The sequence below is a fragment of the Polaribacter marinus genome (assembly GCF_022662535.1).
Classification (GTDB): Bacteria; Bacteroidota; Bacteroidia; order Flavobacteriales; family Flavobacteriaceae; genus Polaribacter; species Polaribacter marinus.
In genome coordinates this window covers 115,343-230,685 of record NZ_JAKQYM010000001.1, presented here as the reverse complement: position 1 = coordinate 230,685, position 115,343 = coordinate 115,343, and the positions used below count along the sequence as shown (strand labels likewise).

Annotated in this window: 96 protein-coding genes, 6 tRNA genes and 1 pseudogene (2 of these 103 running past the window's edge); 44 read left to right on the top strand and 59 right to left on the bottom strand. The window is 29.8% G+C overall.

Annotation, left to right across the window (positions count from 1 at the left end; genetic code table 11):
* Positions 1-2,319, top strand: partial view of a putative LPS assembly protein LptD gene (locus MC378_RS01005; protein WP_242176846.1) — the 3' portion only. Its footprint begins 384 nt before the window's first position; only the last 2,319 of its 2,703 coding nucleotides appear in the window; its start codon lies off the left edge, out of view; the stop codon is at positions 2,317-2,319.
* A gap of 33 nt (positions 2,320-2,352) precedes the next feature.
* The gene (locus MC378_RS01000) at positions 2,353-2,733 is read left to right on the top strand and encodes a Rid family detoxifying hydrolase (RefSeq protein ID WP_242176845.1); all 381 of its coding nucleotides are present in this window, start codon (positions 2,353-2,355) and stop codon (positions 2,731-2,733) included.
* Between the two features lie 92 nt (positions 2,734-2,825).
* Here MC378_RS01000 and gap read toward each other — a convergent pair whose 3' ends face one another.
* From gap to MC378_RS00985, 3 genes are all read right to left on the bottom strand, one after another.
* Positions 2,826-3,824, bottom strand: a complete 999-nt coding sequence (gene gap, locus MC378_RS00995) for a type I glyceraldehyde-3-phosphate dehydrogenase (RefSeq protein ID WP_242176844.1) — start codon at positions 3,822-3,824, stop codon at positions 2,826-2,828.
* A gap of 24 nt (positions 3,825-3,848) precedes the next feature.
* A complete protein-coding gene (gene pfkA, locus MC378_RS00990) occupies positions 3,849-4,832 on the bottom strand; it encodes a 6-phosphofructokinase (protein WP_242176843.1) in 984 nt (327 codons plus the stop codon).
* Positions 4,833-5,012: 180 nt separating this feature from the next.
* Entirely contained in the window at positions 5,013-9,425 is a 4,413-nt protein-coding gene (locus tag MC378_RS00985) for a translocation/assembly module TamB domain-containing protein (protein WP_242176842.1), read from the bottom strand.
* Between the two features lie 212 nt (positions 9,426-9,637).
* Here MC378_RS00985 and tsaD point away from each other — a divergent pair, with 212 nt between their 5' ends.
* From tsaD to MC378_RS00970, 3 genes are all read left to right on the top strand, one after another.
* Positions 9,638-10,663 (top strand): tRNA (adenosine(37)-N6)-threonylcarbamoyltransferase complex transferase subunit TsaD, encoded by a 1,026-nt coding sequence (gene tsaD / locus MC378_RS00980; RefSeq protein ID WP_242176841.1) that lies wholly within the window; start codon positions 9,638-9,640, stop codon positions 10,661-10,663.
* A gap of 139 nt (positions 10,664-10,802) precedes the next feature.
* A complete protein-coding gene (locus MC378_RS00975; protein WP_242176840.1) occupies positions 10,803-12,524 on the top strand; it encodes an LTA synthase family protein in 1,722 nt (573 codons plus the stop codon).
* 237 nt (positions 12,525-12,761) lie between these two features.
* The gene (locus MC378_RS00970) at positions 12,762-14,624 is read left to right on the top strand and encodes a DUF7619 domain-containing protein (protein WP_242176839.1); all 1,863 of its coding nucleotides are present in this window, start codon (positions 12,762-12,764) and stop codon (positions 14,622-14,624) included.
* A 68-nt stretch (positions 14,625-14,692) separates the two neighbouring features.
* On the opposite strand, the gene hutH is transcribed toward MC378_RS00970, so the two are convergent.
* Positions 14,693-16,201 (bottom strand): histidine ammonia-lyase, encoded by a 1,509-nt coding sequence (gene hutH / locus MC378_RS00965; RefSeq protein WP_242176838.1) that lies wholly within the window; start codon positions 16,199-16,201, stop codon positions 14,693-14,695.
* Positions 16,202-16,316: 115 nt separating this feature from the next.
* On the opposite strand from hutH, the gene MC378_RS00960 reads away from it, so the two are divergent.
* Positions 16,317-17,345, top strand: coding sequence for a TlpA family protein disulfide reductase (locus MC378_RS00960; RefSeq protein WP_242176837.1), 1,029 nt, complete (start codon positions 16,317-16,319; stop codon positions 17,343-17,345).
* Positions 17,346-17,420: 75 nt separating this feature from the next.
* Here the strand turns inward: MC378_RS00960 and MC378_RS00955 are convergent, their stop codons facing one another.
* From MC378_RS00955 to MC378_RS00925, 7 genes are all read right to left on the bottom strand, one after another.
* The gene (locus MC378_RS00955) at positions 17,421-18,374 is read right to left on the bottom strand and encodes an acetyl-CoA carboxylase carboxyltransferase subunit alpha (RefSeq protein ID WP_242176836.1); all 954 of its coding nucleotides are present in this window, start codon (positions 18,372-18,374) and stop codon (positions 17,421-17,423) included.
* Positions 18,375-18,445: 71 nt separating this feature from the next.
* Positions 18,446-19,351, bottom strand: a complete 906-nt coding sequence (locus MC378_RS00950; RefSeq protein ID WP_242176835.1) for a DMT family transporter — start codon at positions 19,349-19,351, stop codon at positions 18,446-18,448.
* On the bottom strand, positions 19,338-20,429 hold the full coding sequence (locus MC378_RS00945; protein WP_242176834.1) for an LptF/LptG family permease: 1,092 nt from the start codon (positions 20,427-20,429) through the stop codon (positions 19,338-19,340). The genes MC378_RS00950 and MC378_RS00945 overlap by 14 nt, the downstream gene beginning before the upstream one ends.
* A 20-nt stretch (positions 20,430-20,449) precedes the next feature.
* Positions 20,450-21,580 (bottom strand): tRNA guanosine(34) transglycosylase Tgt, encoded by a 1,131-nt coding sequence (gene tgt, locus MC378_RS00940; RefSeq protein WP_242176833.1) that lies wholly within the window; start codon positions 21,578-21,580, stop codon positions 20,450-20,452.
* Positions 21,581-21,771: 191 nt separating this feature from the next.
* Entirely contained in the window at positions 21,772-22,662 is an 891-nt protein-coding gene (gene rluF / locus MC378_RS00935; protein WP_242176832.1) for a 23S rRNA pseudouridine(2604) synthase RluF, read from the bottom strand.
* A 69-nt stretch (positions 22,663-22,731) separates the two neighbouring features.
* Positions 22,732-23,976, bottom strand: a complete 1,245-nt coding sequence (bamG, locus tag MC378_RS00930) for a BamG family beta-barrel-assembly machinery protein (RefSeq protein WP_242176831.1) — start codon at positions 23,974-23,976, stop codon at positions 22,732-22,734.
* Positions 23,977-23,981: 5 nt separating this feature from the next.
* Positions 23,982-25,313 (bottom strand): DUF4270 family protein, encoded by a 1,332-nt coding sequence (locus MC378_RS00925; RefSeq protein ID WP_242176830.1) that lies wholly within the window; start codon positions 25,311-25,313, stop codon positions 23,982-23,984.
* A gap of 249 nt (positions 25,314-25,562) precedes the next feature.
* Here MC378_RS00925 and MC378_RS00920 point away from each other — a divergent pair, with 249 nt between their 5' ends.
* The 3 genes from MC378_RS00920 (at position 25,563) to MC378_RS00910 (ending at position 28,471) form a co-directional block, all read left to right on the top strand.
* The gene (locus MC378_RS00920) at positions 25,563-26,570 is read left to right on the top strand and encodes a Kelch repeat-containing protein (RefSeq protein ID WP_242176829.1); all 1,008 of its coding nucleotides are present in this window, start codon (positions 25,563-25,565) and stop codon (positions 26,568-26,570) included.
* A 155-nt stretch (positions 26,571-26,725) separates the two neighbouring features.
* The gene (locus tag MC378_RS00915) at positions 26,726-27,760 is read left to right on the top strand and encodes a sensor histidine kinase (protein WP_242176828.1); all 1,035 of its coding nucleotides are present in this window, start codon (positions 26,726-26,728) and stop codon (positions 27,758-27,760) included.
* Positions 27,761-27,763: 3 nt separating this feature from the next.
* Positions 27,764-28,471 carry a LytR/AlgR family response regulator transcription factor gene (locus tag MC378_RS00910; protein ID WP_242176827.1) on the top strand — a complete coding sequence of 236 codons (708 nt, stop codon included), beginning with the start codon at positions 27,764-27,766 and terminating at the stop codon, positions 28,469-28,471.
* Positions 28,472-28,473: 2 nt separating this feature from the next.
* Here the strand turns inward: MC378_RS00910 and MC378_RS00905 are convergent, their stop codons facing one another.
* Together MC378_RS00905 and MC378_RS00900 are read right to left on the bottom strand one after the other, a co-directional pair.
* Positions 28,474-29,076 (bottom strand): alpha-ketoglutarate-dependent dioxygenase AlkB family protein, encoded by a 603-nt coding sequence (locus MC378_RS00905; RefSeq protein ID WP_242176826.1) that lies wholly within the window; start codon positions 29,074-29,076, stop codon positions 28,474-28,476.
* Between the two features lie 115 nt (positions 29,077-29,191).
* A complete protein-coding gene (locus tag MC378_RS00900; RefSeq protein ID WP_242176825.1) occupies positions 29,192-30,676 on the bottom strand; it encodes a succinate CoA transferase in 1,485 nt (494 codons plus the stop codon).
* A 179-nt stretch (positions 30,677-30,855) separates the two neighbouring features.
* Between MC378_RS00900 and MC378_RS00895 the strand changes: the two genes are divergently transcribed.
* The 8 genes from MC378_RS00895 (at position 30,856) to MC378_RS00860 (ending at position 35,934) form a co-directional block, all read left to right on the top strand.
* Entirely contained in the window at positions 30,856-31,656 is an 801-nt protein-coding gene (locus MC378_RS00895; RefSeq protein WP_242176824.1) for an AraC family transcriptional regulator, read from the top strand.
* A 147-nt stretch (positions 31,657-31,803) separates the two neighbouring features.
* Positions 31,804-32,109 (top strand): ArsR/SmtB family transcription factor, encoded by a 306-nt coding sequence (locus MC378_RS00890; protein WP_242176823.1) that lies wholly within the window; start codon positions 31,804-31,806, stop codon positions 32,107-32,109.
* A gap of 53 nt (positions 32,110-32,162) precedes the next feature.
* Complete coding sequence (locus MC378_RS00885; protein WP_242176822.1) at positions 32,163-32,399, top strand: thioredoxin family protein; 237 nt, start codon at positions 32,163-32,165, stop codon at positions 32,397-32,399.
* Positions 32,400-32,409: 10 nt separating this feature from the next.
* Positions 32,410-32,817, top strand: coding sequence for an OsmC family protein (locus MC378_RS00880; RefSeq protein WP_242176821.1), 408 nt, complete (start codon positions 32,410-32,412; stop codon positions 32,815-32,817).
* A complete protein-coding gene (locus MC378_RS00875) occupies positions 32,810-33,784 on the top strand; it encodes a permease (RefSeq protein WP_242176820.1) in 975 nt (324 codons plus the stop codon). The genes MC378_RS00880 and MC378_RS00875 overlap by 8 nt, the downstream gene beginning before the upstream one ends.
* Positions 33,785-33,818: 34 nt before the next feature.
* Positions 33,819-34,259, top strand: a complete 441-nt coding sequence (locus MC378_RS00870; protein WP_242176819.1) for a nitrophenyl compound nitroreductase subunit ArsF family protein — start codon at positions 33,819-33,821, stop codon at positions 34,257-34,259.
* The gene (locus MC378_RS00865; protein ID WP_242176818.1) at positions 34,260-34,970 is read left to right on the top strand and encodes an aromatic aminobenezylarsenical efflux permease ArsG family transporter; all 711 of its coding nucleotides are present in this window, start codon (positions 34,260-34,262) and stop codon (positions 34,968-34,970) included.
* A gap of 163 nt (positions 34,971-35,133) precedes the next feature.
* Positions 35,134-35,934 (top strand): alpha/beta hydrolase, encoded by an 801-nt coding sequence (locus MC378_RS00860; protein ID WP_242176817.1) that lies wholly within the window; start codon positions 35,134-35,136, stop codon positions 35,932-35,934.
* A 52-nt stretch (positions 35,935-35,986) separates the two neighbouring features.
* Here MC378_RS00860 and MC378_RS00855 read toward each other — a convergent pair whose 3' ends face one another.
* The 8 genes from MC378_RS00855 to MC378_RS00820 form a co-directional block, all read right to left on the bottom strand.
* On the bottom strand, positions 35,987-36,907 hold the full coding sequence (locus MC378_RS00855; RefSeq protein ID WP_242176816.1) for a YeiH family protein: 921 nt from the start codon (positions 36,905-36,907) through the stop codon (positions 35,987-35,989).
* A 76-nt stretch (positions 36,908-36,983) separates the two neighbouring features.
* Positions 36,984-37,868, bottom strand: coding sequence for a LysR family transcriptional regulator (locus MC378_RS00850; protein WP_242176815.1), 885 nt, complete (start codon positions 37,866-37,868; stop codon positions 36,984-36,986).
* A 90-nt stretch (positions 37,869-37,958) separates the two neighbouring features.
* Positions 37,959-39,158, bottom strand: a complete 1,200-nt coding sequence (locus tag MC378_RS00845; RefSeq protein WP_242176814.1) for an alpha/beta hydrolase-fold protein — start codon at positions 39,156-39,158, stop codon at positions 37,959-37,961.
* 67 nt (positions 39,159-39,225) lie between these two features.
* Positions 39,226-40,719 (bottom strand): serine hydrolase domain-containing protein, encoded by a 1,494-nt coding sequence (locus MC378_RS00840; protein WP_242176813.1) that lies wholly within the window; start codon positions 40,717-40,719, stop codon positions 39,226-39,228.
* A 446-nt stretch (positions 40,720-41,165) separates the two neighbouring features.
* On the bottom strand, positions 41,166-41,630 hold the full coding sequence (locus MC378_RS15500) for a PQLLE family protein (RefSeq protein WP_476742342.1): 465 nt from the start codon (positions 41,628-41,630) through the stop codon (positions 41,166-41,168).
* 6 nt (positions 41,631-41,636) lie between these two features.
* Positions 41,637-41,825: a hypothetical protein gene (locus tag MC378_RS00830; RefSeq protein ID WP_242176811.1), complete on the bottom strand. Its 189-nt coding sequence runs from the start codon at positions 41,823-41,825 to the stop codon at positions 41,637-41,639.
* A 446-nt stretch (positions 41,826-42,271) separates the two neighbouring features.
* Positions 42,272-43,282 (bottom strand): hypothetical protein, encoded by a 1,011-nt coding sequence (locus MC378_RS00825; RefSeq protein WP_242176810.1) that lies wholly within the window; start codon positions 43,280-43,282, stop codon positions 42,272-42,274.
* A 137-nt stretch (positions 43,283-43,419) separates the two neighbouring features.
* Complete coding sequence (locus MC378_RS00820) at positions 43,420-44,298, bottom strand: hypothetical protein (protein WP_242176809.1); 879 nt, start codon at positions 44,296-44,298, stop codon at positions 43,420-43,422.
* A gap of 390 nt (positions 44,299-44,688) precedes the next feature.
* Between MC378_RS00820 and MC378_RS00815 the strand changes: the two are divergent.
* Positions 44,689-45,456: pseudogene (locus MC378_RS00815) on the top strand (IS110 family RNA-guided transposase); the annotation flags it as partial.
* On the opposite strand, the gene MC378_RS15425 reads toward MC378_RS00815, so the two are convergent.
* Both MC378_RS15425 and MC378_RS00810 read right to left on the bottom strand, forming a co-directional pair.
* Positions 45,451-45,630 (bottom strand): Arm DNA-binding domain-containing protein, encoded by a 180-nt coding sequence (locus MC378_RS15425; RefSeq protein WP_420850997.1) that lies wholly within the window; start codon positions 45,628-45,630, stop codon positions 45,451-45,453. The pseudogene MC378_RS00815 and the gene MC378_RS15425 sit on opposite strands and share 6 nt — an antisense overlap.
* Positions 45,631-45,992: 362 nt before the next feature.
* A tRNA-Ser gene (locus tag MC378_RS00810) sits at positions 45,993-46,077 on the bottom strand.
* Positions 46,078-46,320: 243 nt separating this feature from the next.
* On the opposite strand from MC378_RS00810, the gene aroC reads away from it, so the two are divergent.
* Positions 46,321-47,385 carry a chorismate synthase gene (gene aroC, locus MC378_RS00805; RefSeq protein WP_242176808.1) on the top strand — a complete coding sequence of 355 codons (1,065 nt, stop codon included), beginning with the start codon at positions 46,321-46,323 and terminating at the stop codon, positions 47,383-47,385.
* Positions 47,386-47,423: 38 nt separating this feature from the next.
* Here the strand turns inward: aroC and MC378_RS00800 are convergent, their stop codons facing one another.
* The 24 genes from MC378_RS00800 to MC378_RS00685 form a co-directional block, all read right to left on the bottom strand.
* Positions 47,424-47,735 (bottom strand): DUF3467 domain-containing protein, encoded by a 312-nt coding sequence (locus tag MC378_RS00800; RefSeq protein WP_242176807.1) that lies wholly within the window; start codon positions 47,733-47,735, stop codon positions 47,424-47,426.
* Between the two features lie 55 nt (positions 47,736-47,790).
* Complete coding sequence (gene rpoC / locus MC378_RS00795; protein WP_242176806.1) at positions 47,791-52,065, bottom strand: DNA-directed RNA polymerase subunit beta'; 4,275 nt, start codon at positions 52,063-52,065, stop codon at positions 47,791-47,793.
* Between the two features lie 106 nt (positions 52,066-52,171).
* On the bottom strand, positions 52,172-55,981 hold the full coding sequence (rpoB, locus tag MC378_RS00790) for a DNA-directed RNA polymerase subunit beta (RefSeq protein ID WP_274704085.1): 3,810 nt from the start codon (positions 55,979-55,981) through the stop codon (positions 52,172-52,174).
* 146 nt (positions 55,982-56,127) lie between these two features.
* Positions 56,128-56,502, bottom strand: coding sequence for a 50S ribosomal protein L7/L12 (rplL, locus tag MC378_RS00785; RefSeq protein WP_242176805.1), 375 nt, complete (start codon positions 56,500-56,502; stop codon positions 56,128-56,130).
* A 50-nt stretch (positions 56,503-56,552) separates the two neighbouring features.
* A complete protein-coding gene (gene rplJ / locus MC378_RS00780; protein WP_242176804.1) occupies positions 56,553-57,071 on the bottom strand; it encodes a 50S ribosomal protein L10 in 519 nt (172 codons plus the stop codon).
* 19 nt (positions 57,072-57,090) lie between these two features.
* Complete coding sequence (gene rplA / locus MC378_RS00775; protein WP_242176803.1) at positions 57,091-57,780, bottom strand: 50S ribosomal protein L1; 690 nt, start codon at positions 57,778-57,780, stop codon at positions 57,091-57,093.
* A 20-nt stretch (positions 57,781-57,800) separates the two neighbouring features.
* Complete coding sequence (gene rplK / locus MC378_RS00770; protein ID WP_242176802.1) at positions 57,801-58,238, bottom strand: 50S ribosomal protein L11; 438 nt, start codon at positions 58,236-58,238, stop codon at positions 57,801-57,803.
* Positions 58,239-58,314: 76 nt separating this feature from the next.
* Positions 58,315-58,863: a transcription termination/antitermination protein NusG gene (gene nusG, locus MC378_RS00765; protein ID WP_242176801.1), complete on the bottom strand. Its 549-nt coding sequence runs from the start codon at positions 58,861-58,863 to the stop codon at positions 58,315-58,317.
* 9 nt (positions 58,864-58,872) lie between these two features.
* Complete coding sequence (gene secE / locus MC378_RS00760) at positions 58,873-59,061, bottom strand: preprotein translocase subunit SecE (protein WP_242176800.1); 189 nt, start codon at positions 59,059-59,061, stop codon at positions 58,873-58,875.
* Between the two features lie 21 nt (positions 59,062-59,082).
* Positions 59,083-59,155, bottom strand: a tRNA-Trp gene (locus MC378_RS00755).
* Positions 59,156-59,229: 74 nt separating this feature from the next.
* On the bottom strand, positions 59,230-60,417 hold the full coding sequence (gene tuf / locus MC378_RS00750; protein WP_242176799.1) for an elongation factor Tu: 1,188 nt from the start codon (positions 60,415-60,417) through the stop codon (positions 59,230-59,232).
* A gap of 60 nt (positions 60,418-60,477) precedes the next feature.
* Positions 60,478-60,550 (bottom strand) — tRNA-Thr (locus MC378_RS00745).
* Between the two features lie 15 nt (positions 60,551-60,565).
* Positions 60,566-60,638 (bottom strand) — tRNA-Gly (locus tag MC378_RS00740).
* A gap of 16 nt (positions 60,639-60,654) precedes the next feature.
* A tRNA-Tyr gene (locus tag MC378_RS00735) sits at positions 60,655-60,736 on the bottom strand.
* A 44-nt stretch (positions 60,737-60,780) separates the two neighbouring features.
* A tRNA-Thr gene (locus MC378_RS00730) sits at positions 60,781-60,854 on the bottom strand.
* Between the two features lie 106 nt (positions 60,855-60,960).
* Positions 60,961-61,269 (bottom strand): ribosome hibernation-promoting factor, HPF/YfiA family, encoded by a 309-nt coding sequence (hpf, locus tag MC378_RS00725; protein WP_242176798.1) that lies wholly within the window; start codon positions 61,267-61,269, stop codon positions 60,961-60,963.
* A gap of 3 nt (positions 61,270-61,272) precedes the next feature.
* Positions 61,273-62,160 (bottom strand): tyrosine-type recombinase/integrase, encoded by an 888-nt coding sequence (locus tag MC378_RS00720; protein ID WP_242176797.1) that lies wholly within the window; start codon positions 62,158-62,160, stop codon positions 61,273-61,275.
* A gap of 100 nt (positions 62,161-62,260) precedes the next feature.
* Entirely contained in the window at positions 62,261-62,458 is a 198-nt protein-coding gene (gene rpsU / locus MC378_RS00715) for a 30S ribosomal protein S21 (RefSeq protein WP_242176796.1), read from the bottom strand.
* Positions 62,459-62,655: 197 nt separating this feature from the next.
* Positions 62,656-63,822, bottom strand: coding sequence for an acyl-CoA dehydrogenase family protein (locus MC378_RS00710; protein WP_242176795.1), 1,167 nt, complete (start codon positions 63,820-63,822; stop codon positions 62,656-62,658).
* Between the two features lie 27 nt (positions 63,823-63,849).
* Positions 63,850-64,755, bottom strand: coding sequence for a ComEA family DNA-binding protein (locus tag MC378_RS00705; protein WP_242176794.1), 906 nt, complete (start codon positions 64,753-64,755; stop codon positions 63,850-63,852).
* A gap of 16 nt (positions 64,756-64,771) precedes the next feature.
* On the bottom strand, positions 64,772-66,364 hold the full coding sequence (locus tag MC378_RS00700) for an alanine/glycine:cation symporter family protein (RefSeq protein ID WP_242176793.1): 1,593 nt from the start codon (positions 66,362-66,364) through the stop codon (positions 64,772-64,774).
* An 87-nt stretch (positions 66,365-66,451) separates the two neighbouring features.
* Entirely contained in the window at positions 66,452-67,351 is a 900-nt protein-coding gene (locus MC378_RS00695; protein ID WP_242176792.1) for an SDR family oxidoreductase, read from the bottom strand.
* A 1-nt stretch (position 67,352) separates the two neighbouring features.
* Complete coding sequence (locus MC378_RS00690) at positions 67,353-68,351, bottom strand: potassium channel family protein (protein ID WP_242176791.1); 999 nt, start codon at positions 68,349-68,351, stop codon at positions 67,353-67,355.
* A 3-nt stretch (positions 68,352-68,354) separates the two neighbouring features.
* Positions 68,355-68,576: a PspC domain-containing protein gene (locus MC378_RS00685; RefSeq protein WP_242176790.1), complete on the bottom strand. Its 222-nt coding sequence runs from the start codon at positions 68,574-68,576 to the stop codon at positions 68,355-68,357.
* Between the two features lie 108 nt (positions 68,577-68,684).
* Here MC378_RS00685 and uvrA point away from each other — a divergent pair, with 108 nt between their 5' ends.
* The 6 genes from uvrA to MC378_RS00655 all read left to right on the top strand — a co-directional run bounded on the left by uvrA (position 68,685) and on the right by MC378_RS00655 (position 81,523).
* A complete protein-coding gene (uvrA, locus tag MC378_RS00680; protein ID WP_242176789.1) occupies positions 68,685-71,507 on the top strand; it encodes an excinuclease ABC subunit UvrA in 2,823 nt (940 codons plus the stop codon).
* Positions 71,508-71,564: 57 nt separating this feature from the next.
* Positions 71,565-72,272: an LOG family protein gene (locus MC378_RS00675; RefSeq protein ID WP_242176788.1), complete on the top strand. Its 708-nt coding sequence runs from the start codon at positions 71,565-71,567 to the stop codon at positions 72,270-72,272.
* A gap of 91 nt (positions 72,273-72,363) precedes the next feature.
* Positions 72,364-73,563, top strand: coding sequence for a T9SS type A sorting domain-containing protein (locus tag MC378_RS00670; RefSeq protein WP_242176787.1), 1,200 nt, complete (start codon positions 72,364-72,366; stop codon positions 73,561-73,563).
* Positions 73,564-76,374, top strand: coding sequence for an aminopeptidase (locus MC378_RS00665; RefSeq protein ID WP_242176786.1), 2,811 nt, complete (start codon positions 73,564-73,566; stop codon positions 76,372-76,374). It begins immediately after the preceding gene.
* Between the two features lie 145 nt (positions 76,375-76,519).
* Positions 76,520-78,970: an alpha-ketoacid dehydrogenase subunit alpha/beta gene (locus MC378_RS00660; protein ID WP_242176785.1), complete on the top strand. Its 2,451-nt coding sequence runs from the start codon at positions 76,520-76,522 to the stop codon at positions 78,968-78,970.
* Positions 78,971-79,099: 129 nt separating this feature from the next.
* On the top strand, positions 79,100-81,523 hold the full coding sequence (locus tag MC378_RS00655) for a zinc-dependent metalloprotease (protein ID WP_242176784.1): 2,424 nt from the start codon (positions 79,100-79,102) through the stop codon (positions 81,521-81,523).
* Position 81,524: 1 nt separating this feature from the next.
* Here the strand turns inward: MC378_RS00655 and MC378_RS00650 are convergent, their stop codons facing one another.
* Entirely contained in the window at positions 81,525-82,799 is a 1,275-nt protein-coding gene (locus MC378_RS00650) for a DUF2851 family protein (RefSeq protein ID WP_242176783.1), read from the bottom strand.
* A 115-nt stretch (positions 82,800-82,914) separates the two neighbouring features.
* Here MC378_RS00650 and MC378_RS00645 point away from each other — a divergent pair, with 115 nt between their 5' ends.
* From MC378_RS00645 to MC378_RS00600, 10 genes are all read left to right on the top strand, one after another.
* A complete protein-coding gene (locus MC378_RS00645) occupies positions 82,915-83,547 on the top strand; it encodes an NAD(P)H-dependent oxidoreductase (RefSeq protein WP_242176782.1) in 633 nt (210 codons plus the stop codon).
* Between the two features lie 29 nt (positions 83,548-83,576).
* The gene (locus tag MC378_RS00640) at positions 83,577-85,037 is read left to right on the top strand and encodes an aminoacyl-histidine dipeptidase (protein WP_242176781.1); all 1,461 of its coding nucleotides are present in this window, start codon (positions 83,577-83,579) and stop codon (positions 85,035-85,037) included.
* Between the two features lie 192 nt (positions 85,038-85,229).
* On the top strand, positions 85,230-85,994 hold the full coding sequence (locus MC378_RS00635; RefSeq protein WP_242176780.1) for a ParA family protein: 765 nt from the start codon (positions 85,230-85,232) through the stop codon (positions 85,992-85,994).
* A gap of 1 nt (position 85,995) precedes the next feature.
* On the top strand, positions 85,996-86,880 hold the full coding sequence (locus MC378_RS00630; protein ID WP_242176779.1) for a ParB/RepB/Spo0J family partition protein: 885 nt from the start codon (positions 85,996-85,998) through the stop codon (positions 86,878-86,880).
* Entirely contained in the window at positions 86,881-87,471 is a 591-nt protein-coding gene (locus MC378_RS00625) for a DUF5683 domain-containing protein (protein ID WP_242176778.1), read from the top strand. It begins immediately after the preceding gene.
* Between the two features lies 1 nt (position 87,472).
* On the top strand, positions 87,473-88,174 hold the full coding sequence (dapB, locus tag MC378_RS00620) for a 4-hydroxy-tetrahydrodipicolinate reductase (protein ID WP_242176777.1): 702 nt from the start codon (positions 87,473-87,475) through the stop codon (positions 88,172-88,174).
* Between the two features lie 84 nt (positions 88,175-88,258).
* Complete coding sequence (gene lepB / locus MC378_RS00615) at positions 88,259-89,956, top strand: signal peptidase I (RefSeq protein ID WP_242176776.1); 1,698 nt, start codon at positions 88,259-88,261, stop codon at positions 89,954-89,956.
* Positions 89,957-90,044: 88 nt separating this feature from the next.
* Complete coding sequence (locus MC378_RS00610) at positions 90,045-90,644, top strand: WbqC family protein (protein ID WP_242176775.1); 600 nt, start codon at positions 90,045-90,047, stop codon at positions 90,642-90,644.
* Positions 90,645-90,713: 69 nt separating this feature from the next.
* The gene (locus tag MC378_RS00605) at positions 90,714-91,289 is read left to right on the top strand and encodes a Crp/Fnr family transcriptional regulator (RefSeq protein ID WP_242176774.1); all 576 of its coding nucleotides are present in this window, start codon (positions 90,714-90,716) and stop codon (positions 91,287-91,289) included.
* 134 nt (positions 91,290-91,423) lie between these two features.
* Positions 91,424-91,732 carry a DUF6122 family protein gene (locus MC378_RS00600; protein WP_242176773.1) on the top strand — a complete coding sequence of 103 codons (309 nt, stop codon included), beginning with the start codon at positions 91,424-91,426 and terminating at the stop codon, positions 91,730-91,732.
* Here the strand turns inward: MC378_RS00600 and MC378_RS00595 are convergent.
* Genes MC378_RS00595 through MC378_RS00570 form a run of 6 tightly spaced genes read right to left on the bottom strand, consistent with a single transcriptional unit; the run spans position 91,723 to position 98,891 of the window.
* Entirely contained in the window at positions 91,723-93,210 is a 1,488-nt protein-coding gene (locus tag MC378_RS00595; protein ID WP_242176772.1) for a lipopolysaccharide biosynthesis protein, read from the bottom strand. The genes MC378_RS00600 and MC378_RS00595 overlap by 10 nt on opposite strands.
* Before the next feature lie 2 nt (positions 93,211-93,212).
* Positions 93,213-94,478, bottom strand: coding sequence for a glycosyltransferase family 4 protein (locus MC378_RS00590; protein ID WP_242176771.1), 1,266 nt, complete (start codon positions 94,476-94,478; stop codon positions 93,213-93,215).
* The gene (locus tag MC378_RS00585) at positions 94,475-95,728 is read right to left on the bottom strand and encodes a glycosyltransferase (RefSeq protein ID WP_242176770.1); all 1,254 of its coding nucleotides are present in this window, start codon (positions 95,726-95,728) and stop codon (positions 94,475-94,477) included. Before MC378_RS00585 ends, MC378_RS00590 begins: the two co-directional genes overlap by 4 nt.
* Positions 95,706-96,221, bottom strand: coding sequence for a class I SAM-dependent methyltransferase (locus MC378_RS00580; protein ID WP_242176769.1), 516 nt, complete (start codon positions 96,219-96,221; stop codon positions 95,706-95,708). The genes MC378_RS00585 and MC378_RS00580 overlap by 23 nt, the downstream gene beginning before the upstream one ends.
* Positions 96,211-98,634 carry a YfhO family protein gene (locus MC378_RS00575; RefSeq protein WP_242176768.1) on the bottom strand — a complete coding sequence of 808 codons (2,424 nt, stop codon included), beginning with the start codon at positions 98,632-98,634 and terminating at the stop codon, positions 96,211-96,213. The genes MC378_RS00580 and MC378_RS00575 overlap by 11 nt, the downstream gene beginning before the upstream one ends.
* A 2-nt stretch (positions 98,635-98,636) precedes the next feature.
* Positions 98,637-98,891 (bottom strand): DUF4834 family protein, encoded by a 255-nt coding sequence (locus MC378_RS00570; RefSeq protein WP_242176767.1) that lies wholly within the window; start codon positions 98,889-98,891, stop codon positions 98,637-98,639.
* Between the two features lie 178 nt (positions 98,892-99,069).
* Between MC378_RS00570 and MC378_RS00565 the strand changes: the two genes are divergently transcribed.
* The 6 genes from MC378_RS00565 to MC378_RS00540 are packed head-to-tail and all read left to right on the top strand — an operon-like array spanning position 99,070 to position 104,724.
* Positions 99,070-100,167 carry a transporter gene (locus MC378_RS00565; protein ID WP_242176766.1) on the top strand — a complete coding sequence of 366 codons (1,098 nt, stop codon included), beginning with the start codon at positions 99,070-99,072 and terminating at the stop codon, positions 100,165-100,167.
* Between the two features lie 20 nt (positions 100,168-100,187).
* Positions 100,188-101,309, top strand: a complete 1,122-nt coding sequence (locus MC378_RS00560) for a GTP cyclohydrolase (protein WP_242176765.1) — start codon at positions 100,188-100,190, stop codon at positions 101,307-101,309.
* Between the two features lie 57 nt (positions 101,310-101,366).
* Positions 101,367-102,074 carry a 16S rRNA (uracil(1498)-N(3))-methyltransferase gene (locus MC378_RS00555; protein WP_242176764.1) on the top strand — a complete coding sequence of 236 codons (708 nt, stop codon included), beginning with the start codon at positions 101,367-101,369 and terminating at the stop codon, positions 102,072-102,074.
* 37 nt (positions 102,075-102,111) lie between these two features.
* The gene (locus MC378_RS00550) at positions 102,112-102,753 is read left to right on the top strand and encodes a DUF4159 domain-containing protein (protein WP_242176763.1); all 642 of its coding nucleotides are present in this window, start codon (positions 102,112-102,114) and stop codon (positions 102,751-102,753) included.
* Entirely contained in the window at positions 102,737-103,657 is a 921-nt protein-coding gene (locus MC378_RS00545) for a bile acid:sodium symporter family protein (RefSeq protein WP_242176762.1), read from the top strand. The genes MC378_RS00550 and MC378_RS00545 overlap by 17 nt, the downstream gene beginning before the upstream one ends.
* An 11-nt stretch (positions 103,658-103,668) precedes the next feature.
* On the top strand, positions 103,669-104,724 hold the full coding sequence (locus MC378_RS00540; protein WP_242176761.1) for a lysophospholipid acyltransferase family protein: 1,056 nt from the start codon (positions 103,669-103,671) through the stop codon (positions 104,722-104,724).
* 70 nt (positions 104,725-104,794) lie between these two features.
* On the opposite strand, the gene MC378_RS00535 is transcribed toward MC378_RS00540, so the two are convergent.
* The 4 genes from MC378_RS00535 to MC378_RS00520 form a co-directional block, all read right to left on the bottom strand.
* On the bottom strand, positions 104,795-107,713 hold the full coding sequence (locus MC378_RS00535; protein ID WP_242176760.1) for a serine hydrolase domain-containing protein: 2,919 nt from the start codon (positions 107,711-107,713) through the stop codon (positions 104,795-104,797).
* A 141-nt stretch (positions 107,714-107,854) separates the two neighbouring features.
* On the bottom strand, positions 107,855-108,340 hold the full coding sequence (locus MC378_RS00530) for an ABC transporter ATPase (RefSeq protein WP_242176759.1): 486 nt from the start codon (positions 108,338-108,340) through the stop codon (positions 107,855-107,857).
* A 33-nt stretch (positions 108,341-108,373) separates the two neighbouring features.
* Positions 108,374-109,201, bottom strand: coding sequence for a 3'-5' exonuclease (locus MC378_RS00525; protein WP_242176758.1), 828 nt, complete (start codon positions 109,199-109,201; stop codon positions 108,374-108,376).
* Positions 109,202-109,266: 65 nt separating this feature from the next.
* Positions 109,267-110,121: a PPK2 family polyphosphate kinase gene (locus MC378_RS00520; protein WP_242176757.1), complete on the bottom strand. Its 855-nt coding sequence runs from the start codon at positions 110,119-110,121 to the stop codon at positions 109,267-109,269.
* A 703-nt stretch (positions 110,122-110,824) separates the two neighbouring features.
* Between MC378_RS00520 and MC378_RS00515 the strand changes: the two genes are divergently transcribed.
* The 3 genes from MC378_RS00515 to MC378_RS00505 are packed head-to-tail and all read left to right on the top strand — an operon-like array spanning position 110,825 to position 113,382.
* Entirely contained in the window at positions 110,825-110,977 is a 153-nt protein-coding gene (locus MC378_RS00515) for a hypothetical protein (RefSeq protein ID WP_242176756.1), read from the top strand.
* Positions 110,978-111,012: 35 nt separating this feature from the next.
* The gene (locus MC378_RS00510) at positions 111,013-112,959 is read left to right on the top strand and encodes an ATP-binding protein (protein ID WP_242176755.1); all 1,947 of its coding nucleotides are present in this window, start codon (positions 111,013-111,015) and stop codon (positions 112,957-112,959) included.
* Between the two features lie 6 nt (positions 112,960-112,965).
* A complete protein-coding gene (locus MC378_RS00505; RefSeq protein WP_242176754.1) occupies positions 112,966-113,382 on the top strand; it encodes a response regulator in 417 nt (138 codons plus the stop codon).
* Positions 113,383-113,436: 54 nt separating this feature from the next.
* On the opposite strand, the gene MC378_RS00500 is transcribed toward MC378_RS00505, so the two are convergent.
* A protein-coding gene (locus tag MC378_RS00500; protein WP_242176753.1) for a zinc-dependent metalloprotease crosses the window boundary here: on the bottom strand, positions 113,437-115,343 show its 3' portion. It continues 583 nt past the right edge of the window; 1,907 of the gene's 2,490 nt are visible here — the last part of the coding sequence; the start codon falls outside the window, past its right edge; the stop codon is at positions 113,437-113,439.

The window sequence follows — 115,343 nt, the reverse complement described above, 5'->3', positions numbered from 1 at the left end:
AAAGGAATCGTAGATAGTACTGGCTATACACAAAGACCTGTTTTTAAACAAGGTAATCAAGAGTCTGAGCAAGACTCTATACGATACAATTTTAAAAGTAAACGTGCTTTAATCTATGGATTAAAAACAAATCAAGGTGAATTTATTACTTATGGTGAAAAAACCAAACGAGTAAATGATTCTACTATATATATCCGTAAAATTAAATTTACCACTTCAGAAAAAAAAATACCCGATTACTACATTGCTACAAATAAAGCCAAATTAGTTCCTGGTAAAAAAATTATTGTTGGAACAAGTAATTTAGTTTTAGCAGATGTACCTACTCCTCTTTTTCTACCTTTTGCTTATTTTCCTTTAGGTGATAAAAATCTTTCTGGTTTTTTAATACCTTCTTTTGATACGGGAAGTAGTGATAGAGGAATTGGTTTTCAAAACGGAGGTTATTATTTTGCGGTTAATGATTATTTTGATCTGGCTGTTTTAGGTGATGCCTATTCTAATGGTAGTTGGGGAGCGAATATTAGTTCTAATTATAATAATAGGTATAAATATAGTGGGACTTTTAATTTAAGGTTTGAAAACATCATTCAAGGGATTAAAGGTTTTGATGATTTTAGTAAAGCTAATAATTTTAATATTACTTGGAATCATAGACAAAGTACAAAAGCCAGTCCTAATTCTAACTTTTCAGCCTCTGTAAATGTTGGTAGTAGTCGATTTTTTAGAGAATCTTTAAATCAATTTAATATTTCACAATCGCAAAACAATACATTTAATTCCTCTATAAATTATAGTAGAACATTTGTTGGCACGCCATTTAACATGAGCTTAAATGCCTCGCATCAACAAAATACAAATACAGAAAAAATTACAATGACCTTACCTTCATTAACTCTAAATATGAATAGAGTATACCCTTTTGCGGGTAAAGGAGGTGTTAAGAAAAACCCTATTCAAAAATTAGGTTTTAATTATAATATGCAAGGGCAGTATTTAATTAATACTTCAGATGATGAGTTTTTTACAAAAAAAATGTTTGAAACAGCTCGTTCTGGAGTGCAACACAAAACAAGTACAAGTACAAATATAAAGGCCTTTAAATATTTTACTTTATCACCAAGTGCTAATTACGAAGAAGTTTGGCATTTCGATTATATACAAAAAGATTACGACCCTACAAACAATGTTGTAGTTACAGATACTTTAAGAGGTTTTAAAAGTTATAGAGAATATAACTTTGGAGTAAGTTTATCTACCAATATTTATGGTACCTTTAATTTTAAAAAAGGAAGATTAAAAGCCATAAGACATACTTTTAGACCTTCTATCTCTTATTCTTATAGACCCGATTTTAAAGATAAATACATAAAAGAAGTACAACAAAGTGCAAATCCTTTTGATTTACAAGAATATACTGTTTTTGACCAAGGAATTTACGGTGGTCCTTCTTCTGGAATTAGCAATTCTATTGGTATTGCTTTAAACAATGTTTTAGAAGCTAAAGTTGCTCCAAAAGATCCTGATAGTGATGAAGAAGATAAAAAAATAACCCTCCTTAACAACTTAAATTTCAACAGTTCTTACAATATTGCCGCAGATAGTTTACGCTGGTCTCCTGTATCATTTTCTGCAGGTACAAGGTTATTAAAAGATAAATTATCTGTAAACCTTACAGGTTCTTTAGATCCTTATAAAGTTAATGAAAGTGGAGCAAGAATTAATGAGTATAATTCAGGTATTTTTAGACTTACAAATGCAAGTTTAACGGCCAATTACTCTCTTTCTAGTGAAGACTTTAATAAGAAAGACGACGCAAAAGGCAGTAAAAACAATAATAACACTAAAGGTAGAGATCCTAACAACCCACCAGATGTAATGGGTGCTAATATCGACCCTAATAATAGATTTGGAAGCACAAACAATACAGCCAATTCTAACAAAGAGAATAAGACTAAAAAAACAGAATTGTATAGGTCTAAAATACCTTGGACATTAAATTTAATTTACTCAGCAAATTACACCAATAATGGATTAGCCCCAGGATCTATTGGTATCCATACTGTTGGTTTTAGTGGAAATATTGAATTGACACCTAAATGGAGTGTTGGATATTCTTCTGGTTACGATGTTAAAAATGGTGCTTTCTCCTTTTCTAGATTTAATTTTTCTAGAGATTTAGATAGCTGGCGATTTAATTTTAATTGGGTTCCTTTTGGAACAAATTCTTCTTATACATTTTTTATCGGTGTAAAATCGTCTGTTTTAAGTGATTTGAAATGGGATAAAAACAAACCACCAGATAGAGTGTTATTTTAAGAAAATTAACAAAAACTTGAAACTCTATATAAAATGAAAAAAATAATATCAACAACAAAAGCACCAGCTCCAATAGGACCTTATAATCAAGCTATTTTAAGTGGAAACACTTTATATACTTCTGGTCAAATTGCTATTAATCCGATGACTGGAGAATTAGTTTTAGACTCTATTAAATCTGAAACAAAACAAGTAATGGAAAACATGAAAGAAGTTTTAGCCGCTGCTGAAATGACTTTTGAAAATGTTGTAAAAACCTGTATTTTTATATCCGATATGAATACTTTTTCGGAAATAAATACTGTTTACGGTGAATATTTTAATGAAGAAACGGCACCTGCTAGAGAAACCGTTGAAGTAGCAAACTTACCTAAGTTTGTAAATGTAGAAATTAGTATGATTGCAATTAAATAATTTTAAGCAACTAAAATTTTTAAAACATAAAAAAACCTGATAGAAATAATATTTCTACCAGGTTTTTTAACTTTAATCAAACCAATATTTTATTACACGGTTGCAGCGTATTCTACTAGATCTACTAATTTTGTAGAATATCCCATTTCGTTATCATACCAAGAAACAACTTTTACAAAGTTATCATTTAAAGCAATTCCTGCATTTGCATCAAAAATTGAAGTTCTTGTATCTCCTACAAAATCTTGAGAAACCAATAATTCTTCTGTATAACCAATAACTCCACCCATTTCTTCACTTTCAGAGGCAGCTTTCATTGCAGCTTTTATCTCTTCATAGGTAGCAGATTTTTCTAACTTTACAGTTAAATCTACTACAGAAACGTCCATGGTTGGCACACGGAATGACATCCCTGTTAATTTCCCATTTAATTCTGGAATTACCTTCCCTACTGCTTTTGCAGCTCCTGTAGAAGAAGGAATTATATTATGAATTGCAGCTCTACCACCTCTCCAGTCTTTAGACGAAGGTCCATCCACTGTTTTTTGAGTTGCAGTAGTTGCATGTACAGTAGTCATTAAACCTTCTACAATACCAAAATTATCGTTTAAAACTTTAGCTAAAGGAGCTAAACAGTTTGTGGTACAAGATGCATTAGAAAAAACAGTATCTGTAGCTTTTAACTCTTTATTATTTACTCCCATTACAAACATTGGAGCATCAGGAGATGGTGCAGAAATAACTACTTTCTTTGCTCCTCCTTTTATGTGTAAATTTCCTTGTTCAATAGTTTTAAAGAATCCAGTACATTCCATTACATATTCTGCATCTACTTCATCCCATTTTAAGTTCTCTGGATTTCTTTCTGCAGTAATTCTGATTTCGTTTCCGTTTACAACCAATTTACCATCTTTTACATCTACAGTTCCATCAAAAGCACCATGAACAGAGTCGTACTTTAACATGTATGCTAAATAATCTACATCTAGTAAATCATTAATTGCTACTACTTGTACATTAGGTCTATTTACTGTAGCTCTAAATGCTAATCTACCAATTCTACCAAATCCGTTAATTCCTACTTTAATCATTGTCTTTAATCTTTAAACTTATTCTTATGTTGTCATAATATCAGAAACTCTTAAAAGCTCCATATTAATAGTATGACCTCCTTTTATTGCCTCTGCAATACTTGTACTTATTACTTCGTTATTTTTAAGCCCTACCATTAAATTGGTTTGCCCATCTAATAATAACTCAACTGATTTTACACCTAATCTACTAGCTAAAACTCTATCAAAACAAGAAGGTGAACCACCTCTTTGCATATGCCCTAAAACAGAAACTCTTACTTCATATTCTGGTAAGTTTTCTTCTACATATTCAGCTAATTCATATACATTTTTCCCTGACTTATCTCCTTCTGCTACTACTACGATACTTGATGATTTTCCCGCTCTTCTACTCTTTTTTAAAGACTCTAGCATTCTGTCTAATCCCAAGTCTTCTTCAGGAATTAAGATTTCTTCTGCACCAGCTCCAACTCCTGCATTTAAAGCAATAAATCCTGCATCACGCCCCATAACTTCAACAAAGAACAGTCTGTTATGAGAAGATGCTGTGTCTCTAATTTTATCGATAGCTTCAACAGCTGTATTTAATGCTGTATCATATCCTAAGGTATGGGATGTGCCAAAGATATCGTTATCAATTGTCCCTGGAATTCCAATAACTGGAAAGTTAAATTCTTCATTAAAAACAACTGCACCAGTAAAAGAGCCATCTCCACCAATAACAACCATAGCATCAATTTTATTTTTTCTTAAATGCTCATATGCTTTTTGTCTACCTTCCTTTGTTCTAAACTCTTTAGATCGGGCAGATTTAAGAATTGTTCCTCCTTTATTAATTATATTATTTACACTTCTTGCTGTAAGCTCTATAAAATCACCTTCTATTAAACCTTCATATCCTCTGTATATACCTGCACAAGCTATACTATAATAAGCACAAGTTCTTACTACAGACCTTATTGCTGCGTTCATACCTGGAGCATCTCCCCCAGAAGTCATTACCGCTATTTTTTTAATTTTCTCCATATAATTGTGATGTAAAATTACTGCTTTTTAGTTGTTTAAAATAAAAAAGTTACGAAATCGTTTTAGCCAAAAAACCCTTTATTTAAAAGGAAAGAGAACTTGTAATCCGAAATCGTTTTCGTTTTTTTTGATGTTCTTATTTAAGTGAAAAAAGTATTTTTTAAACTATAGAGATTAAAACTAATTTCCTTCAAAATTGATTAAAGCTTTGTGTTGAGATTTAACAGAGTCTTTCTTAACTACTTTTTTAGTTTCTTTTTTTATCTTCTTTTTTAGTCCAATTTTCTTAAGTAATTGAGACAATGTATTAAAGTTAACTTGATAAGATAACCCCACACCTTGAGTATACCCTTCTTCTTCCGTAGAATATTGAATTTCGTTTTGGCGATTGAAAATAATCCCCCTAAAATTACCTTCTTTATTTAATAGAACTTCTACTTTTACTTCACCAACAACACTAGATTGTGTTTGTGCCCCAACAGGAACACCTACTTTACCATTAATAATTACCCTATTACTTACTTGAGTACTTACAGAAACATCAACCTGATTATCTATATTTAATCTTTCTAAATCGTTATCTTTTGTTCCTTGTTGATAATCTACACCTAACTTAAATTTACTATCTGGGTTATTTAGCAAACTAGAAAAAGCAGCAGAAATAGCACTAGTTGCAGTACCTGCTAATGTATTGTTAACATCAAAGTTTACTTTATCTGGATTTGAAAAAGAACCAGTTGCCAATAAAGAAATAAATTGAGTCGTTTTTTGATTAACATTATTGTCATTTAAAAGAAACTCTAACTCACTTGCTATTGTAGGATCTACATTGGTTAATTGAATATCTAAATCTTGTTTAGAACTAAATAAACCTCCTGTAATTCTTGTAACTAAATCTACTTCAATATTTCTATTAGAATTAAAATTTTCCAATAAAACACCTGGATTTGCTTTGGCTTTATAAATTGCTGTTACATCTAAAATTGCTTCATAAGGATTACCACTCCAAGAAACAGAACCCCCTTTTTGTATTAAAAATGGTTTGTTAATAATTCCTCCATATTTAAAATCATAAACTCCATTATCAATTATATACTCACCAAACATATTAAAAGAACCCCTTGTGTTTATTCTTATTTGAAGATTTCCAGAACCCCTTCCGGTTAATTGACTTCCATTAACTTCATCAATAACAACTTGTGCTTCTGCATCTTTTGTTACTTCTAAATCTATATTTAAAGACAATCCTTTTATGGCTTCTCTAGCAATTTCTTTTTGCTTATCTCTATCTAAAATTTTATCCGATTTAAAGTATATAAGCTTATAACTATCTACGGTTTCTATATCTTTTAACGGAACTACAAATTTTGTTCCTGGTTTGGTTTTTGCATTTACATCTATAGTCAATTGATCTGTTAAGCCTGAAATATTTGCTGTTCCGTCTATGAATGCTGTTCCGTAATACAATGCTTCTTCTGTATTTTCTGTATCCAAAACCAATAAATTTTTACCATCAATTTCAATATTTAGAAACCATTGTTTAAAGTTCTGATGCGTAATATCTCCTAATAACCTTCCTTTTGTTTTGTGTTTTGTATCTAACAGAGAAAAGTTTTCTAAAATAAAAGATTGTTGCTGTAAAGTAATGATAGACTCTCCTTCAAAATCGAAATCTACATTTAAGTATGGGAATTTTAACCCCGCATTTTTAAGTCTTAAAGTTCCTTCCATATCTGGATTTCCTAAGAACCCTCTTAATGTAAAATCTCCAGAAATAGTACCTCTTAAAGAAGACAATACATCTTGACCTAAAGGACTAAAAGCATCTAAATTAAAATCTTCTAAAAAGACTTCTAGATCTATTAAGGGTCTTTTTGCAGAAAAATCTAAATTTCCGGTAGCGGCAATACTTTTGACTTTTTTATTATTTATAGATAAATCTACATCATATTTTTTGTATGAATTATCTCCTTTTATACTTAAAGCTAAATCTCCTTGTTTAAAATTATTAACCTCAAAATCTTTAATCAAAAAGATGGCTTCTGGGCTATAAACATTTTCTTTTTGTACAAAATCTAAATTTCCAGAAAGCTTTCCCTTTAAATTTAAACTATCTATTACTGGCAAGAAACTTTGCAAATCTACTTTTGTAAAATCTGCTAATAAAACTTTTTCATTTTCGCCTTTAATACTTCCTAAAAATTCTATTTTTTGTTCTCCTGAGGTTAATTTAAATTGACTAAAATCAAACTCATTCTTTTTTAAATCAAATGTAATTTTATCTGTATTTTTATTATCAGGGTTTATACTCCAAACGTTTTCTTTAAATACAAGTTTAGAGTCTTCAATACCTATAACAGATTTTCCTTCTTCATTAAAAGTGTAGAAAAAATCTAGGTTAAAATTTTCGTTGTTTTTATCTCCTCCATCAAATTCTGATTTAAAAAATAAGGTGTCATTTTGCGTTCTATTTAATAAATTAAATTTAGAAATATTATAATATTTTGTATTGACTTCTGAGGCTGTTAAATGCGAGTTATACAGTGGATTCTGATTATCTGTTCTTAACAAAACATCTTTTAACTCATTACCATATGCATCTATTTTAGGAGATGAAAACGTAAGCCTTAATTGATTCTTATTCGATTTAATTTTTCCTTTAATCTTTGTATTATCATCAATAGTAATATCTGGATAAAAGATTGTTACAATTTGATTATAAATAGTAAAATTAAAATCTAAGAATTGGTTAGGCGCTACTTTATACGGGTTGTAATTTGTATAAATACTTCCTAAAGCATTTTGTGCTACCGGCAATAATTCTTCAAAAGAAAATTTCCCAGTTAAATAACCGTTTGCGATATCTTTAGAGGCAACTTCTATTGTTTTTATACTATCTTTTAGTGATGATGAAACTTTAAATTCTTTAAAAACAAATTCCTTTTTTTGATTTGTGTATAATATATTTTTAAAGGTTGCATTCCCCACAATATCATCAAAAGTGTTTCCCTCTATATCTAATTCAATTTTTCCTTTTAAAAGAGAAATACTATCTCTTACAAATAAATTAGTTTCTTTTAAATTTAAAATTTCTATGTCAGATTTAAAATCAAATTTGTGAATTTCTGATGATAAATCTGCCAAACCATTAAACTTCATTTTAAAGTTCTCATCATCTATTTCTAAGTTTCCATCAAATTTATTATTTTGATACTGTCCATTTGCAGCAATGTTATTATAGCTATAGTTTTTAAAATTAAGTTCAGAAACCTTACCTATAAAAGATGTATTAATATTATCTAATCGGAAACCACTACCATTTACATCTCCTTTTAAAGAAACTGTTCCAAACAAAGGGTCGTTAAAAAAGATACCAATATCAAAATTATTTAATTCAATTTCTCCGCTATATTCTGCAAAATCAATATCGTCTATATTTGTTATTTGTAAGTCAGAGATTGTAGAACCAATTTCTGAATCTATATTAACTGTAGCTTGCATTTGTTTTGGGGTAACTCTAACTTTTCCAATAACCGTAAACTTACCTAGCTTTTCAAATTCAGAAGGAAGTGTTTTTCCTAAAACGTTAGGTAAAATACTTTTAAGCTCATTATAAGTAGCTGTTAAATTGGCTAAATCTCCATCAAAAACAAAACCTCTTTCTGTATTTAAGACATTAACAAAAGATAATTCTCCATTAACTTTAATTCCTTTTCTAGATAATAGATTAAGATTTTTAAGTGTAAAATTATTTAGTTGTCCATTTAACTTTGTGCTAAAATCAATAATGTCATTTCCGCTTAATTCTTTATAAAATTTCTTTAAGTCATAAACAGCAATTTTACTCTTTTTAAAATCTGCCGTTATATTAACTTTATCATTAAATTTGGCTAAATCTTTTCTTTTATAGTGAAACTCAATGTCTCCATTAATTTTAGACTTTACCGTTTGTAATGTTGTATTCTTAAAAAACATTGCCGTTAAAGTGTATGTAAAATCTGTAGTTAAGTTTGTAACATCCAAGCCATACATATCTTTAAAATACAAGCCTCTAATATTGGTTGAAAAATCGGGGCCTATTATTGATAAATCTTGTAAATTACCTCCAGCTTTTTTAACTTCGTACGCTATAGGTTTCTTTTTATTTTCATCTATTAATCTATAATTTAAATTATTAAGGTAAACATTAGATGTTTTTAAAATAAAAGGATTTGAAAGCGAATCTCTTGGCTTTCCATCTTCAAAACTATCAATAAAAACTGCTAAATTATCGTCTTTTTCTCCTTTATATGTTTTCATATAAAAATCTACGCCATCTAAAGAAACACTTTTTAAAGAAACTTCATTATCTATAATTCTCTTAACATTTAAAAGGGATGTACTTAATTTTTCAACAAAGATTAAAGTGTCTTTATGATGATCTCTAATTTTAACTCCTTTTAACTTAACATTTCCCAAAAAAGATAAATCGACTTTATCTATAGTTAAGTTTGTGCCAAAATCTTCGTTAATTCTGTTGGTAGCGTATGAACCTATTTTAGTTTGTATAGCAGGAATAGATAATAAAATACTTATTAGCAGAAAAAAGAGCACAATGTACCCTAGAAATTTCAGTATTTTTTTTCCAGCTTTTTTGATGATGATATTTTTTTAAATGAAACCTATTTTCAACAATATATAATCAAAAACATTGCCATTTATTACAAAGAACGTGCAAATTTAACAAAGAATTAAATTTCTATTCTTAAAAAAGTTCCCTCAACATAAAAATATACTTAATTTTGCAAGAAATTAACTTTCTTTTGATGGAAAAACCTGTTTATATTTTAGGAATAGAATCTTCTTGTGACGATACAAGTGCTTCAGTTATTTGTGATGCCAAAGTGTTAAGTAATGTTGTTGCAAACCAAGATGTACATTCTAAATATGGTGGAGTTGTTCCAGAACTTGCATCAAGAGCGCACCAGCTAAACATAGTACCCGTTGTACAACAAGCCTTAGAACAAGCTAATGTTAAAAAAGAAGATTTGTCTGCAATTGCTTTTACGCGTGGGCCTGGTTTAATGGGATCATTATTAGTGGGTACATCTTTTGCTAAATCTTTAGCTTTAGGCTTAGAAATACCATTGATTGATGTTAACCACATGCAAGCGCATATATTAGCTCATTTTATAAATGAAGAAGGTAATAAAATCCCTCCATTTCCTTTTATTTGTTTAACGATAAGTGGTGGTCATACACAGATTGTAAAAATTTCTAATCATTTTGAAATGGAAATTTTAGGTGAAACAATTGATGATGCTGTTGGAGAGGCATTTGATAAATCTGCTAAAATTCTTGGATTACCTTACCCTGGTGGGCCATTAATTGATAAACATGCAAAATTAGGAAATCCAAAAGCATTTAAATTTACAAAGCCTAAAGTAGGAGACTTGGACTTTAGTTTTAGTGGATTGAAAACTGGGATTCTTTATTTTATTCAGAAGCAACAAAGAATTAACCCTCAATTTATCGAAGAAAATTTAAATGATCTTTGCGCTTCAATTCAATATACTATTGTTGAAATTTTAATGGAAAAATTAAAGAATGCTGTTAAACAAACGGGAATTAAACACATTGCTATTGCTGGAGGAGTTTCTGCTAATTCAGAAATTAGAAATAGATTGCAATTAGCCGAAAAACATTTTGGTTGGACAACCTATATCCCTAAATTTGAATACACTACAGACAATGCTGCCATGATTGCTATTACTGGTTATTTAAAATATTTAAACAAAAAATATTCTAATGTTTCTGTAACCGCAAAAGCAAGATTAAAAGTAACAGAATAAATTTATGAAAACTCTAAAAAACAGATTATCATTTTATATTTCATATTATTTATTATGGGTGGCTTATTTTATTTTTGCTCGCCTTTTTTTTCTTCTTTTTTATTTTGATAAAACTCAAAATTTAGGTTTAACGACTACTTTGAAAACTTTTTTTTATGGGTTACGTTTAGACAGTTCTTTTGCTGCTTATTTAAGTTTTATTCCTTTTTTATTACTAATTTTTTCAGTTTTCAGCAATTCTAAAATCATTGAAAATAGTATAAAATGGTACTCTTATCTTATACTGCTTTTTATCAATTTATTACTTATAATTGATGCAGGCTTATACCAATCTTGGGGAGTTCGTTTAGATGCAACCATACTTACATATCTAAATACACCAGAAGTTATGATAGCCTCAACCTCTACTTATCAGCTTATTTCTGGAACTCTATTTTGGCTAGTATCGTCTTATATTTTTATTAAAATATTTCATAGAGTAATTAGTAACAAAATTCATAAAATAGAAAAAGGAAATTGGCTACAAGCTCCTATTTTTTTATTAATTACGGCCTTACTAATCATACCTGTAAGAGGAGGCTTACAAACAATTCCTGTAAATCAAAGTAATGTTTATTTTTCCAATAAAATGTTTGCCAATCACGCTTCAATTAATTTTGTTTGGAATTTTTTTAATGCATTAACCCATAAGTTTAATGGTAAAAACACTTATAAATCGTTTGATAACGACATTGCTCAAAAGATTATTAATAAAAGAAGAAATCAACTTTTAGTTTCAGATACTGATAGTGTTTTAAATACAACAAAACCAAATGTTATATTAATTATTTGGGAAAGTTTAACCGCTAAAGTAGTTGGTTCTTTAGGCGGTGAACCTAGCGTTACAGAAAACTTAAACAGGTTGTCTAAAGAAGGAATTTTATTTACCAATTTTTATGGAAATGGAGAAAGAACAGATAAAGGTATACCTGCAATTTTAAGTGGTTATTACCCTCAACCAAGTACTAGTATAATGAAAATGCCTAATAAAACAAGAAGCCTACCAATGTTATCTAAAAAAATGATAGACTTAGGATACAAAACTTCGTTTTATTATGGAGGAGATTTAAATTTCGGTAATATGAATACTTATTTAAGAAATGGTGGAATTACCGATTTTGTTGATGGAAATGATTTTGACAAAAAAGATTGGAATTCTAAATGGGGAGCTCATGATCATATTTTCATGAAACGCTTTGAAGATGATTTATCAACCAAACAACCTGAACCTTTTTTTAAAATAGCACTTACATTAACGAGTCATGAACCCTTTGAAATTCAAGGAACTTATAAATTTGGAAAAGACACCGAAGAAAATAAATTTAGAAGTGCTCATGCTTATACAGATAAGGTTATTGGAAAATTTATCGATTTTGCAAAACAACAATCTTGGTACAAAAACACACTTATTGTAATCATGGCTGATCACGGACATAGATACCCAAAACATAAAGGTGAATTTAATTCTCCTAAAAAATTTAAAATACCTATGTTATGGTTAGGAGGTGCATTACAAAAAAAAGGAATAGAAATCAATACAATTGCTAGTCAAGTTGATTTTTCTTATACTTTATTAGATTTATTAAAAGGAGACAATTCAGATTTTATTTATAGTAAAAATATTTTTAATAATTCTGAGAAACAATATACTCACTATATCTTTAATAAAGGCTTTGGTACACTTACAAAAAACGGCCTTTTTGTGTACGATTTTGTAAGTAAAAAACCTATTCTAAAAACAGGTTCAGAAGCTGATAAATTAGATTCTTTAGGAAAGGCCATCTCCCAAAATGCCTTTCAAGATTTTTTGGATAGAAAATAGTCATTTCCACTTATTTATTATCCTAAAAATACTTCAGTAATTATATACCGCTTTAAGAAGGATTACTACTTTCTTGTTTTTTTATTAAGTATCCTTTTTGCTTTATCTTATCAGAATACTCTTTCATCAAATGAAATTGATAGATATTTAGTTTGCGTAAAAAATAACGACAACAAAATAGTACTTTTAAACTGTATTAGCATTTTAAAAAAATAATCATATTTAAAAAGAATACATATGAAAAAAGGATTACTATTATTTACTATATTTTTTATAAGTTTAGCTCAATCACAAACCATATTAATTCCTAATGGAGGTTTTAATACAGATACTTCGGGTTGGAGTATTGTTGGCGATAACACTACAATTAGTGGCGGAGGAGAACTACACATTAATGTTTCTGGAATTTATACAGAAGACTTTGTTCTTACATCTCCACAATTTAATCTAGACGCAAATAAAACTTACAAACTTCATGGCGATTATAGAAATGTTCAATTCGATCCAATGATGGGAGAAACTCCACTTGGAGGATTTTCAAATATAGCTTTAAAAGATATAAATGGTAATAACGCAGCAGTGGTAGGATTATCTAATTGTAATATAGGTTATTTAGATATGTGTTATTCCGATAATTTTACTGTTCCTACAAGCGGAACATATTATTTAGAATTTGTTGGTCAACAACAGCAAAATGCAGAATTTGTTTTAGATAATGTTGGTTTTGAAGAAATTATTCAAAATACTTTTAGTGGAAAGGTAACATTAGATATTAATAATGATGGTTGCGCTACATCAACTACAACTGTTTCTAATTTTCCAATTCAATTAAATGAAACAAACTCAAACACAAGTTATAATATATTTACGGATGTTAATGGCAACTATATTATTGAAACACAAAATATTACCGGGAATTTTGTAACACAAACAAATCAAGCTCTTTACAGCTCAACTCCTGCAAATTACACAAACAATATTAGCTCTGGAATTAACAATTTAGCAAATCAAAATTTTTGTATTTCTCCAAATACAGTTGCAAACGATCTTAATGTGTCAATAATTCCTACTACACAGGCAAGACCAGGTTTTAATACATCCTACCAATTAAGATATACAAATTTAGGAACAACTACTTTAAGTGGAAGTGTAGATTTAAGTTTTGATAACACGTTAGTTACTTTTTTAAATGCATCTATCTCTCCAGACCTTACAAATCCAACATCATTAAGTTGGAATTACTCTAACTTATTACCTTTAGAAACAAGATATATAGATGTACACTTTAATATATTTACCCCACCAACAGTTAATAATGGTGATGTTTTAAGTTATACCGTTTCAGTTAATCCTATTACTGGTGATTATACACCTACAAACAATACATATACATTTAACCAAATAACTATTGGATCATATGATCCAAATGACATCACAATTTTAGAAGGCCCTTTGCTTTCCGCAAGTCAAGCAACTGAATATTTAAATGTTTTAATCCGTTTTCAAAATACGGGAACTGCTTCTGCAATTAATATTACAGTAAAAAACTCACTTGATGCATTTCTAGATTGGACAACTTTTCAGCCTATTGCTGCTAGTCATAATTACAACACTATTATAAATAATGGAAGTGAAGTAGATTTTGTTTTTAATGGTATTAACCTAGCAGACAGTACAAGTGATGAACCTGGAAGTCATGGATGGGTATATTACAAAATAAAACCAAAAAGCACCTTTAATGTAGGAGATGTTATTTCAAATATTGCTAAAATTTACTTTGATTATAATTTACCAATTATTACCAATACAGCAACTACTCAAATAAATAACACATTGTCTATTCTTGAAAATGAAATTGATACTAACCTTAATATTTACCCAAATCCTGCAAGTCATAAATTAAATATAACTTCAATTCTGTCCGGAAAATATTCCTTTTTTAACCTAAATGGTCAATTAATTAAGAAAGGAAAAATTAATTCTGGTAAAAATCATTTAGACATTTCTAATTTATCGAATGGATTATACGTCCTTAAAACCATAACACCAGAAGGAAGTACTTTTACTAAAAAAGTTTATATCAAACAGCAAATAAATTAATTATCACCACCAAATAAAAAGAGGAAGTCAAAAAGTCATTATGTAAATTTTTATATAATGACTTTTATTTATTCAAACAATTCCCAAGAGTCAATTTGTAAAGAAGTAATAAACTCAGATGCTTTCATAATATCATTATGCATAACTCTATCTTCTTCTACAATACAAACTTCTTGCCTAAACATTTTAAGAATAGACTCTAAAAAAGGGGAAGTTTTCCCATTTCCAAAACTTAATGCTTGTGATGCTGTAAATAACTCTATTGCTAAAATAGTCTGTAAATTATCTACAATCTTTTTACATTTTGTAGCAGCATTTGCTCCCATAGAAACATGATCTTCTTGCCCATTACTAGACTCTATAGAATCTACACTTGCTGGTGTAGCATATTGTTTATTCTGACTTACAATACTTGCGGCTGTATATTGTGGAATCATAAATCCAGAATTTAATCCTGGATTTGAAACCAAAAATGGCGGCAAATGTCTATGACCAGAAACTAATTGATACGTTCTTCTCTCTGATATATTTCCTAACTCTGACAATGCAATTGCTAAAAAATCTAACCCCAAAGCCAAAGGTTGACCGTGAAAATTTCCTCCAGAAATAATTTCGTCTTCATCTACAAAAATATTTGGATTGTCTGTTACCGAATTAATTTCTGTTAAAAATGTCTTAGTTACAAAACGGATAGTATCTTTAGTTGCGCCATGTACTTGTGGCATACATCTAAAAGAGTACGGGTCTTGTACGTGTTGTTTTTCTTGACAAATCAACTCGCTCTCTTCTAAAAAATTCTGAATTCTTTGTGCTGTTTTTATTTGCCCATTATGAGGTCTTGCAAAATGAATTAACTCGTTAAAAGGCTCAATTCTTCCATCAAAACCTTCTAGTGAAATTGTTCCAATTAAATCTGCTAAATAAGAAAGCTTATGAGCTTTTAATAAGTTGTAAATTCCATAAGCAGACATAAACTGTGTTCCATTTAACAAGGCCAAACCTTCTTTAGATTGTAAGTTTATTTTATCCCAAGCAAAAGTTTCTAATAATTTTTCTCCACTTATTTTTTCTCCTTTAAAATACACTTCTCCTAAACCAATTAAAGGTAAAGACAAATGAGCTAAAGGTGATAAATCTCCAGATGCCCCTAAAGAACCTTGCGTATAAACAACAGGAATAATATCATTATTATAGAAATCTATTAATCTTTTTACAGTTGCTAATTGCACTCCAGAATGCCCAAAACTCAATGCTTGAATTTTAAATAAAATCATCAATTTTACAATTTCAATAGGCACTTCACTTCCTGTACCACAAGCATGACTCATTACTAAGTTTTCTTGTAGTTTTTGTAAATTCTCTCCCTTTATCTTCACATTGTACAGGGCACCAAACCCAGTATTAATACCATATATAGGTTTCGAAATCGATTTCATTTTTTCATCTAAATAAGCTCTACATTTTTCTATTTTTTGAATAGCAGAATCTGATAAAGCTAATTTAATATCTGTTGAAATTATTTCTTGAATTTTAGATAAATCTAAAGGAATGGAATCTATGTAATGAAATGAACTCATAAGTTGATTGATTATTTTTCAAAAGTGCAAATTCAATGTAGCATATGCAAGTGATTTTAACTATTTTTCTATATTATATGTTCTATATTTGCAGCTTTAAATCAAAATTATAATAATGAAAAAATTAAGCTTAATACTTTTTACACTATTAATTGTAGCTTCTTGTACAAAAGAACATTCTAAAAATTATTTATCACTTTCTGGTAAATTGGAAAACAATAAAGATTCTATAATAACTATTGCAGGAGCAAAAGGCATTATTAAAAAGATATCGGTTGACTCTACAGGAGTTTTTAGCGATACTTTAAAGGTTGAAAAAAGTGATATTTATACTTTTATGACCTCAGCTTCTAAAAGAGCACCTATCTATTTAAAAAATGGTTTTGATATCAATTTAACTGGTGATGCAGATAAATTTATGGATAGTTTTAAATTTACAGGTGAAGGTTCTTCTAATAGTAATTTTATAATTGCTCAAATATTAAAAAGTAAAAACATAGGAAATCCTCAACTTATTTTAAATCTAGATAAAGAAGCCTTTGATAAAAAAGTTACTGAGATAAAAAATGAGTATGATAGTTTATTAACTTCTTATAAAAACATTGATAGTTCTTTAGCTTCAATAGCAAATCAACAAACAGATAGATTGGTTTCATATTTACAAACTACATATAAAAATAATCTTAAAATGGGAAAAGGGAAACCTTCACCAGTATTTGAGAATTATATAGACATTAAAGGAGGTAAAAAATCGTTAGATTCATTTAAAGGGAAATATGTTTATATCGATGTTTGGGCAACTTGGTGTGGACCATGTATTCAACAAATACCTTTTCTACAAAATTTAGAGAAAGAATATCATAATAAAAATATTGAGTTTGTAAGCATTTCTACGGATGAAAGTACTAGAAGTGGTGGTTCTTGGGAGGCTGCAGAAAAAAAATGGAGAGCTTTTGTAAAAGCCAAACAAATGAGTGGTGTTCAACTTTGGGCTGGACAAGATTATTCTTTTCAACAAGCTTATCAAATAAATGCAATACCAAGGTTTATTTTAATTGATCCAAAAGGAAATATTGTAGAGGCCAATGCACCAAGACCTTCTGACCCAGGTTTAAAAACATTATTTACATCTTTAGGTCTTTAATACTTAAACATTAGCAAAAAAAAAGCGAAATTCAAATTTGAATTTCGCTTTTTTTATACCATTAAATTAAAAAATTTACTCTTTGTAAACTCCCATATTAGCATATTTATCCATTCTTTCAGATACTAAATCAGTATCATTTAAATCTTTTAATTCATCAAAAGCAGTAATAATTTGTTCTTTAACAGCTTTAAAAGCCCCTTCTCTGTCTGAATGAGCCCCCCCAACTGGTTCTTGTATAATACCATCTATTAATTTTAACCTTTTCATATCTGCTCCGGTTAACTTTAATGCAGCTGCTGCTTGTTCCTTAAACTCCCAACTTCTCCATAAAATAGAAGAACAAGATTCTGGAGAAATTACAGTATACCATGTATTTTCCATCATATATACTCTGTCTCCTACTCCAATTCCTAATGCTCCTCCCGAAGCTCCTTCACCAATTACAATTGTTATAATAGGTGTTTTTAAACGTGTCATTTCAAGAATATTTCTAGCAATTGCTTCACCTTGTCCACGTTCTTCTGCTTCTAAACCTGGATATGCACCAGGAGTATCTAATAAAGTAACCACAGGAATTCTAAATTTTTCTGCCATTTTCATTAAACGTAAAGCTTTTCTATAGCCTTCAGGATTTGCCATTCCAAAATTTCTATACTGACGAGTTTTGGTATTGTATCCTTTTTGTTGACCAATAAACATAAAAGATTGATCTCCTATTTTACCCAAACCACCAATCATCGCCTTATCATCTTTTACATTTCTATCTCCGTGAAGCTCCATAAAAGTATCTCCACAAATAGCTCTAATATAATCTAAAGTATAAGGTCTGTTTGGATGTCTAGATAATTGAACTCTTTGCCAAGGAGTTAAATTTTTATAAATATCTTTTCTAGCTTTGTCTAATTTTTTTTCAATTTTTTTGCACGTAGCAGTAACATCTACTTCGCTTTCTTCCCCAATAATTTCACATTTTTCAAGCTGGTCTTGAAGTTCTTTAATGGGCATTTCAAAATCTAAATATTCCATTTCTGTAGTTGTTTGTAGAGACAAACATACTATAAAATTTAATTTTTTTAGCAAAAAGTAACGACTTTTTACTAACAGTTTTTTTGTTTAATTTTCTTTTTTAAAAACGATTTATTCTTTAAAACTCCGTTTAATAGAACAACAAATAAAACAATAAAAGCTCCTAAATAAAACTCAGGATTCATTTTTTCTGTTTCCCCAAAAACAAATAATGCCAAAATTATAGCATATACGGGCTCTAAATTAACAGTAAGCATTACTGTATAAGGTGATAAGTATTTCATCACTTTTACAGAAGCAATAAATGCATAAGCAGTACAAAAACTACTTAAAATAAGTAAGTAAATCCAATCTGATTTAGGCAGTATAAAAAGTGAAACAGAAAATCCTTTTGTAAACAAAAGGTAAATCGTAATAAAAAGTGCCCCAAAAAAAAGTTGATAAATAGAAATAGTGCTTGCTTTATATTTTTTAATAAAAAGTCCATTTAAAACAGCAAATAAAGAGCCTAAAAACGAAGATATTAACGCATAAAATATACCTAACTTATATTGACTTTCAAAATTAAAAATGATGTACAAACCAACAATAACAAGTAGCCCTAAAAATATTTCTACTGATTTTATTTTCCTTTTAAAAAAAAGAGGTTCTATTAATGAAGTAAAAAAAGCACCAGTACTCATAGTTACTAAAGCCACTGAAACATTTGATACTTTAATAGCTTTGAAGAAAAATATCCAATGCATAGCAATTATTATCCCTGTAAATAAAAATTTAAAAAGACCTCTTTTATCAAGATAAAAACTTTTCTTTTTTAATAGAAAATAGATTGCAATAAAAATGACTGACAAGGACATTCTAAAGAAGACCAACGGAATTGCATCAATAGTAATTAATTTGCCTAAAATAGCTGTAAATCCCCAGATAAAAACAATGAAGTGAAGTAGTAAATAATTTTTAAATCTATTTCCTAGCATTTAAGTACAAATAAATTGCTAAAGCTCCAAAAATAATATTGGGTATCCAGACATAAAAAAAAGAATTTACCCCAGCAACAGCACCAAGAACTTCCGCTATTTTCATTAAAAAAACATATACAAACATTACACCGACACCTATTGCCAAATTAAATCCTGTTCCACCTCTCTTTTTTCTAAAGGACAATGCAACAGCAATAATAGTAAGTATGTAAGATGCTATTGGTAAACTTGTTCTTTTATGAAGCTCTACCAAATATGCATTTAAATTTTTAATACCTCGTTTTTTAGAAATATCTATAAACTTTATTAATTCATCAGATGGCATTTCTTGAGCTAATGCAGACTGATAAATTAAATCTTTTGCTGTAAAATTAAATACGGTATCTATTTTACTACCATAAAAAATACTATCTCGGTCTCTATAAATTTGTCTTTTCCTCCAATTTCTTAGAGTAAAAACAGAATCTTTAGAATTGTATCTTATGTTATCTGCAGATAATTTTGATTTTAATTTTAACCCATCGTAAACCTCTGAAGTAAAATCGTAACCAGAGTTGCTTTCTGTATTAAAACTACGAATATAAATATAGGTACTATCTGTTAATTGTAGACTAAAATTAGTGACAAATTTTAACTGATTTTTTTGTGTTTTATTTTTAATATATTCTTTTTCAAATTTCTTTCTTTCTTTGCTACTACTAGGAACCACAAAATGATTCATCATTAAAGAAATAACAGTAACTATAGTTGCTCCTATAAAATAAGGGTATAAAAAACGTGTAAATGAAATTTTTGCATTTGTTATAGCTATAATTTCTGTATTACTAGAAAGTTTAGACGTAAATAAAATTACAGCAATAAATAATGCCAGAGGCATAAAAGTATTTGTGTAATAAATCGTAAAATTGATATAATATTGGTCTATAATTTCATAGACACTTAAATTAACATGTTCCAGAAAATTATCTATTTTTTCTGAAATATCTATAGCTATAGCAATAGGTATCAAGATTAATAAGGTAAACATAAATGTTACCAAAAAACGTTTTAATATGTACCAATCTATAATTTTCAAAAGCTTCTTTTAAATCTATTTTACAAACGGTTATCCATTTGTTTTACCATTTGATCTTTCCATTCTCTAAAATCTCCAGCCAAAATATGTTTTCTTGCTTCACGAGTTAGCCAAACATAAAAACCTAAATTATGAATTGATGCTATTTGTTTTCCTAACATTTCTTTTGCTGCAAATAAATGACGTAAATATGCCTTAGAATACATTGTATCTACCCAAGTAATACCCATTTCATCTATTGGAGAAAAATCATCTTCCCACTTTTTATTTTTAATATTTATTGTTCCATGGGCAGTAAACAACATTCCATTTCTTGCATTTCTTGTAGGCATTACACAATCAAACATATCAATTCCTAATGCTATGTTTTCTAAAATATTTATAGGTGTACCCACTCCCATTAAATAACGAGGTTTATCTTCAGGTAAAATTTCTGTAACAACTTCTGTCATTGCATACATTTCTTCTGCAGGCTCACCAACAGAAAGACCTCCAATTGCATTTGCTTGTTGTCCTGAATTTGCAATATATTCTGCAGATTGTTGACGCAAATCTTTATAAGTACTTCCTTGTACAATTGGCATAAAAGTCTGCTCAAAACCGTATTTAAATGGCACCTTTTCTAAATGACTAATACAACGACTTAACCACCTATGTGTCATATGCATAGAACGTTTTGCATAATTATAATCACAAGGATAAGGGGTACATTCATCAAAAGCCATAATAATATCTGCTCCGATAATACGTTGGGTTTCCATTACGTTTTCTGGCGTAAAAAAGTGCATAGAACCATCTATATGACTTTTAAACTTTACTCCTTCTTCGTTAATTTTTCTTCTTCCTGATAAAGAATATACTTGGTAACCTCCAGAATCTGTTAAGATATTTCTATCCCAATTCATAAATTTGTGAAGCCCTCCAGCTTTTTCTAAAATATCTAAACCAGGACGTAAGTATAAGTGATATGTGTTTCCTAAAATAATATCAGGATTAATTTCGTTTTTTAATTCTGTTTGATGAACTCCTTTTACAGTTCCTACAGTACCCACAGGCATAAAAATTGGTGTTTCTATTGTTCCGTGATCAGTAGTTATTACTCCTGCTCTAGCTTTGCTTTTGGCGTCGGTTATTTTTAAGTCGAATTTCATTGGTGGCAAAGATACTATTATTTAAGAATTGAAAAATAAAATGAACTGTTATATAAAACCAAAAAATAGTTTATTTTTTTTGTTGGCAAAAATATGTGTTAAGGATTGCAGTGGAAATCCTTTTTTATTTTTTTGAAAATAAATAAAGATTACAACGAAAAGCCTGACCTGAAAGGTAACGCCCTAAATAATTACCAGCGTTTCTTTTTAGATGAAAAACTTGCGTTATTTTTTTTAGATTTTGAAGAGGATTTTCTAAACGAAGCACTCTTTTTATTAAAGTTATTTTTAGCAGGAGCTATTTTCTTCTTAGCAACTTGCTTTTTGGGCTTTTCTTTAATTTTAGAGGCTTCTTCTGTTTTAGATGATGATGAAATCATTTTATTAATTTCTTTCATTTCATCGTCTGTAAGTTCTCTCCAATCTCCCGTTTGCAGGTAACCTAATTCTACATTCATAATTCTTGTGCGCTTTAACTTAGTAACTTCGTAATCTAAGTATTCGCACATTCTACGAATTTGTCTATTTAAACCTTGGGTTAGAATAATTTTAAAGATTTTATCGCTTATTTTTTCTACTTTACATTTTTTAGTTATAGTACCTAAAATAGGGATTCCGCCTCCCATTTTATCTATAAAATCTTGTGTAATCGATTTATTTACAGAAACAAAATATTCTTTTTCATGGTTATTTCCTGCTCTTAAAATTTTATTGACAATATCTCCATCATTTGTTAAGAAAATTAAGCCTTCAGAGGGTTTGTCTAAACGCCCAATAGGAAATAATCTTTCTGGATAATTTATATGTTTTACAATATTATTAGGTTCTCTATCGTCTGTTGTAGAAACAATTCCAACAGGTTTATTTAATGCAATATATAAGGTTACGTTTTTAGGTTGTACAAGTCTACCGTCTAATTTTACAACATCTTTTTTGCCTACCCTATTTCCTAATTGAGTTGGTTTTCCGTTAATTGTAACTCTGCCTTCATTTATAAATTTTTCGGCTTCTCTACGAGAACAAATTCCTGAAGAACTTATATACTTATTTAGATTTATAGACTGTTGATTTGTATTTTCCAAAAGAGAACTATTTTTAGCAAAAATACAGATTACATTACAATTTACCGGGGCAAAAAGTTGAATTTATTTTTAGTTGATTCTTCTTTTTTCGAACCACCTACCTACAAAGTTTAAGTTTAAAGTAACTTTATGAAAATTTTCTTCAATTAGTTTATTATTTATAGATCCTTCTTTCCCATAAGAATAAGAAATATTTAAATTTCCTTTATTAAGTTTTCCTAATGGTAAGCCTAAACCTACAGAAAGAAAATAACTGTCTATTTGTGTGTCTGAAATTTTTAAGAAACCTGAATTGCAGTTTGCTCCAAATCTATATTTTACATTATTCCAATAATTGGGTTTATTTTTAGAAGATTTATATTCTAAACCAAAGGCATATACAGATTGGTTTGTATAACGTTCATTATTTAATTTTTGATTTGTATCACTCCAAAGCAACTTTTTATAATCGAAACTAGAAGTAAAGTTTTTGTTTAATACAGAAGTGATTCCTAACCCATATGAAAAAGGAAGTTCAAAGTTATCTAATTCACTTTCTACTTCATTTTCTATTCCTATAGAGTTCCCTCCAGAAGAAGTTTTGTAGGATGTTCTTGTTTGCGTACCAGTAAGTTTTGTCGGCAATTCTAAAGTACCTCCAATGGTAGTTTCTATTCCTTTTATTTTAGGCATGGTATATTGAAAACCTGTTTTTAGTTTAACACCTCCATAATTATTTTGATCGCTAATAGAGACAAAAGAATCGGTAAATAATTGTTTTTCTTGATTTATTGCACCAAAAAGAAAAGAGAAGTCAACCCCGAAAGAAAGATTTTTAAGAAGTTTCATTCCTGTAGAAATATAAAATTTATTTAACCCACCAGAACCTGTTATTCTAGTAATGTAGGTATCTACAGATCCTTCTATTGGATTTTCTATATCTACATTGTATCCTGTTTTTGTATAAGGCAAAAGCCCTATTCCCACTCCCCAATTTTGTTTGATAGGAAAAGCAATGGCCAAATGAGAAAAATTACCATTACTACTGGTTTCACTCAAACTATTTGTTTTTAACACAGAATATGTTCCATTTAATCCAAATTCATATAAAAATGAGTTTTGTACTATATTTCCTAAATTTGCTGGATTAATAATATTTATTTCAAACATATTTTTCTGAGCGATACCTGTATTCCCTAATCCCGTTAAGCCACCCGTTGCCGTTTTATTTTCTACACCTAGGCCAAACAAAGAATAAGGTGTATTAGTATTGTTTTGTGAATATAAAATACCTGTTGTACTGATTAACAGTAGTAATAAATTTCTCTTTAACATCTTCTTTAATAATTTAAATATTTTACTGCTAATTTTATTTGATTATTTGCATCGTTATCGATCACTAAATTTTTAACAATGCTACTATAGTTTGTAAACTGAATCATAAGTGCATAATTTAAATCGTATTCTGACTGTAAAATCTCTTCAACATAACCACTTAGATTTATACTGTAATAGGTATTAGAATTAAACTCACTACCATCTTGATTTAAAACTGCATTTACCACATTACCATCTATATCTACAAGTTCTTTAATAACTCTATTTTTATGATCTACTACATAAACAAGCAATGTTTCATCTAAGGAATTGCTATTACTATAACTACCATTTAGAGGTTTAAACGTTAATTCTGCACTTAAAACAGAACTTGTATTTGAAATTTCTGAGAGTTTTTTTATTGATGGAATTTCTATTCGAGAAGAAATTCCCGTACCCCCTTGAGCAAAAATTAAATTATCTGTACTAGTACTTAGCTTGATATCTTCTACATCTTCAAAACTGTCTAATATGGTAGATGATAAATCTGAACGAATTTCATTAAATTGTTTGGTTGCATCAGAAAGTACAAAATCTACATAATAACTGTTATTTTCATTATCATCATCATCATTTACAGTATAATACAATCTTACTTTAGAATTACGAGCTGTGCTTTCTATTGTAGAAATATTAAACCCTAAAACATGACTATCTAAAGTTGTGTCTGGAACAATAGCTATCCCTTTAAAGTATTGAAGAAAATCATCGATGGTATTGATATCATTATCTACAATTTTATTAAATATTTCTTCTCCTAATTCAACCTTCATTGGTATATATAATGAATCTGTACTTTTATTCGGTTTTGGAGTAAAACTTAGCTCACCCAAAGAAGCAGGATCGTAATGTAATGTAGACGTATTATAAAAAGTAGTTCCTTCTTCTGGTTCTATTGTTTGCGTAACTCTATATATGTTATACGACTGTATTTTTGTAGTATCTCCATAATAATAATAATAATAATAATTATCGTAATTTAAAATCATCCCAATAGAATCGTAAACCGCTTCAGCGTCTATTGATAAAGAACTAGGAGATAATTGAAGGTATGATTTTGCTGTTAAATGCCCAAAATAATTATCAAACAAACTTCCTAATAAAATACGACTTGTATTTGACGTTGGTAAAGAATCTAATTTATAGGTTCCTGCTTTTATAGAAAATGTATCAATCAATCTTACTTGTATATCTGTTTCTATAAAATCGCTTCCAACTTTGTAACTTAATGTTTCATCAGAAGTGCAAGAAACAAACAAAACAATACTAAAAATACTTATAATAAAATACCTCATTTTACTTTTTAAAGCAAAAGTATTAGGCTAGTTATCACAAAAAATCACAAAATATATAAACAATACTTTTCAATAGACTTATCTCATAAAAACATCTCTAAACCCATTAATTAACACCTTTTAAGAAAATTAACATTTGCTTTACATGATTATCTATAAAATCTACTTGTTTGTCTATTTCATACTTTTTATCAATTTAATAGCCTCTAGATTTGTTCACTAATTAAGCAAATGAATAAATTAAATCTAATGAGAAAAACAAATTTGACACAAAAAGGTAAATTTCTATTTTTAATTACATTAATGTCTTTATCTATTATAAGTTGTAGTAGTGATGATGATGATGATGATGAATACGGAAATTGGGTAGAAAGTTCTACTTTTGATGGAAACTCTAGATCAAACTCTATCAGTTTTACAATTGGTACAAAAGGATACTTGGTAACAGGTTATGATGGTGATGATTATTTAACAGACACCTGGGAATACAATTCTGAAGGAGATTATTGGACTAAAAAAGCAGATTTTCCTGGAGTAGGAAGAAGTGGTGCTGTAGGTTTTTCTATTAACGGGAAAGGTTATTTGGGAACAGGTTACGATGGAAACAACGAACTTAATGATTTTTGGGAATACGATCCTAGTACAGATACTTGGACACAAAAAGCAGACTTTGCTGGTACAGCTAGATATGGAGCTATTGGTTTTTCTATTTCAGGAGATGGATATATTGGTACAGGATATGATGGAAGTGAGCAAAAAGACTTTTGGAAATACAATGTTGCTACAGATTCTTGGGAACAATCGCTAGGGTTTGGTGGACAAAAAAGGCAAGATGCTTCTGTTTTTGTGATTAACGAAGTTGCATATATTGGTTTAGGAATTCACAATGGAGCATACGAAGAAGATTTTTATTCTTTTGATGGAACTAACTGGACAAGGTTAACGGATTTAGATGATGACGAAGATGATGATTACGATTACGAAATTCTTTTAAGTAGCGGAACTGCTTTTACACTTAACGGAAAAGGATATGTAACTACAGGTATTTCTGGATCTATAACAACAGAAACTTGGGAATACGACCCTAGTACAGATACTTGGGAAGAGCTTCCTGATTTTGAAGGTTCTGCTAGACAAAATGCAAGTGCTTTTACTTTTGATTCTAAAGCTTATGTATTGATGGGAAGAAGTGGAAGTTATTATTTTGATGATGTTTGGGAATTTAGACCAAATGAGTTGGAAAATGAGGATGACTAAACTTTCTTAAATATCAAAATTTAAGTTTAAAAATTGAGCCGCTAATTCTAAGTAGCTCAATTTTTAAACTTTTTTTTATGAAAAAAACAACAGTTTGTTGTGAGTCTTTTAAGAATCTTTCCCACTAATTTCGCAATTATTAAATAATCAATAAATTGAATACTATTTTAAAGAAATCAAACACAACAATAATTGTTCATAGTCTTATATGGATTTTCTTTTTAGCAATTACAGCTATACAATCGTATTCAAGATTTAGTAGAATACCAAATGAATTTTACTTTTTAAACTTTACTTTTATTACCGTTTTTTATTTAAATTATTTGGTTTTAATTCCCAAATTTTTACTCAATAAAAAAATCGTTTTATACATTATCATTTCACTGGTATTAATTCTCTTTATCATTTTTGTTGTAGAGCCATCTTTAACGTTTTCTACAAAACCCCATTTTTTAAATGAAAACCTCGATCTTAATCTTCCAAGGCGCAGAAAAAGAAACATAAATTTAAGGCCACACATTTTATTACTCTTATTTTTTGCCTTAAGTACTTGTGTAAAGTTAGTTTCTGAATGGTATAAGTCTGAAAAAGAAAGAACTATCATTGCTTCTCAAAAAATAAATTCTGAATTATCTTTTTTAAAAGCACAGTTAAATCCTCATTTTTTATTTAACACACTAAACAGCATTTATTCTTTAGCCAATAAAAAATCTGATGACACTACAGTTGCCATTGTTACACTTTCTGAACTTATGAGGTATATGATTTATGAGGCTAATGAAGAATTTATTTCTTTAGAAAAAGAAATAGAATATATAAAAAACTATATCTCTTTACAGTTGCTACGCTTAAAAGATTCTAGTGGTGTAAAAATAAATGTGCATGGAGATTTAAATTATAAAATAGAGCCTTTATTGCTTATTTCATTTATAGAAAACGCCTTTAAATACGGTACTGATTATAAAGGAAAAACAGATATAAGAGTTAAGATTTCTATTGATAATGATGAATTACACTTAAAGGTTTACAACCTTTCATCTTTACAAAAATCAACAACTAAAAACTCTGGAGTTGGGTTAGAAAACATACAAAACAGATTAAACTTACTCTATCCAAATTCTCACACATTAGGTATTACAAAGAATAAAAAATCCTTTGAAGTCAATTTAAAAATCAAGTTAAAAAAATAGCCAATGAAATGTATAATTATTGATGATGAACCTTTGGCGCTAGAATTGCTAGAAGATTTTATTTCTAAAGTACCTTTTTTAGAATGTGCAGGCACTTGTTCAAGCGGTTTTGAGGCTAGTATTATTTTACAAGAACAAAAAATTGATTTAATTTTTACAGACATAGAAATGCCTAATTTTTCTGGTATTGACTTTATTAAATCTTTAGATGTAAAACCAATGTTTATTTTTACTACAGCATACTCACATTATGCTGTAGAAGGGTTTAACTTAAACGCTATCGATTATCTTGTAAAACCCATTCCTTTTCATCGATTTTTAAAAGCTGCAACTAGAGCTCATAATTTATTGAAATTAAAAATTGAAGAAGAAACTCCTAATCTAAATCAAGAAGTAATTCAAGAATTTATTTTTGTAAAATCTGAATATGAAAATTTAAAAATAAATTTATGTGACATAAAATACATCGAGTCTTTAAAAGATTATATTAAAATTTATACAAATAAAGACAAACCTATTTTAACGCTTAGCAGTTTAAAAAGTTTTGAAGAAAAATTAGGAAAAGTAAATTTTGTGAGAGTACATAAGTCTTTTATTGTTTCTTTAAAACACATTTATTCTGTACAAAGAAATAGAATTATTATAGATGACAAATGGATTCCAATTGGTTTAAATTACAAAGACGATTTTATTAAAAAAATTGATAATTAACTTTACAATTCTATCGTTCTAAATGTCAAATTAATTCTAGGTGAATTTACTTTTTTTGTAGGTGGTAATCTGTGTAACCAATGGGTTTGTGTTCCCTCTTTCATAACTAATAAACTTCCTTTTTCTAAAATAAGATCTATTCTTTGTTTGTTTTTCTTATGCTTAAAAGAAAACTTTCGTTCTGCTCCTAACGACAAAGATGCAATTGCCCCATTTTTCTTTAACATTTTTTCTCCATCAGAATGATAAGCCATTCCTTCGGCTCCTGATGGATATAAATTTAATAGACAAGAATTAAAAGTTTCTCCAGTTTCTTTTTCAACAATATCTTTGAGTTCTATCAATTCTTTAGTAAAAAAGTTTGCTTTTTTTGTTATTTTAGAATAGGTATAAGAAAACTCAGATGTTCCATACCAAGCTACTTTTCTCTTGGTAATAATCTTCTTACCAAAAATAATTGCTTCATCATTTTTAAACAAAATGGTTTCCATCAATTTTTCATAGTAAAATTCACATTGCCTTTTATTTAAAACGAGTCCGTGATAATTTGTAACTCCATCAAAAGGAAGAATGTTTGCTATTTTTTCTGTAGAAAATAAATCCATGAAAGTAAATGTACAAAAAGAACTCAAAAGCAAGTTTTCTTTAATATCAAATTAAAATTCAAACCATTGATTAGTATGTTTTCATTTTATTCTAAGCCTAATTATTAATAAAGTCTTACTTTCTCATAGTTCCATAAGTTTTAAGATGTGAGTGCCAACTAAAAGTTTTTTCAAGAATGTGTGGTGTATGACCTCCTAACTTGTATGCTTCTTCAAAATATTCTAATAATTGCTCTTTATAATCTGGGTGCACACAATTTTGTATAATAAGCTTAGCCCTTTCTACTGGTGCCAACCCTCTTATATCTGCCAAACCTTGGTCTGTAACCAAAATATCTACATCATGCTCGGTATGATCTGTATGAGAAACCATTGGTACAATATGAGAAATACAACCTTGTTTTGACATAGAAGGGCATGCAAAAATACTCAGATAACCATTTCTAGCAAAATCACCAGAACCACCAATTCCATTCATCATCTTAGTACCTCCTATATGTGTAGAGTTTACATTACCATAAATATCAAATTCAATAGCTGTATTAATTCCAATAACACCTAAACGGCTGATAACTTCTGCAGAATTACTAATATTTTGAGGTCTTAGAATCAATTTATCTTTATATTTCTTAAAATTATCAAACACCCTCTTAGAACACTCTTCTGTTATAGTTATAGAAGAAGCAGAAGCAAATAATAATTTTCCAGAATCAAACAACTCAAAAGTACTATCTTGAAGTACTTCAGAATACATAGTAAGATCTTTAAATTTACTATTAGTAAAACCCGATAAAATAGCGTTAGCTGTTTTACCTATTCCTGCTTGCAAAGGTAAAAGCGATTCTGTTAAACGTCCTTCTTCAACCTCTTTTTCTAAAAATTGTAGGATATGATTTGATATTGCCGTCGTTTTCTCATCAGGAGCAGAAATAACTGCAGGACAATCCGGAACTTCTGTAAAGACAATAGCTGCAACTTTTTGGGGATCAATTTTAATATAAGGTTCTCCTATTCTTGTATCAGATTGTAAAATAGAGATAACCTCTCTATAAGGTTGTTTTTTCAAAAATTTAACATCATGAATTCCAATAAGGCTTTCTGGAAAAGTTCTATTAATTTCAATGATAATTTTATCTGCTTTTTCGGCAAAAACAGGAGAATTACCCACAGACGTTGTAGGGATAATATAACCTTCTTTAGTAATGGCTAAAGCTTCAATAATGGCTACATCAATTTTAAAAGTATCAATATGCTGAAGCATGTCTGCTGTTTGCCCCAAATGTTGATCTACATATAAAACTTCATGATTATTAATACTCTTTCTTAAAGTAGGATCTGCTTGAAAAGGCATTCTTTTATATAAAGCTCCATTTTTTGCTAAATCTGCATCTGTATTATAACCTAAAGAAGCACCGCTTAATACGGTAATTTTTAATTCTTCATGAAGTGCTCTTTCTGCAACTTTTGGTAATACTGTTTTACTATCACCTGCTTTTGTAAAACCACTAACGCCTATAACATGATGATTTTTAATTAATAAAGCTGCTTTTTCTGGTTTTTGAATTTTATCTAAATATGCGGAATATTTAATTCTATTCATATTATTATATATTTTATAATTTTTGGGTAAAAAAATTTTCTTTTTAATTAATATAACTCTTTAAATTATATTTTTGATAAATAGTACCGGCAATTTATGTAAGATATTTAATGTCTTTTTATTGAAAAAAGACATAATTTTATTAATTTAGTGCAAAATATAATGAACTTGTAAATATTTTGAAAAGTAAGTATTATTTAACCGAAGTTGATAAGAATCCTCAGAGTATATTCTGTTACCATGATTTAAAAGGAGAAACATTTGTTGAGTCTCATAAACATCAAAAAGGACAATTTTTATATTCTGAAGGAGGTGTAGTACATGTAAAAACCAATAGCAGAATGTACTATTTACCCGCAAGACATTATATGTGGATTCCATCTGGAACAAAACATGCAATTTACCCTAGCTCATCAAAAGTGATAATGAGAAACCTCTATTTTCCTATAACATCAAATTCATCTTCTTTTTATAAAAAAGAAGGAATTTATCCTATTAACAACTTATTATTAGAGTTGTTATTATTTATTAAAAATTGGAATGGAGATATCACTAAGTCTCAAAAAAACAAATACGCAATTGTTTATGCTTTCAAAGCGCTTTTAGAGCAATCAATTACAAAATCTTTACATTTAGAGCTACCACATCCAAAAGATGGAAGATTGATAAATATTGTCAACTACCTAACAAATCAAATTCACCGAGAGCATTTACTACCTAAATTAGCTTCAAATTTTAGTATGACAGATAAGTCATTATACAGATTATTTAAAAAAGATTTAGGAATGTCGTTTATTAAATATTATACGCAATTACGAATTTTTAAATCTTTAGAGTATTTAATGAATTCTGACTATAATATTTCAGAAATAGCAAATATGGTAGGGTATAATAGCTTGCCTACATTTAGTAATACCTTTTGTAATGTTATGGGTAAACGCCCATCAGCATATAGAAAATCTAATGAAATTTATAATTAAGTAAAAAACAGTCATCTCTTCTCAAAATTCTAAAAAGAAAAAATAATAAACTATATTAAAAATCTAAATCAACATATTTTTTAATTTTAAATGTAACAAAAATCACATATCATTTCAAATATCTATCGTATATTTGCGATAAGAAATATGAAAAGAAATTTAGAACCTATAGAATACAAAGAAAATACTGAAGCTTTAGCAAAGTTTGCAAAAGCTTTGGGGCATCCTACTCGTATTGCCATTTTAAAACATCTTGAAAATCAATCGTGTTGTTTTACGGGTGATTTGGTAGAAGTTTTTCCTTTAGCACAATCTACAATTTCTCAACATCTTAAAGAATTAAAAAACGCTGGTCTTATTCAAGGTGAATTAAAACCGCCCAAAATAAAATACTGTATTCATCAAGAAAATTGGAATATCGCTAAATCATTATTCCAACAATTTTTTGATTGATTTTTTATTTAATAACCATATCGTCTATTTGCGATAAACAAAAAATAAATATTATGAGTAAAGTCATTAAAATTCTAGGAACAGGTTGTCCAAAATGCCAATCTATGACAGCAGTTATTAAAGATGTTGTATCTGAAAATAAGATTGATGCCACCATTGAAAAAGTTGAAGACATTATGGAGATCATGAAGTTTAACGTCATGACAACTCCTGCGCTAGTAATAGATAATGTGATTACAATAAAAGGTAGAGTTCCGTCTAAAGATGAAGTTTTAGCTCTTTTAAATTAATTGTAACATTATGAATTACCAAGTTAAAGCTTCTTCTATTTCAAATCAAGACGCAGAAATTCATATCAAAGAATCTAATATTGCTTTCGGAACAACGTCAAGAACTTCTGAATCCTTGCCAAATCCAGCAGAATTATTCTTAGGTGCATTTGCAGCTTGTATGTTAAAAAATGTAGAGCGTTTTTCTGGTATGATGAAATTTAATTATACAAAAGCTACGGTTACCGTAAATGCCACACGTCTTGAACAGCCACCAAGAATGGATAGTATTATTTACAATTTAACCATTTACAGCAATGATGAAAAATTAAATACCAATTTACTTAAAAAAAACATTGAAAAACACGGTACAATCTACAATACCGTAAAGTTAGCTTGTAGTATTTTAGGAACAATTAAAACGCTTAAAGATGTTTGATTGGTTGCAACATTTTGCAGATTGGTTAATATATTCCGTATTTGAATTTGGAGCAGAAACACACTTGGGAACAGCTCTAAATTTCTTTGTATTTGATACTCTTAAAATTCTTATTCTCTTATTTTTTATTGTTTTTATAATGGGAATTGTAAATACCTATTTCCCTATAGAACGATTAAAAGATTATCTGAATAGAAAAAAACTGTACGGTTTAGAATACCTTTTTTCTTCTATTTTTGGTGCAATTACACCTTTTTGTTCTTGTTCTTCTGTACCTCTTTTTATTGGTTTTGTACAAGGAGGAATTCCTCTTGGAGTCACCTTTTCTTTTTTAATTACATCTCCTTTAGTAAATGAAGTTGCTGTGGCAATGTTTCTTGGTATGTTTGGAGTAAAAGCTACTTTAATTTATGTTGTTTCAGGAGTTTTTTTAGGTACCATTGGTGGTTGGTTACTAGGTAAATTTAAATTAGAACCACTACTTTCTGATTGGGTAAAAAAAATTCTTAAAAATAAAACACAAAATCTTGAATACGAGGACGAGAATCGAACATTTAAGCAACGTTTACCCGAAATTACACGAGGCGCATGGGATATTGTAAAGAGTGTATTACTCTATGTTATCATCGGAATTGCAATTGGTGCTGCTATGCACGGATATGTACCGGAAAACTTTTTTAATCAATATTTAGGAGGTGATGAATGGTGGACAGTTCCATTAGCAGTTCTAATTGCAGTACCTATGTATGCAAATGCTGCAGGAATTGTACCTGTTATTCAGGTTTTTGTTGCTAAAGGTGTACCACTTGGTACTGCCATTGCCTTTATGATGGCAACAGTAGGTTTGTCTATTCCTGAAGCTACTTTACTAAAAAAAGTAATGTCTTTAAAGTTAATTGCTATCTTTTTTGGCGTGGTAACACTCTGCATTATCTTTTCAGGATACTTATTCAACATATTATTGTAAAATATAAATCAAAATAAAATCAAAAATGAAAACAATGAAAAAAGCAATACAATTTTTAGCCGTCTTAACAATAGGTATTTTATTAACATCTTGCAGTAAGCAAAATAAAAGTAATGTTAAACATTTAGATAATTCTATTTCAAAAATTGAAGTTATCGATTTTCATTCAACACATAGATGCATGACTTGTAAAGCCATTGAGGCCAATACAAAATATACATTAGACACCTATTTTTCAAAGGAATTAAAAGAAGATAAAGTTACATTTCAAGTAATTAATGTTGATGAAAAAGCAAATGAAAAAATTGCAGAAAAATTTGAGGCTTCTGGTACATCTCTTATCTTAAATGTAATTAAAAACGGAAAGGAAACTCAAATAAATCTAACCGATTTTGCATTTATGGAAGGAAACAACAAAGATCTTTTTTCTAAAGAACTAAAGGCTAAAATTGAAGCTGAATTAAAAACCCTCTAAATGGATTTTTTACAATCGCTTTTAGAAAATTATAATATTCCTATTTTATCAGCCTTTATACTCGGACTAATGACAGCGGTTAGTCCCTGTCCTTTAGCTACCAATATAACCGCCACTGCTTTTATTTCAAAAAACATTTCTAGCAAACGTAAAGTGTTTTTGAGTGGGTTATTATACTCTTTGGGAAGAGGGTTTAGTTATACAGCAATTGGCTTAATATTATACTTTGGTGCAAGCAAGTTTCATCTTGCCCGATTTTTTAATCAGAACGGAGAAAAATATTTAGGCCCTTTATTGATACTAATAGGCTTAATTATGCTAAATATTATCAAACTTAAGTTTTTAAGTAAATTAAATTTTCAAGAAAAACTATCTGATAAATTTAAAGACAAAGGTCTGTTAGGATCTTTTATGATAGGTGTTGTTTTTTCTTTGGCATTTTGCCCCTATAGTGGCGCATTGTTTTTTGGCATGTTAATACCAATGACAATTGCATCTGCAGACGGACTTTATTTGCCAATTGTATTTGCATTTGGAACAGGTTTACCCGTAATTCTTTTTACTTATTTACTTGCTTTTACTGCTGGAAAAATAGGTGTGGTTTACAATAAAATTACTCAAATAGAAAAGATAATGAGAACCGTTGCTGGTGTGGTTTTTATATTAACTGGATTGTATTATGTTTTTATTTTTACAGGAATTATAGAATAAATCTAAGTTTACTAAAAAGCATAAAATGAACCTTATAAGAATATGCTTAATTGATAAAAATTAGCCAATATCTATTATTCATTTTTTAATTACTAAATTAGTTCCTTAGCCTCATTACTATATATATTATAAGATGTTCAAAAACAAGATTACAAGATTAAAATTGATACTATTTTTTTTAGTTTTTAATTCAGCTTTTATTTTTGCCTCTACTGTAGACACCATTAAGGTTGTAAGTAAATCCATGAATAAATCTATTTCAAATATTGTTATTTTACCTAACAATTATTCTACTCAAAAAAAGAGTTTTCCTGTACTGTATTTACTTCATGGTGCGTCTGGCAGCTATACCGATTGGATCTCAAAAGTTCCAAGTATTAAAGAATATGCAGACCAATATCAAATAATAATTGTATGTCCTGACGGAGGGCATAATAGTTGGTATTTTGATAGTCCTATTGATAAAAACATCAATTATGAAACTTATATCTCAAAAGAACTCATCAACACAATAGATAAAAAATACAATACCTCTGCACAAAAATCGGGAAGAGCGATTACCGATTTAAGTATGGGCGGACATGGAGCTTTTTATCTTGCTTTTAAACATCAAGACATTTGGGGTGCTGCCGGAAGCATGAGCGGAGGAATGGATCTTAGAGCATTTTCAAGTAATTGGGGACTACCTAAACTATTAGGGAAATATTCTGAACACAAAGAATCATGGGAAAAAAATACAGTAATTAACATGGTTTATCTGTTAGAAAAAGATAGCCTAAAACTTATATTTGATTGCGGAATTAATGATTTCTTTTACGATGCAAATAAGCGACTTCATAAAAAATTAATCGAAAGAAATATTCCACATGACTTCATTGAACGTCCTGGTGCCCATAACTGGGAATATTGGTCAAATTCTATAAAATATCAACTTCTTTTTTTTAATGATTATTTTAAATCATAAAACAAGATTATCTTTTTGGCAAATTTTAGCACCTCTTATCTCCAAACACAATTTAGTTTAAAATATAGACTAATGAAAATATTGAAATACATACCCACAGTGTAAGAGCCAAAATTATAGGTTTTGTACCGGTAGATTTTAAGTCTTTTATAGAAATTGTAGAACCAACTAAAAATAAGGTTAGTAATAATAATCGTTTTGACATTAGAACAATAAAATTAGTTGTAGCCTCAGGTAAAATATGGTAGCTATTTATTATAATTGCTAGCATAAATAAGAAAATAAAATAAGGGATTTTAATTCTTTCTCCTTTTGTTTTAAAAAGAAACATTGAAAAAATAGATAAAGGGATAATCCACAAAGTTCTAGATAATTTAACTGTGGTTGCAATTCGTAATGCTTCTTCGCCGTAACCTAAAGCAGCTCCAACCACCGAACTTGTATCGTGTATTGCAATAGCACACCATAAGCCAAATTGTTCTTGTGTTAAGTGTAAAAAATGTCCGACCGCAGGAAATACAAATAACGCAATAGAGTTTAATAGAAAAACAATTCCTAAAGCAATACTTATGGTTTTACTTTTTGCTTTAATTACTGGTGAAATGGCAGCAATTGCACTTCCACCACAAATTGCAGTTCCAGAGGTAATAAGATGTCCTAGTTTTACATCTATTTTAAAAAGTCTTGTTAACAATAAGCCTATGGTTACAGTTAATATTATAGAATAAATAGTGAGGGTTAATCCTTCTTTACTTGTTTCTAACGTTTCTTTTATAAACATACCAAAACCCAAACCCACAACCGAAATTTTTAAAAAATAATGAATGGCTTTGTGACTGTACTCTTTGAACGGATTATTGAAAATAATGGCATAAGCAAAACCGAGAATTAATGCTGTTGGACTATTAATGAAGCCTAAAAGAGCAATTGCTACGATGAGGAAATAAATTGTTTTTGAGCTAATATCTTTCATATCATGAGGTCTTATTTGATACAAAAGTAAAATACATTAATAAGCTTAAAGCAAATTAATTATTGATATTAGATAACTAAAAGTTATAGTTCTGACGAATGAATTTTTTGAAATAGTTAAAAGTATTAGAAAGATACCCTGTTCTGTTTACAAAGTAAAACCATCTTTCAATACTTAAATCTTTAATGTCTATTATTTTAAGTTTATTATTCATCAAATCATCAGAAATAGAATGAATGGAAAGCAGTGCGTAATGATCTGAATGATATAAATAATTTTTAATTGCTTCTGTACTATTAAAAAACACAACCGAATTGAGTTTTGAAATTTTATGTTTTAATAAAAAAGTATCAATAATCTCTTTTGTTCCAGAGCCATTTTCACGCGCTACTATTGGAATTTTTTGTAACATAGTAATATCGATACTTCCTTTTTGAAAAGCTTTATTATTTACATTTGTTACAAGGACAATTTCATCCTTAATAAATTTCTCAAATTGTAATTTGGGGTTTGAAGTACTTCCTTCTGTTATACCAAAATCAATATCTTCATTTAAAATTAAATTTTCAATGTTCTCAGAATTATTACTTATGATATTAAATTTTGTTTGCGGAAACTGTACTCTAAATTTTGCAATGATTTTAGGAATGATGTAATTAGATAAAGTGGTACTTACTCCAAAATTAATGAAATTTGGAAAGTTGTCTTTTTTGTGAAGAAATTGCTCTTCCATTTGAGTATAAATAGCCAATATTTTATTAACATAAACTAAAAACGCTTTTCCTTCATCTGTTAATTCTATAGAGTTTCTCTTTCTTATAAATAAAGTGGTTTTAAACTCTTGTTCTAAATTTTTAATTGATTTAGAAATAGCTGGTTGTGAAAGATACAATTGTTCTGCAGCTTTTGTAAAACTTAAATGTTTAGCAACAATTTTAAATATCTGTAATTTAGTTTTCATTAATTTATGTAAGTATTTATATAAGAATAGTAACGGGGCTTAGCCTATTATTTAACAAATAAGAATTGAATAGAAAATCTACATAAATTTCTATTGATCTTTGATCTTTTTTATCAATTCTGTTTTTTTAAGATTACTTAAATCGTTTCTTGACATTACTTTTTTTCGATATTCATTTTTATAAAAAGCGGACAACTTTACATTCTTTAATAACTTATAGTAATCAATTAATTCTAAATCAAAATCTAGGCAATTAGGGTAATACTTTTGTCCTAATTTTATAAAATTAATAGCTTGTTGATAGTCTTTTTTTTCATAGCCATAACTGCTAGCCAATGAAAACAGATGGGTTAAACTTGGGTTTAGTGTAAAGCCCATATTTTGTCCGGCTTTCTCTAAATCTGATTTAAATTCTATGATTGGGCTTTTAATGCTTGTCTTTTTTAATTTTCTATAAAACCAATTATTTAAAATATGATTATAATCTGCATAACAATCCATAAGAATAGCAGGTAGAGAAACCCAGTAGTTGGTCATATGATTTGCGTTTGAAGTTTCTGTAAAAGAGCCGTTAAAATTTTGAGGCATTTTGTTTTTAGACATAAACTGAAATACCTCTAAGTTTTCTTTTAAATATGATTCTTCTTCTAAAGTAGATCCTGCGGTAAAATAGTATCGAAACTTATGCGGAAAATTGGTTGGGTTGGATATACTGGCCTTAAATGTGTTTGCCGAAAGAGGCTGATTGCTATAAAATCCGCTTAGAGCAATGGCTACATTTATATTTTTGCTTTGTTTTGTTGTTAAATAATTGACTAAAAAGGCGGTTCTTGAATGCCCGATTATGGTTATAAACTGATTGGCTTTATAATCTCTTTGAAGTTTAGGAATGAGCTCTTTAAAAAGAAACTTTTCCATTCTTTGGATACCTGCTAAGGAATCGTTTTTAGCTTTTTTATTTGATGTTAAATAATATCTATTAGAACGATTAAAAGGCACTCCAATAATTATATTTTCGGGCATTTGAGATTCATTGGTTAATAAATCTATTGAGTTGATGATTTGAGGATAGGTGCTTTGGTGTTGACTATCGAATATGATTGTAATTGGATATTTTGTTTCTTTAGCCGAAAAGTTAAATGTTTCTGGAAGGTGTAGGTTTAAGGTAATAGAATCTTTAAGGTATTGGGATTTATACTTTATGATGTTGTTTGAATAGCCTAAGTACTTTTGACCAAGTGCCATGTTTGTAAATAACAAACTGATGATGATTGTTTTTATGAGTTTCATTTTTATTGACTAATTATATCATTAATGGGACATAAAGGTTGTTTTTGTTTTAACAAAGCCCCCTACCCTATTGGTTGTTATGTATTTGGTTTATTTTTTGAATCATCTCTTTGGCTTTGTTGTTTTTGGGGTTTAATTTGATCGATTTTTTATAATTGCTTAAAGAATAATTGTATTGTTTATTTAAAAAATAGCTCTCTGCTAAACTATCATAAGCATTTGCTGAATTAGGGAACTCTGAAACTAATAATTGAAAAACTTGTATTGCTTCTTTTGTTTTATTTTGCTCTAAGAGTTCGTAGCCCAAATCATTTAACATAGAAGCATCCTTAAAATTGTATGCTGTACCGTATTCTTTTTTTAATTGATGGTATTTTTCTACCCAATGATTAGGGGAATTTTGAATATCATTACGAACTAGATAATAGGCGTTTTTAGTAGGATAATTTAAAAGGTCTGTAATTAAAAGAGAAGCTATGGTATTAATAGAATTACCCGCGCTATCACCATTATAATTAAAGGAAACAGTAAATCCAGTATTTATTTTTGGCAATAAAACTAACCAATTGGTATTTCCTCCTGTTCCGCCATTAAGCAGCATTAAATCATCTCCTTCTACCATCCAAAAATAGCCGTATTGGTCTCCTTCTTTTTCATCATAAAATAAAGGTCTTTTCATTTCTTTTACTACAGGATTGTTATCATCTAGAAGAAACTCTACATACTTTAACATATCAGGAACTGTAGATTTTAATCCGCCTCCGGCACCTGTTAAAGGCATTTGTAAAGGCTTTACAATTTGATTGTTATCGGTATATCCATTTAAAAGATATTGTTTATTCTCATTAGCAACACGTAATGAGGTATGATTCATTTGCGCTTTTTGAAGAATATATTCTTCTATTAATTTTGAATAGGGTTTTTGATACACTTTTTCTAAAATGATTGCCAATAGCTCTGGTGCTACAAAACCTGAGTAATTGTATTCTTTTCCTGAAGTTGCTTTTAGTTGGTAGTTTTTTAGATCTTTAATGAAATCTGTTTTACTGTATTTGGTGACTGCTTTTCGTTCGTCCTCTGTAGCATCTATAGAAAACATTTTTGCCAAGGTTTTAGAAAAAGAGGCTCTTTTAATTCCTGTTGTATGAGTTACTATATCTTTAATAAGAATAGGACGATTATTGAACTGTAGGTTGGAATAAGAGCCGTCTAAGTATTTTCTAATATCATCGTTTAAACTTAATTTTCCTTCCAAAACTGCTTGTGCGGTTATGTAGGCTGTAAATGTTTTTGTTACCGAGGCTATTTCAAAAATGGAATTGTTATTTGCTTTATTGCCTTTGCCTTTATCTACTTCTCCGTAATACTTTGTATATGTTGTATTGTCTTTAAAAACTCCTATTGAGATTGCGTGGATTTCGGAATTTTCTAAAATGATTTTTGCACTGTTATCCATTGCATATTCTATTGGATTTAGTGTTTTTTCTAAATCGGAATTTGAATTTGTTTTACAATGAAATAGTGAAAAAGTAAAAATTAAGATGAAAATATATTTATTCATATTTATTTTGCTTGAAAGTAGGAATCTTAGTGTTTTGTTGCAATATCGCTTTACTTGTTGTACTCTTCTTTTAGTGCTGGCAGTGAAAGATCATCTTATTCTAAAAATTAATATTCCGTCTTAAAGCAGTCTAATTTATAAAAAATTAGGCATTATTTATCTGTTCTTTTGTATTTAAATAGGTACTGATAGCTTTTTTTGGCGCTATGGCTGTAATGCCTACTTTTTTTTGTTGCTGTTCTGTTTATTGCATTGATTTTGTATAAAAGTAGCGAGTAACTTTATGCTGTTTTGCGTCTTTTGCTTTTTGTAGGACAATGCTATTGTTCTGTTTGTAAGGTGTTTTGTTTGTTGACTTGTGTTTTGGTAATTGACTAACTAGGTTTGGAGCATAAAAAAAACCCTGTTTTATCAGGGTTTTATAGTTGGTGTGAAAAAAATAGTTGTTAGCTTTTTACTAACTTCCCTAAAGATTCTAATAGTTGTGGTTCTTCTTCTAAGGCTATTTTTGCTACTGCATAGAAGCTACCCATCCATTTCTCTAAATCTTTAAAGGCTTTGGCTTTGGTTTTGGTAGCATTTTGAACATTTCCTTTGGTTTGTATATAATCTGCTCTTAAAGTTTCTAGCTCATTTATATTGGTAAGCATATCTGTAACCTCTGTTTCTGTAATTTGTAGGCTTGCTAAGCTAGCTAATAGTTCTGGTTGTGCATTGAGTGTATTGTAAAACAAACTTACTGTTTCTAACCATTTTACATAGGTTCTTGGTAGGCTTCCTTTTAGGCCTAGTTCTTTATAATTTAAAGGTTCTGTTTTAAAAACTACTTTAGCTTTTTTGCGATCTCTTGCATAGTTAAGGTCTATATCTTTACGCTTATTTTCGAAAGCTTTGTATGCTTTTGCTCTGATGTCTTCTTATTCTTGGCATTGATTGTAAAGGTTTTTTGCATTGTTTAAGATTGCTTTTCCTTCGTCTATTTTTGTGGTGTTGTAGCCTAATGCTTCCATTAAGGGTTTGATAACCGGATTGGTTTCTACGTTTTGTAATGCAATTCTGCTAGTTTCTAAAATTTCTGTTTGTGAACGTGTGTTTTTTAGTCCCATGATAATTTACTTAAGTTAATATTAGATTTCTCTTTCATGTGTAAGGATACAATTGGTTTGATTAAGCTTGCAAACACCTTGCGTAGGTTTCCTTACAATTTAAAAATAATAACATTTTATTATTTAATATTTACTTTGTTGATAAGTGTATTTACTTTGTTAATAAGAGGCTTTACATTTTGGTTAAGTGGACTTACATTTTGCTTGCGTGAGCTTACATTTTGGTTGCGCGGACTTACATTTTAGTTGTGTGGACTTGCATTTTAATTATGCAGACTTACATTTTGATTAAGCGGGGTTACATTTTGCTTGTGGAGGGTTGCAAATGGGTTTTGGGTTTTGAGTTTTTAGTTTTTAGTTTTGAGTTTTGAGTTTTTAGTTGTTAGTTGGGATTCCTCTTCGTTCGTTCCTCTTTCTGTTGGAATGACATTGGGTGTTAGCAGTTGTTATTTTTTTAACCATTGAAATCCGTGAATATTAAATTTACCATGTTCTTTTAAATTAAGTTCTATTGAGGTAGAATATGGGAAACCTCGAAAATCAGTTTCTTGTATTGTTATTTTCTTTAAATTCTTTTTTTCGCTAAATCTAATTTCTTTAAATCCGTTTCCAATAGAGTCTTGAATAATTATCATAGATGTATTCAAAGGTTCCTTGAACTCAAATGGTTTGGTTAAGGGATGATTCATAACGATTATTATTCTATTAGGATTTAAATTAATAGTTGGATTTAGTTTATTGCCAAAAGTAAATTCAATTTTATTTCCGCCATTTTTTTCCAATTTATCGAAATCATAATTTGGGTAATCCGTTGAGATTAGCTTAGATTGAGAAATTCTAAAAAAAGTATCAGTCCAAAAACTTCCGGTTAAGTTCTGCTCGAGAATTACTCTGGCTTCATTTTCAGATAATCCGTATTTTATGAGGTCTTGAATACTCGGTTTTGCTTCTTCATTAGGTGAATGAGAAAGACAAATTATATCATAATTTTGATTTTCAGCGAGATTATCTTTTAGCCTATAAGTTATTTTATAAACTAGAATCGATAATCCGATGGCGATAAAAATTATAAAAAGATGTTGAGTATTAAATTTACTTTGAGATTTAGTTAGTAGGAATAGATTAGCAATATTAACTCCGATTAGCCAACATATTTGGAAAGGAAAGCTAATTGCACCAATCCAAGGACCAAAAACAAGCCATAAAATTAGAATGAAAAGAAAGGTTTGTATAATGGAAAAAATGATTGATAGTATAAAACCGAAAAAGTAATGTACTTTTTCAAATGCTTTTTGATAAAGTCCAATTATTGATATGGAAAGCAATGATAAGATGAATGAATAAAAAGTGAAAGGTAAAATATCTCCTTTACCAAATCCGTCGTTCGATTCGACATAAAACCAAGCAATTAAACTTGAGATAATTGTTAATATTAAAATGTATATAATTTTCTTCAAGGCAATTAATTGGTGCTGACGGTTTTTGGTATGATTTGTTAAGGGTTTAAGCTATAAATTTAGTGAATAATACTGAGTAGAAAGTCTGTGAGTTTTTTTTTAAGTAGGCTAGAACTAGTAATTAATTTTATATGGTGTTAGCTGCCGACATTAATTTTACTCATTCCAAATCTTTCTGATTCATTCCATACCTTATCTACTCTCAAAGAATCATTCCATAGTAATTCCCCCGTTTCTTTATCTATTAAAGAAGTTGCTGCGATATCTTTTATTGTAAGGCTACCATTTAGATTCTCCGCAATAACTTCGAAGCAAACTGAACTGATTAACTCTAATTTACCATCTGCAGATTCCTTTTTTAATACAATGTTTAGATCATTCTTCGATTGCATACTTGGGTATAACAACCCATCTGATTCTTCATAACTTGTTATAGTTTCAGTTATAGCTGTACTAAGTGGATACCATTTTTTATCAGGCTTCGTAAATTCATCACTAAGAAATTTATGTATGGTGTGATAATTTTTGACACCATTTTCATTTAAACCCATATTAAAAAGAATTTCATCTTTTACTACCTTCGAATTTTTTTCAGCTGAACTTATAAACTGAACATTTAATTCTGAATCAGCCTTAATTCCAATTTTTGAAATAGTTACATTATCACCCTTTTTTAATTGCATTTCAAACAAAGTTGTTCTAGGTAACTGAGAAATGTACATTTTTGACTCTCCGCTTCTATTTGCACGACCAACTTCCTTAACAAACTCCTCCCTAGGATACCAAACATCTTCTATGTTATTAAAAAAGTTTCTACCTTCATTTTTCCTAGCTCTATAAAAGTGTCCAGTATTTCTTTTTAAACATTGAAATGGACAGTTAGTAGTAATGTCATTTACTTCTTCAACTAAAATATCAACAGAAGCCCCTTCTGTTACAAGTCTTTCCCATCTTTCAAGTTTTGTTTTTAAATCTGCAAAAGAAGTTTGATTTAAGTTATCAATATACTTATTCATTTCAGGTCCTTTAATTTGTTTACAGGTAACTCTTTATATAAGAATCGATTCTTATTTTACGTTGTTGTATAAGCTTTGTTGAGTTGTTTAAGTAGTGAATTTAGTAAATAAAACACGAACCAAGAAAGCCCCAAAGGACTTTCGTAAATTGGCTTTTACCAGCAATTTTTTTTATACGTCTTAATTTTGTCTTTTAATACATTTGATAATAAATCAGAAAGAATAAAAGAGAGAATTAAGGTTAATATATACGGTGAAGCTTTCGACTTCGACAACATTGATAATCCTCTCTCTTTTCTACTAAAAATCACGTTCAGTTCTGTGAGACCTAGATCTCGATTTCAAGTTGTTGTGAGTAAAAGTAGGTTATTCTTTCATAAATCATTTCTTATGAATAAATATAATGAAACTTTTGGAATTGACATCAGTAAAGACGTTTTTGATGTTTATGGAAGTACAAGTGGTCATGATCAATTTAAAAATGATGAATTAGGGTTTAAAAGGTTCTTAAAAAGTCTGCCTAAAAACTCATTAGTCATTATGGAAGCAACAGGTTATTACCATTACAGATTAGCTCAGTTTTTATACAAGCAAAGCATTTTTGTATCGGTTGTAAATCCTTTATCAGTCAAACGTTTTATCCAAATGAAATTAGCCAAAGTAAAGACGGATAAAAGTGATGCTAAGGCTATTTGTGAATATGGAAGCATTAATGAAGTTCCATTGTATACCGCTCTTACCAATGTTCAGAGTGAGTGTTTACAGTTGTTTAGATTATTAGATAGTGATCTTAAAAAACGCACAGCTGTTAAGAATAAAATCCACGGAGAAGAAGTTTTAGGGATTCCCTCTAAGTGGGTTTATCGTTCTTTAAAACGAACTAAAAAACATTTAGATAAAGAGATTCTAGGAATCGAAACAAAAGTACTTTCGTTAGTAAAAAAAGAGCAACAAGCACAGTTAACATTGCTAACTAGTATTCCAGGAATAGGGTTGAAAACGGCATTGTTTTTAATTGTAATTACTGATGGATTTAGGAAGTTTGAAACAGCTTCACAATTATGTAGTTATGTAGGAATTACTCCAACGATAAGAGTATCTGGCAGTAGTGTACGAGGTAGAAGTCGAATAAGTAAGGTTGGAAATAGGAAGTTACGCATGAATACATTCCATTTGAATGTCTATAATCTTAGCTCTTAAAATATCAAGGTGTTTATTTACTGAACAAGCTTCTTCAGATTGTCCTTTCATTTTTCCTGCTTCTGCGGACCATTTAGCCGCTGTGACATTTCTACCGATACTAAATTCGATTCTTTTTCCATTGATAGTAATGCGTGTGTAAATTGGAAATTTCCCTTTAGCATTGATTCTTGCTCTCTTTGCATAAAAGAGAATTGACGTTTTTGTTTTAATTTTGGCAACCTTTTATATTCATATTAAATTTAAAGTAACACCTAATTCAACGCAAGATGTACGTTTTTTGAACTAGTTTTATCACAAGTTTAACTCTCTGTATCCTTATTGAATAAAGGGCTAGCGAAAAATTCGGGGACCTATTTTTTGTAATAAGTATAGGTCCCCTAATTGGACACCTTTTTTATACGATTTAATGAATATTATGGGTTTTGTGGAAAAGTAAAAACCCTATAAACGTAATGTTTATAGGGTTTTGTTGAGAATTGTGATTCTCTAAGCGGAGAAAGAGGGATTCGAACCCCCGGACCTGTTACAGTCAACAGTTTTCAAGACTGCCGCATTCGACCACTCTGCCATTTCTCCAGAAGTCTCATCAGGTATTCCCTGAATGCGGCTGCAAATATAGAAAGCTTTTTTTATTTTTTAAAACAAAATCTCTATTATTTTTTATTTTTTTTGAATATCATCATATACATTGTATATCTATCTAAAAATCAAGGACTACAAACATTTTATATTGTTTAGGTATAATTCAAAAATTCATAAAAATACTTTTCTTGTATAGCAGTTTAGTATATTTGCTAGCATTATTCTAATATTTATATTATGTCATTTAATTCTTTTGGAAATTTATTGAAAGTAACAACCTATGGAGAATCCCATGGAATTGCCATTGGTGGAGTTATCGATGGATTTCCTGCCGGATTAGAAGTAGATTTTGAAGCCATTCAAGAAGAATTAAATAGACGTAAACCTGGACAATCTAAAATTGTTACCCAGCGTAAAGAACCAGATACTGTTGAATTTTTATCAGGAATTTTTGAAGGAAAAACAACGGGTACTTCTATTGGATTTATCATTAGAAATACAAATCAAAAAAGTAAAGATTACAATCACAATACAAATGTGTATAGGCCTTCTCATGCTGATTACACTTATGATCAAAAATATGGTTTAAGAGATTATAGAGGTGGTGGAAGAAGTTCTGCACGAGAAACTGCTAACTGGGTGGTTGCTGGAGCATTAGCAAAACAACTTATTTCTGACATAAACATTAATGCTTTTACTTCATCTGTTGGAGCTGTTTTTATAGATAAACCTTATCAAAATTTAGATTTTTCTAAGACAGAAAGTAATATTGTTCGTTGTCCGGATGAAGCTTCTGCTGAGAAAATGATTAACAGAATACAAGAAATTAGAAAAGCTGGAGATACAATTGGAGGAACCATTACTTGTGTTGCTCAAAATGTACCTGTTGGTTTAGGAGAACCTATTTTTCAGAAATTACATGCACAATTAGGTAGTGCAATGTTATCTATAAATGCTGTAAAAGGTTTTGAATTTGGAAGCGGTTTTTGTGGTGCAAAAATGAAAGGTTCAGAACACAATGATATTTTTAATGCTGATGGTTCTACTCAATCTAATTTGTCTGGAGGAATTCAAGGAGGAATTAGTAATGGAATGGATATTTATTTTAGAGTAGCTTTTAAACCTGTTGCCACTATAATGAGTTCTCAGCAAACTATAAATTCTGAAAACGAGATTACAGAAATAACAGGGAAAGGAAGACACGATCCTTGTGTTGTTCCAAGAGCCGTACCAATTGTAGAAGCAATGACTGCTTTGGTTTTGGCTGATTTTTATTTACTAAATAAAACAAGAACTATATAAAAATAAAAAAAGCGAAACTTCTAAGTTTCGCTTTTTTTTTATGCTTGTCCTGTAGGACCAAAATTCATTGGAATTGGAGGTTGTTCATAATCTTTTATTTCTCCATATTGTTGCTCAAATTTTCGAACATTATCTGCTAAAGCTTTTGTAAGTCTTTTTGCATGTTGTGGAGTTAAAATAATTCTAGATTTAACTTTTGCCTTTGGAACACCAGGCATTATATTAATAAAATCTACAATAAATTCTGACATTGAATGATTAATAATTGCTAAATTAGAATAGGTTCCTTCAGCAACTTCTTGATCTAATTCAATATTTAATTGTCCGTCTTTGTTTTGATTTTCTTCCATAAGAATATATTTTAAAAAGAAAAGCCTCTAAAAAATTAGAGGCTTTTAATATAAATTAAAAACTTTGTTCTATTTCGTCTTTAGGACCAACTATAATATGATCATAAGCTCTCATACCTGTACCAGCTGGTATTTTCTTACCAACAATTACATTTTCTTTTAATCCTTCTAAGGTATCAATTTTACCACTTACAGCAGCCTCGTTTAATACTTTTGTAGTTTCTTGGAAAGAAGCTGCAGAAATAAACGATTTTGTTTGAAGTGATGCTCTTGTAATACCTTGTAAAACTTGTTCAGCTGTAGCTGGTTTTGCATCTCTTGCAGTAACTAAGTTTTGATCATTTCTTCTTAATAAAGAATTTTCATCTCTTAATTGACGTGCAGAAATAATTTGACCTGCTTTTAAGTTTTCAGAATCTCCAGCATCTTCAACAACTTTCATTCCATAAATTGCATCATTTTCTTTGATAAAGTCAATTTTATGAATTAGTTGATTCTCTAAGAATAAAGTATCTCCAGAATCAATAATCTTAACTTTACGCATCATTTGACGAACTACAACTTCGAAATGTTTGTCATTAATTTTTACACCTTGTAAACGATATACTTCTTGTATTTCATTAACAAGATACATTTGTACTGCAGAAGGTCCTTTAATTCTTAAAATATCAGAAGGAGTTGTTGCTCCATCTGATAATGGCATACCTGCTTTAATAAAGTCATTTTCCTGAACTAAAATCTGATTAGAAAGTTTTACTAAATACTTACTAATATCTCCTGTTTTAGATTCAACAATAATTTCTCTATTTCCTCTTTTAATTTTTCCGAAAGAAACCACACCATCAATTTCTGAAACTACAGATGGATTAGAAGGGTTACGTGCTTCAAACAATTCTGTTACACGTGGTAAACCTCCAGTAATATCACCTGCTTTACCAGATTTTCTAGGTATTTTCACTAAAGTATGTCCAGATTCAACTTTATCACCATCACTTACCATTAGATGTGCTCCAACTGGTAAACTATAAGAACGTAAAGCATTTCCATCATTATCTTCAATAATTAAAGAAGCAATGATTTTCTTATTTTTAGAATCTGTAATTACTTTTTCTTGAAAACCAGTTTGCTCATCAATTTCAACAGAGAAGTTCATCCCTTGTTCTAAATTGTCAAACTTCACTTTTCCTCCAAATTCAGAAACAATTACTCCGTTAAATGGATCCCATTGACAGATAACATCTCCTTTTTTGATTGATTTTCTTTCTTTATCGAAAATATAAGAACCGTAAGGAATAATATTAGTACTTAATGTAATTCCTGTTTTCTTATCTATAATTTTAATTTCTGCTGTTCTAGAAATAACGATTTCTACATCTTTACCATCATTGTCTTTTCCAACAACAGTACGTAAGTCTTCTATAGCAACTTTACCTTCAAACTTAGCAGTTAATTTATTCTCTTCAGAAATATTACCTGCAACCCCACCAACGTGGAAAGTACGTAATGTTAACTGCGTACCTGGTTCTCCAATTGATTGTGCAGCAATTACACCAACAGCTTCACCAATTTGTACTTTATTACGAGTTGATAAACTTTGTCCGTAACATTTTGCACAAATACCTCTTGCAGATTCACAAGTTAAAGCAGATCTTACTTCAACAGAGTCAATTCCAGAAGCTTCAACTTTATCAGCTAATTGTGATGTGATTGGTTGATTTGCTTCTAATAATAGTTCTTCTGTTAAAGGATGATATACATCTTGTAAAGAAATACGTCCTTCAATTCTATCTGATAAAGATTCTACAATCTCATCATTTTTCTTTAAAGGTGCTACTTCTAATCCTCTTAATGTACCACAATCTTCTTCATTAATAATAACATCTTGAGAAACATCTACTAATCTACGTGTTAAGTAACCCGCATCTGCCGTTTTTAAAGCGGTATCTGCCAATCCTTTACGCGCACCGTGAGTAGAAATAAAGTATTCAAGAATAGATAAACCTTCCTTAAAGTTAGAAAGAATTGGATTCTCAATAATTTCTCCACCACCAGCTGTAGATTTTTTAGGTTTCGCCATTAATCCACGCATACCTGTTAACTGACGAATTTGTTCTTTAGAACCCCTTGCACCAGAATCAAGCATCATGTATACCGAGTTGAAACCTTGTTGATCTTCACGTAAACGTTTCATAGATAATTCAGTTAAATCATTATTGGTTCTACCCCAAATATCAATTACCTGATTGTAACGCTCTTTTTGCGTTAACATACCCATGTTATAATTACCTACAATTGCATCAACTTCTTTATTAGCTGCATCAATCATAGATTGTTTTTCTTTAGGAATAATAATATCCCCTAATGAGAATGATAAACCACCTTGAAAGGCAAATTTATATCCCATATTTTTTATCTGATCTAAGAAATCTCCTGTTGTAGGAATATCTGTTGCTTTTAAAATAGCACCGATAATTCCACGTAAATTTTTCTTAGTTAATACCTCATTAATATAACCAGCAGCAGGAGGAACAACTTCATTAAATAAAACTCTACCAACAGTAGTTTTTATAATTTTAGTTACTTGTTCTCCATTTTCATCTAAATCTTGCGTTCTAACGTTAATAGAAGCATTTAAGTCTACCATTTCTTCGTTAAAAGCAATAGTTACTTCTTCTGGTGAATAAAAAGTTAATCCTTCTCCTTTAATTTTCACTTCTGGAGTAGAGATTCTTTCTTTAGTCATATAGTATAAACCAAGTACCATATCCTGAGAAGGTACCGTTACTGGAGCACCATTTGCAGGGTTTAAGATATTGTGAGAAGCTAACATTAATATTTGTGCTTCTAAAATAGCTTCTGGTCCTAATGGTAAGTGAACCGCCATTTGATCCCCATCAAAATCGGCATTAAAGGCTGTACACACTAATGGGTGTAATTGTATTGCTTTACCTTCAATTAATTTTGGTTGAAATGCTTGTATACCTAGTCTGTGTAAAGTAGGAGCCCTGTTTAATAAAATAGGGTGTCCTTTAATTACGTTTTCTAAAATATCCCAAACAACTGGTTCTTTTCTATCTATTATTTTCTTTGCAGATTTTACTGTTTTTACAATTCCTCTTTCAATTAATTTTCTAATTACAAAAGGTTTGTAAAGTTCAGCTGCCATATCTTTAGGGATACCACATTCTGAAAGTCTTAATTCTGGTCCAACAACAATTACAGAACGTGCAGAATAATCAACACGTTTTCCTAATAAATTTTGACGGAAACGTCCTTGTTTACCTTTTAATGAATCTGATAAAGATTTTAAAGGTCTGTTAGATTCTGTTTTTACAGCAGATGATTTACGTGTGTTATCAAATAATGAATCTACAGATTCTTGTAACATACGTTTTTCATTACGTAAAATAACTTCAGGAGCTTTTATTTCAACCAATCTTTTTAAACGATTGTTTCTAATAATAACTCTTCTATATAAATCATTTAAATCTGAAGTAGCAAAACGACCTCCATCTAATGGAACTAAAGGACGTAATTCTGGTGGAATTACAGGTATCGCCTTCATAATCATCCATTCTGGATTATTCTCTCTATTCTTTTGAGAATCTCTAAATGCTTCAACAACATTTAAACGTTTTAACGCTTCTGTTTTACGTTGCTTAGATGTTTCTGTATTTGCTTTGTGTCTTAATTCAAAAGATAAAGATTCTAAATCAATACGAGCTAATAAATCAATTAAACACTCAGCTCCCATTTTAGCGATAAACTTATTTGGGTCTTCATCATCTAAATATTGATTTTCTTGTGGTAATTCATCAACAATATCTAAGTATTCTTCTTCTGTTAAGAAATCCATTTTTTGTAATGGTTCTCCTTCTACATTTTTAGCAATACCTGGTTGAATTACTACGTAACGTTCGTAGTAAATAATCATATCTAACTTTTTAGATGGCAAACCTAAAAGGTATCCCATTTTGTTAGGTAATGATCTAAAGTACCATATATGAGCAACTGGTACCACTAAATTAATGTGACCAACTCTATCTCTACGTACTTTTTTTTCTGTTACTTCTACACCACATCGATCACAAACGATTCCTTTGTAGCGAATTCTTTTGTACTTTCCACAAGCACATTCATAATCCTTTACAGGACCGAATATACGCTCACAAAATAAACCATCTCTTTCTGGTTTGTGTGTACGATAATTTATTGTTTCTGGTTTTAAAACTTCACCTTTAGAAATTTCTAAAATAGCTTCTGGTGATGATAAACCAATTGAGATTTTATTAAACTTTTTTACAGTGTACTTCTCTTGTTTTCTTGCCATGGTAATGGATTCGAATTAAAATTGTAAAAATGGCCTCAATTGAGACTTATAAATAAATGATTATCAGAAGTAAGCTTTAAAAACTTACTTCTGATATCAATTTCTGTTATTCTTCTAATCTAACGTCTAAACCTAAACCTTTCAGTTCGTGCATTAATACGTTAAAAGATTCTGGTAAACCTGGTTCTGGCATAGTTTCACCTTTTACGATTGCTTCGTAAGTTTTAGCTCTACCCATTACATCATCTGATTTTACAGTTAAGATTTCTCTTAAGATACTTGATGCACCATATGCTTCAAGTGCCCATACTTCCATCTCTCCAAAACGTTGACCACCAAATTGAGCTTTACCTCCTAATGGTTGTTGTGTAATTAATGAATAAGGACCGATAGAACGCGCATGCATTTTATCTTCAATCATGTGTCCTAATTTAATCATATAAATAACACCTACCGTTGCTGGTTGATCGAAACGTTTTCCAGTTCCTCCATCATATAAATATGTATGACCAAATCTTGGTACGCCCGCTTCATCTGTATATTCATTAATTTGATCTAAAGATGCTCCATCAAAAATTGGTGTTGCATATTTTTTATCTAATTTTTGACCTGCCCAACCAAGAACAGTTTCATAGATTTGACCAATATTCATACGAGATGGTACACCTAAAGGATTTAAAACGATATCTACTGGAGTTCCGTCTTCTAAGAAAGGCATGTCTTCTGCTCTAACAATACGAGCAACAATACCTTTATTACCGTGACGACCCGCCATTTTATCTCCTACCTTTAGTTTACGTTTTTTAGCAATATAAACCTTAGCTAGTTTTAAAATACCTGCTGGTAATTCATCTCCTACAGAAATAGTAAACTTTTGACGACGTAAAGAACCTTGTAAATCATTTACTTTAATTTTGTAGTTGTGAACTAATTCACCTACTAAATCATTTAATTCTTTATCTGTTGTCCAAGAACCTGTTAAGTGTACATAATCATCAACAGAGTTTAACATTTTAAGTGTGTATTTTTTACCTTTTGGTAAAACTTCTTCACCTAAATCATTAAAGACTCCTTGAGATGTTTTTCCGCTAATTAAAGTGAATAATTTTTCAATTAATTCGTCTTTTAATCCTTCGAATTTAGAAACAAAAGATGATTCTAAAGTAGCTACTGCTTCTTTATCTCTTAATCTTTTGTTCTTATCTTTTACAGCTCTCTTGAATAATTTCTTATCAATTACTACACCTCTTAATGATGGAGAAGCTTTTAATGATGCATCTTTTACATCACCTGCTTTGTCACCAAAAATTGCACGTAATAATTTTTCTTCTGGAGTTGGATCAGATTCTCCTTTTGGTGTAATTTTACCAATTAAGATATCACCAGGATTTACTTCTGCTCCAATTCTAATCATTCCATTTTCATCTAAATCTTTGGTAGCTTCTTCAGAAACGTTAGGGATGTCATTAGTTAACTCTTCAGTTCCTAATTTTGTATCTCTTACGTCTAAAGAATACTCATCAATATGAATAGATGTAAATATATCTTCACGAACAACTTTTTCAGAAATTACAATCGCATCCTCAAAGTTATACCCTTTCCAAGGCATAAAGGCTACTTTCATATTTCTTCCTAAAGCTAATTCTCCTTTTTGTGTTGCATAACCTTCACAAAGAACTTGTCCTTCTTCAACTCTATCACCTCTTTCTACAATTGGTTTTAGGTTGATATTTGTTCCTTGATTGGTTTTTCTAAATTTAATTAAGTTGTAAGAAACTTCATCAGATTCAAAACTTACAAGTTTTTCTTCTTCAGTTCTGTCGTACTTAATTGTAATTTTATTAGCATCTACATAAGTAACAACTCCTGCTCCTTCTGCATTGATTAAGATACGAGAATCTTTTGCAACTCTACGCTCTAAACCTGTACCAACAATAGGTGATTCTGGTCTTAATAATGGAACTGCTTGACGCATCATGTTAGATCCCATCAGTGCTCTATTGGCATCATCATGTTCTAAGAACGGAATTAAAGATGCTGAGATAGAAGCAATTTGATTTGGGGCAACATCCATATAATTAATCTGATCTGGATTAACAACAGGGAAATCTCCTTCTTCACGTGCAATAACTCTATCTAAAACAATAGTCCCATCTTCTTTTAATTCTAAATTAGATTGGGCAATTTTCATACCTTCTTCTTCTTCAGCACTTAAATAAATTGGTTCTTCAGGTGCAACAATACCGTTATCCACTTTTCTATATGGAGTCTCAATAAATCCTAAATTATTCACTTTTGCAAAAACAGAAAGTGAAGAAATTAAACCAATATTTGGTCCCTCTGGAGTTTCAATTGGACATAAACGACCATAATGTGTATAGTGAACATCACGTACCTCAAAACCAGCTCTTTCTCTTGATAAACCACCAGGTCCAAGGGCAGATAATCTACGCTTGTGCGTAATCTCTGCTAATGGATTGGTTTGATCCATAAACTGAGATAATTGGTTGGTTCCAAAGAATGAGTTAATTACCGATGATAATGTTTTAGCATTAATCAAATCAATAGGAGTAAACACTTCATTGTCACGTACATTCATACGTTCACGAATGGTTCTAGCCATACGAGCTAAACCAACACCAAATTGACCTGCTAATTGTTCACCAACAGTTCTTACACGTCTATTAGATAAGTGATCAATATCATCAACTTCTGCTTTAGAGTTGATTAATTCGATTAAATATTTAATAATCGTAATAATATCTAATTTGGTTAATACTTTTTGATCAATAGGTTCATTTAACTGAAGTTTAGTGTTCATTCTAAAACGTCCAACTTCACCTAAATTATATCTTTGTTCAGAAAAGAATAACTTATCTATAATTCCTCTTGCAGTTTCCTCATCTGGCGGTTCTGCATTACGAAGTTGTCTATAAATATGCTCTACTGCTTCTTTTTCAGAATTGGTAGGATCTTTCTGTAAAGTATTATGAATAATAGCATAGTCTGCCATATCGTTATCTTCTTTATGAAGTAAAACGGTTTTAGCACCTGCATCTATTATTTCATCAATATGTTCTTTTTCTAAAATTGTATCACGATCAAAAATGATTTCATTTCTTTCGATAGATACAACTTCTCCAGTATCTTCATCCACAAAATCTTCATGCCAAGTTTTTAAAACTCTAGCAGCTAATTTGCGACCCAATACTTTTTTTAATCCAGCTTTAGAAACTTTAACTTCTTCTGCAAGGTCAAATATCTCTAAAATATCTTTATCTCTTTCAAAACCGATGGCTCTGAACAACGTTGTTACTGGTAATTTTTTCTTTCTATCAATATAAGCATACATAACTTGATTGATATCGGTAGCAAACTCAATCCAAGATCCTTTAAAAGGAATAACTCTTGCTGAGTATAATTTTGTACCATTTGCGTGGAAAGATTGCCCAAAGAATACACCAGGTGATCTGTGTAATTGAGAAACTACCACACGCTCTGCACCATTGATTACAAAGGTACCAGAGTTTGTCATATAAGGGATTGTACCAAGATATACATCTTGAACAATAGTTTCGAAATCTTCGTGTTCCGGATCAGTACAGTATAGTTTTAGACGTGCTTTTAAAGGCACACTATGTGTAAGACCTCTTTCTATACATTCTTGAATGGAATATCTCGGAGGATCTACAAAGTAGTCTAAAAATTCTAAAACGAATTGATTTCTTGTATCTGTAATTGGAAAGTTATCCATGAAGGTTTTGTACAAACCTTCTTCACCTCTTTCTTCTGCCTTAGTTTGAAGTTGGAAAAAATCTTGGAAAGATTTTACCTGAATATCCAAAAAGTCTGGATATTCCTTAATCATTTGAGAAGATGCGAAGTTGATTCTTTCAGTAGTGTTTTTCGTTGCCAAAAGAGAATATTTTTTTGATTAAAATCTGAATTAAAATAAAGAACGAATATATACACAAAATGGTTTAGGTCTAAAAACAATGTTCTTAGTACCTAAACCTAAATTTGTTTTCCCGTTTCGAATAACACGAAATCGGGAGTAAAAGCTTACTTAAGCTCTACTTCAGCTCCAGCTTCTTCTAAAGATTTTTTAAGACCTTCAGCCTCATCTTTAGTTACACCTTCTTTTACTGCTGCAGGAGCGCTATCTACGATACCTTTAGCTTCTTTTAATCCTAAACCTGTTAATTCTTTAACTAATTTTACTACTGCAAGTTTAGAACCACCTGCTGCTGTTAAAATTACGTCAAATTCAGTTTGCTCATCTGCTGCTGCTTCACCACCTGCTGCTGGTCCTGCTACTGCAACTGCTGCTGCTGCTGGCTCAATACCATACTCATCTTTTAAAATAGTAGCTAATTCATTAACTTCTTTTACTGTTAAGTTAACTAATTGCTCTGCGAAATCTTTTAAATCTGCCATTTTAATTGTTTTTAAAAATTTTGTTTATTATAGTTTATTTGTGCGCGTAATTATTTTTCAGATAATGTTTTGATAATACCTGAAAGTGTTTGACCACCTGACTGTAATGCTGAAATAACATTTTTAGCTGGTGATTGTAATAATCCAATGATATCACCAATAAGTTCTTCTCTAGATTTAATATCTACAAGAGCGTCTAATTGATCATCACCAATGTATACAGATTCTTCTGCAAATGCACCTTTTAATAAAGGTCTATCTTTAGTTTTCTTTCTGAATTCTTTGATTAATTTTGCTGGAGCATTTGCTGCTTCAGAAATCATCATTGAAGTATTTCCTTTTAATACTGATGGTAAGTCTCCAAAATCTTTATCTGAAGCTTCCATTGCTTTTGCAAGTAATGTATTCTTTACAACTGATAACTGAACACCTGCTTTAAAACAAGCTCTACGTAAATTAGAGGTAGTTTGTGCATCTAATCCAGAAATATCTGCTAAATAGATGGTGTTTGTGTCTGCTAATACTGCTGTTAAATCTTGTATTACTTGTGATTTGTCTTCTCTAGTCATAATTATAAGTTTTAACGTATTAAACAGATTTTACCTCAACAGCTATACTAGGACTCATCGTACTAGACATAAAAACGCTTTTTACATACGTTCCTTTTGCTGTTGTTGGTTTCAATTTAATAATTGTTTGGATTAATTCATTTGCATTTTCTTCAATCTTCTTAGCATCAAAAGATACTTTTCCAATTGCTGCATGTACAATACCCGTTTTATCAACTTTAAAATCGATTTTACCAGCTTTTACATCTTGAACTGCTTTTGCAACATCCATCGTTACTGTACCTGTTTTTGGGTTAGGCATTAAACCTCTAGGACCTAAAACTCTTCCTAAGGGACCTAATTTACCCATAACACTAGGCATTGTAATAATTACATCTACATCTGTCCATCCTCCTTTAATTTTTTGAAGGTACTCATCTAATCCAACATAATCTGCACCAGCTGCTGTAGCTTCTGCTTCTTTATCTGGAGTTACTAATGCTAATACTTTTACATCTTTACCTGTTCCATGTGGAAGTGTTACAACCCCACGAACCATTTGATTAGCTTTACGAGGATCTACTCCTAAACGTATTGCTAAATCTACTGATGCATCAAACTTTACATTAGTAATGTCTTTGACTAGCGCTGAAGCTGCTGCTAAATCATAAGATTTAGAGCTATCTACCTTTGCGTAAGCTTCTTTTTGCTTTTTTGTTAATTTTGCCATTTTACTACTTTTTATAAAGTTTATGCTGGTGCATCACCTTTTACTGTTAATCCCATAGAACGTGCTGTACCTGCAATCATACGCATTGCTGAAGCTATTTCAAAGGCATTTAAATCTACCATTTTATCTTCTGCAATCACTTTAATTTGATCCCAAGTAACTGATGCTACTTTCTTTCTGTTTGGTTCTCCTGAACCTTTTTTAATTTTGGCCGCTTCTAGTAACTGAACTGCTGCAGGAGGAGTTTTTACAAGAAAATCAAATGATTTATCTTTGAAAACAGTAATAACAACCGGTAAAACTTTACCTTGTTTGTCTTGCGTTCTTGCATTAAACTGTTTACAGAACTCCATAATGTTAACACCAGCAGCACCTAAAGCGGGTCCAACCGGCGGCGATGGATTCGCTGCGCCTCCCCTTACTTGTAACTTAACTACTTTACTAACTTCTTTTGCCATTTTAAAAATGTTTAATGATTTATTTTAAGTTGGAAGCCAAAAAATAAATCGATATAAATATATATTTGTGTAACAATTATATCTTTTCTACTTGCATATAACTTAACTCTAAAGGTGTTTTTCTTCCGAATATTTTCACCATTACTTCAAGTTTACGCTTTTCTTCATTTACTTTTTCAATAGTTCCGTCAAATCCATTAAAAGGACCATCTACAACTTTTACAGTTTCTCCTATGTCAAAAGGAATTGCAATATTTTCATCTTGAATAGAAAGTTCATCAACTTTTCCTAACATTCTGTTTACTTCAGATTTCCTCATAGGAACAGGTTCACCACCTTTTGTTTCTCCTAAGAATCCTATCACACCAGTAATTCCTTTAATTACGTGAGGCACTTCTCCAGAAAGGTTTGCCTCTACCATAATATAACCAGGAAAGTAAACTCTTTCTCTGTTAACTTTTTTACCGTTTCTTATTTGAATCACTTTTTCTGTTGGAACGATAACTTGACTAACATAGTCTGAAAGACCAACTCTAGAAATTTCAGTTTCTATATAAGCTTTTACTTTATTTTCTTGTCCTCCAATGGCTCTTACAACATACCATTTCATTACTGAATCAGCCATAATTTCTAATTAAAATAATTTAAAAAAGTTATCTAATCCAGTTTGAAAAACATAATCTATACCCGCTACAGCTAATGCAAACAAAATTGTAAAAACAGCAACAGTTACAGTTGTTTTTTGCGCTTCTTCTTTGGTTACCCACGTCATGTGGTTGTTTAACTCGAAAAAAGAATCTTTGATATATTGAATAAAGTTCATCTTACTTTTATGTTTTTGTTGCACGGATTGAGGGACTCGAACCCCCGACACCTGGTTTTGGAGACCAGTGCTCTACCAACTGAGCTAAACCCGTATCGTATTCACTGATAAAGGCATCCCGTAAAAACGGGACACCCTTTTAATTTATTATTAATAAACTAATAAAAATTAGTCTAATAATTCAGTTACCTGACCTGCTCCTACAGTTCTACCACCTTCACGGATAGCGAAACGTAAACCAACATTTAATGCAATTGGTTGAATTAAATCTACAGTAATTGTTAAGTTATCTCCTGGCATAACCATTTCAACTCCATCAGGTAAATTAATAGTACCTGTTACATCTGTAGTTCTTACATAGAACTGAGGACGATAGTTGTTATGGAACGGAGTGTGACGCCCACCTTCTTCTTTTTTAAGAACATAAACCTCTGCTTTAAATTTTGCATGAGGAGTTACAGAACCTGGTTTACAGATTACCATACCTCTTTTAATATCTTCTTTTGCAATACCTCTTAATAAGATACCTGCATTATCTCCAGCTTCACCTCTATCTAAGATTTGACGGAACATTTCAATACCAGTAATAGTAGAAGACATTTTTTCAGCTCCCATACCAATAATATCAACAACATCTCCTGTATTTGCAATACCCGTTTCAATACGACCAGTTGCTACAGTACCACGACCAGTAATAGAAAATACATCTTCAACTGGCATTAAGAAATCTTTATCAACTTCTCTTAAAGGCTCTTCAATCCAAGCATCACAAGCTGCCATTAATTCTAATACAGTATCTACCCATTTTTGCTCACCATTTAAAGCTCCTAAAGCAGAACCAGAAACTACAGGACCATTATCTCCATCATACTCATAGAAAGATAACAATTCTCTTACTTCCATGTCAACCAATTCTAAAAGCTCCTCATCATCAACCATATCAACTTTGTTTAAGAAAACAACGATACGTGGAATACCAACTTGACGACCTAATAAAATATGCTCTCTAGTTTGAGGCATTGGTCCATCCGTTGCAGCAACAACTAAAATTGCACCGTCCATTTGAGCAGCACCAGTAACCATGTTCTTTACGTAATCCGCGTGACCTGGACAGTCAACGTGAGCGTAATGACGATTAGCAGTTTGATACTCTACGTGAGAAGTGTTAATTGTAATACCTCTTTCTTTTTCTTCTGGAGCATTATCAATCTGATCAAAAGATCTAGCTTCAGAGAATCCTGCATCAGCTAATACTTTAGTAATAGCCGCAGTTAAAGTTGTTTTACCGTGATCTACGTGTCCGATAGTACCAATGTTTAAGTGTGGTTTCGAACGGTCAAAAGTTCCTTTTGCCATAATTATTAATTTTAATTCTTAGTTTAAATATATTTAGTGTCTAATAATACGTATTAAATGAGCCAGCGATGGGACTTGAACCCACGACCTCATCCCTACCAAGGATGCGCTCTACCAACTGAGCTACACCGGCTTGTTGATAATTTTGAGCGAAAGACCGGGTTCGAACCGGCGACATTCAGCTTGGAAGGCTGACGCTCTACCAACTGAGCTACTTTCGCAATAATATATAAATTGTGGGGAGAGCAGGATTCGAACCTGCGAAGACGTAGTCAACGGAGTTACAGTCCGTCCTCGTTGGCCGCTTGAGTATCTCCCCTTTAATTTACTATGTTAATGAACTTATTTTTTTTTATTCTTTTGAGCCGATAGAGGGACTCGAACCCACGACCTGCTGATTACAAATCAGCTGCTCTAGCCAGCTGAGCTACATCGGCTTTTGTTTCAAAAAAACAACCCGCTATTTCTAACGGATTGCAAATGTATAAAGTTTTTTTATATTCTAAAACTTTTTGTAATTATTTTTTCATTTTTTTTTCATTTTTATGAAATTAATGAATCTCTATGCTTTTCTTTAGACCTTTTTAGTTGTCTTTTTAAATTATCTACAGCAGCATTAACGCCTTCTTCAAAGGTTTTAGCCTCTCTTTTTACGATTAATTCACTTCCTGGTATATTAATTTTAACTTCTGTAATTTTATTTTCTTTATCGCTTGTGTTTTGAACTTTTAAAAAAACTTCGGCATCTACTATCTTATCATGGTACTTTACCAATGATTCTACTTTTTTTTCTACAAATTTAATTAATTCGTTGTCTGCATTAAAGTTTACTGATTGTGTGAATACTTTCATACTTCATTCTTTTTTTAAGCCCTTAGGGTGAGCTTGGTTATACACTTTTTTAATTGCATCAAGACTATTATGTGTATAGACTTGAGTGGAAGCTAAAGACGAATGCCCTAGCAATTCTTTAACTGAATTTAAATCTGCCCCTTCATTTAAAAGGTGAGTTGCAAAAGAATGCCTTAAAATATGTGGACTCTTTTTCTCCTTTGAAGAGACATGACCAAAATAAGAATTTATAATTCTGTAAACAAGAGTTTCGTATATTTTATTTCCTTTCTCTGTAATAAACAACTCTTCTATATCTTTTGAAATTTCTTTTTTCTTTTCTAAGTACTTATATAAAGTTTTTACTACCGATTTTAACAACGGAACAAAACGTTCTTTATTACGTTTTCCAAGTACTTTTATTGTGTTATCTGAAAAACTTATATCCTGTTCTTTAATATTGATTAATTCACCCCTTCTTATTCCAGTTGAATAAAATAGCTCCACAATTAATTTATTTCTAATTGATATAAAATCATCTTCTAAGCTCAAATTATTTATGACAGAATTAATTTCTTTAGAAGTAAAAGGCACCTGCACTTTACTTGCAACTTTTAAAGCCTTGTGTTTTGTTAAAGGGTTTACTTCTATCTGTTTTGTTTTTTGCAGAAACTTATAAAACGATTTTAAAGAACTTATTTTTCTATTTATTGTTCTATTAGATATTTTTAAATCTACCAAAGCAACAATCCAGCTTCTAATTTGTGGATAATGCACTTCTAACAAACTCTTTTGCTGGTAAGTTGTTTCTATAAAATCGCTAAATGAAATCAGATCATTCCTATATGCAGTTACCGTATGAACTGAATACTTCTTTTCTAAAGACAAGTAATCTAAAAACGAATTAATCAAGTTACAAATAGTATTTATTCGTAAAATTACAAAAAAAAGCGCATAAAAAAATCTCGCACTAAAATTAGTACGAGATTTATATTTTAAAAATAAGTTATTACTAACCTACTTCTTCTTGTGTTCTTAATCGTTGAACGTAAGACGCTTTAATCATTTGCGCTCTTTTCGCTACAGAAGGCTTCATAAAGTTTTTTCTGCTACGTAGGTTCTTCATTGTCTTTGTACGATCAAATTTTCGTTTGTAACGCTTTAAAGCTCTATCAATGTTTTCTCCTTCTTTTACTGGTATAATTAACATAAGTTGGCACCTCCCTTCATCGTATCTTTATATTTTGAATAGTATTTAAACTATTTGGTTTATTTTTTGGACTGCAAATGTAATTACAAATTATGAATTAAAATTAAAATTTGTAAATTATTTTTAAAGCTCGTAATTGACACCATGTATTCTTACAAAGAACTAAAAAACAAGCACTAAAGTACCATCTTTAAAAACTATGTTGCGGGTTTATACTCCTTATTATCTATGACCATTTTAGCGATAATCTCTTTTAAAATCTCAGAGGTTCCTCCGCCAATAGGCCCTAATCTACTATCTCTAAGTAAACGTGCCATAGGATAATCTTCCATATAACCATAACCACCTAACATTTGTAACGCATCATAAATCACTTCGTCTGCCATTTTGGTAGACAACAATTTAGACATACTTGCTTCTTTTACTACATACTGCCCATCGTTTAAACGTTTTGTAATTGAATAATTATATTCTTTACACATATCTACTCTACTTGCCATTTCAGCAATTTTATGTCTTAAGACCTGAAACTTATCTAAAGATTTTCCAAAAGCAACACGTTCTTGCATGTAACCTACTGCATACTCTACAGCATATTCTGCTCTTGCATGTGCATTGATTCCCATTATTAATCGCTCTAAAGCAAAATGCTGCATGATATAAGGAAAACCTTTTCCTTCTTCACCCATTAAATTTGATACTGGGATTTCTACATTATCAAAAGCGATTTCACCGGTATCAGAAGCTCGCCAACCTAGTTTGTCTAATTTGGTTGCAGAAACTCCTTTTGCAGCTCTATCAACTACAAAAATACTGATTCCTTTGTACTTATCTGAAGGATCTGTCTTTGCAGCAACTATTAAATAATCAGAATAAATTCCGTTTGTTATAAAGGTTTTAGAGCCATTTAAAATATACTTATCTCCCTGTTTGATTGCGGTAGAACGCATTCCAGCAACATCAGATCCACCAAAAGGCTCTGTGATACATAAACACCCAATCATATCGCCCTCTACACTTGGTGTTAAATATTTGTTTTTTATAAAATCATCTCCTTCTTTATTTAAATGTGTCATTGCTAAATATTCGTGTGCCCACATGGCAGCTGCAAATCCGCTAGAATTTACTTTTTGTAATTCCTCTAAAAATATAACTGTATAAAAAAGGTCTAACCCCATTCCTCCAAATTCTTCTGGAGTATTTAATCCAAAATACCCCATTTCTCCAAATTTCTTCCAAATGAAACGTTCAATAGTTCCTGTTTTTTCCCATTTTTCTATGTGAGGGACGACTTCTTTCTGTAAAAAATCTTTAAAGCTTTGACGAAATGCTTCATGTTCTTCAGTAAAATACATACTGTTCATAAGCTAATAAGTGTGTTTGTTGTTTGTTTATTTAGCGACCAAATATAAGACTATTCTCTCATATTTATCTAAAGGAAAACCTTTGATGTTTTTTAACTCTGAAATATCTTGAAGTTCAGCAACCTCATCTCTATAGTTAAAAATTTTCACACATAAATCATAATCTATATATGGGTTTTTAAGTAATTGCTTAAATTTGACCGTATTAACATTTATTTTTTTAATCTGAGGCTTCTCAATTATTTTAAAAGTAGATAACACTTTATTTGCAACTTCTTTTTCTAAACCCCAAACTTCATATAGCTGATATTCAAAAGAAAAACCTTGAAGTTTTTTACGGTATTTTACAATCCGTTCTGACAACTTATCTCCTACACCATTAATAGATTGTAAATCTAAAATAGTTGCTTTATTAATATCTGTTGTTGAAATTTGTTTTTTGGGAAATGACTTTATAATTCGATTAGAAACAATATTTCTTTTAGATTTTTTAGCTTCTAATTGTTTCTTTTGCTTTACCACCCAATCTGGGAATTTAAAATGTGGAGAAATGATTTGCAATAAGCTATCAGAAACTTTAGTTACTTGCTGAAACTCTTCTTTAGAATTGATAAATTGATTTGTTTTTCTAAACTCTAACAATCTATCAATTTCATCTAAAGACATTCCTAATTGTTCTCCCTTATAATCAGTTATGTAATTTGGATTAAAAGGATAAATTTTAGGTTCCCTTTGTTCCTTTTCAATCTTTTGTAAACTATCTATTTGCTTTTGAAAATTTAAAATCTGTGAAGTATCAGTTTCAACAAGATTATCGGTAAAAAAATCTCCAAAAACAATAATTCCTTGCAACAACAAGATCATTAGTAATAAAAAGAAAATCCCATTCCTTTGGTTTTTATTGTACCAGAAATGGGATTTAAATATCTTCATTTGAAGTGTCCTTTTTTTACGCCTTTCTTGCTTTTATAGCAGACATATACTTACTTAACTCTTCTTTAACTTTAGGTGCTAAAATGATTAACCCAATCATATTAGGAACCATCATAGCAAACACCATTGCATCTGAGAAACCAATTACAGAACCTAAACTTGCTGCGGCTCCGACAACTACAAATACACAGAAAATTACTTTATAAGTATATTCCATTTTTTTAGATCTACCAAATAAATAAACCCAACCTTGAAAACCGTAGTAAGACCAAGAAATCATAGAACTAAATGCAAATAAAACTACAGCTACTGTTAACACATAAGGGAACCATGAAATTGCAGATTCAAATGCACCTGAAGTTAATAAAATTGCTTGCGCATCGTTTAGAGAGGCATTTTCTGCCGCCACATTTCCTGTAATAATTAGCACTAAAGCTGTCATTGTACAAACAACAACGGTATCTATAAAAGGCTCTAATAAAGCAACCATCCCTTCACTTGCTGCGTATTTTGTTTTTACTGCAGAATGCGCAATAGATGCAGATCCAATACCAGCTTCATTAGAAAATGCAGCTCTTCTAAAACCTTGCACTAAAACTCCAACGGCACCACCAGCAATTCCTTCTGGACTAAATGCTCCATTAAAAATTTGAGAAAAAGCATTCCCTATCATATCGTAATTTACAAAAATCACAAACAAAGAAGCAGCTACATAAATTGCCACCATAAAAGGAACAATCTTATCTGTTACTTTCGCTATTTTTTTAATCCCTCCAATAATAACAATACCTACAAGAATTGCCATTACCAAACCAAAAGCCCATCCTTTACCATGTAAAAAAGAAACCCCACCTACTGGTGTTGTAATATTTTCGACTAATTGAAAAGCTTGGTTTACCTGAAACATGTTTCCACCTCCAAAAGAACCACCTATTACAAAAATTGCAAATAATCCTGCTAAAATTTTACCTAATGTTTTATTTTTCAATCCTTTTGTTAAGTAATACATAGGACCTCCATAAACAGTTCCATCTGCTTCAATATCTCTATATTTAACCCCTAAGGTACACTCTACAAATTTAGAAGCCATTCCTAAGAACCCTGCAACAATCATCCAAAAAGTAGCTCCTGCACCACCAATAGAAACAGCAATCGCAACTCCTGCTATATTTCCTAAACCTACTGTTGCTGATAACGCAGCAGTTAATGCCTGAAAGTGAGAAACCTCTCCAACATGTCCTTCTATCCTTATAGTATCTGGATTATCTTCTTCATCACTAAATGCTGACTTTGCTATTTCTACATTATGATCTACTCTACCCTCTAAATCATCATATTTACCTCTAACAATATTTATTGAAGTAAAAAAACCTTTAAAGTTTATGAAATTAAAATAAAATGTAAAATATACTGCTCCTAAAATTAACGGAAACAAAACCCAGTAAATACTAATTGTATCTGTAAAGGGTATTTGGTAAAAAATAAGCTCTACGAACCAACCTGTAGCATCTCCGAATGCTTTATCAATTTGTTGATCTAAGCCTTTTTCTTGTGCAAATACTAGTAGTGGTGCTGCTAAAAACAACAACGAAAGAAGTTTTTTCTTCATAATAAATATGATTAGTTTTTTAATTAGTAACTCGCAATATCATAAAAAAATGCCCTTTTAACAACTTTTTCTCAATAAAAGTGATTTTTAGATTAAGCTTCGTTTAAATATTTGTAAATCTTCTTTAAATGATTTTGGAAAAAAACCTAACTCTTTTTTTGTCTTTGATAAATCAAAACCTGTTTTTGCGGGTCTTGCTGCTGTTTGATTTAAAGTAGACGTAGAAATTGGTTTAATTAAGCTTTGATCTAGATTAAAAACAGTAGCAATTTGCTGTGCTATTTGATAAATACTTAAGAGGTTATTTGATGAAACATTAAAAATTCCTTGTGCTTTTTTATCCATAGAAATCTTACATGCCAAAGCCAATTCTTCTACATAAGTTGGCATCCTATACTGATCATCTACAATCGTAATTTCTTTATTCTTTTCTAACATCTCTTTTACCCAGAGCACGATATTGCCTCTACTCATATCAAACACTTTTCCATAAACCAAAATAGTCCTTAAAATTGTAAAACTTATTTTTGATTTTGTTAGAATTTCTTCTGACTTCAATTTTGACAATCCATAATAACTTAATGGATTTGGCGTATCTGTTTCTTTATAATTCCCTTTTTCTCCATCAAAAATAAAATCTGTAGAAAGATGTATTATATGTGAGTTTATTTTTTCTGATACCTGCACTAAAGTTTTTACCACTTCTATATTAAGAGCATCGCATTCTTGTTTATTATTCTCACAAGCATCAACATTTGTCATTGCAGCTGTGTTTATAATAACGTTTGGTTTTATTTCTGTTAATTGCTTTTTCAAAAGCAGCTTATCTGTAATATCAATAGCACAATAATGAAAATCGGTTCTACCACTTCTATTTTTCCCTCTCGAAAAACCAATTACTTCGTATTTATCTTTTTCTTTTAGCAATAAATTTAATAAAGATTGACCTAATAAACCATTACTCCCTGTTATAACTACTTTTACCATTTTAAAACAATTCTCTTAATTTTATAATTTGCTCTGGCCTCCCCAAAACGATTAACTGTGAATCTTTTGTCAATTTACAATCTGCCTCTGGATTTATAACATAATCATTACCAACATTTTTAAAACCAATAACTGTACATCCTGTTTGTCTTCTTAAATCTAAATCTAAGAGTGTTTTATTAAGATATTCTTTAGGCAAATCATTTACTGCTACTTCTTCTAAATTTGCTGTATATTCTCCTTCTATTGTTAGTCTATCTACAAATTCAATAACATCTGGAGTTACCACTAGAGAAGCCATATGATCTCCACCTAATTTATCTGGCATAATAACATTATCTGCACCCGCAATTTTTAACTTACTGTATGAAGACTCGTTAGAAGCTCTACTAATTACTTTACAGTTTTTGTTTAACTGACTTGCAGTTAAAACTACAAATAGATTATCTGCATCAGAAGGCAAAGCCGTTATTAAATTAGCTGCTTTTTTTATTCCCGCCTTTAGTAAAGTTTCATCTAAAGTGGCATCTCCTTCAATATTTAAAATCCCTTCTCCATCTAAACCCAATACCATTTCTTTATTCTTCTCTACAACAACAAACTGTTTTTTATAATTTTTTAATTTTAAAATTGCTTGTTTCCCGTTTCTACCATAACCACATATAATAGTATGATCTTTTAAATGCGCTATTTGTTTTTCCACTTTTTTATGTTTAAAATGTTCAAATAATCTTCCACTAACTAAATACTCTGAAAATGCTGAGATTGCATATCCAAAAACAGTAATACTTGTAAGAATTAAAAAAATTGTAAAAACTTTTTCTTCGGGAGAAAAAGGACGAAGTTCTCCAAAACCAACTGTAGTAACTGTAATTACAGTCATATACATTGCATCAATAAAAGAATAATGAGAAAGCGACATATAGCCAATTGTTCCAACAGCCATGATTGAAACAACGAGTAAAACTGTTTTATTAATTTTTGATTCTAAAATTTTCATAAACTATAAATCAAAAACCGAACTTCTTTTGGTATAAATCATATCTTTTAACCTTAGTAAAAATGCTAATGTTAAATAAAAACCAAAAGACAAACCAACAGTTACAAAAGATATATAAATAAAAAACAATCGAACATTCGTTGCTCTCATACCTAATCTATCTGCAAATCTCGAAGAAACCTGAAATCCATTTCTTTCAAAAAAATGTCTAATATGATCTATCATTGTTATTAAAAATGTATTGCAAGATACTATTTTATCATTTGTTAACCATACATCAATTAAATTAAAATTGGATTGATTAACTTTGCCTTTTTCCGAAAAAAACCACTTTTGAAAGACCAAGAATACTTAGAAGTTTACGGAGCCAGAGCTCATAATTTAAAAAATATTGATGTAAAAATCCCTCGTGAAAAACTTGTTGTTATTACAGGTTTAAGCGGAAGTGGAAAATCTTCATTGGCTTTTGACACGATTTACGCGGAGGGACAAAGACGATATATTGAAACATTTTCTGCCTATGCACGTCAGTTTTTAGGCGGATTAGAAAGACCTGATGTTGATAAAATTGATGGCCTTTCGCCAGTAATTTCTATCGAACAAAAAACCACGAATAAAAGTCCGCGCTCTACAGTGGGTACTATCACAGAAATTTACGATTTTTTAAGATTATTATTTGCAAGAGCAGCAGATGCTTATTCTTACAACACAGGAGAAAAAATGGTGAGTTATTCTGATGAACAAATCAAAGAACTAATTTTAACCGATTTTGCTGATAAAAAAATTGCTGTTTTAGCACCTCTAATTAAATCTAGAAAAGGACATTACCGAGAACTTTTTGAACAAATCTCTAAGCAAGGTTTTTTACGTGTTCGAATAGATGGAGAAATTAAAGAAATAGAAAAAGGAATGAAACTAGATCGTTACAAAACTCATGATATTGAGGTGGTAATTGATCGGTTGGCCATCAATAAATCTTCAGAAAAAAGATTAGAAGAAACTATAAAAACGGCTTTATATTCTGGAAATAACATTATGATGGTTATCGATGTTGATGACAATAACCCTCGTTATTTTAGTAGAGAGTTAATGTGTCCAACAACTGGTATCGCCTATCCAAATCCAGAACCAAACACCTTTTCTTTTAACTCTCCAAAAGGAGCATGTAATAAATGTAATGGATTGGGAATCACAAATGAAATCAACTTAAACAAAGTAATCCCAGACAATACTATTTCTATAAAAAACGGAGGGATTATCCCGCTAGGAGAACAAAAAAATAGTTGGATATTTAAACAATTAGAAAATATTGCAGAACGATATCAATTTAAATTAACAGATGCCATTAAAAACATTCCTAAAGAAGCCTTAGAAGTAATTTTAAATGGAGGAAATGAATCTTTCGAAATAGAATCTAAAACTGTTGGTGTTACTAGAAATTATAAAATTGATTTTGAAGGAATCATCTCATTCATAGAAAATCAATATGCAAATGCAGAAAGCACCTCTATTAAAAGATGGGCCAAAGGTTTTATGGACGAAGTTTCTTGTTCTTCTTGCGGAGGAAAAAGATTAAAAAAAGAAGCCCTTCATTTTAAAATTACCGATAAAAATATTAGTGATTTAGCACAAATGGATGTAACTGAACTTGCCAAATGGTTCAAAAACATTGAAAAAGATTTATCTAAAAAACAACTTACAATTGCTTCAGAAATTCTAAAAGAAATTAGAACTAGAATTCAGTTTTTACTAGATGTAGGTTTAGATTATTTAGCTTTAGATAGAACTTCAAAATCACTTTCTGGAGGAGAAGCACAGCGCATAAGATTGGCGACTCAAATTGGTTCTCAATTAGTTGGAGTTCTCTATATTTTGGATGAACCAAGTATTGGATTACACCAACGAGACAATCAAAAACTAATAGATTCACTTGTAAAATTACGTGATATTGGTAATTCTGTTTTAGTTGTAGAACACGACAAAGACATGATGGAACATGCTGATTTTGTGTTTGACATTGGTCCAGGAGCAGGAAGACATGGAGGAGAAATTGTAAGTTTTGGAACCTTTGAAGAATTAAAAAAACAAAATACCTTAACATCAGATTATTTAACAGGAAGAAGAGAAATTGCGGTTCCTAAAGTACGTAGAGAAGGAAATGGAAAATTCATCAAACTAAAAGGAGCAACAGGAAACAATTTAAAAAATGTTTCTGTAGAGTTTCCTCTTGGTAAGATGATTTGTGTTACAGGAGTTTCTGGAAGTGGAAAATCCACCTTAATAAACGAAACCTTATACCCAATTTTAAACGCACATATATATAGAGGGGTAAAAAAACCGATGCCTTATAAAAAAATTGAAGGTTTAGAACATGTAGATAAAGTAATAGATATTGATCAATCTCCTATCGGAAGAACACCAAGATCAAATCCAGCTACCTACACAGGTACATTTTCTGAAATTAGAAGTTTGTTTGCCAAAACTCCAGAAGCTGCTATTCGCGGTTACAAACCTGGTCGTTTTTCTTTCAATGTAAAAGGAGGACGTTGCGAAACCTGTCAAGGAGGAGGTGTTCGGGTAATAGAAATGAACTTTTTACCAGACGTACAGGTAGAATGTGAAACCTGTCAAGGAAAACGATTTAACAGAGAAACTTTAGAAATAAGGTACAAAGGAAAATCGATTTCTGATGTTTTAAATATGACGATTGAAGACGCTACCAATTTCTTTGAAAACATTCCTAAAATCCATAGGAAATTAAAAACAATTAAAGATGTTGGATTAGGTTATATTACTCTTGGGCAACAATCTACCACACTTTCTGGAGGAGAAGCTCAGCGAATAAAATTAGCATCAGAATTATCTAAAAGAGACACAGGAAACACTTTTTACATTTTAGACGAACCCACAACAGGTTTGCATTTTGAAGATATTAGAGTGTTGATGGAAGTTTTAAATAAACTTGCTAATAAAGGAAATACAGTGTTGATTATTGAACACAATTTAGATGTTGTAAAACTTGCAGATTATATTATAGACGTTGGAATGGAAGGCGGAAAAAAAGGTGGAAAAATACTTTGCACAGGAACCCCAGAAGAAGTAATAAAACATAAAACTAGTTATACCGCTAAATTTCTTAAAAAAGAATTAATTTAGCAAGCTGCTCTTTTTTATAAATAACAGTATAGTATTAAAATTAAAAATTTACAGATTATGACAAATGACGATAGAAAAATTAGAGAAAAATTAAAACAAAAAACCTGGAACGAAATAAAAATTAATGATTCTTGGGCCATTTTTAAAATTATGGCAGAATTTGTAGAAGGTTATGAAAAATTAAGCAAAATTGGTCCTTGTGTATCTATTTTTGGATCAGCAAGAACAAAACCTGAAGACCCTTTTTATAAATTAGCCGAAGAAGTTGCTTTTCAACTTACACAAAATGGTTACGGTGTGATTACAGGAGGTGGACCAGGAATTATGGAGGCTGGTAACAAAGGTGCACACAGAGGAAAAGGAACTTCTGTTGGTTTAAATATAGAACTACCTTTTGAACAACACGATAATCCTTGGATTGACAAAGATAAAAACTTAGAATTTGATTATTTCTTTGTTCGTAAAGTAATGTTTGTAAAATACTCTCAGGGCTTTATTGTTATGCCTGGTGGTTTTGGAACTATGGATGAGTTATTTGAAGCAATCACCTTAATACAAACTAATAAAATAGGACGTTTTCCAATTGTTTTAGTAGGCAGAAAATTTTGGGGAGGCTTATTAGATTGGATAAAAAACACCTTAATAGAAGAAGGCAACATTAGCGAAAAAGATTTAAATCTATTTAGAATTGTAGATACCGCAGAAGAAGCTATAGATCACTTAAATAAATTCTATGCCAAATATAGTTTGAAACCAAACTTCTAGTATGGACATAAAAAACATCACAAAAAAAATATTTTTTTTTTTAATTCTAGTTTGTTCAATTAATTTTCAAGGACAAACTAGAATTAAAGCGATGTTTTACAACTTATTAAATTATACTTCAAATACAGAAAGCCAGAATAGAACACCACATTTAAAAACGATTTTAGATAATGTTCAGCCAGATCTATTTATGGTTTGCGAATTAAAAAACAGTTCCGGATCAGATTATCTTTTTAACAATGCAATTCTTCCTTTCAACAATCACTTTAACAAAGCAACTTTTGAATACGCCCAAAGCGGTGGAAGTTTGCAACAAATGGTGTATTATAATAATGACAAATTAGTTTTAGAAGCAAGTAATATTATCACCACAAGAGTTAGAGACATCAATCACTACACTTTTAAAATAAATACAGAAAACGCAGAAACAAATCCTATAAAAATTGAAGTTTTTGTAACTCATTTAAAAGCTTCTTATGACAGTAGTAACAGACAAAAAAGATTAGAATCTGTAGAAGAGTTTACAAGAGAACTAGAAAGAATACCTGCTAACAGTTATGTTTTATTTGCTGGAGATTTTAATTTTTACACAAGTAATGAAGAAGGTTTTTTAAAAATTATAGATCCCACTAATTTCATTAAAATAACAGATCCAATCAATCGATTGTGTCCTACTTTTCCAAATGATGGAAATGTTTATTATAATACAGAATATGATAATACCTATTTTTGGAATAACGCTTCATTTAAAGACATTCACACACAATCTACAAGAACTAGCGCAGGTTCTGATGGAGCTGGCGGAGGAATGGACGATAGGTTTGATTTTATTATGATGTCTGAAAACTTTAATTCTAGCTCTGATTTATTTTACGTAAACAACAGTTATAAATCAATTGGAAATAATGGAAATTGTTATAATTCTTATGTTAGCAATGTCAATTGTTCTGGAGTCTTTTCTCAAAGTTTAAGAGCAGCTATTTACAATTTTAGTGATCATTTACCCGTTGTTATGGAAATTGAAACACCAAAAAACACATTGTCAACATATAATTACTTAAACCCAATCACATTTACCTCATCCAATATTATAGAAACTACTTTAAGCTTTTCAATTCCTAAAAATTCAGATATTTATAATATTATTGTATATAATCAATTAGGGCAAAAACTACAGGAGATCGAAACTAAAAATAAAACAGAATTTAAGCTAAATATAAGTCATTTTTCTAAAGGAATTTATTATTTAAAAGCTGAAAATTATTCACCAAAAAAAATTATAAAAATCTAATTGAAAAAGTCAATTTACATATCTATATTATTAAGTTTTTTAAGCATCTCATTATTTTCACAAAACAATAAGATAACTATTAAATCTACTTTAAACCCTAAAACAAACGAGCTGCTTATACAGCAAGAAATAATTTTTCATAATAATGCAGATACTACGTTAACTGAAATATTTCTACACAATTGGGCCAATAGTTTCAAGGATAGAAAAACCCCTCTTTCAAAAAGATTTATAGAAGATTTTAATAAAACCATGTACTTTGCAAAAGAGGAAGACTTAGGGCATACTACTATTAAAAACATCTCTGTAAACTTTGAGAATGCAAATTACCAAGAACTAACAAACCAAGCAGATATTATTCAAATTGACCTAGAAAAACCTTTAATAATCGGGGATAGTATTAAAATTTCTGCAACCTATTCCGTTAAAATTCCTAGTAGTAAATTTACTGGATATGGAAAAACAGATAGGGGATATAAATTACGTTTTTGGTATTTAACACCTGCTGTTTATAAAAATGGTTGGCAACTTATGAGTAATTTAAATTTAGATGACTTATATGAAGAAGCTACCGATTTTAACATTGAAATAGATCTCCCTAAAGATTATATTTTAGAAAGTAATTTATACCAATATAAAACAGCAAAAGAAAATCATACAAACTATTACTTAGTGGGTATAAACAAAACCAACATTACTTTAGATATCAATAATAAAAAACAACTTAAAACACTTAAAACCAAAAATATAACTATCTATACAGATATTGATAATTATGATTTTGATTATAAATTAACAACCAGCATCTTAAATAGAGAATTGTTGTTTATCGAAAAATATTTAGGAAAATATCCTCATAAAGAAATCTTTATAGATAAAGCTGTTTTTAATAAAAATCCAGTCTTTGGATTAAACCAATTACCCGATTTTATAAGACCTTTTTCAGATGTGTTTAAGTATGATATTTCTATGTTTAAATCAATCACAAAAAACTATATAGAAAGCACTCTACTACTTAATCAAAGAAAAGATTATTGGTTCTTAGATGGCCTACAAAATTATTTAATGATAGAATATGTAGCAGAGTATTATCCTGAAATTAAATTGCTAGGTAAGGCATCTGATTCTTGGTTACTAAAACGATATAATATTTCTAAACTAAATTTTAATGATAAATATCCTTTTGTATATCAATTTGGTTCAAGAAAATTTTTAGATCAAGCTTTGATAACATCTTCTGATTCCTTATCTAACTTTAACAGAAAAATCGTTAGCAAATACAAAGCAGGTTTAGGTTTTAGATATTTGAAAGAATACTTAGGTAAAAACACCTTAAATCAAAGTATTAAAGAGTTTTACCAAAAGCATCAATTAAAAACCACAACTAGTGTAGAGTTTAAAGAGGTTCTAACTAAAAAGACAAACAAAAATGTTAGTTGGTTTTTTAATGACTTTATAAATACGAACAAAAAAATTGACTACACAATAGACAAAGTCACAACTACAAAAGATAGCATAAAAGTTACCATCAGAAACAAAAGAAACATTACATCTCCTGTTTTGTTATATGGGTTGAATGACAAAAAAATTAACTACAAAAAATGGATCACTAATGTTAGTGATACTACTACCGTAACAATACCAAAAGGAGATTCTAATAAAGTAGCTTTAAATTACGAAAACATTTATCCAGAATTAAATACACTAGATAATTGGAAAAGTTTGGAAAATAAAATATTTAACAAACCTTTAAAATTTAGTTTAATTAAAGATGTTCAAGATCCATATTATACTCAGTTATTTTATCAACCAAATGTTCAATATAATTTTTACAATGGGTTAATTTTAGGAGTAAAAATACACAACAAACCGCTTATAAAAAGAAACTTAGAATTTAAAATAGACCCTTCATACGCTACAAAAAGTAAATCTATTTTAGGTAGTGTTTCTGTACTTTACAACCAATATTTTGAGAAAGGTAAAATATATAAAATGATGTATGGCCTATCTGCTACAACCTTAGATTATGCACCAAACTTATCTTACAAATCTTTTATTCCATTTGTAAATCTATCATTAAAAAGAAAATCTTTAAGAGAAGCAACATCAGAAGACTTAACAGCTCAATTGGTTTATATAGACAAAGATGTTGCCCCAGGTAATATAAAAACACCACAAGACAACTACCATGTTTTTAGCTTAAGTTATAATTACAGAAAACCAGATATTATTAAAGAAGTTTGGTATAAATTTAATGTAGAATTTTCTAAACAATTTTCTAAAGCTGCTGTAGATTTACGTTTTAGATCCTTAACCACTTCAGACACACAACTAGATTTTAGATTTTTTGCAGGTGCCTTTTTAAAAAATAACTCTACAGGAAATTACTTTAGTTTTGGTTTAGACAGAAGTAATGATTACCTATTTCAGCTTAACTATTTTGGGAGATCAGAAGATTCAGGATTATTTAGTCAACAATACATTATAAACGAAGGTGGATTCAAATCCGTTTTAGCAACAAGATACGCAAATCAATACATGTTTTCATTTAATTCGAGTATTGGAATGTGGAAATGGGTTGAATTATATAATGATGTTGCCTTTTTAAAAAATAAAAAAAGTCCGATATTTTTTGGTTATGAAAACGGGATAAGGTTAAATTTTATTCATAATATTTTCGAAATTTACCTTCCTTTTTACTCCAATAATGGATGGGAAATTTCACAAGAAGCCTACCCTCAAAAAATAAGATTTACTTTAACTACAGATTTTAATTCTATTTACGACTTTTTTAAGAGAGGCTTTCTTTAAATGAAATAAAAACAGCCAATCAATTACATTATCAATAATTTACATAGCTTTTTTTACTATATCTTTAACACATTCCTAACAAAATAAGATATTTTTAAATATCAACTAAAAAAACTACCTTTGCAAAAGGTAAAACTCTAAACTTATGCTAGAAAAAACTATTACAAATAGCCAAGAAATTTCTTTTAATGATTTTAAGCAAGAAGTTCTAAAAGATTATAAAATTGCTAAAATTAGTAGAGAATGTAGTTTACTAGGTAGAAGAGAAGTATTAACAGGAAAAGCAAAATTTGGAATTTTTGGTGACGGTAAAGAAGTCCCGCAATTAGCCATGGCAAAAGCTTTTAAAAATGGAGATTTTAGATCTGGTTACTATAGAGATCAAACCTTTATGATGTCTATTGGACAACTTAGTCCCCAACAATTTTTTGCAGGATTGTACGCTCACGCAGATATCAATGTAGATCCAATGTCAGGTGGAAGACAAATGGGCGGACACTTTGCAACACATAGTTTAAACCAAGATGGAAGTTGGAAAGATTTAACAACACAAAAAAATTCTTCTGCAGACATCTCTCCAACCGCAGGACAAATGCCACGTTTATTAGGTTTAGCTCAAGCCTCTAAACTATACAGAAACATTAACGAACTAAAAGGAAAAAACAATTTTTCTGTAAATGGAAATGAAGTCGCTTGGGGAACAATTGGTAACGCAAGCACCAGTGAAGGCTTATTTTTTGAAACCATAAATGCGGCTGGTGTTTTACAAGTTCCAATGATAATGAATGTTTGGGATGATGAATATGGAATTTCAGTTCACGCCAAACACCAAACTACAAAAGAAAGTATTTCTGAAATTTTAAAAGGATTTCAAAGAGAAAATGGCACTAACGGTTATGAAATATTTGTGGTCAACGGATGGGATTATGTGCAGTTAGTTGATGTTTATCAAAAAGCTTCAAAAATCGCTAGAGAAGAACATGTACCCATTTTAATTCATGTAAAGCAACTTACACAACCCCAAGGACACTCTACTTCTGGCTCACATGAAAGATATAAAGATAAAGAAAGATTACAATGGGAAAAAGATTTCGATTGTATTGCTAAAATGCGTCAATGGATTTTAGATTTTGAATTAGAAACTGAATCTGGAGAAACTTTACGTTTTGTAGAATCCGAAGAAGAAATTATTTTACTAGAAAAAGAAGCAAAAAAAGAAGTCTCTACAGCAAAAAGAAATGCTTGGAACTCTTATTTAAATGAAATTAAAGAAGAAGTTTTAGTTGCTGCAGATTTATTAAAAAAAGTTGCTACCAAAAGCAACAACGGAACATTTATCAACAAATACAGAAACGATTTATTAAACATTGTAGATCCAATTAGAAAAGATATTTTAGTCGCTACAAGAAAATCTTTACGTTATTTAAAAGATGAACATTTTACTGAAAAAACAGCACTTCAAAACTTTATAAAAGCAAACCTTAAAAGTGCCGCTTATAAATATTCATCTCATTTATTAAGCGAAACAGATAAAGCAGCTTTGAATGTTTTTGAAAAAGAACCCACCTATTCACAAAAAGAAACCTTAGTAGACGCAAGAATTATCATGAGAGATAATTTTGATGCAATTCTAAAAAAACATAAGAATGTTGTCATTTTTGGTGAAGATGCAGGTTTTATTGGCGATGTAAACCAAGGTCTAGAAGGCTTACAAGAAAAATATGGCGAGTTAAGAATTTCTGATACAGGAATTAGAGAAGCAACCATCATTGGTCAAGGAATTGGACTAGCCATGAGAGGCTTAAGACCAATTGCAGAAGTACAATACCTAGATTACTTGCTATATGCGTTACAAATAATGAGTGATGATTTAGCAACATTACGTTACCGAACTTTTGGTAAACAAAAAGCCCCATTAATTATTAGAACCCGTGGTCACCGTTTAGAAGGAATTTGGCATGCTGGCTCTCCAATGGGAGGAATTATAAATAACGTAAGAGGAATTCATGTTTTAGTTCCAAGAAATATGACCAAAGCAGCAGGTTTTTACAATACCTTATTAGAAGGTGATGACCCTGCTTTAGTAATAGAATGCTTAAACGGATATCGATTAAAAGAAGAATTACCTACCAATTTAGGCGAATTTAAAACACCTATTGGAATTGTAGAAACTACAAGAAAAGGAAGTGATATAACCATAGTTTCATATGGATCTACACTACGTATTGTTGATGAAGCTGCTAAAGATTTATTACAAGTTGGTATCAATGTAGAAATTATTGATGCACAAAGTTTATTACCTTTTGACTTACGTCATGACTGTGTAAAAAGTTTAGCAAAAACCAACAAACTTTTAATTGTTGATGAAGATGTTCCTGGAGGAGCTTCTGCATATCTTTTACAAGAAATTTTAGAGAAACAAAATGGGTATCAATTTTTAGATAGCAAACCAGCTACACTTACCTCTAAACCACACAGACCTGCTTATGGTACAGATGGCGATTATTTTTCTAAACCTTCTGCTGAAGATGTTTTTGAAAAAGTATATGAAATTATGCATGAATCAAATCCAACTAAATTTAAAAATTTGTATTAATTAACTATTACAAATACTAAAAAAAGCTCAAACAAATTTGTTTGAGCTTTTTTTATTTTAACAGAATTATAAGATTCTCTCTCAATAGCTTTTGGTATTTTAGACAATTCAATAATCAACTAAACTATCATGAAAAAACTTCTATTATTTTCATTAATTATAGCTTTTTACTTTCCTTCAGAAACAAATGCTCAAAGAAAAAAATCTAAAAAAAATCAAACAACAAACGTAAAAACTACCCAAAAAAAGAAAACGCCAACATATTCCGATTTTGTAAAAAAAGAAACAAAAACAGATGAGGGTTTATTTAAAGTACATGAAACAAATAATACCTTTATGTATGAAATCCCAAAGTCATACTTCGGCAAAGAAATGCTTTTGGTAACAAGAATTAAAGACATTCCTGCTGGCTTAGGCGGTGGATATGTAAATGCAGGTTCTAAAATCAATACACAAGTAATTGTTTGGGAACAATATAAAAATAAAATTTTACTAAAAGTAAAGTCATACAATGCCGTTGCAAACGATTCGCTTCCCATATACAAATCTGTAAAAGCAAACAACTTAGAACCAATTATCTATGCTTTTGATATAAAATCTCAAAATCAAGATGCTACTGCTGTTTTAATAGATGTTACAAAATTCTTCTCATCGGATGTAAAAGCTATAACTGGCTTACCTTCCTTTTATCGAAAAACATATAAAGTAAAAAGATTAGATGCTAGCAGAAGTTTTATCAATAGCATTAAAAGTTACCCAGAGAATATTGAAGTTGTACAAGATTTTACTTTTGATGCAGATGCACCTCCAAGTAATAAAAGAACCAATACAATTACCTTGCGCATCAATCAATCTATGATCTTGCTTCCAGAAAACCCAATGATGCCAAGAATTCATGATAAAAGAGTTGGATATTTTTCTATAGGAAATGTAGATTATAGCTCAGAAGCTTTAAAAGCAGATAGCAAAAGATACATTAGACGCTGGAGATTAGAACCAAAAGATCCTGCAGCATATGCTAGAGGAGAATTAGTAGAACCAGTAAAACCAATTGTCTATTATTTAGACCCTGCCACACCAGACAAACTTAAAAAATTCATAAAACAAGGTGTAGATGATTGGCAAAAAGTGTTTGAAACTGCTGGTTTTAAAAATGCAATTATGGCAAAATATGCACCAACAAAAGAAGAAGATCCTGAGTTTAGTATGGAAGATGTTCGTTACTCATCTATTAGATATGTAGCAAGTACAACAAGAAACGCTACTGGACCAAGTGTTTCAGATCCAAGAACTGGAGAAATTATTGAAAGTGATATCATTTGGTACCACAACCATTTACGCTCTTATAGAAATAGATACTTATTAGAAACAGGAGCTGCAAACCCTTCTGCAAGAACTTTAAATACACCAGCAGCAGATATTGGAGAGATGATGAGAATGGTAATTTCTCACGAAGTAGGTCATGCTCTAGGTTTACCTCACAATATGGCAGCAAGTTTTGCTTACCCGGTTGATTCATTGCGTTCTGGAAAATTTACTCAGAAATACGGAATTGCAGCAACAATTATGGACTACGCAAGATATAATTACGTTGCCCAACCCGGAGATAAAAACGTACGTTTTATTCGTCAATTAGGACCATACGATCACTACGCTATCAATTGGGGATATCGATTAATTCCAAACGCTAACAAACCCGAAGATGAAATTAAAACTTTAGATAAATGGATTGAAGATAAAGCAAACAACCCTATGTATCGATTTGGAGGACAACGTTTTGATCCTTCAGCACAAACTGAAGGGATTGGAAACGACCAAGTTAAAGCAAGTACTTACGGAATTAAAAACTTAAAAATTGTTGCCAAAAATCTACCAAATTGGACTTCAAACCAAACCAATAATTATGAAGATTTAAGCGAATTATATGGAGAATTATTAGGTGTTTGGAATAGATACGTTGGTCATGTTACAGGCAATATTGGAGGTGTTTACGAATTTAACAAAAAACCAGAACAAACCGGAAATGTCTATGTAAATGTTGATAAAAAAAGGCAAAAAGAATCTTTAATTTGGTTACAAAACAATGTTTTTTCAACACAAAATTGGCTGTTAGATAAAAATATATTGAATAAAATTGATGAAAGTGGCTACACAGAAAGATTTTTACGCTATCAAAACAGACACTTAAACACTCTTTTAAATACAAATACCTTAAAAAGAATGATTGATGCAGAAGTAATTCAATCTAATTTTTATCCAGCTTCAGAGATGATTAGAGACTTAAGAAAAGGCATTTTCTCTGAAACAAATTCTCTAAAAAATGTAGATGTATACAGAAGAAATCTTCAAAAATCATTCATTCAAAAAATAGAAACTTTATTAATTGATAAAAAAGCGAAGAACACAGACATCTCTTCAATTGTTAGGGGAGAATTGGAAGCTTTAAAATACCAATTAAACACAGCAAGTAAAAGAGCTACAAATAGAATTACTAAATATCACTATAAAGATTGCTTGGTAATGGTAAATAACATTTTAAATCCGAAAAATTAATTTAACTTTTTTGTAAAATTTTTCTACCTATTGCGCATTCTAAACAACGTTTAGATGCGCAATAGGTATTTTTAAGCTCTAATAAAGCCTGAGAATCAAAAGCATTTTTCACACAAATGTTTAATTTAGAAAACTTAGAAATTATGCTATTCTTTTCTGGTTTTATTTTCTCTAAAAAGCCTAAAAATTCACTTTCATCTACCTCACTTCTACTCTTTTGATATAAAAATTTTAAAGGAAAAACAGTATTGATTAACAACAAGTCTATAAAAGATTTTGTCATTTTTTTAGAAGATGGTTTAGACTCTTTCTCAAAAGTATAATGTGTTTTCCAAAACGAATTGACTTCAATTAGAAAGAAATTATAAAATTCCTCTATCGATTTAATATGCATTAATTTAGAAAATAAATTTTGATGCAAACAAAACAACGAAACCAATTGTGCAATTCTAATTGTTGGAAAATTATAAGGTCGCATTCTAAAAAAAGAAAACTGATTCTTAGATACTGGTTGTAGTTTATATTTATATTGTAAATATTGATACTCTTTTTTTAATTCTTGATAATATCCATCTTCTACTTCATCCTCTAAAAAACTCGCCTGCCCAAAAAACAATGCTGCTAACTGAAACTCATTAGAGCCTATTTTTCTAACAATAGAAAAATCAATAGATTTTGCTAGCCTTAAAAAAGCATCTCCATTTACTTTTAGGCCAAAATTCTTCACTAATAATTGAAATAAAACCGCTTCAAAATTATTGTTTTCGTTTTCCAAAAGAATTATCATTTCATTCGATTTTCTTTCTAATCGTTCAAAAAACAAACGTTCTTTCCAATTTAAAAAAATAATGCCATCTATAAAACTAATTTCTTTTTGACAAGGAATCCAACGTTGTTGAGTAGAAAATAATTCATTGTAATTTTTCAACGCAGTTTCATTTACCCTATTTTTTAAAACCAATGTCGGTAAAGGCAAGTTATTTTTCATAAAAATTGTTACATCATCTTCCCAAACAACATGTAAAATAACAGCATCATAATTTGCATCTTCTTCGTGTTTATGTAAATACCAATCAGAAGATTTTAGATGAATTTCTATATTACCAAACCAAAGCTGATTATTCATTTTTAATTGAGCATTCAAAAAGTCGGGGCCCGAATTTACATTATGCAAACCTGGTTTGATAATTATTAAATTTTCTTTAGAAGTTGTTTGTAAATCATCAAAAGAAAACAAACTGTATTTCCATACATAATGAAGAAAATCTTCTTTCATCTCTTTTTTAATTTTCAAGTTAAAAAAAATATTGATAACCTTATCAATTTTAATAATCGAAATTGGTTTAAAAACCAATAATAATCGAGTATTTTTGCACTAGAATAAATGAAAAATGGACACTATAAAAAGTTTAGAATGGCGTTATGCAGTTAAGCAATTCGACTCCAATAAATCACTTACAAAATCACAAGTAAATATATTAAAAAATGCATTTAATTTAACAGCTACTTCTTATGGTTTACAACCCATAAAATTAGTTGTTATTAAAAACAAAAACATTCAAAAAGAATTAGTACCCCATTCTTGGAATCAAAACCAAGTTGTTGACGCCTCTCACCTTTTAGTTATCTGTATCCCTAAAACATACAAGACAACAGAAGTAGAGAATTACTTTAAAACAGTACAAAAAATTAGAAAAACACCCGATGCGATCATCAACCCGTTTAAAGAATTTTTAACAGATGAAATCGCAAAAAAAACACAAGAAGAATTATTTCTTTGGAATAAAAACCAAGCATATATAGCATTAGGCAATCTACTAACTGTTTGTGCTGTAGAAAAAATAGACTCATGTCCTATGGAAGGATTTAACCCTGAGAAGTATGATGAAATTTTAAATTTAAAAGATCACAACTTAACAGCTGTTCTTTTACTTCCTGTTGGTTTTAGGGCAAAAGATTGTTATATGAAAGATTTAGCAAAAGTTAGAAAAAATACCTCAGAAACTATAATAGAAATCTTGTAAATTTACATCAGAAAAAACAAAATAAAATTATGAATTCAGACATTAGAAATATTGAACCTAAAATAGTTTGGAACCATTTTGCAGACTTAAACGCCGTACCTCGTCCATCAAAAAAAGAAGAACGAGTGATTCAGTTTATGGTCGATTTTGGAAAAAAACTAAACCTTAAAACGGAAGTTGATCACGTTGGAAATGTAATCATTAAAAAACCTGCCTCTTCTGGTATGGAAGATCGAAAAACCATTGTTATGCAAGGTCATTTAGATATGGTTCATCAAAAAAACGCAGATACCGATTTTGACTTTGATACAGAAGGCATTAAAATGTTTATTGATGGAGATTGGGTTAAAGCTAAAGGAACCACTTTAGGAGCAGATAACGGTTTAGGTGTTGCTGCAATTATGGCCGTTTTATCTTCTAATGAAATTGCTCATCCTGCAATTGAGGCACTTTTTACTATTGATGAAGAAACAGGAATGACTGGAGCAATGGGCTTAAAAGCCGGTGTTTTAGAGGGAGAAATCTTATTAAACCTAGATACAGAAGAAGATGATGAAATAGGAATGGGTTGTGCAGGTGGTGTTGATATTACTGCTACAAGAAATTATTCTGAAGAAGAAGTTCCTATGAATTCGACAGCTTTTAAAATTTCTGTCACAGGTTTAAATGGTGGGCATTCTGGAATGGATATTATTAAAGGTTTAGGAAATGCAAACAAAATAATGAATCGATTATTATTTGATGGTTTTGCAAATTTTGGATTAAGAGTTTCTGAAATAAATGGAGGTAGTTTACGAAATGCAATTCCACGTGAAAGTTTCTCAATTGTTACTGTAGACAACGTTTCTAAAGATGCATTTCTTTTTGAAACCAACCTACTTGTTAACAACATAAAACAAGAGTTTTTAACATTAGAACCCAATTTAACTATTGATCTTATTGAAGTTCCATCTCCCAAATTTGTGATGGATTTAGGTGTACAAGAAGGTTTGACAAAATCTATTTATACTGCCCTAAATGGAGTATACAGAATGAGCCCAGATATTGATGGTTTGGTAGAAACATCTAACAATATAGCCAGAGTTATTGTAAAAAATGGCAGTATTAAAATAGCCTGCCTAACACGTTCATCATCTGAAACAAATAAAAATGATTTAGCAAATGCTATAAAATCTGCTTTTGATTTAGCTGGTTTTGACGTTGAATTTTCGGGTGAATACCCAGGTTGGTTACCAAATATAAATTCTGAAATTTTAAGAACAGTTACAAATATTTACACCACTATTTTTAAAGAAACCCCAAATGTAGCTGCCTGTCATGCTGGATTAGAATGTGGAATTTTAGGTCAGAATTACCCTGAAATGGATATGGTTTCTTTTGGACCAAACATTAAAGGAGCTCACTCTCCAGATGAAAGAGCCCAAATTTCTTCAACTCAAAAATTTTGGAAATTTTTATTAGAGATATTAAAGAGTATTCCTAAAAAATAACAATTATAATAAAATCTAAACCGAAGTTAAAACTTCGGTTTTTTTATTTTAAAAATTTGTTTAAAAACTTCAAAAAATAAGATATAAACAACTGTTTATCAGTATTTTATTTTTTTATAGATTTGTTAACATCTTTCACTAAAAAAAAACAGAATAAATTGTAATTTTACTCTTTATAAATTTACTGTATCAATGGGCAAAATAATTGCAATAGCAAATCAAAAAGGTGGAGTTGGTAAAACTACTACTAGCATAAATTTAGCAGCTTCTTTAGGCGTTTTAGAAAAAAGAGTGTTGTTAATAGATGCAGACCCGCAAGCAAACGCATCTTCTGGTTTAGGAATCGATGTAGAAACTGTTGAATACGGGACCTATCAAGTTTTAGAACATTCAATCTCTGCAAAAGAAGCAATTGTAAAAACAACATCTCCAAATGTAGATGTTATACCTGCACATATAGATTTAGTAGCTATAGAAATTGAATTGGTAGATAAGTCAGAAAGAGAATACATGTTAAAAAAATCGTTAGTAGAAATTAAAAATGACTACGATTATATTATAATAGACTGTGCTCCATCACTAGGATTAATTACCTTAAACTCTTTAGTTGCAGCAGACTCTGTGATCATTCCGATTCAATGTGAATATTTTGCCCTAGAAGGTTTAGGAAAGCTTTTAAATACGATTAAAAGCGTTCAAAACATCCATAATTCAGAATTAGATATAGAAGGTTTATTATTAACAATGTTCGATTCTCGTTTACGACTTTCTAACCAAGTGGTAGATGAAGTAAGAAAGCATTTTTCTAGTATGGTTTTTGATACTATTATTAGAAGAAATACACGTTTGGGTGAAGCGCCAAGTTATGGAGAAAGTATTATAGCATATGATGCTACTAGTAAAGGTGCTGTAAATTACTTAAATTTAGCTCAAGAATTATTAAAAAAGAATTCGTAGTATGGCAAAAGCAACAAAGAAACAAGCTTTAGGAAGAGGATTATCGGCTTTATTAAAAGAGTCTTCAAATATAAATTCTGCATCCGATAAAAATGCAGATAAAGTAGTTGGAAACATCATAGAATTAGAATTAGATTTAATTGATGTAAACCCTTTTCAGCCAAGAACTTACTTTGACGAAGAGGCTTTAAGAGAACTAGCTAGTTCTATCAAAGAATTAGGAGTTATACAACCCATCACTGTAAGAAAACTAGAAGGAAATAAATTTCAATTAGTTTCTGGAGAACGTCGTTTTAGAGCATCAAAATTAATAGGTAACAAAACTGTTCCTGCATATATCAGACTTGCCAACGATCAAGAAATGCTAGAAATGGCTTTGGTTGAAAATATACAACGTAAAAATTTAGATCCTATTGAAGTAGCACTTTCTTATCAACGTTTAATTGATGAAATTCAATTAACACAAGAAGAGTTAAGTACAAGAGTTGGTAAAAAACGATCTACAGTAACCAATTATTTACGCTTACTTAAACTTGACCCTATTTTACAAACAGGAATGAGAGATGGGTTTATTTCTATGGGACATGGACGTGCAATGATTAATGTAGAAAACACAGAAGATCAATTAGCCATTTATGAGAAAATTTTACGCGAAAAATTATCAGTGAGACAAACAGAAGATTTAGTTAAAAATCTAAAATCTGGAACAATCGCAAAACCTAAAAAGAAAGCGGTACCTAGTTATATTAAAAATAGTGTAAAAGAAATTAGCGAATACTTTGGTCACAAAATTGACGTTACTGTTAGTAATAATGGTAAAGGAAAAATTTCTATTCCTTTTCATTCTGAAGAAGATTTTAATCGTATCAAAAACTTATTAAAATAAGTGATTTTAAAAAAGGTCATATTTGTTCTTTTTATCGCATTTTGTTCAGCGAATCTTTTTGCTCAAAAAGATTCTACGAATATTAAAGGCATAAAAATAAAAGGAAAATTAAAAACAACACAGGGTGTTTACAATCCTTTATCTCCTTCTAAAGCGGCTTTTTATTCTGCAATTTTTCCAGGGATGGGGCAGATTTATAATAAAAAATACTGGAAAGCACCTATTGTTTGGGGTGCACTAGCAATTCCTGTTTATTATTATCAAATAAATAATAGTGAGTATAAGCGTTACAGGAGAGCTTACAAACTAAGAAAAAACGGATTACAAGACGAGTTTACTTTAGATGATGGATCAACAACTGTTTCTGTCGAGACTTTAGAAACAGCACAAAAACAATTAAAAGAAAATAGAGATATGTCTTTATTATCTGGTATTATTATTTACGTTTTACAAATAGTTGAAGCTAGTGTAAATGCACATTTACTACAATTTAATACCGATGATAATTTATCCTTTAAACCAACCTTAATTATGGATCCTATAAAAATTGAAACTCCAACTGTTGGCTTAAATATTAAATATTCTTTTTAAAATGAAAATTGCATTACTTGGTTATGGTAGAATGGGAAAAGAAATTGAAAAAGTTGCAATTTCTCGTGGACATGAAATTGTAATTAAAAAAAATAACGAAGAAGATATTGATGTAAATTTAGCAGATGTTGCCATAGATTTTAGTATTCCATCATCTGCCTTTAACAATATTTCTAATTGCATAAACAATAATGTTCCTGTAATTTCAGGAACAACAGGTTGGTTAGAAAAATATAAGGACGCAATTGCTTTATGTAAAGAAAAACAAGGTGCATTTATTTATGCTTCTAACTTTAGTTTAGGGGTAAACATCTTTTTTGAACTAAATAGGCAACTAGCCAAAATGATGCATACTTTAGAAGATTATTCTATTTCTATGGAAGAAATTCATCATACAAGAAAATTAGATGCACCAAGTGGAACAGCAATTACTTTAGCAGAAGGAATTATCGAGAATTCCTCTAAAAAGAAATGGGAGCTAGGAAAAAGCATCTCTGAAAACAGTATTCCTATTAGCGCAAAAAGAATAGCAGATATTCCTGGAACACATACAGTTTTATATAATTCGGAAGTAGATGCTATCGAAATTAAGCATACTGCCCATAATAGAAAAGGCTTTGCTTTGGGTGCTGTTGTTGCTGCAGAGTGGATTGTAGATAAAACAGGCGTTTTCTCTATGAAAGATGTGTTAAACATTGGTTAAAATCTGTAACTTTTTTTCTATTTTGCGCCTTATAAAAAACGAAGAAAAATCTTTTTCTAAAAAGGATCATTAAAATATATAATTATGACATTTACACAGTGGTTTATCTTTTTTCTTGCAGTTCAAGTAATTCATTTTTTGGGAACTTGGAAATTATATGTAAAAGCAGGTAGAAAACCTTGGGAAGCAATTGTCCCTATTTATAACGGAGTTGTTTTAATGAAAATTATAAATAGACCAAAATGGTGGATTATTTTATTGTTTATTCCAATTGTAAACCTTTTAATGTTTCCTGTTATTTGGATAGAAACGATAAGAACTTTTGGTTTCTATAAAAAAATAGATTCACTTTTAGCAATTGTAACATTAGGTTTTTATATTTTTTATATCAACTATGCAACAGATACCACATACAATGCTGACAGAAGTATAAAACCACGTTCTGAATTAGGAGAATGGGTAAGCTCTATTACCTTTGCTATTATTGCTGCAACTTTAGTGCACACTTATTTTATGCAGCCCTTTACAATACCAACATCATCATTAGAAAAATCTTTATTAGTTGGAGATTATTTGTTTGTAAGTAAATTTCATTATGGAGCTAGAGTTCCATCTACAGTAATAGCAGCCCCAATGGTACATGATTCTTTACCTTTTGTTGGTACTGCTTCTTATTTAAAAAGTCCACAACTACCATACACAAGATTACCTGGCCTTCAAAAAATAATGAACAATGATATTGTTTGTTTTAATTGGCCTGCAGATACTTTAGCCACAATGTGGGGAGATACTTCTGGAAAATTCACCTACAAACCTGTAGATAAAAAAACCAACTATGTAAAACGAGCTGTTGGTATTGCCGGCGATTCTTTAGAAATTAGAAATGGTTACGTTTATATCAATGGAAAAAAGAATGAATTACCTTATAGAGCTAAATTGCAATTTTATTACACTTATGAATCAAAAACAGCAATAGACAGAAACACATATCCAAAGTTTTTAATTGGCAAAGAAAGAACAGGAGTTTTCAAAATTTTATCAGAATATTGGAATAATGAAAAAGTACAAGATGCAATTAAAAAAGGAGGCAGTTTAACCAAAATAGGTTCTGATTCATTGTATACAGAAGTTGCCGGAGGCATAAATCCCGATTTAGCCAAACGTTTAAAAATGTCTTCAGTAGAAAATAAAATAAACATTAATTTAACAGATGATGAAGTTGCTCGTTTAAAAAAACAACCTCAAACAATTTCAGTAAAGAAAATTAATCATGATGCAGACAAAGCCATCTTTCCTCATGTAGAAAGTTTGGGATGGAGTCAAGATAATTTTGGCCCTATCTACATTCCAAAAGCAGGAGCAACAGTAAAAATAGACTCAAAATCCTTGCCTTTTTACGAGCAAATTATTAAAAATTACGAAAACAATGACTTACAAGTTATTGGAGACAATATTTTTATCAACGGAAAACAAACAGATTCTTACACATTTAAACAAGATTATTATTGGTTGCTAGGAGATAACAGACACAACTCTTTAGACGCTCGTTATTGGGGCTATGTTCCATTTGATCATGTTTTAGGAAAACCTGTAATGATTTGGTTTAGTTGGGATGCTAATGCTGCTAGTTTTGGAGATAAAATAAAGTCAATTCGTTGGGACAGAATGTTTACTACAGTTGGTGGAGACGGAGAACCTGTTTCTTATAGATATTACGTTTTAGCTTTAATCGGTTTATATATTGGCTATAGTTTTTATAAAGGAAAAAAGGTTAAAAAATAGTTTTAAGTAACAAGTTTTAGTGTTGATTAGCAATTCTGTTAACAATTAGCACTGATAACTGTGATTGTAAACTGAATTCAAATAAGAAATGTCACTATTTATACCTACATACTTTGGACCTATTTCTCAATATTCAGAAATTGTAAAATCTGATAAAGTTGTTTTTGAAATGGAAGATAATTTCCAAAAACAGAGCTATAGAAACAGATGCTATATTTACAATACAAATGGTAAGCAATTATTAAATATTCCTGTAAAACATCAAGTTAATGAAGGAAGAAAGAAAACAAAAGATACTTTAGTAGAAAATGATTTTCCATGGCAAGATCAACATTTAAAATCTTTACAAACAGCTTATAGATCCTCTCCTTTTTTTGAATTTTTTGAGCATGATATTGCACCTATTTTTGAGAAAAAATACAAGTACCTTCAAGATATAAATATTGATACTTTTTTGTTTATTACAGATGCTCTTCAACTAAATTCTGACTTTACAAAAACTTCTGAATACCAAACTCAAAGCAAAGAACCTGATTTTAGAATACTAGCAGACAGAAAATATCAACCTAAAAAGTTGGTGAAAAATTACATTCAAATGTTTGATGACAACCATGGCTTTATACCAAACTTATCTATTCTAGACTTACTTTTCATGGAAGGTCCAAATGCAATTAGCTACTTAAAATAAAAAGCATTAAATTTAAACATTGGTTTTCAACAGTTTAAGCACTCTCTTTTTAGAAAATAAAAATATTTTATGAAACTTTTCAATGATTTCATCAATAGTATTAGTCCTTTATCAAAAGAGTCTCGAGATCTTTTAGTTGCTTTAGTTCGAATTAAAAAACTAAAAAAAGGAGATAGCATTGTTAAAATTGGAGAAAGACCCAAAGACATATATGTTTTAAAATCTGGAGTTATAAGATCTTTTGACACAGATACAAAAGGCAAAGAATATAATAGACAAATATTTATTCCTTATAAAATATTAGGAGCCTTAAGAGCTCTTTTACTAAATAAACCCTCAAGATTTTCATATGATTGTTTATCTGATTGTGAAGTGTATGCTGTCAATTTTAAAAATCTTAAAGAACTAATAAAAAAAGATAAACAAATTTGTCGTTTTTATGCATCTGCATTAGAAGTTGTTTATTTAACTTTAGAATCGAAAGTTTACGATTTAAGCGTTTTAAATGCAACAGAAAGATATATAAAACTAAAAAAGAAAATTCCTAATATCGAAAACTTAATACCACAGTATCATATTGCATCTTATTTAAATATCACTCCTGTTCAATTAAGTAGAATTAGAAAAAAAATATTTTCAAAATAAATAAAATTGATAAACATAGGTTAAGATATAGACATTGAGAATAACCTAGTTTTGCCGCTTATTATTCCCCTAATTAATTGCTATATTAGCAATTAATATAAAGGCTTATTTCTAATAAGCCTTTTTTTTTATTTATGTCTTTAGAATTTACGATACATTATGGACTACATTTTGTAGCTCCACTTTTTATAGCCTATTTTTTCTTCAAGAAAAACTGGAAAGTTGTCTATTTTATTTTTTTATTTTCTATGTTGGTAGACCTAGATCATTTATTAGCAACACCAATCTTTGATAAAAATAGATGTAGTATCAATTTTCATCCCTTGCATTCTTATATTGCAATTGGTTTTTATTGTGTTGGCTTATTCTTTAAAAAGACAAGAGTTCTCTGTATAGCTTTGCTATTTCACATGCTTACAGATTATATCGATTGCTATTTATAATATTTTTTTAAAAGATTGTCAAACTCATTAGAAATATTAAGTTTAAGAACCAAGAAGATGTATGCCATTATAATGATTATACTCTTTAAAGCTATATTGATAATTGGATGAATAGGAAACTTCCACACATAGATATTAGCTATTGGAAAATCCCAAAAGTTAAAAGCTAGATATAACATCACAATTATTAGAATCATTTTAAGAGACTTATCTGTAAAAGGAGTCATAGAAAACTTCCTTTTTATAAAAAACAATTTAAATGTATTGGCAAAAAAGATCACAATTAAAGTCGCTAATGCCAAACCATCCGTTCCCATATCTAACTGATAATAAAAAAGTTTATTCAAAAAATAAACAGACAAAGCCATAGCAATACTAATGGGTAAAGTGATTCTATAAAACTTAGAATTATTTATAATAGCACCATTGTTTCCTAAAAAGCCATTGTATAATTTTAATGAAGAAATCATTAATACTACCAATGTTCCACCAGCATATTCTTTAGGTAATAAATTAAATAACTGACCTATATTGGCATTTATCAAGACAAAAAAAAGTCCACTAATTAATAGTAAATTGATAGAACTCTTTTTATACAAAGAAGCCACCTCTTTATGATTTTCTTCGTTTAAGGTCTTAGAAGTTAATGGTTGTAAAATATTTAACATCGCCCTACTTGGCGCTTCAATAAAAGACCCAATAAAAACGGCTACAGAATAATAAGCAGCTTTTACTAAAGATTCTTTACCCGGAATCATAAACTTATCAATATCTAAAATGATTGCTCCAGCACTTCCTGCTAAAATAATATAGCCAGAAAAACGAATTACTTCTTTAAAATTATCAGGTTTAGAAAAGGTAAGTTTAGGCATGTATAATTTAAATGCATAAAACATCATTATAAACATTCTTAAAAAATATGCCGCTGTTAAATAGTAAATAAACTCAGGCTTAGAAATCAATTCAAAATAAACGGCAAATAATAAAATCATTACCACCACTCTATTATATAATTCTTTTAAAATATTTCCAAAAACAGATTGAAATTGAACTTTAGCCCAAGCATAAAATATTTCAAAATAAGCACAAGCCACAGCAATTAAATAAATAACAAACGTATAATCTTTAATAATTGGATTCTCTATAGATAAATAATTACCAATCTCTTCATAAAAAAAATTCCCAAAATATGCAATGGGTATTGCAACTAATAAGGGTAAAAAAAGTATGGATGATAAAAAACGATCTCTCTCTAATTTTGTAAAATAACTAGAATAAAATTTTACAATAGTATGATGAACACCTAAAGCAATTAAAGGCATTAATAAATTAGAAGTAGACAATAAAAAAGTAACCAAACCATAATATTCATCTTCTAAAAATCGAGTATATAAAAACAAAGTATTGATTCCCCCAAAGGCAAAGCCTAGGTAAATAAAAAGTGTATTTTTAAAAGATTGTTTTAATATGATCCCCATAGTTACGAATGTAAACTTTTAATTACCAAAGCTAACTCTTTGGTTAATTCTTTTCTGTGATATTTCTCGATATTTTTAGAGCTTACTTCTAAATTGCCTGTTTTATATTGATGATATAATTTTTCTATTTCTAATGATAATTTTTCTTCATTCTCAAAATCAATTACAACACCAGCATTGGTTTCTTTTAAAATTTCTGACAAATCTCCATCTTCCGGACCAATAGCTAAAATGGGTCTTTTTGCCGTTAAATACTCAAATAATTTTCCTGTTAAAATTCCTTTAGAATTTTCCACATTCGGAATTAACAACAACAATACTTGTGCTTTTTTTTGACACTCAATAGCCTTATTATGAGAAACATACCCAAAAAAACTAGTATTATCTAACAAATTATTTTGCGAGATTTGTACTTTTACTTCATCAGAAATATCTCCAATAAAATTCAATTTTAAATCATTTTTAAAATCTTCATTTTGTACACAAAGTTCCTGTAAAACTTTAAATAATACTTTTGGATTACTTTGTTTTGGCAGCAAACCAATATAAGAAATTGTGAACTTTGCATCTAAAGCAATCGAATTATTCTTTAATACTTCATCATCAAAACCATTGGTAATTACCTCTACTCTACTTGCTTTTTTAGCAAATTCTTTTTTTAATGTATTGCTTACCGTTAAAATACAATCTGCTTTTTTTAAAACTGATGTTTCTAATTTTACGTTCTTATTAACCGCAAATTTCTGCTGATTAAAATCTTTATTGTAATATAAATTGGACCAAGGATCTCTAAAATCTGCAATCCATTTTAAATCATTATTTTGATGTAATTGTTGTGCAATTAAATGCATACTATGTGGAGGACCTGTAGAAATAATTACATCAATTTTATTTTCATCTAAATATTTTTGAAGAAATTTTACGGAAGGTTTTACCCAAAAAACTTTAGGGTCTGGAATAAAAAAATTTCCACGTATAAAAGATAACAAACCGCTATTACTTATATTAGATATATCTTTTTTAGTTTGATTTTTCTTTTTCCAAAACAACAAATTGGTTGGTTCCCAAATTGGTTGTTTTAAAATTTCAATAGTATTAGGAACCTCATTTTTTAACGTAATATCTTCTTTCGGATAATTTGCATTGTCAACCGTATACACAATAGGATCAATACCAAATTCTAGCAAATATTTTACAAATTTCAACCAACGCTGAACGCCGGAACCTCCTGCTGGTGGCCAATAATAAGTAATTATTAATACTTTCAAGATTCTAAATTTTCATATAAATGTAGTAGTTTTTTTTCAGTAAACTCCCAATTTAAATCACCATTATAAGCTAACTCAAAGCCATTGGCAGCTTTTTGCATCGCTGTTTCGTAATTATTATAAACTTTAATAATTTCTTTAGAAAAACTTTCTGCTTGTCCTGCTTTAAATATAGTACCAATATCATTCGATTTTACGACTCTTTCTAACGGAGCACAATTAGAGACTAATAAAGGTTTTTTGGAAAGTAGTATCTGAAATAATTTATGTGGAATAGTACTTTCTGTATGTAAGTTAGAAATATGAGGAATGATATTTACATCAGAACTTTGCATTATTTTTACAACCTTCTTAAATGGCTGACTTCCGTAAATAACAACATTTTCTCGAACATTAAATTCATCAATTAAATTTTCTAAATAACTTTTTACATCATTATTTGCAGGACCAATTAAGGCTAATAAAGCATTGGGGATTTGTTTAGAAACGTCTTTCATACCTTCAATAGCCGTTTGCAATCCTCTATGAGGACCAAAACCACCAACATACGATATAATAAATTGGTCTTTATGATCTTTAAAAAAAGAATTTTCTGTTGCATCAAAATTTGCAACAAAGTCTTTCTTTTCTGAGTTGGTAATTACTGTAATCTTACTTTCATCTATAGCTGTATCTGTAACAATTCTATCTTTCATTTCTTCTACTACCGCAATAATTCTATCGTATTTTTTAATAATCCGATTTTCATAATCTTGCCATCTTTTATGATTAAAAAATATTTTATTTTTCAATCTTATCACAGGATTCTTTCTCCAAGAAAACCAAGTTAATAGTGCTGCTGCATAATTTTCATGTAAATCTAAAACGGATTTTAAATGGTATTTTTTTGCCGCAAAAAAACCTGTTTTAGCGAGAGGTAAATCATGCACGTGAATAACATCAATATTGTTTTTATTGATCATCTCTGGTAGGATTTTATGAAATTTTGGATGTACAAAATTGATTGCTAACCGCATATCAATCAATCCTTTTTCAGTAAAACTTTTGTAAAATATTTCTCTTAATACAGTTACATTTTTAATGATTTCAACTTTTTGATCATTTTCTTTTCTACAACACAAAACAAAAACATTGTGTTTTAACGCTAAAGATTCAGCTTCTTTTCTAACACGAATATCTGCAGGATAATATCCGTCAACAATCATTAAAATAGCATGCATTTTCGATTTATTTGGTTGCAGAAACTGCATAATATCTTGGAGTAAATTTTCGTAAAATAGGTCTAAATCCTATTTTATCTATTGGACTTGTCCATTTTTCTTGTTCTTGAATTTGCCAACCAGATTTTTCTAATAACCAATCAAATTGCCAATCTTCAAACTCATGATAGTGACGATCCCACATATCAGTTTTACTTCTATAAGCTTTTGCAAACCATAAATTTAACGGAATTGTAGCAATTAATTGAGTAGCTTCAATTTCTCTTAACACATTAAACGGAGCTAATAAATGTTCTAAAATTTCGAAAGCAGTAACTGCGTCCACTTTGTGTTTTTTTACTATTTCCGGTAAAATATCTAAATCTTCCCCTTCTGTATTGATAACAGTGTATCCATTTTGCTCCATAATTTCAGAGAAAGGATTTCTAATTCCCAGATCTAAAACAGTTGCAGGACTTGGTAAAACTTTTTGTAGAAAAGCTAGCGTATGCTCATATCTTTTTGAAGGAATTTTACTGTACATTATTTTTTGTTTTTTTTTGTTCATAGAAGAACCAAGCAACGGAAATTAATAGTAATAATCCGTACGACGTTAGAGAAATAATTTTTCCTTGCTGAATTACTTTGGGCTCAAATTTAAATTCAATTGAATGCTTTCCTTTTGGAACAATCATTCCTCGTAAAACATAATTCACTCTAAAATGCGGTGTTAATTTCCCATCAACATAAGCATTCCAACCATCTTTATAATAAATTTCAGAAAAAACAGCAAATTGATCTTTTGTTGTTTTGGATTGATAAGTTAACGAATTAACATCGTAATTTAACAATTCAATTACTGCCGTTGAATCTTTTTCTTTTGGAAAATTTATTTTTTCTTTTAAATTCTTTAAATCTAAAACTGCCGTTGTTTTTGTGTTCAATGAATCTAGAGTTTGCATTTCTTCATTTGCAGAATTTACTACTTGTACTTTATCTACAAACCATACATTTCCATTTGCATCAGGATTTAATTGCGCTTGTTTCTCTCCTTTATCATTACCAACAATAAAGTATTTTGTATTTAACATGTTTAAAACCTGCATATTATTTTTGGCGATTTGATAATCAAAAAGCTCTTGATAACGTCCCATTTTTGCCGCGTGATAACCGCCTATAGATTGATGAAAATAAGAAGTACTTCCATCATTCATTGGGTTCACCGTAAAATTACCAACTCTAAAATGTGTTTTATCTTGTAATATTAATTTATCTGTGGCCGAAGCTGTAAATGGTTTTTCTATTTTTCTTGCTGCTTTAAAATCATCTTCATTTACATATTTTTTATCCACAGAAATTAAATCAAATAAAACAAAAACTGTCAATGCTATGATAACAATACCTTGTTTTAATTTATTTTTTAATAACATCCATAAAACACCCGCTGAAAGAATCATTAAAACTAAAGAACGTAAAGTATCTACAAATAACATCGATTTTCTATCTGCAATAATAGCATCTGTTAATCCAGGTAACTGGTTGTATTGTGCATCTCTTAAACCTTCAAAAGTTGAAAATCCGTGTGCTAATAAAAAACCAACAATTATTAATCCTCCAAAAGCATAAACTGCTTTTTTTAATGCATCTTGTTTTTCTTTCGAAGTAATTTTAGAAGAAAAGAATTCTTTTAAAGCCAATATTCCTAAAATGGGTACACATAATTCTGCAATTACTTGTATGGATGAAACTGCTCTAAATTTATTATACAAAGGGAAGTAATCAATAAAAACGTTGGTCAACACCTCAAAATTCCGTCCCCAACTCATTAAAACCGAAAATACGGTTGCCGCAACTAACCATTGCTTTAAACGTCCTTTAACTAAGAAAATTCCCAAGAAAAATAAAAAGAAAATTACGGCTCCTATATAAGCAGGTGCTTCTACAATGTTTTGATCTCCCCAATAGGTAAGTGCTTGTTTAGAGTAATCTTTAGCTACTTTTTTTCCTGCTTTATCTTCTATTGTTTTATAAAAATTAGAACCTTCACCTAATTCCTCAACAGTTCCGCCTCCCATAAAACGCGGAATGAATAAATTAAACGTTTCTAATTTTGCATAACTGTATTCAGTAATATATGCTTTATCTAATCCTTTTGATGCTTCTTTTTTACTTCCATCAGGATTTATAGTCAATTCTGATTTTCCTCTTGTACTATGGTCTGCATATTCTTTCATCGCCATTAAGCGAGGAGAATTTGCTCCAATTCCTAATAAAACAGCTGCAATAATGATTACTGTTTGTTTAAAAAATGTAGGTAATACTTTTTCTTTAATAGCGTTTATACCTTCTACAATTCCTAAAATAATTAAACAGAAACCTAGATAATAGGTCATCTGTGGATGATTTGTATAGATTTCTAGAGCCATTGCAACGCCTGTAACCAAGAAACCTAAAATATATCGTTTCTGAAAAACCCACAAAATACCTGCTAACACCAAAGGCATGTATGCAATTGCATGTGCTTTCGCATTATGTCCTGCTCCAAATATGATAATTAAATAGGTTGAAAAACCAAAGGCAAGTGCTCCTAAAATAGCCAACCTCCAATTAACTTTCAAAGCCATCATCAAGACAAAGAAACTTAAGAAATACAAAAAAGTATAATCTGCAGGTCTTGGCAAAAACCGTAAAGTTCTATCCAAAACTCTTACAAAATCATTTGGGTAATACGTACTTACCTGATATGTTGGCATTCCACTAAAAGAAGAACCTGTCCAATAAGGTTCGGTATTATTTTCAGCTCTAAAATCGTTAATCTCTTTAACCATTCCTTTAAACTGAGTAATATCGGACTGAGATATTTTTTGCCCTTTTAAAACAGGATGAAAATAGATTATAGACGCTAAAACAAAAATAGCAATTGCAATAACGTAAGGTAAAATTTTATTTAACTTCATAATTAATCTATTTCTTCAAAATCAACATATTCTCCAACAGAGTTTTTACTTTGTTGATTATTTTTAGGGGCTTTATCAATAATTGTTTCCCCTTCTTTTACCGTGCTTTTTGGTTGTTGTCTTCTAAATTGCTCTTCAGCCTTTCTTTGAATTGTTTCCGCTGCTTTCTTCATTAAAAAAGGAGCAAATAATCTCGCTAAAAATTTAAAAGCGTAAATAAATAATAATATAAAAAAGATAGTTTTTAGTAAACCCATTTAAAATTTATGTTTAAAAAAATCTATCAAAAATAACAATTTGAGCACAATTGTAGCGTTTAGAAAGTATAAAAGTTTCTTAATACTAAAAAAGTCTTGAATGCTTTTTAAAAATAGGTTTTTTAGCCTATGTTTGTGTTATATGTTTTTTGTAAATTCTATAAAACTAAATTTTCTGATGAAGAAAAATCTATTAAACGTATTTTATTTATTATTTCTACTAAGTTTTTCTTCTACTTACAGTCAATATACAGAAGTCATCAACTCTAACAAACCTGGATTTTCTGAAAGTCCATATAGTGTTGGTACAGGAGTTTATCAATTTGAAAGTAATATCTTTTTTAGAAATACTTCTATAGAACCTACTTTTTCTAGACCTCAATCTTTAGGCTTAGATTTATTATTTAGAACTAGTTTTTTTCTTGAAAAACTAGAATTAAATACACAAATAAGCTACCAAAGAGATAAAGTTGCCTTTAAAAATGTTTTTACTTCTAGTTATTTTGACCATGGTTTAAGTAAACTTACTATTGGAGCTAAGTATTTATTGTTTCAACAAGAGTATGAGGATAAAACCAAAGAAGTAAGAAGTTGGAAGAGAAGACACGCTTTTGATACAAAAAGACTCATTCCGTCTGTAGCAATATACTTAGGAGTTAATACTGATTTTTTAAGCGAAGGCTATAAAACAGGAGGCATAACACCAAAAGTAGGTGTATTACTTCAAAATAATTTAAGCAACGACTTTAACATAATTACCAATGTTTATTATGATAAAATTGGGTCAGAGTTTTCCGAAATTTCATACATAATTACTGGAACTTATAATTTTAGCGACCAATGGTCTACTTTTTTTGAAAATCAAGGTGCTTTTCAAAAAAAACAAACCAACTCTAACTTAGGAACTGGATTAGCTTACTTATATAACAGAAACCTACAAATAAATGCCTCTGCAAGATTACTTTTAGAAGGCAAATCACAAGGTTATTACGCAAGTTTAGGTGTTTCTTACAGAATTAATAGGCATCAAGATTCTTATATTGAATTAGACGATGATGGTAATGAATTAAAAGATTCACCCATTTCTGAATACAATAAAAAACAAGGTAGTTTCTTTAGTAGAATCTTTAGTGTTTTTAAGAAAAAAGATAAAACTAAAAAGAAAAGAACTAGACCAAAAAGAACTAGAAAAAAAGCTTCAACTAAAAAGAAAAAAGGTGGATTATTTGGTCTTTTCCGTAAAAAAGAAAAAAAGAAAAAAGAGACAGACAATTAATTTATTCCCGCTTTATAAGTATGATTTCGATAAAAAAAATTACTTCAAAAAAGGAAATGAAACAATTTGTACTCTTTCCTTTCTCGATATATAAAAACAATAAATATTGGGTTCCTCCTATTATAAAAGATGAAGTCGATAATTTTGACCCTACAAAGAATCCTGTCTTTGAAAATGCAGAGGCACAGTTTTTTGTTGCTATAAGAAAAGGTCAAATTGTTGGAAGAGTTGTTGCCATTATCAATTGGTTTGAAGTTGAAAAACAACAGATTAAAAAAATCCGTTTTGGTTGGTTTGATGTAATTGATGATCTTGAAGTCGCAAAAGTTTTACTTGAAAAAGTAAAAGAAATCGGAGTTAAACATAAGCTCGAATATATAGAAGGCCCTGTAGGCTTTAATAATTTAGATAAAACTGGTGTATTAATAGATGGTTTTGATCATTTAGGAACCATGATTACATGGTACAATCACCCTTATTATAAAGATCATTTAGAACAATTAGGCTTTGTTAAAGAGAAAGAATATTTAGAAAACAAATTCAAATTTAAAAATGTTGATGCTGTTTATTTTGACAGAATTAGCAACATCTTAAAAAAACGTTTTAAACTAAAAGCATTAGATTTTACAAAAACAAAAGACATAATGCCTTATGTAGATGAAATGTTTGAAGTTTTTAGCGCATCCTATTCTAAACTATCAACTTTTGTTCCTATTTCTGATGCACAAATAGCTTATTTTAAGAAAAAATATATTTCATTTATCAACCCAGAATATATAAAATTTGTGGTTGATGAGAATAATAAATTAGTCGCTTTTGCTATTGTAATGCCTTCTTTTTCTGAAGCTTTGCAAAAAGCCAAAGGAAAATTATTTCCTTTTGGATTGTTCCATTTATTGCATGCAAGAAAACATGCTAAAGACGTTACTTTTTACTTAATTGGCGTACGTCCAGATTACCAAAACAAAGGGGTACATGCCATTATTTTTGATCAATACACAAAAACTTTTGCTCCTTTAGGAATCGATAATTGCATTAGAACTCCCGAACTAGAAGACAATGAAGCAATTAAAAAGTTATGGGAAAAGTTTGACCCTATAACTCATAAAAGACGTAGAACCTATCGAAAAAACATACAGTAAATTGGTTTGTATTTATAAATAAACCTCAATTTTAAAAACTTGTAACTGATTTAAACCATGCAGCTATTTTATAATTCAGAACTTTCTAAAGAAACCAAACAAATTACTTTTGATAAAATTGAGAGCAAACATATTGTACGTGTTTTAAGAAAAAAAGAAGGTGATGTTCTTAAAATTACAAATGGTAAAGGGTTTTTATTTGATGCAGAAATTAGTTTTGCAAACGACAAAAGATGTGCAGCCGTAATTATTAATGTGGAAGAAAAGCAAAAACCCTGGAATTATTATTTACACATTGCAATAGCACCTACAAAAAATAACGACAGAATTGAATGGTTTTTAGAAAAAGCCACTGAAATTGGTATTGATGAAATTACTCCAATAATTTGTAGTAATTCAGAAAGAAGAATTGTAAAATTAGAACGATTTGAAAAAATTATTCAATCGGCAATGAAACAATCTTTAAAATTTACATTACCAAAACTAAATCAACCAATTAAGTTTAACGAGTTCATCAATCAAGATTTTGAAGGGAAAATTTGTATCGCACATTGCGAAAAGCAAGAAAAAACACTATTACAATCCATCGTAAATCCATCAGAAAAAATTACAATTCTAATTGGTCCAGAAGGCGATTTTTCTTCCGAAGAGATAAAAAAAGCATTGGGCAAAAACTTCATTCCAATTTCATTAGGAGAAAGCAGATTAAGAACAGAAACAGCTGCATTGGTAGCTGTAAATATAGTTTCGTTTATCAATCAATAATTCACTATATTGCTTTCAATTCTTGTTTAAAAATTTTATGAAGCACCTTTTAATCTTACTCATTATATCCTTTGTTCTTCCTACAAATGCACAAGATGTTGCTATTTTAAAATACAATGGAGGCGGAGATTGGTATGCTAATCCAACAGCCGTACCTAATTTAATAGAATTTGCAAACACTAATATTAAAACTAATATTTCTAAAAACCCACAAACGGTAGCTGTTGGTAGTGAAGATCTTTTTAGTTTTCCAATACTCTTTATGACAGGGCATGGAAATATTTTATTTTCTGAAGACGAAGCAGAAAACTTAAAAAATTATTTAATTTCTGGAGGTTTTTTACACATTTCTGATAATTATGGTTTAGACAAATTTTTAAGAAAAGAACTGAAAAAAGTATTTCCAACATTAGAATTACAAGAAATACCAAGTAATCATCCTATATATAATCAAACGTTTAAATTTCCAAACGGAATTCCAAAAATTCATGAGCACGATAAAAAACGAGCACAAGGTTTTGGTATTTTCTACCAAGGAAGATTGGTGCTTTTTTACGATTATGAAACCGATTTAAGTGATGGATGGGAAGATGCAATTATACACAATGACCCAAAAAATGTAAGAGAAAAAGCATTGAAAATGGGTGCAAACATTATAGAATATGCTTTTAAAAACTAGTCCATATATAGATATTGATGACATTAAAATAAACTTTGATGCAGAAGGTTTGTGGGTGCTAAATATTGCCATTGCCATTATTATGTTTGGTGTTGCCTTAGGTATTTCTACAAACGATTTTAAACGACTTTTTCAGAATCCTAAAATAGTTTTTGTAGGAGTTTTAGCACAATTCATTTTATTACCGGCTGCAACTTTTTTAGCTATTTTGATCATAAAGCCACATCCTAGTTTTGCATTAGGTATGATGATGATTGCCGCTTGCCCTGGTGGAAATGTTTCTAATTTTTTTAGTAAAATGGCAGGAGGAAATGCTGCTCTATCGGTTAGTTTAACTGCTTTTGCAACATTAATATGTATTGTAATGACTCCTTTTAATTTACAGTTTTGGGGAAGCTTATACGAACCTACCAACGAAATTATAAAAACTGTAGAATTAAACTGGATAGATTTACTGAAACTAGTTTCTTTAATTTTAGGAATTCCGTTAATCTTAGGAATGCTCATAAAACACTATCATTCTGAAATGGCAGGCAAAATAGAAAAAGTTTTAAAACCTTTATCTATGTTAGTTTTTATTGCGTTAATTTTCATCGCTTTCTCACAAAATCTAGAAGTATTTGTCAATCATATTCACCACGTTTTGTTCTTGGTAATTTTCCACAATATCTTTGCTTATATCTTAGGCTTTTATACTGCTAGAAGTTTTGGTTTAAATAAAAGAGATGCTAAAACAATCTCTATGGAAACAGGAATTCAAAATGGTGGTTTAGGTTTATTGTTAATCTTTGGTTTTTTTGATGGCTTAGGTGGAATGGCTTTATTGGCTGCTTTCTGGGGAATATGGGACGTGTTTTCTGGCATGGCTTTAGCTACCTATTGGGGAAGAAAAAAGAATATATAGTATTTACCACAATGAAAATTAAAAAAATTTGGTACTCAAGTGTAAATCTTTTTTTAAAAATAAGTTTACAATTTTACTGTAAAAAAATCAAAGTAAAAGGCATCAAAAATATTCCCAAAAAAGGCGCTGTTTTGTTTGCTATTAATCATCCAAATGCATTATTAGATCCTTTGTTAGTAACCTCTAACAACACCCGAGAAAATCATTTTTTGGTAAGAGCAGATGTTTTTAAAAAACCTTTAATTAGAAAATTTTTAAATTCTTTAAATTTAATGCCCATTTATAGAATTAGAGATGGCATAAAGCAACTTTCTAACAACGAAGAAGTTTTTGAAAAATGTTTTGATATTTTAAAAAACAAAGAAACGTTATTTATTTTTCCACAAGGAGGACACTCAAGAGATAGAAATATTAAACCTTTAAGCAAAGGATTTACAAGAATTGTTTTTGGTGCTTTAGAAAAGTACTCCGATTTAAACATTGCTGTTGTTCCTGTTGGAATTACATACCAAAACGCCTCTTCCTTTCCTTGTAAAGCTATAATTCATTATGGAAAAGCTATTGATTCTAGAGCTATTCTTGAAGCAAATACAAAACCTAAAGCTATCAACATTTTAAAACAAGAAGTTAGTAATCAGCTTAAAGAAATAACAGTTCACATACCAAATGACGAGTATTATGAAACAGTTTTAAACAAACTTAATAATGCTAATGTAGATTTTACCGATGTGGATTTGGTCAATAAAATGATTGCCAAAAAAGAATTTCCAAAAGCAGTAAAAAAATCAATAAACTTTTTTAAACCTTTATTTTATCTAATCACCCTAAACAGTTTAATCCCTTATTTGTTTTGGAAAAAACAAGCAAAAGGCATTAATGAGATTGAATTTACAGATACTTTTAGATTTGGGTTAAACATTATTACTTTTCCAGTTTTTTATATTTTTCAAGCAGGAGTTGTGCGTTGGTTTCTTGATGAAAAAATAGCCCTAATTTATCTTATTGTTTCTTTTTTATCCGTTTTCATTTACACTAAATTTTCACCAACAAATACTGAAAACGAATAGTTTTTCAAAAAAATATCAGATTTGAATCAATTTAAGAACTCTTTTAGCAAGCAAAAAAACAGAAAATTTACTAGTCTATAATTGCATCTTGAATAATTTGCTGAATTTTAGTTCGCATATTGGTTTTAACCAAACCATTGTTAGTCATTGATGGATAAGTTCTGTTAGATAAGAAAACGTAAACAATTTCACTTTTAGGATCTGCCCAAGTATAAGTTCCAGTAAATCCTGAGTGCCCAAAACTTTCATCAGAAACACATCCACAAGTAGCTTTAACCTTTGGATTTAATTGTGGTTTATCAAAACCTAAACCTCTTCTATCTTTTTTATCTGAATAATATCGATGATTAAACTTATCTATTGTTTCTGCTTTTAAATATCTCTCTCCTCCATAAAATCCTTTCTGTAAATACATTTGCATAATTTTTGCAACATCATTAGCATTGGCAAACAAACCAGCATGCCCCGCAACACCGCCTAACATTGCGGCCCCCATGTCGTGTACATTTCCTATTAACAATTGATTTCTAAAATAATCATCTTTTTCAGAAGGAACTATCTGACTTTTCGGAAACTTTTTTAAAGGCAAATAGGTTGTTCTGTTAGCTCCTAAAGATTGATAAAACTCTTCATCTACTAAAGTATTTAAAGGCTTTTCATATTTTTTTTCAAGCACCTCTTTAAAGAGATAATAGCCTAAATCGCTATATTTATAACCTTTTCTTTTTCTTTGATCGGCTTCTTTTATATACTTGTAAATACTGTCTTTATAACTTTGTTTGATGTATAAATTTTCAGCCACTTTTATTTTATAAACACTTGTTTTCTTCTTTCTATAAAATTTAGGTGAATTTTCTCCAGTAACACTATCTTGAGTTGCTTTATAAAAAGGAATCCATGCTTTTAACCTTCCAATATGTGCTAAAATTTCTTTTACTGTTACTGTATCTTTATTTGAATTACCAAAACTTGGTAAAATATCTCTTAAGCTTGCTGTAAGTGGTATTTTTTGATCTTCTTCTGCTTTCATTATTAAAGGCAGTGAAGCCAATATTTTTGTTAAAGATGCTAAATCATAAACATCAGAATTTTTTACTTTTATTTTCTTTTCATCTGTATGATAGCCATAACTTTTATTAAAAACAATTTTCCCTTTTCTAGCTACCAATACCTGAAAGCCTGGAGCCATTTTTTCTTTTAAAATAGTATCGGCTACTTTGTCTATTGCGGCTAACTTAATTGATGATAAATGAACATCTTCTGGAATAGAATATTCGAATCTACTTAAATTTGATGTTACTAATCCATAGCCTTCATTAAAATCTTTTTTTATAGAAACCGGTAATTTCCCTTTTGCTGAAAATGCACCAAAGATGAGTTGAGCAGAAAGTTCTTGTGCCAGTTTACTATTTTGATACGAAACAATAATCCCATCAATATTTGTAAATGTTTTTACTTGCAATAAACTATAAGGACTTGCAAAAACGTCTAAAATAATATTTTTCTCTCTTGCTATTTCTTGTAACCAAACCAACTCTTTATTTGTAAACTTATAACTCTTCCATGGATTTTTATTGGATTTGTGAAAACCAACAATTACTAAATTATAGGGCTTTAGTTTGTTTATAATTCTGTCTAAATTTTTATCAGAGATCACATCTACCTTAGTATAGTTTTGAAGCATATTTACAAAAACATCACCAGGATCGTCTCCTAAATTTACATAAGCAATTTTTCTTTTTTCTAAATTTCTTAAAGGAATATCATTATGAATATTTTTAACAACAGTAAGAGAATTTTTAACCAATTCTCTGTGTAATAATTCGTCGTTAATTGTATTTAAATCTTCATCTAAATTTTCTAAAACAACAGGCTTGTAATTATTTAAACCTGCCCAATATTTTGCTTTTAATATTTTTCTTACAGAAAACTCTAACCTCTCTACTGTTAAGGTTTTTAACTCGATAGCTTTTTTAATTAAATTCACAGTACCAGAAACATCGTGAGGAATTAATAACAGATCGTTTCCTGCTTGTATTGCTGCCAAATTAATTTCTGCTGACGTTGCGTAATTAGCCGCACCTTTCATATTCAATCCATCAGTAATAATCAACCCTAAAAAACCTAATCTTTCTTGCAATAATGTAGTAACTACATTTTTAGAAAGTGATGTTGGTAAAGTTGGATTAGACTCTAAACTTGGTATACTTAAATGTGCCGTCATTACACTTGCAATTCTAGCATCAAATATTTTTTTATAAGGGTACAATTCTATCGAATCTAAACGTGCCATGTCAAAATCTAATACAGGCAAGGTATGATGAGAATCCGTTGCTGTATCTCCATGACCTGGAAAATGTTTAGCATTTGCTAAAACTCCTTTGCTTTGCATTCCCTGTGTAAATGCAATTGCTTTTTGAGTAACATTTTCTTTACTTTCTCCAAAAGAACGATTTCCTATAATTGGGTTTTCTGGATTGGTATTTATATCAACAACTGGCGCAAAATTTACATGAATTCCTAAACGTTTACAATGTACACCTAAGCGTTCTCCAAATTGTTTTACCAAAGAATCATTTCTAATTGCTCCTAAGGTCATGTTCCAAGGAAATCTATACGTATTTTTTAAACGCATGTCTAAGCCCCATTCACCATCAAAACCAATTAACAAAGGCACTTTAGAAAGTGCTTGATACTTATTATTAAGTACCGCTTGCTTTTGTGGAGTTCCTTGCATAAAGATTAAATTTCCAATATGATATTTTGTAATCATATCAGTAATAAAATCTTCATGTTTTTTATCTTTATTAGAATATGCTTGTAACATAAAAAGTTGACCAATTTTTTCATCAATTGTCATATTTTTTATAATACTATCTACCCATGCATCTTGTGCTTCGGCATCTTTTGTTCTTAAGGGATCTACACTTTGTGCAGAAACACTAAATACAAAACTCATCAAAAAGATAATCAGTAACTCTTTCTTCATATTTTTATTCAACATATATTTTGGGCGTTTTAACAGGCTTTCCATTCTATCTTTTTATGCTGTATACAGCATAAAAAGGATGTCATTTCAATCCTTAACGCAACTTATTTGTAAACCTAATACTTTACTTAAAATCAATAGTTATACCAAAAAGCGTTTATGCCAACTTTCTTTTGCCGGAACTTCCCAATTGTTTTCAAAATCTTCTTTTGTGTTTACCATATTGTTAAATACAATGGTATCTGAAGTAATTTTTTTATCCTTAGCAAATTTCTGAAAATCAGGTAATTTTACTAGATTAACATTGTCATTATCTTTAAATGTAACATTCATTTTATTCATTAAATCTAATTGCAATTCGTTTTCTAATGCTTTTATAAAACGCACCGAACTATCTATAGAACAACCTGAAACATTATTAAAACTCTCATCTACTGCCAATACTAAAAACTGATTGTACTTTATAGTAAAAGAACCTTTTAAATCATCTCCATGTCGCGTCCATTGATTGATAAAATCTTCTGCTTTTTCAGCAATAAATGCAACTTCTTTTTCGGTGAATTCTCTATCGGATTGATAAATCCAAACACGAGAATTGTTTGGTAAATTTGTATATTCTGTAAACATGTTTTTTAGCTTTTTAAAAATTAGATATGTTAACTATCTTAAATTAAATTTCTGTTGTAAAGCCTGTAATTTTTCTGCTTCCGACATTGTTTCTTTGGGAGCAGACATTCGTTCTTTAATTTCTTTCAACACCTTTTTTGTATACAGAGGAAAATCTGCATTCTGAATCCAATTATTATAACCTGGATTTTCTTTTAAGACCTCTTCTACAGTTCTTCCTTTGTATTTTCCGAAAGAAAAAATTTCTTGATCCTCATCATTCATCAAAATAAAACCAGCAAAATCAGCTCTTTTACCATGTGTAGAAAACTCACTTAAAGCCTCTACAGAGTTTTCTATATCTTCATATTTGTCTAATTGCGCTAACAAGATTTCATAAGTTGCATTGGTATCAGCTTCTGCTCCATGAGCGCCTTCTAATTCTTTTCCGCAATAAAACTGATAACCTGCACTTAAGGTTCTTTGTTCTTTTTTATGAAAAATAACTTGAACATCAATAGCTTTTCTATTTTTCATATCAAAGTCAATCCCTGCACGCATTAGTTCTTCTGCCAATAAAGGGATGTCAAATCTGTTTGAGTTAAACCCTGCTAAATCCGCATCTCCAATCATTTCATTAATTTTTGGAGCCAATTCTTTAAACGTTGGTTCTGTTACTACTCTTTCATTGGTAATTCCATGAATATCTGCAGCCTCTTTAGGAATCTCTATTTCTGGATTTACCAACCAGGTTTTACTTTCTTTATTTCCGTTTGGAAATACTTTTAAAATTGCTATTTCTACAATTTTATCTGTTGCAATATTTACTCCTGTTGTTTCTAAATCGAAAAATACGATTGGTTTTGTTAAATTTAAATTCATCTATTTTGTTTGACTTCTCAACTGTATTCATAAGACATCATAGTCTGTTTGGACTTCAATGAGAACTATTCGTTATTTAATTGGGTTTTAAAATCATCAATTTGATCTAAAACTTTTTTAGGTAAAGTGGGTTCTTTAAAATTATATTTTTTTAATTCTTTTAATAAAATTTCTGCTAATATTAATCTAACCGTAGGTTTATCATCTGCTGGCAAAATAAACCAAGGTGCATTTTCTTTAGAAGTTCTATTTAATAGATCTTCATAGCAAAACATATATTTATCCCATAATTTACGTTCTTTTAGATCTCCTGCAGAAAATTTCCAGTTCTTTTCTGGAATATTTAATCTTCTTAATAATCTGTTTTTTTGTTCTTCTTTAGATAAATTTAAAAAGAATTTTAAAACAATGGTTCCGTTATCAGAAATATGTTTTTCAAAATCATTAATTCTATCCATTCTATTGTAAAAAAAGGTATCATCTACCTCTTCTATTTTTTTTACAGTAGGGATGTTTTCTCCTAAAATATAATTAGGATGCACTCTAGTTACTAATACATTTTCATAATGAGTTCTATTAAAAACACCTATTTTTCCTTTTGCAGGCAAGGCTATATAATGTCGCCATAAAAAATCGTGTTTTAATTCTAATTCTGTTGGCACTTTAAAACTGTGTACTTGCACTCCACGTGCATTTACATCTTTAAAAACTTCTCTAATTAGACTATCTTTTCCAGAGGTATCCATTCCTTGTAAACAGATCAACACACTATATTTGCCTTCTGCATACATAGCGTCTTGTAGTTTACTAATTTTTTTACGAAGTTTTTTTAGAGCTTTATTGGCATCTTCAATAACTTCTTTCGTTTTAAAATTATTTAACTGAATTTTATTACTTACTCTATATTTTTCCAAATTCATCTTATAATAAATTTTCTTTAAAAAAAAGAATTATGAACTGATGCTATTAAGCTTATATTCTTCTATTTGACTTCTATTATTTTTCTCTAAAAAAGTACGTTAAAGATAGAGAAAAGTCTTTTGTTATTCATTTTTTTTAGCATAAAATATTAATTAAAAATCTCATTTTTTTACACAGAAAATCAATTCGTTATAGAATTTAAGCAACATATAAACATCTTTTTTAATATTTTTTTTAATATCTTGTGAAATTCTGATATATAGGACATTAAAAACACTCTATATCTTTTTAACAAAAAAAAACGCTAAAAACTTCATTAAAAATTGCACCCTAAAAAAGAAAAAAATTATGCCTTATTCAGAGTACCACATATTTGACGATATGCTTGAGGGGGTACAAGTTATCGATCGAGAATGGCGTTATTGTTATGTAAATACTTCCGCTAGTATACATGCAAAACCTTCTAGAGAAGAAATGCTTGGAACGATACTTATGGAGATTTTTTTTAGAGCAAGTAACACATAAAGAACAGGTCTGAAACTTAATATTATAAAAAAATATATCGAACTTCTTAAAGGAAATATCAATATTTGAAGTATTATAGGAAAAGGTACTACTGTTAAAATACTGTTTCCAAAACACGCATAAAAAAAGAAATGATCAGCTATTTTTGTTTGTTCGCACACAATTTAAATTAACAGCATGTCTAAAAAAGGAAAAGAAAAAAATACCAAAAACAAAGCAAAGCATACAAAGTTGATGAATCGAAAAATTAATAAAGTGAAATTAGAGAAACAACTTACTAGGGAACGCTTAAAAAATATTATTAAAAAAGCGAATGAACAAAAATCATAACACAATCATTATTCTTAGTTTATCCCTTCTTTACTATGATCAACAACACTACTAAAATATTTAAAAAAACAATCCTTGTTATCGTTTTGCTAATTAGTGGAAGTGTAATGATTTCATGGTTTTTAGATATTGAAGAAATATTAAGCGTAATTTCCGACAGTGCTACCATGAAATTTAACACCGCTTTGTTATTTTTTCTTACTAGCTTTTGTTTGATTATTGAAAATAAAAAAGGCAAAAAAAGCCAATCAATATATTTTATTCTTACAGGAATAATTTTATTAATTGGTACTTTATCCATTTTAGAACATGGCTTTCAAATAGACTTGGCTATAGATAATTTATTTGTTAAAGATCAGATTTCAAAAAACTCTCCCGGTAGAATGTCTGTCGCAACTTCTCTTTGTTTTACTTTACTTGGAATTGGATTCCTTGGATTAAAAACGAGAAAAATTCAGTTTAAAAAAATAAGTCAAAGTATTGTTTTAATAACCATGTTTATTGCTTTTATATCGGCAATAACATATGTCCTAAAAATTCCAGCAGAAAACAAAACCTTTTTCTTTGAAACAATGGCTATTCACACATCGCTATTGTTTCTATTTTCATCCTCTTTAATAGCTTTAAAAACCCCCAATATTGGCTTTATAAAATTACTTTTCAGTAAATTAAACGGAAGTAGTTTGTTAAGAAAAATGATTCCATTTATTCTTTTAATTCCATTTTTATTAAGTTATTTTTTATCCGATTTAATTCATAAAAATATTATCGAATACAATTTTGGGATTATAATTTATACCGTTATATTAATCTTAATTAGTATTATTTATACATCTATTATTTCTTTTGGATTGAATAAATCTGATTATAAAAGAAGAGCTTTAGATCAAAATATAATTTCAAAAAATGAAGAATTAATACAATATAAGATTGCTTTAAATAGTGTTACAGCATTAACAATTACAGATAACAAAGGAGTCATAAAAACAATAAATGACAACTTAACTAAAATGACCCAATACACAGAAAAAGAACTTTTAGGAAATGATTTTTCTCTATTTTATTCTGACCATTATGAGCCTTCTTTTTTTGAAAATATTTTAGCTGTTTTAAATAATGGAACCATTTGGGAAGGTGAATTGCAAAATTTAAGAAAAGATGGAACCACTATTTGGGTTAGCTGCTCAATTATCCCCTTTAAAAATGAACATGGTACTATTGAAGAATTTGTGGTTTTAAAACAAGACATTAGTAAGCGTAAAAAAGCAGAAGCTTTGTTAGAATCTCAATATGTAAAACAACTAGAAGCTAAAAATAAAGAATTAGAACAATTCACCTATATTGCTTCTCATGATCTACAAGAACCTTTAAGAACTGTTACCAGTTTTTCTGATATTCTTAGCACCGAATATCAAGATAAATTAGATGAACAAGCTAAAATTAGTTTTAAATTTATAAAGCAAGCAACTAGTAGAATGAGTTCTTTAATTAAAGCTCTTTTAGACTACTCTAGACTAGGTTACGAACAGAAATTAACTACTATTAACTGTAACACATTAATAGATAATATTACAAAAGACCTAAACACAACAATTTCACAAACAAATACTAAAATTGAAGCAAAAAAACTACCCGAGTTAAAAGGATATGAAACAGCAATTAGATTGTTATTTCAAAACTTGATAACAAATGCAATTAAGTTTAGGCAGAAAGATAGGAGTCCAATCATAAAAATTAGCGCAAAACAAAAAGGGAATATTTGGGAATTTTGCGTAGAAGACAATGGAATTGGTATTGCAAAAGAATTTCAAAAAAAGATTTTTGCCATTTTTCAAAGACTACATTTAAAAGATGAATACGAAGGAACCGGTATAGGACTTGCACATTGTCAAAAAATCGCTAATTTACACGGCGGTGAAATTTGGGTAGAATCATCTCCTATGAAAGGCAGTAAATTTTATTTCACAATTCTAAACGAATAATTAAATATGAAAGAAAAACTAAATTGTATTCTATTAATTGATGATGATGAAGCAACAAATTACATTCATGAATTTATAATAAAGAAAGCAAATTGTGCCAAAAAAGTTGTTTGCAAACAAAGTGGACAACTCGCTTTAGACTATTTATTACTAAAAGAGAACGGAAAATATCCACAACCAGATATTATCTTTTTAGATATTAACATGCCCGGAATGAATGGTTGGGAGTTTTTAGATCATTATAATAAATTAGAAAAAAACCAACAGGCAGAAATGATACTTGTTATGCTAACAACCTCTATAGATCCTGTAGATAAAGAAAAAGCAAAGAAACTAGGTATTGTAAGTGGTTTTAAACCCAAACCTTTAACCGTAGAAATGTTAAATAACATTTTAAAAGAGCACTTTCCAAATAAATTTTAATAAAAAAAATCCTGAATTTTCATTCAGGATTTTTTAAGTTAACTTTAAAAATGATTATTTAGGATCTAAAATAGCTTCAATTCTTTTTACTAAATCTTGTAAATGATATCTAGTAATTGTATTTGACGCAGTACTTATTCCTCTATTAAGATCTCTTTTAAGTCTATTTAATTCACCTCTAACAATTGGTTTAAGATCTGAAATATTAGCATCTATAGCTGTTAGTTTAAGAATACCAATATTTATAGAACCTTGTTTTTTTGCTTTCATTAAATCTGCTAACTTAATAATATAAGTTCTTTGAAGATTTCTTCTATAAGCATCTATTGATTTTTTAGAATAAAGCTCAGAAAAAATTCCTTTTCTAAAATCAGACATTAAATTCATAAAAGTATATGCATTGTTACCGTTTAAAGTCTCATTTTCTAGTAATCTTGCAATTCTACCTGGTCTCATCACTCTATTTAAAGCAGCTATTTGAAAATCTCTAATTTTAACATCAGAACCAGAAAATTGAATTTTATTTAAAATTTCTTCATCTAACAACCAAGTTGGTGTTGTAAAAACTTCATCAACAATAAACTGAACAGCTCTTTTTTGCTTATCTTTAGTTACATAGGTATATACCGCTCCTTCTTGATCTGCTGTTTTAAAATTTTCATAAACACCACCAACATTTGCAGAAACATGACCAATATATCTATTAAATTGATTCGTTAACTCTTTATACATAGATGCTAATTCATCATAATTTTCTCCTTCTTCGGTTGTCCATTCTTTTAATTTAGGTAGAATTCGTTTTAAGTTCTTAATTCCATAAGTACTTGCTTTCATAGCATCATCTCCTAAATCTTCTGTTTGAGAACTTGGATCTAAATTATTTAATAGTTGTTGAGAACCAAAGCGATAAACAGGATCTCCATCATGTTTTAATATCCATTTATTTAATGTTTCCTTCTCTTCTTTAGCTGTTGTATTTAAAATTGGCCTATACCCCCAAGAAATAGCATATTTATCATATGGCCCAATCTTAGGCATTAAAGCAACTCCTTTATCTTCTGGTTGAGCAACATAATTAAAACGAGCATAATCCATTATTGAAGGAGCTGTTCCATATTTCTGTGTAAAACTTGCAGAACGTAAAGAATCTACTGGATAAGCAACAGAACTCCCCATATTATGAGGTAATCCTAGGGTATGCCCAACTTCATGAGAAGAAACAAAGCGAATCAAACGCCCCATTGTTTCTGTTTTAAATTTATTTTTACGTGCATCAGGATTAATGGCTGCTGTTTGAATAAAAAACCAATTATGTAACAATGTCATTACATTATGATACCAATTAATATCTGATTCTAAAATCTCTCCTGATCTTGGATCACTAACATGAGGTCCATTTGCATTTGGAATTGGAGATGCTAAATAACGAACTACAGAATAACGAACATCTTCTGGAGACCAATCTGGATCTTCTTCTTTTGTTGGAGGATCTTTTGCTATAATCGCATTTTTAAAACCCGCTGCTTCAAAAGCAACTTGCCAATCTTCTATACCTTGCTTAATATAAGGCACCCATTCTTTAGGGGTAGCTCTATCAATATAGTATACAATTTGTTTTTTAGGCTCAACTAATTCACCTCTTTTAAATTTCTCTAGATCCCCTTCTTTTACTTCTAATCTCCATCTATCTAAATAAGTTACTCTTTTACTTTTTTGCTCTTTTAATCCATAATCTATTTGCCCACGAGCAAACCAACCTACTCTTTGATCAAAATACCTTCTTCTCATAGGTTCTTTTGGTAATAAAACCATAGAATTACTCATTTCTAAAGAAATAGCACCTACTGTAGAAGCTGTAGCTGGAGCTTTATTTGCAGCATAGGTTTTTACATGTCTGATTTCAATATTTTGAGGATAACTACTCAACCTCTGAATATAAGATCTAGCTTTATCTAATCTAG

Coding starts and splice junctions, on each gene's coding strand:
- MC378_RS01000 (WP_242176845.1), top strand. CDS start 2,353: ATGAAAAAAATAATATCAACAACAAAAGCACCAGCTCCAATAGGACCT.
- gap (WP_242176844.1), bottom strand. CDS start 3,824: ATGATTAAAGTAGGAATTAACGGATTTGGTAGAATTGGTAGATTAGCA.
- pfkA (WP_242176843.1), bottom strand. CDS start 4,832: ATGGAGAAAATTAAAAAAATAGCGGTAATGACTTCTGGGGGAGATGCT.
- tsaD (WP_242176841.1), top strand. CDS start 9,638: ATGGAAAAACCTGTTTATATTTTAGGAATAGAATCTTCTTGTGACGAT.
- MC378_RS00970 (WP_242176839.1), top strand. CDS start 12,762: ATGAAAAAAGGATTACTATTATTTACTATATTTTTTATAAGTTTAGCT.
- hutH (WP_242176838.1), bottom strand. CDS start 16,201: ATGAGTTCATTTCATTACATAGATTCCATTCCTTTAGATTTATCTAAA.
- MC378_RS00960 (WP_242176837.1), top strand. CDS start 16,317: ATGAAAAAATTAAGCTTAATACTTTTTACACTATTAATTGTAGCTTCT.
- MC378_RS00955 (WP_242176836.1), bottom strand. CDS start 18,374: ATGGAATATTTAGATTTTGAAATGCCCATTAAAGAACTTCAAGACCAG.
- MC378_RS00950 (WP_242176835.1), bottom strand. CDS start 19,351: ATGCTAGGAAATAGATTTAAAAATTATTTACTACTTCACTTCATTGTT.
- tgt (WP_242176833.1), bottom strand. CDS start 21,580: ATGAAATTCGACTTAAAAATAACCGACGCCAAAAGCAAAGCTAGAGCA.
- bamG (WP_242176831.1), bottom strand. CDS start 23,976: ATGTTAAAGAGAAATTTATTACTACTGTTAATCAGTACAACAGGTATT.
- MC378_RS00925 (WP_242176830.1), bottom strand. CDS start 25,313: ATGAGGTATTTTATTATAAGTATTTTTAGTATTGTTTTGTTTGTTTCT.
- MC378_RS00920 (WP_242176829.1), top strand. CDS start 25,563: ATGAGAAAAACAAATTTGACACAAAAAGGTAAATTTCTATTTTTAATT.
- MC378_RS00910 (WP_242176827.1), top strand. CDS start 27,764: ATGAAATGTATAATTATTGATGATGAACCTTTGGCGCTAGAATTGCTA.
- MC378_RS00905 (WP_242176826.1), bottom strand. CDS start 29,076: ATGGATTTATTTTCTACAGAAAAAATAGCAAACATTCTTCCTTTTGAT.
- MC378_RS00900 (WP_242176825.1), bottom strand. CDS start 30,676: ATGAATAGAATTAAATATTCCGCATATTTAGATAAAATTCAAAAACCA.
- MC378_RS00890 (WP_242176823.1), top strand. CDS start 31,804: ATGAAAAGAAATTTAGAACCTATAGAATACAAAGAAAATACTGAAGCT.
- MC378_RS00885 (WP_242176822.1), top strand. CDS start 32,163: ATGAGTAAAGTCATTAAAATTCTAGGAACAGGTTGTCCAAAATGCCAA.
- MC378_RS00880 (WP_242176821.1), top strand. CDS start 32,410: ATGAATTACCAAGTTAAAGCTTCTTCTATTTCAAATCAAGACGCAGAA.
- MC378_RS00875 (WP_242176820.1), top strand. CDS start 32,810: ATGTTTGATTGGTTGCAACATTTTGCAGATTGGTTAATATATTCCGTA.
- MC378_RS00870 (WP_242176819.1), top strand. CDS start 33,819: ATGAAAAAAGCAATACAATTTTTAGCCGTCTTAACAATAGGTATTTTA.
- MC378_RS00865 (WP_242176818.1), top strand. CDS start 34,260: ATGGATTTTTTACAATCGCTTTTAGAAAATTATAATATTCCTATTTTA.
- MC378_RS00855 (WP_242176816.1), bottom strand. CDS start 36,907: ATGAAAGATATTAGCTCAAAAACAATTTATTTCCTCATCGTAGCAATT.
- MC378_RS00850 (WP_242176815.1), bottom strand. CDS start 37,868: ATGAAAACTAAATTACAGATATTTAAAATTGTTGCTAAACATTTAAGT.
- MC378_RS00845 (WP_242176814.1), bottom strand. CDS start 39,158: ATGAAACTCATAAAAACAATCATCATCAGTTTGTTATTTACAAACATG.
- MC378_RS00840 (WP_242176813.1), bottom strand. CDS start 40,719: ATGAATAAATATATTTTCATCTTAATTTTTACTTTTTCACTATTTCAT.
- MC378_RS00830 (WP_242176811.1), bottom strand. CDS start 41,825: ATGGGACTAAAAAACACACGTTCACAAACAGAAATTTTAGAAACTAGC.
- MC378_RS00820 (WP_242176809.1), bottom strand. CDS start 44,298: ATGAATAAGTATATTGATAACTTAAATCAAACTTCTTTTGCAGATTTA.
- aroC (WP_242176808.1), top strand. CDS start 46,321: ATGTCATTTAATTCTTTTGGAAATTTATTGAAAGTAACAACCTATGGA.
- MC378_RS00800 (WP_242176807.1), bottom strand. CDS start 47,735: ATGGAAGAAAATCAAAACAAAGACGGACAATTAAATATTGAATTAGAT.
- rpoC (WP_242176806.1), bottom strand. CDS start 52,065: ATGGCAAGAAAACAAGAGAAGTACACTGTAAAAAAGTTTAATAAAATC.
- rplL (WP_242176805.1), bottom strand. CDS start 56,502: ATGGCAGATTTAAAAGATTTCGCAGAGCAATTAGTTAACTTAACAGTA.
- rplJ (WP_242176804.1), bottom strand. CDS start 57,071: ATGACTAGAGAAGACAAATCACAAGTAATACAAGATTTAACAGCAGTA.
- rplA (WP_242176803.1), bottom strand. CDS start 57,780: ATGGCAAAATTAACAAAAAAGCAAAAAGAAGCTTACGCAAAGGTAGAT.
- rplK (WP_242176802.1), bottom strand. CDS start 58,238: ATGGCAAAAGAAGTTAGTAAAGTAGTTAAGTTACAAGTAAGGGGAGGC.
- nusG (WP_242176801.1), bottom strand. CDS start 58,863: ATGGCTGATTCAGTAATGAAATGGTATGTTGTAAGAGCCATTGGAGGA.
- secE (WP_242176800.1), bottom strand. CDS start 59,061: ATGAACTTTATTCAATATATCAAAGATTCTTTTTTCGAGTTAAACAAC.
- tuf (WP_242176799.1), bottom strand. CDS start 60,417: ATGGCAAAAGGAACTTTTGACCGTTCGAAACCACACTTAAACATTGGT.
- hpf (WP_242176798.1), bottom strand. CDS start 61,269: ATGAAAGTATTCACACAATCAGTAAACTTTAATGCAGACAACGAATTA.
- rpsU (WP_242176796.1), bottom strand. CDS start 62,458: ATGTTAATTATACCAGTAAAAGAAGGAGAAAACATTGATAGAGCTTTA.
- MC378_RS00710 (WP_242176795.1), bottom strand. CDS start 63,822: ATGAACAGTATGTATTTTACTGAAGAACATGAAGCATTTCGTCAAAGC.
- MC378_RS00705 (WP_242176794.1), bottom strand. CDS start 64,755: ATGAAGATATTTAAATCCCATTTCTGGTACAATAAAAACCAAAGGAAT.
- MC378_RS00700 (WP_242176793.1), bottom strand. CDS start 66,364: ATGAAGAAAAAACTTCTTTCGTTGTTGTTTTTAGCAGCACCACTACTA.
- MC378_RS00695 (WP_242176792.1), bottom strand. CDS start 67,351: ATGGTAAAAGTAGTTATAACAGGGAGTAATGGTTTATTAGGTCAATCT.
- MC378_RS00690 (WP_242176791.1), bottom strand. CDS start 68,351: ATGAAAATTTTAGAATCAAAAATTAATAAAACAGTTTTACTCGTTGTT.
- MC378_RS00685 (WP_242176790.1), bottom strand. CDS start 68,576: ATGATAGATCATATTAGACATTTTTTTGAAAGAAATGGATTTCAGGTT.
- MC378_RS00675 (WP_242176788.1), top strand. CDS start 71,565: ATGACAAATGACGATAGAAAAATTAGAGAAAAATTAAAACAAAAAACC.
- MC378_RS00670 (WP_242176787.1), top strand. CDS start 72,364: ATGTTTTACAACTTATTAAATTATACTTCAAATACAGAAAGCCAGAAT.
- MC378_RS00660 (WP_242176785.1), top strand. CDS start 76,520: ATGCTAGAAAAAACTATTACAAATAGCCAAGAAATTTCTTTTAATGAT.
- MC378_RS00655 (WP_242176784.1), top strand. CDS start 79,100: ATGAAAAAACTTCTATTATTTTCATTAATTATAGCTTTTTACTTTCCT.
- MC378_RS00650 (WP_242176783.1), bottom strand. CDS start 82,799: ATGAAAGAAGATTTTCTTCATTATGTATGGAAATACAGTTTGTTTTCT.
- MC378_RS00645 (WP_242176782.1), top strand. CDS start 82,915: ATGGACACTATAAAAAGTTTAGAATGGCGTTATGCAGTTAAGCAATTC.
- MC378_RS00640 (WP_242176781.1), top strand. CDS start 83,577: ATGAATTCAGACATTAGAAATATTGAACCTAAAATAGTTTGGAACCAT.
- MC378_RS00635 (WP_242176780.1), top strand. CDS start 85,230: ATGGGCAAAATAATTGCAATAGCAAATCAAAAAGGTGGAGTTGGTAAA.
- MC378_RS00630 (WP_242176779.1), top strand. CDS start 85,996: ATGGCAAAAGCAACAAAGAAACAAGCTTTAGGAAGAGGATTATCGGCT.
- dapB (WP_242176777.1), top strand. CDS start 87,473: ATGAAAATTGCATTACTTGGTTATGGTAGAATGGGAAAAGAAATTGAA.
- lepB (WP_242176776.1), top strand. CDS start 88,259: ATGACATTTACACAGTGGTTTATCTTTTTTCTTGCAGTTCAAGTAATT.
- MC378_RS00610 (WP_242176775.1), top strand. CDS start 90,045: ATGTCACTATTTATACCTACATACTTTGGACCTATTTCTCAATATTCA.
- MC378_RS00605 (WP_242176774.1), top strand. CDS start 90,714: ATGAAACTTTTCAATGATTTCATCAATAGTATTAGTCCTTTATCAAAA.
- MC378_RS00600 (WP_242176773.1), top strand. CDS start 91,424: ATGTCTTTAGAATTTACGATACATTATGGACTACATTTTGTAGCTCCA.
- MC378_RS00595 (WP_242176772.1), bottom strand. CDS start 93,210: ATGGGGATCATATTAAAACAATCTTTTAAAAATACACTTTTTATTTAC.
- MC378_RS00585 (WP_242176770.1), bottom strand. CDS start 95,728: ATGCAGTTTCTGCAACCAAATAAATCGAAAATGCATGCTATTTTAATG.
- MC378_RS00580 (WP_242176769.1), bottom strand. CDS start 96,221: ATGTACAGTAAAATTCCTTCAAAAAGATATGAGCATACGCTAGCTTTT.
- MC378_RS00575 (WP_242176768.1), bottom strand. CDS start 98,634: ATGAAGTTAAATAAAATTTTACCTTACGTTATTGCAATTGCTATTTTT.
- MC378_RS00570 (WP_242176767.1), bottom strand. CDS start 98,891: ATGGGTTTACTAAAAACTATCTTTTTTATATTATTATTTATTTACGCT.
- MC378_RS00565 (WP_242176766.1), top strand. CDS start 99,070: ATGAAGAAAAATCTATTAAACGTATTTTATTTATTATTTCTACTAAGT.
- MC378_RS00560 (WP_242176765.1), top strand. CDS start 100,188: ATGATTTCGATAAAAAAAATTACTTCAAAAAAGGAAATGAAACAATTT.
- MC378_RS00555 (WP_242176764.1), top strand. CDS start 101,367: ATGCAGCTATTTTATAATTCAGAACTTTCTAAAGAAACCAAACAAATT.
- MC378_RS00550 (WP_242176763.1), top strand. CDS start 102,112: ATGAAGCACCTTTTAATCTTACTCATTATATCCTTTGTTCTTCCTACA.
- MC378_RS00545 (WP_242176762.1), top strand. CDS start 102,737: ATGCTTTTAAAAACTAGTCCATATATAGATATTGATGACATTAAAATA.
- MC378_RS00540 (WP_242176761.1), top strand. CDS start 103,669: ATGAAAATTAAAAAAATTTGGTACTCAAGTGTAAATCTTTTTTTAAAA.
- MC378_RS00535 (WP_242176760.1), bottom strand. CDS start 107,713: ATGAAGAAAGAGTTACTGATTATCTTTTTGATGAGTTTTGTATTTAGT.
- MC378_RS00530 (WP_242176759.1), bottom strand. CDS start 108,340: ATGTTTACAGAATATACAAATTTACCAAACAATTCTCGTGTTTGGATT.
- MC378_RS00525 (WP_242176758.1), bottom strand. CDS start 109,201: ATGAATTTAAATTTAACAAAACCAATCGTATTTTTCGATTTAGAAACA.
- MC378_RS00520 (WP_242176757.1), bottom strand. CDS start 110,121: ATGAATTTGGAAAAATATAGAGTAAGTAATAAAATTCAGTTAAATAAT.
- MC378_RS00515 (WP_242176756.1), top strand. CDS start 110,825: ATGTCTAAAAAAGGAAAAGAAAAAAATACCAAAAACAAAGCAAAGCAT.
- MC378_RS00510 (WP_242176755.1), top strand. CDS start 111,013: ATGATCAACAACACTACTAAAATATTTAAAAAAACAATCCTTGTTATC.
- MC378_RS00505 (WP_242176754.1), top strand. CDS start 112,966: ATGAAAGAAAAACTAAATTGTATTCTATTAATTGATGATGATGAAGCA.